A 110,561-nucleotide genomic window follows, 5' to 3' on the forward strand; every position below is an offset into this window, starting at 1 on the left:
TTTCTCTCCGAACTCGGCATCGCCGTGAAGACGGCAACCCACCCGCCTCTGTTCACCGTAGCCGATTCCCAGGCCCTGCGCGGTGAGATACCGGGTGGCCACACGAAGAACCTGTTCCTCAGGGACAAGAAGGAGCGGTATTTTCTGCTCACGGTCGAGGAGGATGCTGAAGTCGATCTGAAAACCATCCACCAGGTCATCGGTGGATCGGGCCGCGTATCCTTCGGAAAGCCGGAGAAGCTGCTCGACTATCTCGGTGTGACCCCCGGTGCCGTGACGGCTTTCGGCATCGTCAACGATACGGAAAACCAAGTGACGATCGTGCTCGACGAAACACTGATGCGCCATGACACGATCAACGCGCATCCCCTCACTAACGAAGCCACGACCTCGATCGGGCGCGACGATCTGCTGCGGTTCATAAAGGCCACCGGACACGAACCACTCGTCTTGAAACTGTCGGCCTAGACGCCACATTTCAGGTCATCGCCCCTCGACCCGCGGCAAGCTTGGGTTTACAGCGTTGACGGAAAGGCGGCAAAGCAAGGATTTTCGATGAGCGTTCAGGATAATCCCTTCGGTGGCGGCTACGCCGTGCAGTACGGCAATGGCGGCGCGGAAAACGTCGACAGTCAGGGCGCGGCCGGTTTCGAAGTTAAGGACACCACGACGGCGCAGTTCACGGCCGATGTGATCCAGGAGTCGCGCCAGCAGCCCGTGCTCGTCGATTTCTGGGCACCTTGGTGCGGCCCCTGCAAGCAGCTTGCGCCTGCGCTCGAAAAAGCGGTGCGCGAGTCTGGCGGCCGCGTCAAACTCGTCAAGATGAACATCGACGAACACCCGTCGATCGCCGGACAGCTCGGCATCCAGTCGATCCCCGCCGTGATCGCGTTCCGCGACGGCCAGCCGGTCGACGGCTTCATGGGCGCGATTCCCGAAAGCAAGATTCACGAGTTCATCGACAAGGTCGCCGGCGCCGATGCCGGCCAGGCGACCGCAGACGCGCTGGCTGCCGCGGCCGAGCTGCGCGCGGAAGGCGACGCTCAGGGCGCAACCCAGATTTATGCGGCAATCCTCCAGCAGGAACCCGAGAACCTCGACGCCATTGGTGGCCTCGCTGAAATGCTGTTCGACAGTGGCGACGCCGATATGGCCCGCGAGGTTCTCGCCCGCGCACCGGAAGCTGCGGCCGACGCCCCGGAGCTTGCAGGCGTGCGGGCAAAGCTGGCGCTCGCCGAGCAGGTGGCCGCACTTGGCGACGCCGCGGCGCTGGAACAGCGCCTGGCGGCCGACCCGAAGGATCATCAGGCGCGCTTCGACCTTGCGCTGATTCATAACGCGCATGATCGACGCGAAGAGGCGGCCGACGCGCTGCTGGCGATCATGAAGGCGGATCGCGGCTGGAACGACGACGGCGCCCGTCTGCAATTGCTGAAGTTCTTCGAGGCGTGGGGCATGGCGGACGAAGCGACGCTTGCGGCGCGGCGCAAGCTTTCATCGCTGCTGTTTTCCTGAGCGGCGACCGGCCGCGCCGCATGTGCGGGGCGGCAAGGCAGGGAGAATCGTAAAGTGCAGGCCGGAAACGCGCGATACCGAACGGCAAGGGATCTTCCCGAAACGGTCCCCGTGTTCCCGCTCGAAGCCGCGCTGCTGCTGCCCGGCGGCCGCATGCCGCTCAACATCTTCGAGCCGCGCTATCTTGAGATGATCGATCACGCGTTGTCGCACCAGCGCCTGATCGGCATGGTTCAGCCTCGGCTCGACGGAGCGGTGCGCGGCGACGGCGAACCCGAACTGTGCGAAGTCGGATGCCTCGGTCGCCTGACGTCCTTTGCCGAGACCGGCGACGGGCGTTATCTGATTTCGCTTCAGGGCGTATGCCGCTTCCGCGTCGTTTCCGAGGTGGGCACAAAGACGCCGTTCAGGCAATGCCGGATCAAGTCCTTTATCGCCGATCTCGACATGGAGGCCGGCGCGGCGGAGATCGACAGGCCGGCCCTGCTCAAGGCGTTTCGCGCCTATCTGAAGGCGAACGATCTTGATGCCGACTGGGAAAGTGTCAGCCGCGCGGAAAACGCGATGCTGGTCAATGCGCTGTCGATGATGGCGCCCTACGGCGCGGCCGAAAAGCAGGCCTTGCTGGAGGCGCCCGACCTGAAGACGCGCGCCGAAACACTGATCGCCATCACCGAGATCGCGCTTGCGCGCGACGACGAGGATTTCGGATCGAGCCTGCAATGAGCGGAACCGGGGACCAGCGCAAGCCGATGGGCAGGGATATGGCGACCCGCACGGTCGACCCCAAGCTGCTCGAGATGCTCGCCTGCCCGCTAACCAAGGCGCCGCTGCGATGGAATGCGGAGAAGGGTGAGCTGATCTCGCCGGGAGCAAGGCTCGCCTATCCGGTGCGCGACGGCGTGCCGATCATGTTGCCATCGGAGGCGCGTCAGCTCGGCAACGACGAAACTGGCCGGTGAGCAGGCGGGGCGTCGTGGCCGCTGGGTCGGCTGGAAATGCCAGGCATGAACGGGCGCGCCGGCGCAAGGGCGACGCCAACCGCGAGGCGATCGCGGCGGCGGCGGCAAGCCTCTTCTGGCGCGAGGGATATGCGGCCAGCACTATTGCCGGCATCGCGACCGCGGCCGATGTCCCGCCCGGCAATCTCTTCTATTACTTCCGCAGCAAGGCAGACATCGCCCATGCCGTCGCCGACGTGTTCTGCGCGGAGACCGAGGCAATGCTTCAGGCGACCGCCGAGGATGAGACCGAGCCGCGCCGTCGGTTGGGCGCACTGGTGGCGCGGCTTTCACGAAGCGCACCGAGTCGTGTCGCCCATGGCTGTCCGATCGCGCTGTGCGTGCGCGACTTTCGCGGCGATGCGCCCGTGGCCTCGGACCGCGCGGCCGAATCCTTCACCATGCTGATCGGCTTCATGGCGCGCGAGCTTGGCCGCACCGGCCAGCGCCCATCTCTGGCATTGGCGCAGGCGCGCGCGGCCCTTGTCGAATGGCAGGGCGGCATCATGCTCGCCCATGCGCTGAAGGACGCGACGGTGCTCTCGGAAAGCTTCCGCCGCATGGAGCGCCTGCTTGGCGCCCAGTGACGGCTCAGGCCAACCAACGGTATCTGTATGCCCCACGCAGGATGCCGGTAACCCGGCGGCTGGCCTATGCCACTGCATTCAAAGCGGGCTCGCGCATGTTTCGCCGACCTCTATCGCTTCACGGCCATCTCTCTCCTTCGGGAAGCGGGAGAGACAGAGAGAAATTGCCGACCGTACCGCTTGACACCCTTCCTATCCCTCAGGGCGGAGGGTGGCTTGCGAAGCAAGACGGAGCAGGGGCTTTTCGCACGACGCTGACCTGAGTTCAGCGCCATGTTGCTGCGTCCGGCCATTCTCATCGGCACATGATGCAGCCGCTTGCGAACGAGGTCCGGCCAATCCCCGCCTCGGGCATGTAGGTCGGTTGGGTGCGCGGCGCGATGCAGCGAACCAGCCGCATGAGGATACAGACAGCTCGACTGATCGGTTGTTGGTGGCTGGCATTCTCCTGACCATCGATACCCGGTTCAGTGAAAGTTGCGCCCCTTGGGCATCAGCTTCTTCACATTGGCGGCGGGCTCGCCGCCAATGTGCCCGGCCGGCTCTCGCAGGGCTTCTCGATCGACCCCCCGCCTGTTCGGGCGGACCCGGCTGTCGTGGTCGATAGCCCGCTTGATCTCGTCCGGCGGCGAACGGAAATCGACGGTCTGGGCCGCTTCCGAAAGCGCCTCCAGCCGATGGCTCAGATCCTCGATCCGCTCGGCGACGATATGGATGACGCCCGACTCCGATTGCAGCTTCCCCGTCACCCGCACCAGCCGCCCGCCGAGGATGACCGGGCGATAGCGATCGAACACGCGCGGCCAGATGATGACGTTGGCGATCGAATTCTCGTCTTCCAGCGTCAGGAAGATCGCGTTGCCCTTGCCGGGGCGTTGGCGCACCAGCACCAGCCCCGCGACCGAGATTCGGCGCCCACCGCGAATATCGGGCAGCATCGCATTGGGCGTGACCCCGTCCCGCTCCAGCCCTTCGCGCAGAAACGAGACCGGATGCGCCTTAAGCGAAAGCCGAAGCAGGCGGTAGTCGTGGATGACATGCTCGCCGAGCGGCATGGCGGGAAGTGTCGTCTGGGGTTCGTTGTCAGGCAGGCGGACCTCCGGACGGTCGAACAAAGGTAGCCGCTCGGCGGCACTCCTGCCGTCAAGCGCGCGTACCGCCCACAGCGCCGCGCGCCGGTCGAGGCCGATGGAGCGGAACGCGTCGGCCTCCGCCAGCTTTCTGATCGCGTCGACATGGAGGCGCGATCGCAGCCACACGTCGCGCACGGATTCGTAGCCGGCGCCGCGCTGTTGCACGAATGTCGTCATCTCCGCCTCGGACAGGCCCTTGATCTGCCGGAAACCCAGCCGCACCGCATGGCGTGTCAGGATAACACCGCGCATCTCCCTGTGCCGGTGTGCGACCTTCGCGGCATCGAATGGCGCTTCCTCAAGCGTACAGTCCCAGGCGGAATGGTTGATGTCGACCGGCCTGACTTCCACGCCGTGGTCGGCCGCGTCGCGGACGAGCTGCGCCGGCGCGTAGAAACCCATCGGCTGCGAATTGAGGATCGCCGCGCAAAAGACGTCCGGATAGAAAGTCTTGAACCAGCAGGACGCATAGACCAGCAGCGCGAACGAAGCTGCATGGCTTTCCGGAAAGCCGTAATCGCCGAACCCCTCGATCTGCTTGAAGACACGCTGCGCGAATTCCTCGGGATAGCCTTTCGCCGTCATCCCCGAGATCATCCGCTTCTTATAATCCTTTATGGTTCCAAGGCGCTTGAAGGTTGCCATCGCTCGGCGCAGCTCATCGGCCTCGCTTGGCGAGAAGCCGCCGGCTACGATGGCGATTTTCATCGCCTGTTCCTGGAACAACGGGACACCGAGCGTCTTCCCCAGGATCGTCTCAAGCTCGGGCATCACATAGTCGGGCTTTTCCTTCCCCTCGCGACGCCGAAGATAGGGATGAACCATATCACCCTGTATCGGACCAGGCCGCACGATCGCCACCTCTATGACGAGGTCGTAGAATTCGCGGGGCTTCAGCCGCGGCAGCATCGACATCTGCGCGCGGCTCTCGATCTGGAACACGCCGAGCGTATCAGCCCGACAGATCATGTCGTAGACCCGCTCGTCTTCCTTTTTTATGCTGTCGAGCGTCAGATTTAGCCCATAGTGCTCGTCCAGCAGGACGAAGGCGCGCTTCAGGCATGTCAGCATGCCTAACGCCAGCACATCGACCTTGAGCATTTTCACCGCATCCAGGTCGTCCTTGTCCCATTCGACCATCTTGCGCTCGTCCATCGCCGTCTTGACGATTGGCACCATCTCGTCGAGCCGGTCCCTGGTGATGACGAACCCGCCGACATGCTGCGAGAGGTGGCGAGGAAAACCCATGATTTCGTTGGCGCGCTGCATGACTCGCACCGCAATGGGATCGCTTTCGGCAAGGCCTCCGGCCTTGGCTTCCTTCACGCCAACCTCGGACGAGGACCACCCCCAGATCGACCCGGAAAGGGCCGACTGGACGTCGTCCGAAAGCCCCATCGCCTTGGCCACCTCGCGCATCGCCGATCGTCCACGATAGGTGACGACCGAAGCCGCCAGCGCCGTATGTTTTTCACTATATTTCTCATAGATGTAGGCCATGACCTCGTCGCGTCGCTCGTGCTCGAAATCGACGTCGATATCCGGCGGCTCGCCGCGCTTTTCGGAGATGAACCGCTCGAAAAGGCAGTCGATGATGTCTGGGCCGACTTCAGTGATTCCGATGCAGTAGCAAACCACGGAGTTGGCAGCCGAACCCCGCCCCTGACAAAGGATGCCTCTCGACCGGGCAAACTTCACGATGTCGTGGACAGTGAGAAAGTAGCGCGCGTAGTTGAGCGTCGCGATGATGTCGAGTTCCTTGCGGATGAATTCCTTCACCCTTTCCGGCACGCACTCCGGGTAACGGTGCGTCGCGCCTTCCCATGCCAAGCGCTCCAGTTCCTGCTGCGGCGCCAGCCCAGATTCCGTCGGCTCGTCCGGGTAGTTGTATTCCAGCTCGCTCAGCGAGAATTTCAATGTTTCCGCAAACCGGATCGTTTCGGCAAGGGCACCGGGATACCGCTTGAATAGTCGCGCCATTTCCTCCGGCGGTTTCAGATGGCGCTCGCCATTGGCCTGCAGTGCGTAGCCTGTCCTGGCGACGGGCGTGTTGAGGCGGATCGCGGTAAGCACGTCCTGCAATGGCCGTCGTTCGGCGGCATGAAAAAGCACGTCGTTGATCGCCATCAGCCGCAGACCGGCTTCCGATGCCATCGCCGCCGCCTGCTCGATGCGAAAGCGGTCATTGCCGTCGTACAGGGGTGCAACGGCGAGCCACACCGCATGCCGGCCGAAATGCTCCCGCAACTGCCTCAGAAGATCGCGCTCCTTTGTTACCTCCGCCGAAAGTGCCGGGATCACGGCCAGCGACATGTGCCCGCCCCATTCCAGCAAATCGGCGAGATAGACCTTCGGGTCGCCTTTCGGGCTCTCGTCGCGAAAATTCGCCTGGGTGAGCAGGCGGCACAGGTTCCCCCAGCCCTTTCGGTCGCGCGGATAGGCAAGCACATCGGGCGTGCCGTCGGCAAAGACGAGGCGGCAGCCGGGATGGTAGGGCAGGGTAAACACAGGCCCTTTCTCTTCCAGAAGGATCTGCTTCGACTGGCTCCAGGCGCGCACCACGCCCGCAACCGTGTTGCGATCGGCAAGTCCCATGGCCGCGTGACCGAGCATGTAAGCGGCAAGCACCAGTTCCTCCGGCCTCGACGCCGCGCGCAGGAACGAAAAGTTCGATTGCGTGGCGAACTCGACATAGGAGACAGGCGCAGCGCTCATGCGAAGACCCCTTGCATGAACCAGCGCGGCGGCGTTTCGCCCTTGTCGTAGAAGCCTTCGCGATAAAGCCAGTAGCGCCGACCGCGATCATCCTCGACCCGGTAATAGTCCCGCGTTTCGCCCGCCTCCTTTTCCTGCCACCATTCCGGGGCGATGCGTTCGGGGCCTTCCGCCCCCGCAACGCGATAGGACGCGCGCCGCCAGCGGAAGCGGGCCGGCGGCCCCTCGGGAATTTCGGCCATCACCTCGACCGGTTCAGGATGCGGGAAAAGCCTGACCGGCCGCTCTCTGGAAAGGAAATACGCTTCCCCTTTCGAGGGGGCGCCTTCCGCAAAGCCCGCAAATGGAACAAACGCAACGGCGCGTTCGGGGATGTAACTTTCGACCATGACGGGCCGCAGGATCGAACGGTCGCCCAGCCGGGCGCGGACACGATCGGCAAAAAGCGCCAGCCCCGCATCATCCGCCTTGCTTTCGCCGGCCAGGTCGACCTGTTCCGCCGCGAAAGGTGCGGCTTCCAGTGCCGAAAGCCGCACCATTTCGAACCCGTAATCGGCATCGACGCCGCCAAGGGCCTTGAGCTTTTCGCGGAACAGCTTGAGGATCAGCGCCGGCTCGCGCAGCGGCCGCGACGCGCCGACGGTCAGGCGGTGCACGGCGCCATCCACCCGGAAAAGGGCGAGCTGCAGCAGGCGCGCACCTTCGTCACGCCGCTCCAGATCGGCTTTCAGCGTCGCCGACAGGAGAAGCAGCAGCCGTTCGATATCCTCCTCAAGCACCACGGGCTCTGCGAGGCGGCGCTCCACCGAAAGCGGCGCGATGGGCAGGCGCGGCGACACCGCCTCCTCCAGCCGGCCGAGCGCCTGATCGAGCCGCATGACCGGCAGCTTGCCGAAACGGCGCACGAGCGGCGCGCGCGGCGTGTCCATCAGCGCGCCGACGGTGCGCAGGCCCAGGCTTTCGAGCCCCTTGCATGCGGGAGGCTCAAGCCGCAGCGCCGCCGGCGGCAGGCCGGCGAGCGCCGGTGCCTCCGCGCCCGGCTCGATCGGCACGGGCCGCAGGAAACGGGCGGCCGCCCATGCCATGCCCGGCGTGGAAGCAAGCCCCGCGCGGGCACGAAAGCCCTGGCTGTAAAGCCGCTCCAGCACCTCGTCGAGCATCGCCTGTTCTCCGCCGAAGAGGTGGACGCAACCGGTGATGTCAAGGAAGAGACCGTCCTCTCCGCATAGCGCGACCAGCGGCGTATAGCGGTCGCACCAGTCGGCAAGGCTTTCCAGAAGCCTGCGATCGGCCTCCGGCTCCGCCTCGATCACCTCCAGCCCGGGATGCATGGCGCGCGCGTCGGCCACCCCCATGCCCGGGCGCAGCCCGAGGGCGGCGGCCGCCTCGTCGAGGGCTGCGATGCGTTGCGTGTTGTTCTCGCGGCGGCTGACGGCGAGCGGCTGGCGGGCGTTTGTGCCCTCACGCCGCGCCTCTGAACGCCAGGCCCGCCCCAGCCGTGCCCTGAGGATGCGCTCCGTCGGCAGCAGGGGAAACCACAGCGCCATGATCCTGCGCCCCGCCTGGGTTGGATCGTCTTTCGTTAAAGGCGCGCTCATCGTCGTTCCATTCCAGTGTGAAGGTTGCAGGCATGCCCAGGCGGCTTCGGGAAACCGCGACGGTGAAGGCAGGCGGACCGATCGATCCGGCAAGCGCACCCGAAAGGGCATGCCGCTTCGCCGCGGGCGCGGCCGAGACGACGAGCCGCACCGGTGCTGCCGTCGGCGCCGCCTCGCCGGCATGACGCAGGAGATAGAGCGGACGGCCCGCGGCCTGGGTGCGCCGGTGCAGGCGGCGCGTGGCGGTCAGGTCGAGCTTCGGCGCGCGGCCACGCATTTCGAGCAGCACCGCCGAAAGCGCGCCAAGCGCAGCGGCCTCCTCCGCCACCCACAGCGCATCCTCCAGCCGGCGGCCCTGCGCGACCAGCAGGGCCTCGGGCGGCAAGCCGAACCGGTGCAGGATACCGGGCGCATAAGGTCCTCCCGCCTCCGAAAACGTCTCGCCCGCAGTCACCCACAGAAGCGGCGCCTTCACCGTGGCCTGCCTGCGCGCCAGCGCGACCATCGCCAGCGCGAAACCGGCCACGGCGCCTGCATCGCGCGTTTCCCTGCCATGGATCTCCACCAGCGCCGCATGCGGCAGCCCACCGCCCAGCGCGGCGTCGAGCCCGGATGCGCCTGTCGGCAGAAGACCTGCCATGCCGTCGGCCGCGCCCTGCCGGCGCAGCACGATGCCCGCCTCGGCATTGGCCGAGCCGGACGCGCCTGCCGGTTCCAGCCGCTCCGCCAGCCTGCCCTCGATCCTCGCAATTTCCCGGCGCAAGGCAGAAACAGCCTCTCGCGCCACGGCGGATGTCGCCATGATGCTGCTCTTTCGCGCTAAATGTTCCTATTATGTTCTAATGGATTCCAGAGCCGCACCGAAGAGTCAAGCGGAGTCTCGAAGAATTTATTCCTCTGCTCTCGCGGCCAATCCGGCATCGTGCGCGTCTAGCGCGGTAACGCTTGCGGAATCAGGGGTCGAAAGCCGCGCTGCAAAGGTCTATATGGCGGCCAAAGGACACTGCATGGCCCGCATCTATCAGACCCGCGACTGGACCGACCAGCTTTCGCCCTCGCTTCAGGAGTTCGAGCTTCTGGCGCTGGAAACCTATGCCCATCTGCCCGGCGAGTTCCGCAAGCTCACCGGCGAGATCGTCATCCAGATCGCCGAATTTCCGACCGACGAGATCATGGACGACCTCGCGCTGGAGACGCCGTTCGACCTGCTCGGACTGTTCGAGGGCCGCGGCATCGCCGAGCGCTGGAACCCTTCCACCGGAGAGGGTCCGAACCGCGTCACCCTCTATCGCCGCGCCATCCTGGATTACTGGGCCGAAAACGAGGAGACGCTGGGCGACATCGTCGCCCATGTGCTGATCCACGAGATCGGTCACCATTTCGGCCTGTCCGACGACGACATGGCGCAGATCGAGGAAAACGCCGAGACCCGGCCCTAGCTAAACCCCACAATTCCGGCGTTTCGGTAGTTGCTTGCAGACCTGTGACGCTATTCCCAGGGCGAGCCCCACAATCGATGAGGCGAAAACCGTGACCGTCCCCTCAGCGCATCCGGATGATCCGCACTACATCACCCGCAGTGGATGGCTTCGTGCCGCCGTTCTGGGTGCCAATGACGGCATTGTCTCGGTCTCCTCGCTCATCGTCGGCGTGGCGGCAGCCGGCCCCGACCCCAAAACCGTCATCATCGCGGGAATTGCCGGGCTGACGGCCGGCGCCATGTCGATGGCTGCGGGCGAATATGTTTCGGTCTCCTCGCAGTCGGATACCGAAAAAGCGGATATTGCCCGTGAAAAGGTCGCTCTACGCGACGACCCGGAAACCGAACTGGTCGAGCTGGCCGCCATCTACCGCGAGCGTGGCCTGAGCGAGGCGACGGCCATGCAGGTCGCCCGCGAGCTCACCGAACGCGACGCACTCGGCGCCCATGTCCGTGACGAGCTTGGCCTTTCGGAGCACCTCGCCGCCAATCCCCTTCAGGCAGCCTTCACCTCGGCTGTCACCTTCAGCGTAGCAGCCGCCATCCCGCTGGCCGCGGCATGGTTCGCGCCGGATGGGGCCGTCATCCCGGTCGTGCTGATTGTCACCGTGGCGACACTCGCCATTCTCGGCGCGCTCGGCGCCAAGGCCGGGGCGGCACCGGTCCTCAGGGCCAGCGCACGGGTCGTTGTCTGGGGCGTGTTCGCCATGGCGGTCACTGCGGGCATAGGCCGACTGTTCGGGGTCAGCGTCTGATCGGCTTAGCGCCTATTGAAGCCCGGCGCGCTACTGCTCGCCCAGCTTCATGTCCGGGTGGTAGTCCTTGCCCTCGACTTCCTTGAAAACCGCCTGCCCGCAACGCATGGTCTTGGTTTCGGCATCGAACGCATAGGTGGGCGAGCCGTAGATGTGCCAGCCCTTGTTCAGCGCCGCCGTCACCTTGTGGCAGAAGCTCGAATCGTCCGGTCCGGTCAGGAATCGGTAGAGTTTCATCGCGTCTGGTCCTTTCCCAAATCCGCTTTCGCCAACAGCCGCTCGGCTTGGTCGAGATGCAGCCGCTCGACCATCTTCCCATCCAGCGAGATGACGCCGCTGGCCGCGTTCTCCGGCAGCGCGAAGGCCGCGCGGATCGCCAGCGCTTCCGCGACGGCTTCGGCAGAGGGCGAAAATGCCGTGTTGGCGGGGCCGATCTGCGCCGGGTGTATCAGTGTCTTGCCGTCGAAGCCCATGTCGCGGCCTTCGCCGCATTCGGCCCCGAAGGCGTCGAGATCGGAAAAATCGTTTCTGACCCCGTCCAGCGCGTCGAGCCCGCCGGCGCGCGCAGCCAGCACGATCTGCATCAGCCACGGCACCAGATAGCGCCGGTCGGGGGTGGCGAGAACGCCGGTTTCCTTGACGAGATCGTTGGTGCCGGCCACTAGGCAGGCCAGCCGCGCCCCGCGATCGCGCCCCAACGCGGCGATCGCGCCAATGTTGAGCATCGCCCGTGGCGTCTCGATCATCGCCCAAAGCCACAGCGAGGCGCGCGCTTCCGTTTCGTCCAGCACGTCGTTCGCCTCCAGCACGTCGCGCGCCGTCTCCACCTTGGGCAGCAGGATCGCATCCGGGCGAGCCTCGCGCGCGGCCAGCAGATCGGCGTTACCCCATTCGCTCGACAGCGCATTGACGCGCACGACGATTTCCGGCCCGCCCTCGCCTCGCGCGGCAACGAAGTCGCGCATGCGCTCGCGCGCCACTACCTTCTGCGCCGGTGCTACCGCATCCTCGAGGTCGACGACGACACAGTCGCAGGCAAGGCTAGGCACCTTCGCCAGCGCCTTTTCGTTGGCGGCAGGAACATAGAGCACTGAGCGGCGCGGGCGTGTCGGTCTGATCTGCATGGCGTCCTTTCTGGCGCAACGGATTTCCCCGCGCAAGCGCAAGCGCGCGGCAATGCCCCACTTGCAGCCCGGCGACGAAACTGTTTCTGTCCGCGCCGCATCGACAGAGGAAGAGCCGGGCATGGCCAGTACCGACATCGTCATCATCGGCGGCGCGATCGTCGGCGCCTCCATCGCCTGGTCCCTGCGCGAGGAGGGCTTTGCGGGTTCCATCGCGCTGATCGAGCGCGACCCGCAATTCACCTGCTCCGCCACCACCCTGTCGGCCGCCTCGATCCGCCAGCAATTCTCGATCGCCGAAAACATCCGCCTGTCGCGGTTCACCCTCGGCCTCTTCCGTGAGCTGAAAAAGCACTTCGGCGACGACGCCGACATCGGCTTTCGCGAGAAAGGCTACCTGATCCTCGCCGGCCCCGAAGGCGGCTCGATCCTCGAAGCCAACCACGCCGTGCAACTGGCCGAAGGCGCCGACATCGTGCTGGAGGACGCCGAGACGCTGCAGAAGCGTTTCGCATGGCTGTCTGGCGAAGGTCTTTCCGCAGGTGCCTATGGCCGCTCGGGCGAAGGCTGGTTCGACGCCCATGCGCTGCTGATGCTGTTCCGCAAGGCGCTCAGGCATCGCAATGTGGAGATGATCACGGGCGAGGTCAGTTCCATCCGGCGCGAGGGCGACCGTGTCACCGGCGTCACCCTTGCCGACGGCGAAAGCCTCGACGCAGGCCTCGTCATCAATGCGGCTGGCCCCAATGCCGGCCGCGTCGCCGCCTTTGCCGGCCTTGTCCTGCCGGTCGAGCCGCGCAAGCGATCGGTCTTCGTCTTCGAGGCGCGCGAGCGCTTCGAGGACATGCCGCTGCTGGTCGATCCATCCGGCGTCTGGGTGAGACCGGAAGGCTCGGTCTACATCACCGGCGGTGCCGAGAACGAGGACGGCGAAGGCCCGGCCGATCCGGCGGATTTCGATCCGGACTGGTCGCTGTTCGAGGAGGTGGTCTGGCCGACGCTCGCCGCCCGCATTCCTGCCTTCGAGGCGATCAGGCCCGGCCGCGCCTGGGCCGGCCACTATGAATACAACACGCTCGATCAGAACGCCGTGATCGGCCCGCACCCGGAAGTTCAGAACTTCGTGTTCGCCAACGGCTTTTCCGGCCACGGCCTGCAGCAGGCTCCAGCCGTGGGCAAGGCGCTGGCCGAGTTGATCGTCCACGGCGCCTACCGCACGGTCGATTGCAGTCCCTTTACCTGGCAGCGCATCGCCGATGGCCGCCCCTTCCGCGAACTCAACGTGATCTAGAGCGCGTTCCCGGCCGCCATTGACGCAGCGTTCGGCAATCCCTATGTGAGCGGCCGGGTTGGGAAGCCCCTGCCGCCCGCAGGCTGACGCCATGGTGAAGCTTCCCGGAGCATCGGACCGAAAAGTGGAATCCGCTGCTCACGAGACGATCTCGTTTCCCTGTCATCCGACGGCCGAAACGGCAATGCGGGCTCCCGTGAACAGCATGCCGTCCACTCAAGGATAGGAGAAACGCGATGACCGATACGTCATCCGACTACAAGGCCCATGCAAAACGTCTGCGCGACGCACTCGCCGCGGACGGCATCGCCGTCTCGCACGGCAAGGCGCTGGAACTCGTTGCCCGCCAGAACGGCGCGCGCGACTGGAACACGCTCGCAGCCAAGGAAAACGGCCCCGAAACGACCACCCAGACGACGCCTTTCAACGTCGGCGACCGCGTCGAAGGCACTTTCAACGACAGTCCCGCCCAGGGCCGCATCATCGGTCTTGCCGAGACCATCAAGCCGTCGCTGTGGCGCGTGACGGTGCATTTCGACCCGCCGGTCAACGCATCGACCTCGCGGCACTTCGCGGCCGAACGCCGCCGTGTCGAGATGGTCGTGGGCGCCGATGGCCGCTCGCGCCGGCTCACCGGCACCGAGACCGGTGTGATGGCGCTTCACCGCGCCTGAAGCGGGTGAGGCGGGATGGGTTGAGGCTCGTCCGCAAGGGTAGACGTCATCCCGGAAGCCGGAGCGAAGCGGAGGCTATCCGGGACCCATTGATCGGACCATCGTCGCATGCGGCCCGGTCCTCATCGTGGCGCATGTCAGCACTTTAGCGTGCAACAACAACCCGGCCGCGCCGCTCAATGGGTCCCGGCTCTTCCTCGCTAGCTCGGTCGGCCGGGATGACGCCGGTCTCGTTTCATCCCGGTCTGAACAGCTTCATGTTCTGGCAGAAACACCTTCTCCCCGGGAATGGGGGAGAAGGTGCCACCCTTCGACCACCGTCCTATTGTCCCACCCGCTTCAGAAACCCCGACACCGCCGCAAGCCCCTCACGCAGGACCCGCGCATTGTTCGCATAGCCGATGCGCAGCGTGCCTTCCGCGCCGAGCGCCGCCCCCGGCGTGAACAGCACGCCGGTCTCTTCCAGCAGCCTTGTGCAGAACGCCTCCGAATCCATCTCGTGCGCATAGCGCAGCAGCGCCGTTGTGCCTGAACGCGGCTTCACCCACGACATCGACGGCTCGTCGGCGACCCATGCGTCGAGCATGGCAAGGTTTTCGCGTACGATGGCGCGGTTGCGCGCCAGCACCGCGTCGCGGCTCTCCAGCGCGCTGGACGCCAGCAGGTCGTCGATCATGCCGACACTGATCGTGTTGTAGTCGCGGTGGATCGAAACGGCCTCCAGCAGGTCGCGCCGCGCCGCGATCCACCCCAGCCTCAGCCCGGCAAGCGAAAACGCCTTCGACATCGAACCGGTAGAAATGCCCTTGTCGTAGAGATCGGCGACCGAGATCGTGCTGCCTTCGCCCTGCTGATCGAGCCCGCGATAGACCTCGTCGGCCAGCACCCAGGCGCCACAGCCTTCCGCGATGCGCACCACCTCCTCCAGCGCCACCCGGTCCATCAGCGCACCGGTCGGGTTGTTGGGATTGGCGAACACGATCAGCTTCGCCCTGTCGCCCGCCAGCCGCCGCAGCGCGTCGAGGTCGGGCGCGTAGCCGTCTTCCGCCCGCAATGGCAGCGTCAGCACTTCCGCGCCCAGGCTTTCGGGGATCGAGACGTGCTGCTGATAGGTCGGCACGATGGAGACGACGCGGTCGCCCGGCTCCACCAGCGCCGCATAAACCAGCGCATTGGCGCCGATCGCGCCATGGGCGACCAGCACCTCATCCGCGCTTAGGTTTTCATAAAGCCCGGCGATCGCGTCGCGCAACCGCGCCGAGCCCTCGATCGCGCCATAGGTCAGCTTCATCGGCAGGAGATCGTCGAGCACCGAATTCGGCTTGCCGGCCAGCGACAGCAGCTCGGCCACGGTCAACGATTCCACGCATGTCTCGGCGAGATTATAGCGGCAGTGATTCTCGTGCCGGTTCATCCATATCTCGACCCCGAACGCCTCGATCCTCATCGCCACCTCCATTCGCTACGACCATTTCTAGCCGTCCGAACAAGGCCTTTCCAGCGTCGGTTGAATCTCCTGCGAAACATGAGGTTCGCACTCATCTCCCGACCTTGACTTATTCATATCCCTCCGGTTATGGGTCAGAACCATAGCCACAAGGTTATGAATAGTGACCGAACAGCCGCATGAAATTCTCTTCCGGACGCTGGCCGACCCGAGCCGACGGGCCATCTTCGAGCGGCTCTGTCGCGAGGGAGAACAGACAGTCGGCGCGCTCACCGCGCGCGCCGGGATCTCGCAGCCGGCCGTATCCAAGCATCTCGGCGTGCTCAAGCGGGCCGGCCTCGTGCGCGATCGTCATCAGGGCCGGCAGACCCACTACAGCGCCCATCTCGGCGCACTCGCCCCGCTGATCGACTGGACCCACCGCATGTCCCAGTTCTGGCATCACCGGTTCGACGATCTCGAAGACCTGCTCGAAAGAATGGATCAATGAACGACACGTCGTCCGAAACCCTGTCCGTCGTCGTCGAGCGCGACATCGCCCACCCGCCGGAGAAGATCTGGCGCGCGCTCACCCAACCGCACCTCCTTGAGGAGTGGCTCATGAAGAACCAGTTCAAGCCGGTCGTCGACCACCGCTTCAACCTCAGCGCCGACTGGGGCACGGTCGACTGTCAGGTGCAGTCGGTCGAGGTGAACCGCACACTCTCCTACACCTGGGACACCAAGGATCTGAGAAGCGTCGTCGTCTGGACGCTGACGCCCACCAGCCGCGGCACCCTCTTGCGCATGGAGCAGTCCGGCTTCCGTCAGGACCAGCAGCCCTATTACCGCGGCGCGACCGTTGGCTGGCCGCGTTTCCTCGACGGGCTTGAACAGGTGCTGGCGCGGATGGATTGAAGGCCCCCGCAAAGGAGCAAACACAATGGCAAACCCATCGACAGGCAAGGACCGCAAGCCGCTGCCGAAGGCGAAGCCCGGCGAGGTCGTGCTTCTGTCCGGCGGCAATCCGCAGATCGCCAAGGGTTACGGCGACGCCCCGGTGCAGGCCTATATCGCGGCCATGCCGGACTGGAAGAGCGATGTCGGCCGCCGCATAGACTCGCTCGTCGTGCAAGCGGTTCCAAACGTGCGCAAGGCCGTCAAATGGAACTCGCCCTTCTATGGCGCTGGCGGCGAGAACCAGGGCTGGTTCCTCGGTTTCCACTGCATGACGAAATACATCAAGGTCGCCTTCTTCAAGGGCGCTTCGCTCGACCCTCTCCCGCCGGTCGGCTCGAAGCAGAAGGATGTGCGCTACCTCCACATCCACGAGGACGGCCGGTTCGATGAAGTCCTGTTCGTCGACTGGGTGAAGCAGGCAAGCCGGCTGCCCGGCGAGAAGATGTAGCCCCGCGCCCGGCAACCGGAAGAAAAGGTGACGAAGAATGAATGACATGAACGAGGAAGCGAACCCTTCCCGGCTGATCGACGCCCGGATCGAACAGATGACCGACTGGCGCGGCACAATGCTTGGCCGTCTCCGGGACATCATCAGGCAGGCCGACCCCGACATCATCGAGACGGTGAAGTGGCGCAAGCCCTCGAACCCGCTCGGCGTCCCGACCTGGGAGCGCGACGGCATCATCTGCACCGGCGAGACCTACAAGGACAAGGTGAAGCTCACCTTCGCCCACGGCGCGGCGATCGATGATCCGTCGAGCCTCTTCAACTCCAGCCTCGACGGCAATGTCCGCCGCGCCATCGATTTCAGCGAAGGCCAGGCCGTCGATGCCGACGCACTCAAGACGCTCGTCCGCGCCGCGGTGTCGCTGAACGTATCGAAGAAGAAAAAGCGCTAGGGACGATTTTCATGAACTGGAACAAATGGATCCGCCAGACCCACCGCTGGGTCTCGGTTGTCTTCGTCGCCATCGTTGTGGCCCTGTTCGCCGCGCTCGGTCTCGGGCAGGAGCCCGCCGAGTGGCTCTACCTGATGCCGTTGCTGCCGCTCGCCTTTCTCGCGGTTACCGGCGTCTACATGTTCGTGCTGCCATACACGGCAGGCTGGCGCTCCGAACGCCACATAGCCGGCACGGAGTAAGGCCGACCGGGCACGATGACGCCACGGGGATGCGAGCTCGGGTTGACGCAGCGCCAATCACCCCCACTCCGTCTTGCTTCGCAAGCCACCTCTCCCCCTAATTAGGGGTAGAGGAAGGCTTCCAGGCGGTTCGTCTAGCGCTTCCTCTACCCCGTCGAACGGGGGAGAGGTGGCCGCGAAGCGGTCGGAGTGGGGGTCGACCGCGCGTCCGTTAACCTGGATTCTGCGCCGTGATCGCGGCATCACCCGCTTTGAATTTTCGGGCTTTGTGTGTAAAGCGGGCGGGAAGAAAATCCGAAGGCCGAAAGACAGGCAGAACCATGGACAAGTTCACCAAGCTGACAGGCGTCGCCGCTCCCCTTCCGATCGTCAATGTCGACACCGACATGATCATCCCGAAGGATTACCTCAAGACCATCGAGCGCACCGGGCTCAGCAAGGGCCTCTTCGCCGAGATGCGCTTCAACGAGGACGGCTCGGAGAACCCCGATTTCGTACTCAACAAGCCGGCCTACCGGAACGCACAGATTCTCGTCACCGGCGACAATTTCGGCTGCGGCTCCTCGCGCGAGCACGCGCCATGGGCGCTGCTCGACTTCGGCATCCGCTGCGTGATCTCCACCTCGTTCGCCGACATCTTCTACAACAACTGCTTCAAGAACGGCATCCTGCCGATCACCGTCAGCCAGGAAGACCTAGACAAGCTGATGGATGACGCCAGCCGCGGCGCCAACGCCACGCTGACCGTCGACCTCGAGGCAAAGGAAATCCGCGGTCCCGACGGCGGCGTGGTCACCTTCGACCTTGACGACTTCAAGCGTCACTGTCTGCTCAACGGCCTCGATGACATCGGACTGACCATGGAAAAGGCCGGCTCCATCGACGTCTTCGAAAAGCGCAACACCGAAAGCCGCCCCTGGGCTTGAGCTGACGAATGCAGCCGTTCATTCCCAGGCGCTTCGAGCACAACGTGTTCGGGCTTCTCCTGTCTGGCCTGATGTCGTTTCTAGTCTCGGGCCTGTCCACGGTGATTGCGCGCGGCGTCGACGCCAGCCTGCCGTCCGTCTGGCTCGCGGCATGGCTGCCGTCATGGGCGCTCGCCTTTCCGGCCGTTTTGGTGGTGGCGCCCTTCGTGCGTCGCATCCTGCGCCACATCGTGCGGGAAAGCTGACCCACACGATCCCTGTTTCGCGACCGGCTTGGGCCGGATAAGGTGCCCCTTGCAACAGCATGGGAGCCGTCATGTCCTTCGCGTTCAAGACCCTTCTTTCCGCATCCCTGATCGCGCTCGCCGCGTCGCCGGTTGCCGCGCAGGACGATGCGCCCGAAACCGTTCCCTTCGCCGGCGGCGAATTCACGATCACGGAAAACGACGACTACGAGAAGGTGCTGGCCTTCGACGGCCGCGAGCTTGCGCGTGACTATTTCGTCATGCTCGACAAGATCGCCGATGTTCGCGGCACCCCCGTCGCCTTCTTCAGCGTCGGTCCGGGAGGCAACGCCTGCGCTCCGGCAACCGTGATGGTCTGGAAGCCGCGGGATGCGGAGGTGACCACCGCCAAACTCGATGACGAGTGCAACACGCCGGGCGCCGCGGTCTCCGACTACGACGTCTTTTTCGTTCCTTATCTTCTGCCGGGCGACACGGCCGATGTTCGTGCGTGGAATCCCGACGACGGCTTCCGGCTGCAAGGCGTCATCGCCTACGCGCCGGAACCGGGCACCGATTGGGATAGTCTCGACTTGGCCGCCGCCCCGCATCCGCTTGACCTGTTCCGCAACGCGTCCATCTACGCCACGGCGCAATCGCTGCTCGGCGATGCGCTGAGCGAGGTGGCGAGGGGCCTCGGCACCTCCAGTGCGCCGGCGGAGGCGGACGGCCTGCTGAGCGCGCGGGGTTGCGTGCCGCATGCCTGTGGCGTCTCCGATACCTTCATGATCGTGGACCGCGACGCAAAAGCGGTCTATTTCGCCCAGCAGGGCGAGGCGACACGCTTCTGGCCGGCGCGGGACCAGTGGCCGCAGGCCGCCGCTTCCCTAATCCCCTCCGATTTCTGAGCAGCCGATGACACGCCGCCTCATTTCAACCGGCTCGCCCTTCGAGAAGACCGCCGGCTACTCGCGCGCCGTGGTTGACGGCGACTGGTGTTTCGTTGCCGGCACCACCGGCTACGACTACGCCTCCATGACCATGCCCGAAACCGTCGAGGCGCAGACGCGCAACTGCATGGCGACGATCACAGCGGCACTTCAGGAGGGCGGCTTCACCCTCGCCGACGTCGTTCGCGCCCGCTACTACGTCACCGACCGCGCCTTCGTGCAGAAGGTGTTTCCGATCCTCGGCGAGCATCTCGGCGACATCCGCCCGGCCGCGACCATGGTCGTCTGCGAGCTCAACGAGCCGGAGATGAAGATCGAGATCGAGGTGACGGCGCTTCGGCGCGACCGCGGATGAACCGAACGGGGAGGAGAGGATGAACCTTCATGCGTTGCTGCAGGCACGCGCGGACGCAAATGCGCCTGTGCGGGCAGGGCTGATAGGAGCCGGAAAGTTCGGCTCGATGTTCCTGTCGCAAGTGCCGAGCACGCCGGGGCTTCAGGTGACGGTTATTGCCGACCTGTCGCCCGAGCGCGCAAGGCAAAGCTGCCGGGCTGTTGGCTGGAGCGAGGAGCGCATCGCTGCGACCAGTTTCGTTGAGGATGGTGCCGAGCTGTGCGCTTCCGACGCTGTCGATGTCGTCATCGATTCAACAGGTTCGCCGGGCGCCGGCGTGGTTCACGCGCTTGCCGCGATCGAAAACGGCAAGCACATCGTCATGGTCAATGTCGAGGCGGACGTTCTGGCCGGGCCGGCGCTTGCCGCCCGCGCCCGCAAGGCCGGCACCGTTTATTCGATGGCCTATGGCGACCAGCCCGCTCTTGTGTCCGAGATGGTTGATTGGGGGCGTGCCGCGGGCTTTACGGTTCAAGCCGCCGGGAAGGGCACGAAGTACCTGCCTGCCTACCACCAGGTCACGCCCGACGAGGTGTGGACCCACTACGGTCTCACACCGGATGCCGCGAAGGCGGCCGGCATGAACAGCCAGATGTTCAATTCCTTTCTCGACGGCACCAAGTCGGCCATCGAAATGGCGGCCATCGCCAACGCCTGCGGCCTCGCCGTTCCGGAAGCCGGGCTTTCGTTTCCGCCCTGCGGCGTCGACGACCTTGCTCATCTGCTACGGCCGCGCGCCGTAGGCGGGCAACTCGAAGGCGAAGGCATGGTCGAGGTGATCTCGTCGCTCGAGCGCGACGGGCGGCCTGTCTTCCGCGATCTGCGCTGGGGCGTCTATGTGGTGCTGGAAGCGCCGAACGATTATGCCGCCGCATGCTTCAGGCAATACGGCCTGCCTGTCGATTCCACCGGCCGCTATGCGGCCATGTACAAGCCGTTCCACCTCATCGGGCTGGAGCTCGGCATTTCCGTCCTTTCCGCCGCCCTGCGCGGTGAGCCGACCGGCCACAGCCGCTTCTTCCGTGGTGACGCCGTGGCCGTTGCCAAGCGCGACCTTGCCGTGGGTGACATGCTCGATGGTGAAGGCGGCTACACTGTCTGGGGCAGGCTTATGCCGGCGCGAGCCTCTGTGGCCACGAAGGCGCTGCCGATAGGCCTTGCCCACGGCGTCCGGATCACATGTCCGGTAAAGACCGGCGAGGTCGTTACGCTGAACGATGTCGAGCCGCTTGCCGACACGCCCGCCCTCCAGCTTCGCCGCGAAACCGAGGCGATGGCCTGACATCTGAGCTTGCGCGCCCGCTGCCATGCCGCTAGCAAGACGCCGGCTGAACATTCTTTCGAAAGGTCTTCCCATGACATCGCGCAAACTCCTCCTCCTTCCCGGCGACGGCATCGGCCCCGAGGCGATGGCGGAGGTCAGGAAACTGATCGCGGTGATGAACGCCGACATGAATGCCGGCTTCGAGACCGAGGAAGGCCTCGTCGGCGGCTGCGCCTATGACACGCACGGCGCTTCGATCTCCGATGCCGACATGGACAAGGCGATGGCTGCCGATGCCGTGCTGTTCGGCGCCGTCGGCGGGCCGAAATGGGATGGCGTGCCCTACGAAGTGCGCCCCGAAGCTGGCCTTCTGCGCCTGCGCAAGGAGATGGAGCTCTTCGCCAATCTGCGCCCGGCGATCTGCTACCCCGCTCTTGCCTCCTCCTCGTCGCTCAAGCCCGACGTGGTCGAGGGTCTCGACATCCTCATCCTGCGTGAGCTGACCGGCGGCGTCTATTTCGGCGAGCCCAAGGAGATCATCGACCTCGGCAATGGCCAGAAGCGCGGTATCGATACGCAGGTCTACGACACGTTCGAGATCGAGCGCATCTCGGGCGTGGCCTTCGAGCTGGCGCGGACCCGCCGCAACAAGGTCTGCTCGATGGAAAAGCGCAACGTCATGAAGTCCGGCGTGTTGTGGAATGAGGTCGTCACGGCCACCCACAAGGCGAAATATTCCGACGTCGAACTCACACACATGCTGGCCGATGCCGGCGGCATGCAGCTCGTGCGCTGGCCCAAGCAGTTCGACGTGATCGTCACCGACAATCTGTTCGGCGACATGCTCTCCGACGTAGCCGCCATGCTGACGGGTTCGCTGGGCATGCTGCCGTCGGCCTCGCTCGGCGCGCCGGATGCCAAAACCGGCTCGCGCAAGGCGCTCTACGAGCCCGTGCACGGCTCCGCACCCGACATCGCCGGCCAAGGCATCGCCAACCCGATCGCCATGATCGCGTCGTTCGCCATGTGCCTGCGCTATTCCTTCAACATGGTCGCCGAGGCCGACCGCCTCGAAGCGGCCATTTCCAGCGTCCTCGACGACGGCCTGCGCACGAAGGACATCATGTCCGACGGCATGACCGAGGTCGGTACCGTTGCCATGGGCGACGCGATCGTTGAGAAGTTCCGGGCGGCCTGATCCGGCAGTGAAAAATGGTCCTCGACGCCGGCGCCACGGCTTATGGCGTCGGCACGCAGGCCGAGACGGCTAACAGCACCGCCAGCAACACGCAGCCGGCAAGTCCGGCGATGAAGATCGCCTTCCGCATCGGTGTACGCAGGACGATCTCGCCCTGACGTGCATCACGGCCCGAAAACTCCTTCTGGCGCTTGAGCTCTGACATGGGTCGGCTCCTTTTTCTTGATAATCGGCGCGTCCTTCTGAAGTTCCAACGCAATGCCCGCGAACAGGCCGCGATGAAGCCGGCATCGCTGTCATTGACTCTTTACCGGAAGCGCGTAAAAGGCGGGCGCGAACCGGGACAAACGCGATGCGCGGCCTTTTGACGGCATATCTGGCATTCTTCTCCGACGGCGGCCTTCTTTCCGCTGCCGGCAGCGATGCCGCACGCGCGCGTTTCACCAAAACCATGGCCAAAACGACGACCGCGAAAACGGTCTGACGTCTCTCGGCCTGCTCGCCCTCTCTCCCCGGGTCCGGCCCGAGGGGCGACCCGCCGACGGTGGGTTCTTTCCAAAACCAGCGGAGAGCTTGAGCACGATCCTGCGGATGAAATCCGCTTCTCTTGCAGGACCATGCACTCAACAGGAGCAACGGGAATGGGTTTCAAGATTGCAGTCGCCGGCGCCACGGGCAATGTCGGGCGCGAAATGCTCAACATCCTGGAGGAGCGCGGCTTCCCCGCCGATGAGGTCGTGGCGCTTGCCTCGCGCCGCTCGGTCGGCACTGAAGTCTCTTATGGCGACCGCACGCTGAAGGTGAAGGACCTCTCCACCTACGACTTCTCCGACACGGACATCTGCCTGATGTCGGCAGGCGGCAACGTCTCCAAGGAGTGGTCTCCGAAGATCGGCCGCCAGGGTTGCGTCGTTATCGACAACTCGTCCGCCTGGCGCTACGACGCGGAGGTGCCGCTGATCGTGCCGGAAGTGAACCCGGATGCGATCGAGGGCTTTTCGAAGAAGAACATCATCGCCAACCCGAACTGCTCGACCGCCCAGCTCGTCGTTGCGCTGAAGCCGCTGCACGATCACGCGAAGATCCGCCGCGTCGTGGTCGCCACCTATCAGTCAGTTTCCGGTGCCGGCAAGGAAGGCATGGACGAGCTCTTCACCCAGACCCGCGCCGTCTTCGTCGCCGATCCGGTCGAGGCCAAGAAGTTCACCAAGCGCATCGCCTTCAACGTCATTCCCCACATTGACGTCTTCATGGAAGACGGCCAGACCAAGGAAGAGTGGAAGGTCACCGCCGAGACCAAGAAGATGCTCGACCCGAAGATCAAGGTCACCTGCACGGCCGTGCGCGTACCGGTCTTCATCGGCCATTCCGAAGCCGTCAACATCGAGTTCGAGAACCCGATCACCGCCGACGAGGCGCGTGAGATCCTGCGCGAAGCTCCCGGCTGTCTGGTCATCGACAAGCGCGAGGACGGCGGCTACATCACCCCGCTCGAATCGGCAGGCGAGGATGCGACCTACATCTCCCGCATCCGCGAGGACCAGACCGTCGAGAACGGCCTCAACATGTGGGTCGTCTCCGACAATCTGCGCAAGGGTGCTGCGCTCAACACCGTGCAGATCGCCGAGCTGCTGGTCGCGCGCGGACTGATCCAGCCGAAGAAGCAGGCCGCCTGAATTGACATCGGCCAATGTTGTCCTGCGCCCGGCGGTCACGTCGGACGCGGACAACATAGCCAGGGTCATGCGGGCAAGCCTCGGCTCGTTACCATGGATGCCCATGCTGCACACGCCCGATGAAGACCTGGCCTTCATCAGCGGCCGCGTACTCCCCAACCAGACCGTGACGGTCGCCGAGGCCAAGGGCCGTATCGTCGGCTTCATTGCCGTCGAAGGCGAATGGATCGAGCAGCTTTATCTCGATCCGGACTGGACCGGGCACAGCATCGGCAGCCGCCTTCTTGCCCTCGCGACGGCTAACATGCCGGTCTCCAGGCTTCACTGCTTTCAGGCCAATGACGGCGCGCGCCGCTTCTGCGAGCGGCACGGTTTTCGGGCCGAAGCCTTCGGCGACGGCTTCGGAAATGAGGAAGGGCTGCCCGACATCACATATGTGCACCGCGGCACCTGATATGTGAAAACCCGCCCCACAGGCTGCGGGGCGGGCAAAAGGAACATTCACAGGGTTTCGAGAAAGAGGCCTCCCCGGCCTACTTCTCTTTCTTGACCGTCGTTGCGTCCGCCGGGGTCGACATCGATCCCGACGAGATACTGGCGACCGTCAGCTTGGTGTCCGTCGAAGCGGTTGTATCGCGCTTCATCGGGCAGGCGGCCGCGACCGAAACGGAAAGTCCAAGAGCGGCTGCGAGCGTCAAGGCTGTCTTCATGGTGCGTATCCTCTGCTTCGATACGCCCACACGCTAGCAAGGCGACCCGGTTGCCGCCAAATCACGATTGCCGTGATCACTGCACCGCGCTGACCGTGTAGCCGGCCTCGCGCAGGAGCGAGACGAGGCCGTCGTCGCCGGGCAGGTGCAGCGCGCCCACGGCGATGAACGCGCCGCCGGCATCGATGAGCGGCGCGGCGCGTGCGGCCATCGTGTCGTTGCGGGCGGTGATCATGGCCTCCTCGAATGCCGCGAACCCGGCCTCGGACTGTTCGTCCGAAGGCAGCACCGCCCGGAAGAACGGCCAGAACATGCCGGTCTCGCCGTCAAGATAGAGCACGATCATCGTTTCGATGACGTCGTCGATCCGCTCTCCCAGCGCCAGCGTATCCACCAGCCCGCGCATGTGGAACTCCATCGGCAGCGAGGCCATTGCGCCCAGTTGGTCGACGATCGTCTCAAGTCCCTCCAGCGCCTTGCCGTCGGCCTGAGCGCGCTCGGCGAGCTCGATGTCGAGAACTTTCGCGCCGGATGCCTTGCGCGCCAGCTCGCATGCCGGCAGCGCAACCATCGAGGCAATCATCCACGGCTTCATCTTCTGCACGCTGGCCGGTGGTATGCCCCGCTGGTTGAGCGCGGCTTCCGCCGCCGCTCTGTCCTCCTCCGACAGCAGCGAGAACAGCGTCGTGTCGTCGGTGAACATCATCAGTTCCGGCTGTGCGGCCATCGCCGCCATCATCTTCGACTGATCGAGGATTTCCGTGGTTTCGATGACCACGGTCCTGGAGGCCTCGAGCGCAGCCTCCGCATCGTCGCTCAACCGAACCACCCGCGGGTCCGACATGTGCATCGTACCGAACAGATAGGAGGGCTCGACGCCATCCTTCTCGATCCGCCACAACACCGCGTCGCCGTTCGCCACGCCGTCCGCTTCCGCCCGTATCTGCTCGAGCTTTGCCGGATCGTCCTGCTTCATCGCTGCGATCAGGTCGCGGCCGGTGCATGCCGCGGCGTCATCCCGCGCATTCGCCTGCGTGGCAGCGAACAGCAGTGTCGCGAAGAATGCGGTCAGGAAAAGAAGGTTGAACGCCGCGATCAGTCTCAGCGACAGATCTGCAGCGCGCTCGGTTATGGCAGTGGCGGGTTTCATGGCCGGAATCTCGCAGACAAGTGCGGCCAAACCGTTAAGCCAATCGGAAAAATTGCTGGCGTGCATCCGTCGAGGCTCGCTCCGCTCGCACCTCAAAAATCGCGCAACCTCTACGCCCGTGGGTGGGCCGAATCATAGATGTCAAGCAGCCTCGCTGTATCGACCCCGGTGTAGATCTGCGTCGTCGACAGGCTGGCATGGCCGAGCAGTTCCTGGATGGTGCGCAGGTCGCCGCCGCGCGCGAGCAGATGCGTCGCGAACGAATGCCGCAGCGCATGCGGCGTCGCCGTGTCCGGCAGGTTCAGCGCGGTGCGCAGCTTCTGCATCTCGCGCTGGATGATGGCCGGCTGCAACGCACCGCCGCGTGCGCCGCGAAAAAGCGGCGCGTCCGGCCCGAGATGATACGGGCAAAGCCGCCGGTATTCGGCAATGGCCCTCAGCGCCACCGGAAGCACCGGCACCAGTCGCGTCTTGCCGCCCTTACCGATGACGCGCAGCACGGTCTCGCTGGCATCGCCAAGCGCTGCACCCGGCAGCCCGAGCGCTTCCGAGATGCGTAATCCGCACCCGTAGAGCAGCGTCAGTACCGCCGCATTGCGCGCCGCGATCCATGGCTCTTCCGCCAGCTGCTCGCCTGCGGAAACCACGCGCTTGGCGTCGACAGCCGTTAGCGGTTTGGGCAGCGATTTCGGCTGCTTCGGCGCCCGCATGGCGGCCGCGCCGGCGGCGTTTGCCAGCCCGCGCCGCTCGAGGAAGCGCAGGAAGGAACGGATGCCCGCCAGCCCCCGGCCCAGCGATCGTGCCCCCGCCCCACCGTTGCGGCGATGCGCCAGGAAAGCGCGCAGGTCGAAGGGCTTCAGCTCCGCGATGTCTGCAATGCCGGGCGCACCACCGCAATGCCCGGTCAGGAATTGCAGGAGCTGACGCGTATCGCGCTCATAGGCATCGACCGTCAAGGCCGAAAGCCGCCGCTCGGATACCAGCGAAGCAAGCCAGTCCTGACGTGCCTTCTGCAGGTCGGGACGCGCGGAGACGAGGAATTCTTCCATGAAGACCATCCTGCCGCATCGTGGTTAGCAGCGCGTGAATACCGGCCGACGCTTTCAAAGAAGACGGGAAGACAAACGCCGCACCTGCTTGCTCCGGATTGAATTGCGCCGGCCGCACCATTAGAGACGGGCGATGACACAGGATGAAAAATCCGTCCAGATGGCGGTGATCGGCGCGCCGCACGGCGTGAAGGGCGAGGTGCGGGTCAAGACCTTCACCGGCGACCCGTTGGCGCTGGGCGATTACGGCCCGCTGCGCGCGGCGGATGGAAGGATCTTCACCGTCGCGGCGATCCGACCGGCAAAGACCGTCGTCGTTGTCCGCTTCAAGGAGATCGCCAGCCGCGAGGCCGCGGAAGCCGTGACCGGCACCGAACTTTTCATCGACCGTTCCGCCCTGCCCGACGATCTCGATGACGATGAATTCTATCACGCCGACCTGATCGGCCTTGCCGTGCGCGACGAGACCGGCTCATCGATCGGCAAGGTCGCAGCGATCCAGAATTTCGGCGGCGGCGACATCGTCGAGGTCGCCCTTGCCGGCAGGCGAACCGTGATGATCCCCTTCACGCTCGCCGCGATCCCCGAAATCTCCGTGCGCGACGGCTTCATCCGCATCGACAGCGCCGGCGCGGGGCTGGTCGACGGGGATGACGGCGAATGAGCTTTTCGGCCACCGTGCTGACGCTCTATCCGGAGATGTTTCCCGGCGCGCTGGGCCATTCGCTGGCAGGCCGTGCGCTGGAGCGCGGCGACTGGTCGCTGGAAGCGGTGCAGATCCGCGACTTCGCCACCGACCGTCACCGCACCGTGGACGACACGCCGGCGGGCGGCGGCGCCGGCATGGTGTTGCGGGCCGACATTCTGGCGAAAGCCATCGATCATGCCACGCCCGATGGCGACCCCCGCCCCAAACTGCTGATGAGCCCGCGCGGAAAACCGCTGACCCAGGCGCGCGTCCGCGCGCTGGCGGCAGGCCCCGGCGCGGTGATCGTCTGCGGTCGCTTTGAGGGTGTGGACCAGCGCGTGATCGACGCACGCGACCTCGAGGAGGTGTCCATCGGCGACTACATCCTGTCGGGCGGCGAGCCGGCTGCCCTCGTGCTGCTCGACGCGGTGGTGCGCCTGCTTCCAGGCGTCATGGGCAACGATGCTTCAGGGGCCGAGGAAAGCTTTGAAAGCGGGCTACTCGAGCATCCGCACTACACCCGGCCGCAGGACTTCGAGGGCCGCTCAATTCCCGAGATTCTGACCTCCGGCAATCACGGACGCATCGCAGACTGGCGCCGCGGGGAAGCCGAGCGGCTGACGGCCGAGCGGCGGCCGGATCTTTTCGTTGCCCACCAAACGGAAAAGGGGTCGAAGAAGTGACCCTGTTCCTCCGCCTCGAACATGCCGCGCTTGCGCTTGCGGCGCTCGTCGCCTTCCATCTTACGGGCGGGAACTGGTGGCTGTTCGCCGCGCTGATCCTGGTTCCGGATCTCTCGATGGCCGGCTATCTCGGCGGACCCAGGGTGGGTGCCTGGTGCTACAATGCAGTGCACACCTGGCTCGCCCCGGCAGCGCTCTGGCTGATTGCACTGGCCGCGGGCGCGCCCCTTCTCGCGCAGATCGCGATCATCCTTGCCGCCCACATCGCCATCGACCGAGCGCTCGGCTACGGCCTGAAGCGCGAAAGCAGCTTTCAGGATACGCATCTGGGCCGGATCGGGCGAGCGAAGGACCACCGCCCTGCCAGTTGATTCAGCCTTGGATGTGGTGTATGTGCGCCCACGAAACGGCCGATGGCCGGGAATTTAACCAGAACACGTGAATTCGCTCCTGTCCCCTTCTCGATGGAGGGACACTTTCCGAGGCGGTACCGACTGCCGGTGAGACGAGCGCTCTGACGGTTCACAAGAACTAAGGAATCATTCCAATGGACATCATCCGTCAGCTCGAGGCCGAGCAGGCCGCCAAGATCGAGGAAAAGCGCAAGCTCCCCGAGTTCCAGCCCGGCGACACCGTTCGCGTACAGGTGCGCGTCACAGAAGGTTCGCGCACCCGCGTGCAGGCCTATGAAGGCGTCTGCATCGCCCGCTCCGGCTCGGGCTTCCAGGAAAGCTTCACCGTCCGCAAGATCTCCTACGGCGAAGGCGTGGAGCGCGTGTTCCCGGTTTACTCGCCGCTGGTCGAGGCTGTCGAAGTCGTGCGTCGCGGCAAGGTCCGCCGCGCCAAGCTCTATTACCTGCGCGATCGCCGCGGCAAGTCGGCCCGTATCGTCGAGAACACCGGCGTGCGCGCCCGCAAGCTGAACGATGCGGAGCGCGACGCGCTCGCCGCCGAAAAGGCGCGCATCGAGGCCGAGAAGGTGGCCGCGGCACAGGCGCTTGCTGCCGAGAAGGCTGCTGCCGATGCCGCTGAAAAGGCCGCCGCAGAGGCTGCCGAGAAGGAAAACAGCGCGGCCGAGTAAGCCCGCTCCACATTTCCTGAATTTTGATGATGGCGGCCACTGGCCGCCATTTTCATATGCACGGGGCCGATATTCGAACGAGAATGATTTTCCCACGGGATATTAGTGCGGAGAATTCGATTTCTATCTGCCACTCGTAACGAGGCGTATATCGAAACGAATTCCGGCTGCCATGCCCCGGATCTGGCTGCCGCCCAACCTTTCAAGGCAAATCGTGATGTCTCGTTCATCCTCTTCCGCTTCGGCCGCTCCCCGGCCGTTCTATTCCTCGTTCGGCTTTCAGGTGCTGGCAGCCATGGTGCTCGGCCTCGTGCTCGGCTTCATCGCCCGCTCGATGGGCCCGGACGCCGCCGGCGATCCCAACTGGCTCGCAGCGACGCTCTCCACCGTCGGCTCGATTTTTGTGCAGCTTCTGCGGGCCCTCGTGCCGCCGCTGATCTTTACGGCGATCGTGGCTTCAATCGGCAATCTGCGGCAGCTATCCAACGCCGCCGCACTTGTCTGGCAGACGCTCCTCTGGTTCGCGATCACCGCATTGATTGCGGTGCTGATAGGCATCGCGCTGGGCCTGTTCATCCAGCCCGGTCTCAACACCCAGGTGCTGGCAGAAGCCGCCAAGGAGCCCTCGACTACCGGCTCCTGGCTCGATTTCCTGAAGGGACTGGTGCCAGCCAACATCTTCGGCCTGCAGGCCTCGACGAGGATCACCGATGGCGGCGCCACCACCGCATTGGGCTTCAACGTTCTGCAGATCCTGGTGATCTCGATCGCGGTGGGTGCGGCTTCCCTACGCGTGGGTGACGCCGCCGAGCCGTTCCTCGCGTTCAACCGCTCACTGCTGGCGATCGTGCGCAAGGTGCTGTGGTGGGTCATCCGCCTGACGCCCATCGGCACGATCGGCCTGCTCGGCAACGCCGTCGCGCAATATGGCTGGCACACGCTGGCCCAGCTCGGCTGGTATGCGATGGCGATCTATATCGGTCTGGCTCTCGTCATCTTCGGCGTCTATCCGATCCTGCTGGCGCTGCACGGTCTCAACCCGGCGCGTTTCTTCGCCGGTGCCTGGCCGGCGATCCAGCTCGCTTTCGTATCGCGCTCCTCGGTCGGCACCATGCCGGTGACCGAGACGGTCACAGAAAAGGCCCTCGGCGTGCCGCGCGAATATGCGGCCTTCGCCGTCCCGCTCGGCGCGACCACCAAGATGGATGGCTGCGCGGCGATCTATCCGGCAATCTCGGCGATCTTCGTCGCCCAGTTCTACCAGCTCCCGCTCGGCATCGAGGATTACATCCTGATCGTGTTCGTGTCGGTCATCGGCTCCGCCGCCACCGCGGGCCTCACCGGCGCCACCGTGATGCTGACCCTGACGCTGTCGACGCTGGGCCTGCCGCTCGCCGGCGTCGGCCTTCTGCTTGCCATCGACCCGATTCTCGACATGGGCCGCACAGCGGTGAACGTCGCCGGCCAGGCCCTGGTGCCGACCATCGTCGCCAAGCGGCAGGGCATTCTCGACCAGCAACGCTACGACAATGCGGGCGACATCGACGTGCTCGATGTGGGCGCCCAGCCGAGCCCCGCCTGACGCCTGGCGACGCCTTGTCCGGTAACCGGCGTGGCGGGATCGAATCCCGCCACGCTTGGCAATCAGGGGTTGGGGAGTCTAGGTTTGCGGCGAAATCACCTCAGGAGACCCCGATGATCCGTCGCTTTGCCTCTTTCGCGGCCTTTGCCGCCACGGTTTTTGTCGCTGCAACCGCGCAGGCGCAGGACCTGCCCGACCTCGGCGGACGCACCGTCGTTATCGTCACCGAGAACGCCTACCCTCCGCTCCAGTTCGTCGATCCCAAGACGGGCGATGCCATCGGCTGGGAATACGATGCGCTGAAGGAGATGTCGCAGCGGCTCAACTTCGTCGTCGAGTACCAGAACACGAGCTGGGACGCGATGATCCAGTCGGTCTCCGATGGCCAGTACGACATGGGCATGACCGGCATCACCATCCGCGACGACCGCAGGGAGAAGGTCGACTTCTCCGATCCCTACATGCATTCCGAGATGCGCATGCTGGTGCGCGCCGACGAGGAACGCTTCGCCGACGAAAAGGCGTTTGGAGAAAACGACGACCTGCTGATCGCCGCCCAGCCCGGCACGACGCCGTTCTATGTCGCCGTCTATGACATCCTCGACGGCAACGAGGCCAATCCGCGCATCAAGCTGTTCGAGACCTTTGGCGCGACGGTTCAGGCCCTGCGCGCTGGTGACGTCGACCTCGTGATGACCGATGGCGTCGCCGCGCAAGGTTACGTCGATGCCTCGGACGGCGCGCTGAAGATCATCGGCGGCCCGCTCGGCTCGGAGGATTTCGGCTTCATCTTCCCGAAGGGCTCCGATCTGGTTGCGCCGATTAACGCCGCCATCGCCGCGATGGAGGCGGACGGTACGCTCGAAGCGCTGAACAAGAAGTGGTTCCTCGAATACAAGATGGGCGAGTGAGCGCAGCGCATCCGCCCGCGAGCCGGAAGGAGTTTCCCTACTGGCTCGCCGCCGCGATAGCGATAGCCATTGTCATCGCCATTTTCGTCGCGGCGAACGACCTTTATTCGCAGGTCTTCAGCATTGTCGTGCGCGGGCTCGGCATCACCGTCTTCGTTACGGTCATCGGGTTTGCACTCGCATCCGCGCTGGGCCTCGGCATCGCATTGATGGCCCTGTCGGAGTCGCGCGTCCTGCGACAGGCGGCCCGTTTCTATGTCGAGATCATCCGCGGCGTGCCCATCCTGGTACTGCTGTTCTGGATCGCCTTTGCCGGGGTGCCGGCATTCGTGGCGGGCTGGAACTGGGTGACGGCGCCGCTAACGCAGGCGGGCCTCATGGAGCCGCTGCTGGTGCGCGACATCTCGCTTCTGTGGCGCGCCGTCGTCGCGCTGACGATCGGCTATTCGGCGTTCATCTCGGAAGTGTTCCGCGCCGGCATCCAGTCGGTCGAGGCGGGACAGATCGAGGCCGCGAAGGCGCTTGGGCTTTCCCGCTTCCAGCGCTTCCGGTTGATCGTCATGCCACAGGCGCTACGTACCATCCTGCCGCCGCTCGGCAACGACTTCGTCGCCATGGTCAAGGATTCCTCGCTGGTCTCCGTCCTCGGCGTCGCCGACATCACGCAGATGGGCAAGGTCTATGCGGCCGGCTCGTTCCGCTTCTTCGAAACCTACTCGATCGTGGCTTATATCTATCTGTTGCTGACCGTCACCCTGTCGCTGGCCTTGCGCGCACTTGAACGCAAACTGAGAAAGGGAGCACACGAATGAGCCACGAGGAAAAGGCGCTCGATCGCGTTTATGCCGCCAAGTCGCCCCGGGAGCTTGAGCGAGCCTATGCCGATTGGGCCGCAGATTACGACCGCGACACGATTGCGCTCGGATACAGCCTGCCCTTCGTGATTGCCGGTTGGGTGGCCCGTCACGTGCCGCACGGCGATGGCCCGTTGCTGGATGCCGGCTGCGGAACGGGCCTGTCGGGGCCTTTTCTGAAAGCACTGGGCTATGACGATCTCGTCGGCCTCGACTACTCGCGCGAGATGCTCGATCTGGCCGGGCAACGCAACGCCTACCGCGAACTCAGGCAGGCGGAGTTAGGCACGACCCTGCCGTGGCCCGACGACCATTTCGCCGCCTTTCTCTCGAGTGGTGTGTTCACGGCGGGCCATGCGCCCGCGTCGAGTTTTGACGAGCTGGTTCGCATCACGCGCCCGGGCGGCCATGCGATCTTCACCGTGCGCGACCTGTTGCTGGAGGATGGCGGGTTCAGCGACGTATTCCGGCGGCTCGAAGATGCGGGGCGCTGGCGCAGAGTTGAAGAAAGCGAGCCCTTCCGTGCCTTCGTACTGGCCGAGCCGGAGGTGAAGGTGAAGGCGTTCGTGTTTGAAATCGGTTAGCCGGAACCCGTTCAATCGATCCGCGTTGAGGCAGACGGTGCAGAGGGCGCCGTTTACGAGGGTGTTTGATGCAGGACATACTGGATGACGTCGGCCACGCCACATGGCTGCCGTTCTCGGTTATCGCAGCGCGTCTGGTTTTAGCTGCCGTTCTGGGCGCAATCATCGGCTTCGAGCGCGAGTGGCGCAATCATCCCGCGGGACTTCGCACCCACATACTGGTCTCGATGGCAGCGGCATGCTTCACGATCATCGGCATCGAGATCGTCCATACCTCGCAGTTCGAGGATGACGGAGCGCGTCAGGATCCGCTGCGCCTGATCGAGGCCGTTACCGCCGGCGTCGCATTTCTCGCGGCGGGCACCATCATCTTCGCGCGCGGTCGCATCAAGGGGCTGACAACGGGCGCGGGCCTCTGGCTGGCTGGCGCCATAGGTCTGGCCGCCGGACTGGGGTTCTGGCAGATCGCCGGCTTCGCAACGGTGCTTGCGGTGGTCGTGCTCGGCGTCATGCACCCTTTGGAAAAGGCTGTCGTCGGCGAGGACGCGAGAAAGGCGGAAAAGCCGCCCGCCGGCGACTAGACCGTCCCAATTGCCGAGCCAACGAAACGCTGGTATGAGCTTGGCCATGGAAGAACTTTTCGGACATCCGGCCTATAAGGGCTTTGTGCTGCAGGACGTAAAGCGTCTGCCTGCACGATTCTTCGTCCGCATCACCGGCGCGACGCTCGCCCGCCTCGGCTGAGCATACGTTCCGAGTTCGGCCCCACAAGGGCCGCCCCAACTTCCATGGCTCCATATCGACGGATTGACGCAAAATGACCGCACCGCGCACACTCTACGACAAGATTTTCGACGAGCACGTCGTCGACCGGCAGGATGACGGCACCTGCCTGCTCTACATCGACCGCCATCTGGTTCATGAGGTGACCAGCCCGCAGGCCTTCGAGGGTCTGCGCATGGCCGGTCGCAAGGTTCGCCAGCCGGAAAAGACGCTCGCCGTGGTCGACCACAACGTGCCAACCTCGCCCGACCGCAAGAACGGCATCAAGAATGAGGAAAGCCGGATCCAGGTCGAGGCTCTGGCCAGGAACGCCGCAGACTTCGGCGTGGAATACTATGACGCCGCCGATATCAGGCAGGGCATCGTCCACATCATCGGGCCGGAGCAGGGTTTCACCCTTCCGGGCATGACCATCGTCTGCGGCGACAGCCATACCTCGACCCACGGCGCGTTCGGCGCGCTGGCCCACGGCATCGGCACGTCTGAGGTCGAGCATGTGCTGGCCACGCAGACGCTGATCCAGAAGAAGGCCAAGAACATGCTGGTTCGCGTCGACGGGCAATTGCCCGAAGGCGTGACGGCAAAGGACATCATCCTTGCCATCATCGGCGAGATCGGCACGGCCGGTGGCACCGGCTACGTGATCGAATATGCAGGCGAGGCGATCCGTGCGCTGTCGATGGAAGGCCGCATGACGATCTGCAACATGTCGATCGAGGGCGGCGCGCGAGCCGGCCTGATCGCGCCGGACGAAACGACATTCGCCTACGTCAAGGACAAGCCCCGCGCGCCGAAGGGCAAGGCTTGGGACATGGCGCTCGACTACTGGAAGACACTGAAGACCGACGAGGGCGCGCATTTCGACAAGGTGGTCGTACTCGACGCTGCCAACCTGCCGCCGATCGTCACCTGGGGTTCCTCGCCAGAGGACGTCGTGGCGATCACCGGCGAGGTTCCGGACCCGGCCGCGATCGCAGACGAGACCAAGCGCATCTCCAAGCAGCGCGCGCTCGACTATATGGGCCTGAAGCCGGGAACGAAGATGACCGACATTACGCTCGACCGCGTCTTCATCGGCTCGTGCACCAACGGTCGCATCGAGGATCTGCGCGCCGTCGCCAAGGTTGTCGAGGGCAAGAAGGTTGCGCCGACCGTGGACGCCATGATCGTGCCGGGCTCGGGTCTCGTGAAGGCACAGGCGGAGGCCGAGGGGCTGCACAGGATTTTCATCGAGGCGGGTTTCGACTGGCGCGAGCCGGGCTGCTCCATGTGCCTTGCCATGAACGACGACCGGCTGAAGCCGCATGAGCGCTGCGCATCGACCTCGAACCGCAATTTCGAGGGCCGGCAGGGCTTCAAGGGGCGCACGCATCTGGTCTCGCCGGCCATGGCTGCCGCGGCTGCGATCGCCGGCCATTTCGTCGACATTCGCGACTGGAACTGACCGCCGTTTAACGGCTTGTTGTTTCTTCGACGCTAGCATCCTGCCCCAACGGAAACCGGGGCGGGATGTTTGGACGCGAACGTCATCATCGCATTGACGAATCCCGCCATGTCGCTGATCTTTGCCGCGACATTCTTTCTGCTATGGCAACATCGGCGGCAGGCTTACATCGCCCTGCTCGGTGCCTCCTTCCTGGCGATCGGCGGCGGCTTTTTCCTGCACTACTTCACATTGTACAGCCTGGCGCTCTCCAAGCTCGCCGCGAACTTCCTGTTTTTGGCCGGCGGGGTGGGTTTTGCAATCGGCGGCCTGGCACGCTTCGAACGCAACCCCCCGGTTCTCACCACCGCCTTGTTTGCGGTGGTAGGCTTTGGCGTCTTCATATGGTTCCTCTTCGTGCAGCCGGACATCATCTGGCGAATCTATTCGCTCAACTTCGCCTTCGGGGCGATCACGCTGACCATGGCCGCCGAGTTGCGTCGGGCGACCCGACGCAATTTCGTCGACAACATCCTGCTCGGACTGTTGCTCGTTTATGGCGTCAGCTTCTTTGTGCGCCCGGTTCTCGTCATCTGGATCGATGGACCCTACGAAAGCTACGACAACATTCACCAGTCGCTTTACTGGATCACGCTCAGCTTCTCCGCCTCCTTGTTCCTGCTGATTTTCGCGCTTTCGCTTATCACCGCCATCGCGCTCGACGTGATGGAGGAACTTCGGCTGGAATCGCATACCGACCCCCTGTCGGGCTTGCTCAACAGGCGCGGCTTTGAACAGGGGGTTGCCGAAACGCTTCGTAACAGCCGACGCAGGCGCATGGCGGTTACACTGGTCGTCTGCGACCTCGACCATTTCAAGTCGGTGAATGACACTTACGGCCACGCGGCCGGCGACTATGTGATCATGACGTTCGCCAGCTGCATGCGAGATTTCACCGGGTCCAACCAGATTGCGGGACGCATCGGCGGCGAGGAGTTTGCAGTTCTGCTGTGCGGTAGCGACCGCAATAGCGGGCGCCTTTTTGCCGAAGGTGTGCGGGCGGGCTTCGGTCTCCTGCCGGTACCGCACCTGCCTGGCGACATGCGCTTCAGCGCGAGTTTCGGCGTTGCCGAATGGCGGGACGGCGAAACCGTAGCCGAGCTCTTCATGCGCGCCGACCGGGCGCTCTATGAAGCCAAGAAGGCGGGCCGCGACCGCGTCCGGGTAGACAATCCGTTGCCGTCTCCGGCCGCGCCGCTCGCCCTTTCACAGCACACCGCCGAGACTGCCGGTCGTTGACCTGCTACCATAGCTCACGTTAACCACTTCTTCGCCCGCTTGACGGAATATGGTCGCGCGGAACGAGATCGGCATGAGCGGCGCAACCTTTATCCTTGTCATCAACCTGGCGGTTGCCGGGCTGTTTTGCGCGGCGTTCATCCTGATCGCGCTCTACAGCCGCTACCGATCGGCCTGGTGGTTTGCCGCCGGCTATGCGGCCGGCGGGCTTTATGTCGCGCTCGAGGTTATCCTGCCGGTTCTGCCCGACCCACGGATTGGCGTGTTCCTGGGTAGCATCGCCTTCATCGGCGCCCTGATGTTGGTCACTATCGGGCTTGCCTATCGCTATGACATGACGCCGCCTGCCAGGCTGCTCGCCGCCGCGTTCGTCATCGCGCTGACCTCAACCGTTCTTTCTTTGGGGTTGGAGCGTGATTCCGTATGGCGCATGCTCGCCTATCAAGCCCCATTCGCGCTCATGCAGGCCGTCGGTGTCTATATAGTGCTTTCGGCGCGCAGACGCAGGTTGGTCGACAGGCTGCTTGCAGTCTTCCTGTTGCTGACCGCCCTGCACTTTCTGTCGAAGGCGGCAGTTGTGCTGTTGCTCGGCGGTGCAGGGGCCAGCCCTCAGGAATATATCGGCACCGCCTATGCCATGTTCTCACAGACCGTGGGCGCCATTCTCGCCGTTGCAACCGCACTGACGCTGCTGGGCGTACTGATCGCCGATCTCGTCAAGGACATCACCGCCAAGTCGGAAACCGACATGCTTTCGGGCCTGCTGAACCGGCGCGGTTTCGAGCAGCGGCTGGATGAAGTCGCGCGCCGGCATCTGGCAAGGGGACTGCCGGTATCGCTTGTTATGTGCGATCTCGATCACTTCAAGATGGTCAACGATACCTATGGCCACGCCGTAGGCGACCGGCTGATCGTCCTGTTCGCAGAAACATTGCGCGCCTGCGCGGAGGATCACCACGTGCTGGGCCGTATCGGCGGTGAGGAATTCGCGGTCATGCTGCCGGGGAGCAACGTCGCGGCGGCGCGCCTGTTCGCGGAGCGGGTGAGGAGCACGCTGACACGCCTCGACCCTGCTGAACTGCCGCCGGAACACCGTTTCACCGCCAGTTTCGGCGTTACCCAGATGAGTCCCACCGAAGCACCATTGGCGCTGATGATGAGGGCAGATGCCGCGCTTTACGAAGCAAAGCGCGCAGGCCGCGACTGCGTACGGGTAGCCCGTGTGCACCAGATCATCGATGACGGCCGGTCGTTTGCCGTTCAGTAGCTACCGGCTGGCGAGCGTCGCGCCGCCGGTGGTGAGACGGTAGCGCGTCATCTCCTCGGCGGACAGGTAATAGAGCGCCTGCGGCGGCGTATCGAGCGCATGCAGCCACAAAGCGGGATCGACATCCATCTCGCTCAGATAGCGCGCGATACGGGCAGCCGTCGCCTGGGCGTCCGACATCGCCTGAGCGGGATCGTTGGGACCCTTTGTCGCCGCATAGAACTGGTGCAGCCCGACGGCCGCCTTCTCGCCCACGCTCCTGACAGCGCCGCCGGCTAGCACCAGCGGGCAGGACGACGCGCACAGAGCCCCGTCCGGCACTTCGGTCGCAATGCCTTGCTCACGCACCAGCCGCGCCATAGCCATGGCGTCGTCAAGCGAACCGCCGGGCGAATTGAGAGTCAGCTTTTTCACATATTCGCCGCGCGCTTCCATTTCGGCCGCGAAGCGCTGTGCCGCGCCCACGTCGATGGAGCCCTCCGCCGACATTACCCCGCCGGAATGCAGCTCGAAGCGAAGCGGCCGGCGCATCGCATCGTCGTCGGCCGTCACGTTCTCGCGCGGATCCAGCGTAGGTTGCCCCTCGCTGCCGGGCCGCACCGCGGGCGGCAGGACCGGTTCGACGATGACGGTGGTGCCTGTAGCCGTCGGATCGAGCATGAGCCGGTCGTCATACAACGCCTTCAGGTCGAGACCGATGACAACGATGGCACCCGCCAGAAGCCCGCGAAAAGCCCAGCGGGCGATCTCGCCATCGTCGAAGCGTTCGATATAGCGCATGAACATGTTGTGGCGGGGCTGGCCGCCGATCGTTGCCTGATGTTCGCTCATGGGTCGTGCCGTTTCCTCTCGGCCACCGAAAGGGGGGTGACGTTTTCCGCTTTTGCCGGCGGCTCGGTCGTATCGTGGTGTTGCGCGACCCCAACGGGATTGGCGTCGCTGGCGTCTTCCTGCGCCGCGAGCGCGCGCCGACGGGCGGCGATCGCCTCCTGGATTTCGAGCGAGCGCATCATGTCGGCCGCCGTTATGCGCTCTGCGTCGTCCATCTCTTCTTCGCCCCGCCGCATGACGGCGTGGGCAACGGCCAGAATGGCGACGAGCACGCCCGGCAGGAGATCGATGGAAATGGCGCCAGCCCAGCTCGGCAGGAAGCTTCCGGCATAGAGAATGACCGCCTCGGCCGACGAGAGCGGCACGAAGCGGCGTTCCTCGACCTTGGGCTGGTTGAGGATTTCGGCAGCAGCAGCCGACAGCGCTTCCGACTGGGAAGCGACCGAGGTGCGGATCGTGTCCATCACCGCGTTCTGCCGTCCGGCAAGGTCGGCCGTATTGCCGCCGGCGACCGGCGCGATGAAGCCGAGCGACAGGTCCGCGGCTGCGCGCGCCACGGAGGGAGCGATGGAGGTCTGCTCCAGCGCCGAGATCACGCCGGCGAGCTGGACGGCCTGCTCGGCAAACTGGTCCGCGCGGGGCTGAACCGGTCCGCTGCCGGAAACGAGCCCGCGCATCGTCGCAAGATGGCCTTGCCCTTCCTCGAACAGCGTGCGGACGGTTTCGCGCGAGGCCTGGATCGTCGATTCCAGTTCGCCCATCTGCGCCGACATCTGCGTCAGGAGCTGCACGACGGTGCCCGAGCCGGATGTGCCGGTCAGCGCGCCCGATTCGCGTTCGTTCTCGGCTAGGCGGGCAAAGCGCTCAGCGGCGCGCTGGATGTCCGGCAGCAGCGACAGTGCGCCCAAAGCGTTCGAATGTGCCTGGTCGAGATCGGCGGTGTAGCCTTCCTGCGTCGTGGCGAGATGCTGCTCGACGGCAGCCGAGCCGGCAAGTGCCGCGGCGTTGAGCCAGGACGACATCGCGATGATCATCACCGAACCGGCCGCCATGATCGCAAACAGCGCCAGTCGTGACAGGCCGTCGCGCATCTCTGGCAGGAAGCGGCTCAGATAGACCCAGAACCCGTAGATGCCGACGGAAACGGCGATCGAGTAGACAATTGCCGCGAAGAAGACGAGGACGGCATCGCCGTCGAGCAGGCTGCGCACCCCGAGATAGGTGTAGACGCCGCTCGCCAGCGCCAGCGTGGCCAGCACGAATCGCGTCATCGTCTCCAGCGAGGCGACCTGCTCTTTCAGACGGCGCGCGGTGCGAGCCTTGCTCATCGACGCTCCTTGTCCTGCCATTGGCGCAGGAAAGATGACCGGATCATGCTGCCGGCACGACGGCTGCTATCGGCAGACCAGTGGCGCCTGCGGCACCACGCCCTCCGGCAGACCGTACATGCGGTCGCGCCCTTTCCAGACATAAGGCGGACGCGAGCAGTGGCGGATCTGCTGCATGTCGCGCTCCTCGTCCAGATAGACGACCTGTGGCTCCTCCGGCTCGTAGTAGGAGCCGGTCAGGTTGTAGGATTCGGCGACATGGCCCATGCCGACGAGAATCCGCTGGTGGCCCGCATGGCTGTAGATGACCAGATTGCCAAAGGAGTCCGCGTGAACGCGATCCCTGTAGTCCCCGGCCACGGCCGCGCCTGACGCCATGACGGCAAGGACGCCCGCGCCGATTGCGAGACAGATTTTGCGCATGGCATTGCTCCCAGGTTGGACGCCAGCTCGAACCCGGGATTTTAACGACTTATTAACCTTTGTTAAGGCCCCTCGCGCCGCCGCTGCACCGTGACGCAGCAATATGGTTAACCGACCGCGCGCGGACGGACCAGCGGCGTGGTGACCGCGCTATAGCCCGTTGGCCGCATTGACAGGCCGGCGCGAAAGGACTGAAAGGGGGACCGGACACGAGGACATCTCCATGGCTGCCAATCACCAGATCGACATCACCCTCCTGCGCCTGCGCGACGCGCGCGACTTGGCGCCGTTGCTGGCCGCCTATGCCCAGGCGCTGAAGCGCGGCGCCCCGCGCCGGCCGGACGAGTTCTACGCCGAGACGCTCCTGCAGGACCGCACCGCCGAGGTGATGGGCGCGCGGCTCGATGGCGATCTCGTCGGCTTCGCGATCTTCACCGACCTGCCCGATCCCGTCACCGGGCTGCGCTGCGGTCAGGTCGATCACCTTTACGTGCACCACGACCATCGCAAGAAGGGAATCGCCAAGGCGCTGATCGACCTGCTCGCCGATCAGGCCGAGGAGCGTGGCTGGTCGAGGCTGGCGCTCAATGCGCCGCGCCAGCCCGAGGAAGGCCGAAAGCTCTACGAGCAGATCGCTGCGCCTGCCGACTGGACGGCCTTCGTGATCCGCTATGACGCATCCTGAGATTGCGTGCGGCTAATCCTGCCACTCGATCCAGCGGCCATGAAAGTCGCATCTGGCGAGCCTGCGCGTCTCGCCGCCGGGCCATGTTGTCAGGCTGAGCGTCGCCCAGCCGTCCTGCGGATCGCTCGGTTCCATGCGAAGCCTATAGAGCGGTGCGGCAGCGCTTGCGTCCCGGCCGGCTTCGGCCAGAGCTGCCAGAATCTCGTCCTTCGTCTGGCGCGGCATGTATTGCCACATGATCGAATGGAAGACGACGAAGGCGTCGTCAGGTAACCGTTGCGCCAGCTTTGCCCGCACGAATTCGCCGGCATCCGCCTTTGCAACCGCGACGGGATGCCGGTCCGCGAGCGCCAACGCACCATCGAGACGCTGCAACCGCTCGGGCTGGTCCGGCCACACATAGGAGCGCAGCCGCATCCGCCCCTCTTCCGACGCGATGTCGACGGGAGCGATGTCGCAGCCCCAACGTGACCGGACCGTAAGCACGCCGTCCAGCGGCGGCACATTGCCCTTGATCTGCGGTGCAAGGTGAACCGGTGAAGCCCTGTCGCCCCAGTGCGCATCACCGTAGCTATAGGAAAAGCGGTCGAAAAGCAGATTGAGCCCCGCGCTCGAACCGATCTCGCAAAGCGTCAGCGGCAGGCCGCTCTCGCGCGCGATCGCCAGAAAGCCGGGTAGCAACATCGCCGAGCGCGCGATCTCGTTGGTCTGTGGCGCCGAATCCAGCCAATCGTGAAGCAGCCTGTCGTGTCGCTCGATGGCACGTGAAAGCGCGCCCGCCAGTTCGGCATCGGAAACCCTGTTGGGCGGATAGGCTGCACGCAGGTCGTCGTCCATGCCCGACACGACGAGCCGGTGGAGACCACCGCACAGGCGGGTCACGACGAGTGCTGCCCTTGCATCTCCTTGCCAGCCGATAATCCGCCGACCTGTGGCCGTTCCGTCGTCTACGACGCTGGCCAGGGCCCGGCAAAGCATGGCAGTGAAGGGCGAGCCCAGATCCTCGCCCGCCCTGGCCTGACGTTCGAACAGTTCCGTGACTCTGGCTGGCAGCATCGCGAGCCGCCTAGACCCGGCGTTCCACCATCATCTTCTTGATTTCCGCAATCGCCTTGGCCGGGTTCAGCCCCTTCGGGCAGGCCTGCGTACAGTTCATGATCGTGTGGCAGCGATAGAGGCGGAAGGGGTCTTCCAGGTTGTCGAGACGCTCGCCGGTCGCCTCGTCTCTGGAGTCGATGAGCCAGCGATAGGCTTGGAGCAGCACGGCCGGCCCCAGATAGCGCTCGCCGTTCCACCAGTAGGACGGGCATGAGGTCTGGCAGCAGAAGCAGAGAATGCACTCATAGAGACCGTCGAGCTTGGCGCGATCCTCGTGGCTCTGCTTCCATTCCTTCGCCGGCTCCGGCGAAACCGTCTGCAGCCAGGGCTGGATCGAGGAGAGCTGCGCGTAGGGCACGGTGAGGTCCGGCACGAGGTCCTTCACCACCGGCATGTGCGGCAGCGGATAAACGCGCACCGCACCCGAAATCTCGTCCGCGCCTTTGGTGCAGGCAAGCGTGTTGGTGCCGTCGATGTTCATGGCGCAGGAGCCGCAGATCCCTTCGCGGCAGGAGCGGCGCAGTGTCAGCGTCGGGTCGACCTTGTTCTTGATCCACAACAGCGCGTCGAGCACCATGGGGCCGCAATCGTCCATGTCGACATGATAGGTGTCGACGCGCGGGTTCTCGTCGTCATCGGGCGACCAGCGATAGATGCGGTACTCGCGCAGGTTGGTGGCGCCTTCCGGCTTCGGCCAGACCTTGCCTTCATTGACCCGCGAGTTCTTGGGAAGGGTGAGTTCAACCATTCTTCTGCCTCGCGATCAGTAAACCCGCGCCTTGGGCGCGATCTTGGCCAGGCTGATGCCGCCTTCCGATTCCGGCAGCATCGTCTCGGTGTGCACCGGCCGGTAGTCGAGCTTGACGTTACCGGCCTCGTCCACCCACGACAGCGTGTGCTTGCGCCAGTTGACGTCGTCGCGGCTGTCGAAGTCCTCGCGGGCGTGCGCCCCGCGGCTCTCCTTGCGAGCTTCCGCGCCGTAGACGGTGGTGATGGCGCAGGCCATCAGGTTCTCGAGCTCCAGCGTCTCGACGAGATCCGAGTTCCAGATCATCGACCGGTCGTGGACCTTGATGTCGGGGAGCTCGCTCCAGATCGCCGAGATGCGCTTGCAGCCCTGCTCGAGCGTCTCCTGCGTGCGGAAGACGGCGGCGTCTTCCTGCATGGCGCGCTGCATCTTTTCACGCAGCTCAGCCGTGGGCTGAGAGCCATCGGCGTGGCGGATACGATCGAAGCGCTCCATGATCTTGTCGACAGCCTGCTCGTTGACCTCGGGGATCGGCGCTTCGCGGTCGATCACTTGGCCGGCGCGTATCGCCGCCGCGCGGCCGAAGACGACGAGATCGATCAACGAATTGGACCCGAGCCTGTTGGCGCCATGCACCGAGGCGCAGCCGGCCTCGCCAACCGCCATCAAGCCGGGCTGGATGCGCTCCGGATTGTCGTGGTCGGCGTTCAGCACCTCGCCCCAGTAATTGGTCGGGATGCCCCCCATATTGTAGTGGACCGTCGGCAGAACCGGGATCGGCTCCCGGGTGACGTCGACACCGGCGAAGATCTTGGCGCTCTCGGAGATGCCCGGCAGACGTTCGTGCAGCACCGCGGGGTCGAGGTGGTCGAGATGCAGGAAGATGTGGTCCTTGTTCTTGCCGACCCCGCGACCCTCTCGGATTTCCATCGTCATGCAGCGCGAAACAACGTCGCGCGAGGCAAGATCCTTGGCCGACGGCGCATAGCGCTCCATGAAGCGCTCGCCCTCGGAATTGACGAGATAGCCACCCTCGCCGCGCGCGCCCTCGGTGATGAGGCAGCCCGCGCCGTAGATGCCGGTCGGGTGGAACTGGACGAACTCCATGTCCTGCAGCGGCAACCCGGCGCGCGCCACCATGCCGTTGCCGTCGCCGGTGCAGGTGTGGGCGCTGGTCGCTGAGAAATAGGAGCGGCCGTAGCCGCCGGTCGCCAGCACCACCATCTTGGCTGCGAAGCGGTGGATGGTGCCGTCATCGAGGTTCCACGCAACGACGCCAGTGCACACACCGTCTGTCATGATCAGGTCGAGCGCGAAGTACTCGATGAAGAACTGCGCGTTGTTCTTGACCGACTGGCCGTAGAGCGTGTGCAGAATGGCGTGGCCGGTGCGGTCGGCGGCCGCGCAGGTGCGCTGCACGGGCGGGCCGTCGCCGAAATTCTGCATGTGGCCGCCGAACGGACGCTGGTAGATGCGGCCATCCTCGGTGCGCGAGAAGGGCACGCCATAATGCTCGAGTTCGTAGACTGCGGCTGGCGCCTCGCGCGCAAGGTATTCCATGGCATCGACATCGCCGAGCCAGTCCGAGCCCTTGACGGTGTCGTAGAGGTGCCACTGCCAGTTGTCCGGCCCCATGTTCTGGAGCGAGGCGGCGATGCCGCCCTGTGCGGCCACGGTGTGCGAGCGTGTCGGGAAAACCTTGGTGATGCAGGCCGTCTTCAGGCCCTGCTCGGCCATGCCTAGTGTCGCGCGCAGCCCGGCGCCGCCGGCACCCACGACAACGACGTCGAACTTGTGATCGACATAGGTGTAGGCGCTTCCAGTCACGCCCGGCTTTTCGACGTTGTTTCTTGTCTCGGCCACGCCTCAGCCTCCGAATGCGATCTTGAGCAGCGCGAAGATGCAGACCGCGCCGACGATAAGGGCGAAAAAGATGTTGAGCAGCAGCGAGATGATCTTGAGGAGTTCGTCATGGACGTAATCCTCGATCACCATCTGCATGCCGAGCTTCATGTGATAGCAGATCGAAATCACAGCCAGCACGAGCGCGAGCGTCACGAATGGATTGCCGAGGGTGGCGCGCACATCGGCATAGGAGGCATCGCTGAGCGCGATGACGAGCCCTATGAAGAACAACACCAGCGGCAGATTGGCGACCGCGGTGACGCGCTGGTACCAGAAATGGCCGGTGCCTTCACGAGCGGCCCCCAGGCCCCGGACACGCGAAAGCGGCGTACGAAAATCGGTCATGTCAGGCTCCCCGCGCGAGATAGCCGATCACCCAGAGGATGATGGTCAGAGCCACGGAAACGAAGGGCATCGCAACGGCAACCCTGGTCGAGAAATGTTTCTCAAGACCGAGGCCCGCATCCATGACGAAATGACGGATACCGCCCAGCATGTGGTGGAGGAGCGCCCAGGTGAAGCCGAACAGGATGAGCCGACCGATCCAGGAGCCGTAGACCGCGCTGATCGTGTCGAACCAGTCCTGCGATGTCGCGGCGGCGAGCAGCCAGACGGCAAACAGGACAATGCCGAAATAGAGCGCGACGCCGGTGATGCGATGCACGATCGACATCATCATCGTCGGAATTGGCTTGTAGATGAACAGATGCGGCGAAAGCGGTCTGGCGCGGGTGGCTGCGGATTTGCTCATGGCTCCCCCGGGAGATGGCGGCTACGCTCGCAAGGCCCGCTGAAATCGGCATCGGCGGTTCGGAACGCGACCTGTGGCTGCCGGCTTTCTAATGCGGTTTTTGCAGCGCGTCAAAGCCGGAAAACCACGTCGGATCACAATGCGTTCGACCGCAGTTCGCTTCAATCGATTGAAGTCGTTCGGGCCGGCCGACGTCGCGAAAACGAATCAGCGGACGCAGGTAAGCGGTTCGCTTCCAGCCTTCATCCAGAGCGCCTCACGGCCTTCGACAACCAGGGCAAGTCCGCCCTCGCCATAGCGGCTGGTCTGGGTGGGCGGCGATGCCGGGAGCTCGTAGCTGTCGCCCTCCGCTTCAACAAGCCTGACCGAGGAACTGCGATTCTCGACCGATATCGCACCGTCCTCACCGCAGTTGTAAGTGGCGTGACGCGGCTGCTTTGTGGCCACGACCTCTTCCGCGCCGCCGGATTGCTGTCCATCGGCAACGCAGGCCGCAAGGACAAAAGCGAAACCGCAAAGCAACACGACGCGATGGGCACCAGGACCCGCTCGGGGATTCGTAATCATGGCGTCGACTTAGCGCCAATTGCCGACAAAGATCAACGCGGTTGCGGCTGTCGTTGCGTGAGCGGCGGCCGCAGCCCGATCTTACCACAGGGTCTTGCGGTAGGCCTCGTCGAGCGACTTGTCGACCGTTGCGGCCGATTCCGACAAGGCAAGCTGATCGCGCAGGATTTCCCCAAGCGTCGGCATGGTGTCGCGCTCGGGCCAGCTTTCCGGCTTCCACAGCTCCGATCGCATGAAGGCCTTGGCGCAATGCATGTAGCAGGCCTTGACGGACACGATCAGCACGGTGATCGGCAACTTGCCATCCACGGCTAGCCTGTCTCGCAGCGTTTCGTCCGCGGTGATGCGCGCCTCGCCGTTGACGCGCAGCGTCTCGTTCATGCCGGGGATGAAAAACAGCAGGCCGACGGCAGGGTTGGCCACGACGTTTTCCCAAGTGTCGAGGCGGTTGTTGCCCGGCCGGTCGGGAATCGCGAGCGTGTGGTCATCAAGCACGGCAACGAAACCCGGTCTGTCGCCTTTCGGCGTCACATCCGCATTGCCCGCATTGTCGGACGAGCCGATGAGCACGAAAGGGCTCCTGCCGATGAAGGAGCGGGCGTGATGGTCGAGCAGGCGTAGTTCCTTGCGCAGCGGCCCGTCACCCGGTTGCCGGTAATGCTGCCTCAGGCCTTCGCGCGTGGTGATGAACTCCATCGGATGTCCTCTTACTCGGCCGGCTTGTCTTCCAGCGCGTGGCGCATGATCAGCGGCATCTGGCTGAACGTGAAGGCAAGGGTGATCGGCATGATGCCCCAGACCTTGAATGCAACCCAGAAATCGGTCGAGAAGTTGCGCCAGACCACTTCGTTCGCAAGGGCCAGAAAGAAGAAGAACAGGCCCCACCGCAGGGTTAGCTTGCGCCATCCCTCGGCATCGAGCCGGAAGGCCGAATCGAAGACATAGCCGAGCAACGACCTCCCAAAGAAGAGACCGCCAAGCAGGACCACGCCGAACAGGGTATTCACGATGGTCGGCTTCATCTTGATGAAGACCTCGTCCTGCAGCCACAGCGTCAGCGCGCCGAAGACGAATACCACCACGCCCGACACCAGCGGCATGATCGGCAGCGACCGGATCAGCAACCACGACACAGAAAGGGAAATAGCGGTGGCGACCATGAACAGGCCGGTCGCCAGGAAAAGCGGCCCGCCGAGGGAGCCCAGCGCCGGCCAGGTCTCGATAAGGCTTTCGCCGCGGGCATTGGCGAAGAAGAAGACAAGCAAAGGTCCCAGCTCCAGCGCCAGCTTGAGCAGGGGGTTGATTTCGTTCTTCTTCGGGTCGTTGGGACCGCGCTCGAGAATGGGATCGTTCATCAATTCACTCCGGCGATCGCCTTGGCGAAATCGCCCGCAGAAAAGGGTTCCAGGTCGTCGACCTGCTCGCCGACGCCGATGAAATAAACCGGCAATTTATGCTTCGCGGCGATTGCGACAAGAATGCCGCCACGCGCCGTGCCGTCGAGTTTGGTCATCACCAAGCCGTTGACGCCTGCAACATTGCGGAAGATTTCGACCTGATTGAGGGCATTCTGGCCCGTCGTCGCATCTACCGTTTGAAGCACGGTATGCGGCGCCTCAGCATCGTGCTTGCCGAGCACGCGCACGATCTTCTCGAGTTCGGCCATCAGCTCGGCCTTGTTCTGGAGCCGGCCGGCGGTGTCGATGATGAGCACGTCGGAGCCGGCTTCCTTGGCCTGTTGATACGCGTCGAAGGCAAGCCCGGCCGCATCGGCGCCGAGCCTCGATGCGACGACGGGCGAACCGGTGCGCTCGCCCCAGATCTTGAGCTGCTCGATCGCCGCGGCCCGGAACGTGTCGCCCGCGGCGAGCGTCACCTTGAGACCGCCTGCCGTCAGCTTGGCGGCAAGCTTGCCGATGGTCGTCGTCTTGCCGGTCCCGTTGACGCCGACCACGAGGATGACATGCGGCTTGTGGCTGAGGTCGAGTTCCAGCGGCAGGGCGACGGGACCAAGCACCTTTTCGATTTCCTGGGCCATCACCGCCCGAACTTCATCGTCGGAGACATCCTTGCCGTAACGGCCGGAGGCGAGGGTGTCGGTGACGCGGATCGCGGTTTCCATGCCGAGATCGGCACGGATCAGAACGTCTTCCAAATCCTGCAGCGTGTCGTCGTCGAGCTTGCGCTTGGTGAACACGCCCGAGATCGAGTCGCGCAGCTCGCGCGAGGAACGCGAAAGACCCTGGCTGAGACGCTGATACCACGACAGACGCGGCGCAGGCGCGGCTTCGACCGGCGCGGGCTCGCTCTTTTTCTCGACCGCCCTGGAAACCGTGACCCTGGCTGGAGGTGGCGCGTCAACCGGCGCAGCCGTCGGCGCGAGCTCCTCACCCTTACCGTCGTCCGATGAAGAAAGAGAGGGGGGCAACGCCGTAGCAGCATCGTCCTCTTCGTCCGGCAATGCGGACGAAGAACGCTCCTCCGCCGCAGCAGGTTCGCGGTTCTCCGCCTCACCGGGGAGGGTGTCAGCGCGAGGCCGAACTGGCTCTGGCTCTGGCTCTGGCTCTGGCTCTGGCTCTGGCTCTGGCTCTGGCTCTGGCTCTGGCTCTGGCTCTGGAAGAGTCGGTGCCGGTTCGGGCACTTCAAGCGGAATTTCGGGTACGGGGCGGGATTCCGGAGCGGGGATCGAATCCGGCTCAAGCGGAACCGGCGGCACTTCGGCAGGAACCGGCTCGGGCAGGCTCGGCTCGGCAGTTTCAGGTGCCGGTTCGGCGGTCGGCGCGGTCTCCTCGACCGGCCGGCGCAGAAATTCGGGAACCGGGCCTTCCACCGGGGCCTGGTCGGGCGTCGCGGCGGGCGGTGTCGGCGCCGCCTCGGCATCTTGTGCCGGCGTCGGCGCAGCAGGCGCATCGTCCGCCGGACGCTCCTCGACTTCCTTGTTGCCGAAGGAGAAGATTTTCTTGATAAAACCGAATGCCATGTCTTCCGCGCACCCCTTACGCAGCCTGCGCCGCGAGGGGGCGCGCGATCAGCCGCTCCCCGTCATGCCCTGAAACGGCAACCTCGACAACGTCGCCAGGCTTGCCCGCATCGACCGCAGCCAGCGTAAAGCCCTCCGCGCGGCCGATACCTTCGCGTTCCACGAGAATGCGCTGCCGCGTCCCGACCAGCACATCGAGATGCCGGCGATAGGCCGCGTCGCCGGCGGCACGAAGCCGCGCCGCACGCTCCTTCACGACGGTCCGATCGACCTGCGGCATGCGCGCCGCGGGCGTACCCTCGCGCGGGCTGAAGGGGAAGACGTGCAGGTGCGTAAGTCCGCACTCGTCCACGATCTTAAATGAGTTCTCGAACATTTCTTCGGTTTCCGTCGGGAAGCCGGCGATCAGGTCGGCGCCGAAGACGATGTCGGGCCTAAGCTGCCGCACATCTTCGCAGAAGCGGATCGAATCGTCGCGAAGGTGGCGGCGCTTCATACGCTTCAGCACCATATCGTCGCCGGCCTGCAACGAAAGATGCAGATGCGGCATCAGCCGTGGCTCGGTGGCGATGGCCTCCATCAGCTCGTCATCCGCCTCGATCGAATCGATCGACGACAGCCTTAGCCGCGCGAGGTCCGGCACCTGCTTCAGGATCGTCTTGACCAGCCGGCCGAGCCTGGGGCTGCCCGGCAGGTCGGCGCCGTAGCCCGTCATGTCGACGCCGGTTAGCACCACCTCGGCATAGCCGTTGCCGGCAAGGCGCTTGACCTGCTCAACCGCGGCGCCCATCGGCACCGAGCGCGAGTTTCCGCGCCCGTAAGGAATGATGCAGAAGGTGCAGCGGTGGTTACAGCCATTCTGCACCTGCACGAAGGCCCGCGCGCGGCCCTCAATGGCGTCGACCATATGCGAGGCAGTCTCGGTGACCGACATGATGTCGTTCACGCGCGCCTTCTCGAAATGGTTGACGCCGAAATCGGGAAGCGCGCGATAATTGTGCGCCTTCAGCTTCTCCTCGTTGCCGAGGACGAGATCGACCTCGTCCATTGCGACGAAGCTGTCGGGATCGGTCTGGGCAGCACAGCCCGTGACGATGATGCGTGCGCCGGGGTTGTCGCGGCGCGCCTTGCGGATCGCCTGCCTGGCCTGCCGCACCGCCTCGCCGGTGACGGCACAGGTGTTGAAGATCACGGCACCGCCATCGAGCTCGCCGAGCCCGGCGGCATTCGCTTCGCGCCGCATCACCTCGGATTCGTAGGTGTTGAGCCGGCAGCCGAAGGTGACGACGTCGATGCCCCCGGGGGTATCCTTGCCCCCGCTCATGCCGCGCCCTCGACCTCGCGTTCCCACGAACCGGTGGCCGGGTCGAGCAGACCCGAGAACTCCCACTCCGCCGGCCCGGTCATGATGACATGATCGTCGTCGCGCCATTCGATCAGGAGCTTGCCACCGCTGGGCGCGGTGACTGTCACGGCGCGCCCGGTGCGCCCGGTGCGGGCAGCCGACACGGCCGCAGCACATGCGGCAGACCCGCATGCCTTCGTCAGGCCCGCGCCACGCTCCCAGGTCCGGATGGTCATCGCGTCCCGCGCCGTGACCTGCGCGATTGTGATATTGGCGCGCTCAGGAAATATTGGGTGGCTTTCGAGCAACGGCCCGAACCGGTCGAGGTCATAGGACCAGACGTCCTCGTCCACCCAGAAGATCGCATGCGGATTGCCCATCGAGGCCACCGAGGGCGAATACAGCACCGGGGCGTCGATCGGGCCGATCTGCAACTCGATCATGCGCGTGTCGCGGAACTCCTCGGCCAGGGGAATATCCTGCCAACCGAAGCGCGGCTTGCCGAGATCGACCGAGATCGTGCCGTCTTCATGCTCGCGGGTATTCAGAAGGCCGGCGACGGTTTCAAGTGTGAACACCGCCCTGCCGGTTTCGGCCGCCAGCGCCTGAACCACGCAGCGCGTGCCGTTGCCACACGCTTGCGCGGCTGAGCCGTCGGAATTGAGGATTTCCACGAATGCGTCCGTGCCAGGCGTCCGTGGATCATGAACCGCCATGATCTGGTCGAAGCGCATCGACGGGTCGGCGTTGAGCGCAACGGCGGCCGCGGCCGCAACCCGGTCGGCACGGCCACGCATATCGACAACGATGATCTCGTTGCCGATGCCGTTCATCTTCGCAAAGGGTGCACGTTCGCTCATGCGCCGGTATATGGCGGAAAAGGGCGCTGATTACCAGTGCGCGGCCTTTGGCGATCAGGCGATGGCGACAATCCCGAGCACGGCGAGCAGGAAGAGAACCAGCACGATACCGATGAGGATCTTCGCACCCGTCATGGCTGCGCCGGAGATCGTGTTGAGACCCAGCAGGCCGGCAACTGCAGCGACGATCAGGAGAATGAGAATCCATTTGAGCATTGCGGAACCTCCATTGAAGCGCGAATTCTGGATGCCCCAGGAACGCCGCGTCCCAATCGAAGTTCCGCTCAGCCGATTACTGGCGGCACGTCCCAGACCTCACCGGGCTGCATTGGGCGGAAACGGTCGCGTGAAATCGCCTTGTGGTCGAGCGCGGCATGCAGCAGGTCACGCGGCTCCTCGATCGGCTCGTTGGTGAGTTGGAACGTGCCCCAGTGGTGACCTGCAGCGAATGCGGCGCCGGCCAGCACCATACCTTCGACCGCCTCCGACGGGTTCTGGTGCTGGGCTTCCATGAACCAGCGTGGCTCATAGGCGCCGATCGGCAGGATCGCCAGCCGGAAGCCGCCATGCTTGCGCGCGGCTTCGCGGTAGTTGATGCCGCCGTGGAAGCCCGTGTCGCCAACGATGTAGATACCGCCGCCTGGCGCATCGACGACAAAACCGGCCCACAGGGCCATGCGGCGGTCGCCGGTTCCGCGTGCCGACCAGTGGTGCACCGGTTCGATGTGAACCGGCACGGAACCGCAGATCGCCATATCGCCCCAGTCGTGCGCCGCGATCCGCATATCCGGCACGCTTTGACGAACGATCGTGTCGTTGCCCAGCGGTGTGATGACCAGCGGGTCGTGAGACTGCTTCAGCCGCGCGAGGGTCGCAACGTCCATGTGGTCATAGTGATTGTGGCTGAGCAGCACGAGATCGATTGGCGGCAGGTCCTCGAAGGCGACGCCCGGCGCGTTTATACGACGTGGCCCCGCGAACGAAAGCGGCGAAACGCGGTCGGACCATACAGGGTCGGTGAGGATGTTCACGCCCCCGGTCTGGATCAGCAGCGTGGCATGACCGACCATCGTGACCACCAGCCGCTGGCCTGCCACGCGCGGCTCCGGCTTCGCTTCGGGAAACGGGCTCGGCCATTCGTCCGGCCAGCGGGCGCGTCCGCCGCCGAACTGCCAGCGCAAAAGGTCGGTGAAGCCCGCAGGCGGTTTACCCTGAGGATTGAAAAAGACGGTGCCGTCGAAATGATCGCTTTTCGGCCCAGAGTAATACCGACTGCCAGATCCACTCTTCGCCATCGCCGCTCCGCCTCCGGCAGCCGCGACGCCGCCGAGCCCGATCCACTTCATCAACCCGCGCCTGTTCATGGCGCTCAGGATAACGCCTGCCGGCATTCCGGCAAGCGCTCGGACCTCGCGTCAGCCAGCCCGGGGTTGCCGGGAACCCTAATTTAACCATATGCGTTGGATTATCCTTGGGATTGCCACTATTCTGGCGATTGAAGGGATTCAAAATGGACGTACGGAACGGGTTACCGTTTCGACGGAGGGAATCGATGGGTTTCAGAACTACCGGCGTATTGGCCACGACATTTATCGCGCTCGCATTGGCCGGTTGCCAGAGCGAACGCTTCTCGCGGCTGGATTCGAGCGGTCCTGCGCCGGCGCCATTGTCGCCTGCACCGGCCGGTACGGTGACGTCCGGCCAGCTTCCGCCACCCGGTCAGCCGGGCGTGACGGATCCCAGCCAGTTCCCCGCAGCCCCGGGCGCGCAACCGGGACAGCTTCCCTCTGACGGGACCCAGGTCGCAGCCGTCGATCCAGGTGCCAATGCGCCTGAGATCACCACCGGTAGCGTCGCAGGCGTATGGAACGCCAGCGTCTCCGGACAGAGCTGCCGCATCGCGACACCGCAAACGCGCTTCGGCCAGGGCTATCGCGCCGGACCGCTGCGGTGCCCGGCACCGCTCGACGGCGTCAAGTCGTGGAACGTATCGGGCAGCCAGCTCGCGCTCTACAACGACAACGGCGAAGTGCTTGCACGCCTCTATTCCTCGGGTGGTGAGCGTTTCGACGGCCAGACGAGCACGGGCGTACCGGTTTCACTGTCCCGCTGAGCCACATCATATAGCGCGACAGCATACAGGCCCCGCCGATGTCTTCGCTCGACGACCTGTCGACATTCCGTACGTTGCGGCAGCACTACGAGCATCTTGAGCAGGCAGGCACCATCACCTCTGACCCAGCGCAGCTACGGATCGTGGATGCGCTGGACCGTTTGATCGAAGAGGTCTCGACCAAGCGTCTGGCATCCAAATCCAGCGCACTGGGCTGGCTTTTCGCCAAACGAAAGCAGCCGCGCGAGACCGTGAAGGGTCTGTACGTCTATGGGGGCGTCGGGCGCGGCAAGACGATGCTGATGGACCAGTTCTTCGAACGGGTTCCGGTGAAGCGCAAGCGGCGCGCCCACTTCAACGATTTCATGGCCGACGTTCACGATCGCATCCAGAGCCATCGCGACGCGCTGAAGCGCGGCGAGAAGAAGGAGACGGATCCGATCCCGCCGGTTGCCAAGGCACTGGCCGAAGAAGCGTGGATTCTATGCTTCGACGAATTCGCGGTGACGGACATCGCCGACGCCATGGTCCTGTCGCGGCTGTTTTCCAGCCTGTTCGCGGAAGGCGTCGTGCTCGTCGCGACGTCGAACGTGGCGCCGCGCGATCTTTACCGCGATGGCTTGAACCGGGCGCTCTTCGAACCGTTCATCGGTATCCTGGAACGCCACGCCGAGGTGATCGCGCTCGACGGACCGACCGACTACAGGCGCGAAAAACTCGACCGGATGCAGGTCTATATGACGCCTTGCGACGCCGAGACCGCCAGCCAGATGGACGAAGCATGGCATGCGGCGACCGCCGGCCACACGACGCAGGAGACGCGACTCGCGGTGAAAGGCCGGGAACTGGTTGTTCCACGCGCCAACGGCACGGCGGCGCGCTTTACCTTCGGCGAACTTTGCGAAAAGCCGCTAGGCGCGCGGGACTATCTGGCAATCGCCTCTCGTTTCGACACGCTGTTCATCGACTGCATTCCGGTGATGGGGCAGGAAAAGCGCAACGAGGCCAAACGCTTCATCTTGCTGATCGACACGCTTTACGACAACCGCATGCGGCTTGTCGCAAGTGCCGAAGCGCCGCCGGAACAGCTCTATGCCGGCACCAGCGGCACGGAAGCCTTCGAGTTCGCGCGCACTGCGTCACGCCTGACGGAAATGCAGACCCGCGACTGGCTGGAGACGGTGCGGCAGCGTGAAACGCCACGCTAGCCGTTCTTTGCCTGCTTCCAGTCTCCCGTGGTGTTCCACCATCGGTTGGGATTGCTGCTGTCGTCGAGCCCCTTGGAGCGGCTGCCGAGTATGGTCTGAATACGAATGACCGGTTCCTGGTAGCTGTGGACCTGAAAGATCGCCTCGATCACCCGGTCGATAATCGGCCGGTCGGCAGGAAGCTCGAAGGACACCTCGACCACCCCGGGGCGGGCCCGAACCTCACTCTCCGGTCCGGCCGCGGCGCCGTCCAGAGGGCGATATCGCTCAATGCCGGTCCCGCTCTGATAGGCGTTGCTGTCGTAGTTGCCCATGGCAAGCGGGGTTATCGCCACCACCGCCTTCATGATGCGATCGACATCCTCGGTGGGCGCCTGAAAACTCAGGAGCACCAACTGCTCCATCCGCACAGATGTCGTTTCAAACGATCGCTCAAACATCCACTGCCTCCCTTCGATATGGCAAAGCGGCAGTTTAAACGCGAACGTGCTGACATCGCGGAGTCAGCATATTGGCGACAATCCCGGTGCTTCGTGGTTTGCAGATACTGTTCCATTTCGGTTCAAACTGGCGATCGAGGCAAATCCAGTCATCCGGATTCTTACGTTTACGTAAGATAATAATGATCTAAACGATTGAAAATGTTCGCGTGGTAAGAATCGGTTGAGTTTTTTGGGCGATGCGTCTATGCCCGAGCCCGAATTCGGACGGCCTCCCGTGTCCGGATACCAATACTCGGCAACGCAGTTTTCAGGCCGGCGCGGCAGCAGACCGGCGCACAAAAGGGAAACCAATCACCATGGCTCGCAACAAGATTGCCCTCATCGGCTCCGGCATGATCGGCGGCACGCTCGCCCATCTGGTCGGCCTCAAGGAACTCGGCGACGTCGTCATGTTCGACATCGCGGAAGGCATCCCGCAGGGCAAGGGCCTGGACATCGCGGAATCCTCGCCGGTCGACGGTTTCGACACCCGCTATGTCGGCGCGAACGAATATGCGGCCATCGAAGGCGCTGACGTCTGCATCGTGACGGCCGGCGTGCCGCGCAAGCCCGGCATGAGCCGCGACGATCTCCTCGGCATCAATCTCAAGGTGATGGAGCAGGTCGGCGCCGGCATCAAGAAGTACGCGCCTAACGCATTTGTCATCTGCATCACCAACCCGCTCGACGCGATGGTCTGGGCACTGCAGAAGTTCTCGGGCCTGCCCAAGAGCCACGTCGTCGGCATGGCCGGTGTGCTCGACTCGTCCCGCTTCCGCTACTTCCTCGCCGAAGAATTCAACGTGTCCGTCGAGGACGTGAGCGCGATGACTCTCGGTGGCCACGGCGACGACATGGTGCCGATGGTCCGCTATTCCACCGTTGCTGGCATCCCGCTGCCAGATCTCGTCAAAATGGGTTGGACCAGCAAGGAGAAGCTGGACGCCATCGTCGAGCGCACCCGCAAGGGCGGCGGCGAGATTGTTGGCCTGCTCAAGACCGGTTCCGCCTACTACGCGCCTGCCGCATCGGCGATTGCCATGGCGGAAAGCTACCTCAAGGACAAGAAGCGCGTTCTGCCCTGCGCGGCGCATCTGTCCGGCCAGTATGGCCTCAAGGACATGTATGTCGGCGTGCCGGTGGTCATCGGCGCCGGCGGCGTGGAACGCATCATCGAGATCGACTTCAACAAGTCCGAGCAGAAGATGTTCGACAAGTCGGTCGCGGCAGTGCAGGGTCTTTGCGAGGCCTGCATCGGCATCGCGCCGGCCTTGGGCAAGTAAGGGGGACGGCGGATGAACATCCACGAATACCAGGCCAAGCAGCTTCTCAAGGGTTTCGGCGCACCGGTCGCCGACGGTGTAGCGATCCTCAAGGCAGGCGAGGCCGAAGCTGCCGCCAGGTCGCTGCCGGGACCGCTTTATGTGGTCAAGAGCCAGATCCACGCTGGTGGCCGCGGCAAGGGTAAGTTCAAGGAACTCGGGCCTGACGCAAAGGGCGGCGTCCGCTTGGCGAAGTCCGTCGAGGACGTGGTCGCCAACGTCGACGAGATGCTCGGCAACACGCTGGTTACCAAGCAGACCGGCGAGGCCGGCAAGCAGGTCAACCGCCTCTATATCGAGGACGGCGCCGATATCGCCCGTGAGCTCTATTTGTCGATCCTCGTCGACCGCACCGTCGGCCGCGTCGCCTTCGTGGTTTCGACCGAGGGCGGCATGGACATCGAGGCCGTCGCCGAAGAGACGCCGGAGAAGATCGTCACCGTGGCGATCGACCCCGAGACGGGTGTGACCGACGCAGACGTGGCCAGGCTCAACGAAGCGCTGAAGCTAGAAGGCGATTCGGCGAACGACGGCAAGACGCTGTTCCCGATCCTCTACAAGGCCTTCACCGAGAAGGACATGAGCCTGCTCGAGGTCAATCCGCTGATCGTCATGGAAAACGGCCGGCTGCGCGTCCTCGACGCGAAGGTCTCGTTCGACAACAATGCGCTGTTCCGTCACCCGGACGTGGTCGAGCTGCGCGACGTGACCGAGGAAGACGACAAGGAAATCGAGGCGTCGAAATACGACCTCGCCTATGTCGCGCTCGACGGCAACATCGGCTGCATGGTCAACGGCGCCGGCCTTGCCATGGCGACGATGGACATCATCAAGCTCTACGGCGCCGAGCCCGCCAACTTCCTCGACGTCGGGGGCGGCGCTTCCAAGGAAAAGGTCACGGCCGCGTTCAAGATCATCACTGCCGATCCGAACGTAAAGGGCATTCTCGTCAACATCTTCGGCGGCATCATGAAGTGCGACGTCATCGCCGAGGGTGTGATCGCAGCCGTAAAGGAAGTCGGCCTCAAGGTCCCGCTCGTGGTGCGCCTCGAAGGCACCAATGTCGAACTGGGCAAGAAGATCATCAACGAGAGCGGTCTGAATGTGATTTCCGCCGACGATCTCGACGATGCCGCCCAGAAGATCGTGAATGCCGTGAAGGGGGCCTGAGCCTAGATGTCCATTCTTATCGACAAGAACACCAAGGTTCTCGTTCAGGGCCTCACCGGCAAGACCGGAACGTTCCACACCGAACAGGCGCTCGCCTATCACGGCACGCAGATGGTCGGCGGCATCCACCCGAAGAAGGGCGGAGAGACCTGGACCGGCGCCAGCGGTGAAAACCTGCCGATCTTCGCCTCAGTCGCCGAGGGCCGCGACAAGACCGGCGCAACCGCCTCTGTGGTTTACGTGCCGCCGGCAGGTGCTGCCGCTGCGATCATCGAGGCCATCGAGGCCGAGATGCCGCTGATCGTCTGCATCACCGAGGGCATCCCGGTCATGGACATGGTCAAGGTCAAGGCGAAGCTCGACAAGTCGAAATCGCGCCTGATCGGCCCGAACTGCCCCGGCATCGTCACCCCCGACGAATGCAAGATCGGCATCCTGCCGGGCAACATCTTCCGCAAGGGTTCGGTGGGCGTTGTTTCCCGCTCCGGAACGCTTACCTATGAAGCAGTGTTTCAGACGACGAACGAAGGCCTTGGCCAGACGACGGCCGTCGGCATCGGCGGCGATCCGGTGAAGGGCACCGAATTCATCGACGTGCTGGAGATGTTCCTGGCCGACGACGCGACGCAGTCGATCATCATGATCGGCGAGATCGGCGGCTCGGCCGAGGAAGAAGCAGCGCAGTTTCTGAAAGACGAAGCCAAGAAAGGCCGCCGCAAGCCGATGGCCGGCTTCATCGCGGGCCGCACCGCACCGCCCGGACGCACCATGGGCCATGCCGGCGCCGTGATTTCCGGCGGCAAGGGCGGCGCTGAAGACAAGATCGCGGCGATGGAAGAGGCGGGCATCCGTGTTTCGCCTTCGCCGGCCCGACTCGGCAAGACGCTGGTCGAAGCGATCAAGGGTTAAGGGAGAAAGGGAATAGGGCAGTAGGCGCACCAAACATGTTTGCCTTACTGCCCTACTTACCTACTCCTCTCACACAGGAGACGGAGCACGGGGCTCCGAAGGATCAAGATGGCGCGGCAGGATCAGGCCAACGACCAGTTTTCACTCACCTCGTTTCTGTATGGCGGCAATGCCGACTATATCGAGACCCTTCACGCCGCCTGGCAGGACGATCCGTCTTCGGTTGATCCGGAGTGGCGCGACTTCTTCGCCGCGCTGAAGGACGATGCCGGGGATGTGCGCAAGAGCGCGCAGGGCGCCTCCTGGACGAAGGCCAACTGGCCGATCGCGGCCAATGGCGAACTCGTCTCTGCGCTGGATGGCGACTGGGGCACGGCCGAAAAGCACTTCGAGAAGAAGGTTCGCGAAAAGGCCAGCGAGAAGGGTGCCGCACTTTCCGATGCTGACATCCTGACCGCCACGCGCGATTCCGTTCGCGCCATCATGATGATCCGCGCATACCGCATGCGCGGCCATCTTCATGCGGATCTCGATCCGCTCGGTCTCGCCGAGGCTAAGGAGGACTACAACGAGCTGTCGCCGGAGGCCTACGGTTTCACCGAGGCCGATTACGACCGCCCGATCTTCATCGACCATGTGCTGGGACTGGAATACGCCACCGTCCGGCAGATGCTGGACATCCTGAAGCGCACCTATTGCTCGACCCTTGGCGTCGAGTTCATGCACATTTCCAATCCGGCCGAGAAGGCATGGATCCAGGAGCGCATCGAGGGTCCCGACAAGGGCATCGAATTCACCTCCGAAGGCAAGAAGGCGATCCTGTCGAAGCTGATCGAGGCCGAAGGCTTCGAACAGTTCATCGACGTCAAGTACAAGGGCACCAAGCGCTTCGGCCTCGATGGCGGCGAATCGCTGATCCCTGCGCTCGAGCAGATCATCAAGCGTGGCGGCGCCATGGGGCTGAAGGAAGCCGTGCTCGGCATGGCCCATCGCGGCCGGCTCAATGTGCTGACCAACGTCATGGCCAAGCCGCACCGCGCGGTGTTCCATGAATTCAAGGGCGGCTCCTATACGCCCGACGACGTCGAGGGCTCGGGCGACGTGAAGTACCACCTAGGTGCTTCCTCCGACCGCGAGTTCGACGGCAACAAGGTGCATCTGTCGCTGACGGCCAACCCTTCGCATCTGGAGATCGTCAACCCGGTCGTCATGGGCAAGGCCCGCGCCAAGCAGGACCAGGTTTTCGGCCGCACCCGCGAAGAGGCTGTGCCGATCGAAGAGCGCGTGAAGGTGCTGCCGCTGCTGCTGCACGGCGATGCGGCTTTCGCAGGTCAGGGCGTCGTTGCCGAATGCCTCGGCCTGTCGGGCCTGCGCGGCCATCGTGTCGCCGGCACGATTCATTTCATCATCAACAACCAGATCGGGTTCACGACCAACCCGCGCTTCTCGCGCTCGTCGCCCTATCCGTCCGACGTTGCCAAGATGATCGAGGCGCCGATCTTCCACGTCAACGGCGACGACCCGGAAGCGGTCGTCTATGCGGCCAAGGTGGCGACCGAATACCGGATGACCTTCCACAAGCCGGTGGTCATCGACATGTTCTGCTACCGCCGCTTCGGCCACAATGAGGGTGACGAGCCGGCATTCACCCAGCCGGTCATGTACAAGGCGATCCGATCGCACCGCACGACGGTCCAGCTCTACAGCGACAAGCTCATTGCCGAGGGCCTCATCACGCAGGACGAAGTCGAGAAGATGCGCGCCGACTGGCGGGCCAACCTCGAAGCGGAATTCGAGGCGGGCCAGGCCTATAAGCCGAATAAGGCCGACTGGCTCGACGGCGCCTGGTCGGGCCTGCGTACGGCCGACAATCAGGACGAGCAGCGCCGCGGCAAGACCTCCGTTCCGCTCAAGACGCTGAAGGAGATCGGCAAGAAGCTGACCGACATGCCGAAGGACTTCGAGGTCCATCGTACGATCGGACGCTTCCTCGACAGCCGGCGCAAGGCGATCGAATCGGGCGAAGGCCTGGACTGGGCAACCGGCGAAGCGCTGGCTTTCGGCTCGATCCTTATGGACGGCAACCCGATCCGGTTGTCCGGGCAGGATTCGGAGCGCGGCACGTTCTCGCAGCGCCACTCGGTGCTCTACGATCAGAAGTCCGAGGACCGCTACATTCCGCTCAACAATCTTGGGCCGGCCCAGGCCAATTACGAGGTCATCAACTCGATGCTCTCTGAAGAAGCCGTGCTTGGCTTCGAATATGGCTACAGCCTTGCCGAACCCCGCGCTCTGACGCTGTGGGAAGCCCAGTTCGGCGACTTCGCCAACGGTGCGCAGGTCGTCTTCGACCAGTTCATCTCATCGGGCGAGCGCAAATGGCTTCGCATGTCGGGCCTCGTCTGCCTGCTGCCGCATGGCTATGAAGGACAGGGACCGGAGCATTCCTCCGCCCGTCTCGAGCGCTTCCTGCAGATGTGCGCGGAAGACAACATGCAGGTGGCCAACGTTACGACGCCGGCTAACTACTTCCACATCCTTCGCCGTCAGCTCAAGCGCGACTTCCGCAAGCCGCTCGTGCTGATGACGCCGAAGTCGCTCCTGCGCCACAAGCGTGCAGTCTCCACACTGTCGGAAATGTCGGGCGAAAGCTCGTTCCACCGCCTGCTCTGGGACGACGCGCAGATGCTGCCGGACCAGAAGATCAAGCTGGTCAAGGACTCCAAGATCCGCCGTGTCGTTCTGTGCTCGGGCAAGGTCTATTACGACCTTTACGAGGAGCGCGAGAAGCGCGGTGTCGACGACGTCTACCTGCTGCGCGTCGAACAGCTCTACCCGTTCCCGGCCAAGGCGTTGATCAACGAACTGTCGCGTTTCCGCAATGCGGAGATGGTCTGGTGCCAGGAAGAGCCCAAGAACATGGGCGCGTGGTCGTTCATCGATCCGTATCTGGAGTGGGTGCTCGCCCACATCGACGCCAAGCACCAGCGCGTGCGCTACACCGGCCGGCCGGCCGCCGCATCCCCGGCGACGGGCCTCATGTCCAAGCACCTGGCGCAGCTCGAGGCTTTCCTCGAGGATGCGCTGGGTGAATGAACCAGCACCACTGACCTAAGCGAAGCGAAATCAGGCAACGGAAAAGAACAATGGCTACCGAAATTCGCGTTCCCACCCTCGGAGAATCCGTCACCGAGGCCACAATCGGAAAGTGGTTCAAGAAGGCCGGCGAGGCCATCGCCGCCGACGAGCCGGTTGTCGAGCTGGAAACCGACAAGGTGACCATCGAGGTGCCCGCCCCCGCCGCCGGCACGCTTGCCGAAATCACGGTCAATGAAGGCGACACGGTCGAGCCCGGCGCGCTGCTCGGCATGATTGACGCCGGAGCGGGCGCTGCATCCGCCAAGAAGGAAGAGCCGAAGAAGGCAGAGGCGCCGAAAGAGGAAGCGGCCAAGCCCGAGCCCGCGGCCAATAAGGCCTCGGCAGGCAAGACCGACATGCCCGCTTCTCCGGCAGCGTCCAAGGCGCTCGCCGAGGCCGGCATTTCCGCAGACCAGGTGTCCGGCAGCGGCAAGCGCGGCCAGGTCCTCAAGGGAGATGCGCTCGACGCCATCGCCAAGGGTGTTTCGGCCCCGGCAACCGCCGCTCCTGCTGCAGCCCGCGCACCTTCCTCGGAAGACGATGGCGCCCGTGAGGAACGCGTACGCATGACCAAGCTGCGCCAGACCATCGCGCGCCGCCTGAAGGATGCCCAAAACACGGCCGCCATGCTGACCACCTTCAACGAGGTGGACATGAAGCCGGTGATGGACATGCGCGCCAAGTACAAGGAGCTGTTCGAGAAGAAGCATGGCGTGAAGCTTGGCTTCATGGGCTTCTTCACCAAGGCGGTGACGCACGCACTTAAGGAGATCCCGGCTGTGAATGCCGAGATCGACGGCACCGACATCATCTACAAGAACTACGCGCACATCGGCGTGGCGGTCGGCACTGAAAAGGGTCTGGTCGTCCCCGTCGTGCGCGACGCCGACGCGATGACCATCGCCGAGATCGAGAAGGAGATCGGCCGGCTGGGTGTCGCCGCGCGCGACGGAAAGCTCTCGGTCGCCGACATGCAGGGCGGCACCTTCACCATCTCGAACGGCGGCGTCTACGGCTCGCTGATGTCGACGCCGATCCTGAATGCGCCGCAGTCGGGCATCCTCGGCATGCACAAGATCCAGGAACGGCCAATGGTCGTTGGCGGCCAGATCGTCATCCGTCCGATGATGTATCTCGCGCTCTCCTATGACCACCGGATCGTCGACGGCAAGGAAGCCGTGACCTTCCTGGTTCGCGTCAAGGAAACGCTTGAGGATCCCGAGCGTCTGGTTCTGGACCTGTAGGCTTCGAGACGCCCGATCCAGGCTACGGAGGAACGATGTCGGCGAAAACGATGCTCGTGACAGGCGGTTCGCGCGGCATTGGCGCCGCGATCGCCAGGCTCGGTGCGGCCGCCGGCTGGCATGTCGCCGTCAACTACGCGTCCAATGAAGAAGCTGCCGCTCGCGTGGTGGACGACATCATCTCCACCGGCGGCGAAGCCTTCGCCATCCGTGGCGATGTCGGCGAGGAAGCGGACGTAATCGCCATGTTCGAGGCGGTCGATGCACGCTTCGGGCGGCTCGACGGGCTCGTCAACAATGCCGGCGTTGTGGATCGCAAGGCGCGGCTCGACGAAATGAGCGTCGAACGCCTGACCCGGATGATGCGGATCAACGTGATCGGCACCGCACTTTGCGCGCGCGAAGCCGTGAGGCGCATGTCGACCAGCCATGGCGGCGCAGGCGGAGCGATCGTCAACATTTCGTCGATCGCCGCCGTACTGGGCGCGCCGGGTGAATACATCGACTACGCGGCCTCAAAGGGCGCGGTCGACACCCTGACCGTCGGGCTTGCCCGCGAGGTCGCGGCCGAGGGCATTCGCGTCAATGCGGTCAGGCCAGGCATCATCGACACAGAAATTCATGCGTCCGGCGGGCAGCCGGATCGGGTTGCCGCCATGCGTGGCCTCGTGCCCATGAAGCGCGAAGGCACGGCCGAGGAAGTCGCGCGCGCCGCGCTTTGGCTTCTCTCCGACGAGGCGTCGTATTCGACAGGCGCGATTTTGACTACCAGCGGCGGGCGCTGACCCGCCATTGCGGCAAGGAAGGAATATGCCATGAGCTATGACGTCGTCGTTATCGGAGCCGGCCCCGGCGGCTATGTCTGCGCCATCAAGGCTGCGCAGCTGGGGCTGAAGACGGCTCTGGTGGAGAAGCGCGATACCTATGGCGGCACCTGCGTCAATATCGGCTGCATTCCCTCTAAGGCCCTGCTGCATGCGACCGAAATGCTGCTCGAGGCGGAACATTCCTTCGACGCGCTCGGCATCGAGATCAGCAAGCCCAAGGTCAATCTCAAGAAGATGATGGAGCACAAGACCCAGACGGTGGAGCAGAACACCAAGGGCCTCGTCTTCCTGATGAAGAAGAACAAGATCGACACGTTCCAGGGCACTGGGCAAGTGCTTGGACAGGGCAAGCTCTCCGTGACCGGCGAAGACGGCAAGTCTCAGGAGATCGAAACCAAGAACATTGTCATCGCCACCGGCTCCGATGTCGCCGGCATCCCAGGCGTGGATGTCGATTTCGATGAAAAGGTGATCGTCTCCTCCACCGGCGCGCTGGAGCTCGACAAGGTGCCGGATCATCTCGTCGTGGTCGGCGGCGGCGTCATCGGGCTCGAACTCGGTTCCGTCTGGGCACGGCTCGGCGCGAAGGTGACTGTGGTCGAATATCTCGACACGATCCTCGGCGGCATGGACGGCGAGGTCGCCAAGCAGTTCCAGCGCCTGCTGGTCAAGCAACGCATGGAGTTCAAGCTTGGCGCGAAGGTGACCGGGGTCGCAAAGTCCAAGAAAGGCGCATCTGTCACGTTCGAGCCGGTCAAGGGCGGCGACGCGGAAACGATCGAGGCCAATGCCGTGCTGGTGGCGACTGGCAGGAAGCCGTTCACTGATGGACTTGGTCTGGAAAAGGCCGGGGTGGTGCTCGATGAGCGCGGCCGCATTCAGACCGATAATCACTTCCAGACCTCGGTGCCGGGCGTATATGCGATCGGCGACGTCATCGCGGGGCCAATGCTTGCGCACAAGGCCGAGGACGAAGGTGTGGCGATAGCCGAAATCATCGCCGGCCAGGCGGGCCACGTGAATTACGACGTCATTCCAGGCGTCGTCTACACCAGCCCGGAAGTCGCTTCAGTCGGCAAGACCGAGGAAGAGTTGAAGAAGGCGGGCGTCAACTACAAGGCCGGCAAGTTCCCGTTCACGGCCAACGGGCGGGCTCGCGCCATGTTGCAGACCGACGGTTTCGTCAAGGTTCTCGCCGACAAGGCGACGGACAGGGTGCTGGGTGTTCATATCGTCGGCTTCGGCGCCGGGGAGATGATCCACGAAGCGGCGGTTCTAATGGAATTCGGGGGATCCTCCGAGGATCTGGCACGAACGTGCCACGCCCACCCGACGATGTCCGAATCGGTCAAGGAGGCGGCGCTGGCGACTTTTGCCAAGCCTATCCATATGTAGACTTCTGCGCATTCGATAATGAAATGGGCCGGATCAGCTTGATCCGGCCCATTTCATTTTACGCAAGGTTACACGGTACGCTTACTGGTTCGGTGCAGGCTCATCAGCCGGCGCAGCCGGAGCCTCTTCCTCGACAGGGGCTGCTGGCGCTGCTTCCTCAGCCGGCGCCGGCGTTGCCTCAGGAGCCGGGGCAGGCGCAGTCTGCTCATTCTGCTGCTCCGGAATAACGGCGGTCGTGCCGGCATCCGTCCCGGGCCCACTGCTGAAGGCGATGAGGGCGATAACGAGTAGCACGGCAATAACGCCTGCCGCGATCAGCCCGCCGCGACCGTTGCTGTTGTGTACGACGGTCTCGTTGACCACGCGCGGATCAGCTGCGGGATCGGTATAAGGCGAGCGCGGAGCGACACGCGGCCCGTCCGGATGGCCGGGATCGACGCGACGCGGATCAATATTGTTCTGGTCTGACATTGTCGTTCTCCGTGATATTCCTGACTTTATCGTGACCAATAACGCCGCGAGACAGCTGAGGGTTCCGTTTGGGCTTTTCTTCGTCAAAACCTGTGGTAGCCAAGCGGCATGGCTCAGAAGAAAGCGCATGAAGTCGATTCGTGGCTAAGGCGTCCCGATCCCAACATTCGGATCGTGCTCATCTATGGTCCTGACCGCGGCCTCGTATCCGAGCGCGCCAAGGCTTTTGTGGCATCCACCGGGCTTAACGCCGACGATCCCTTCTCTTCGGTCAGGTTGGATGCAGGCGAGGTCGAAGCCGCGCCAGGCAGGTTGTCGGACGAGGCAGGCACGGTTCCAATGTTCTCCGACCAGCGCCTGATATGGATCAAGGGTGCGGGCGCGCAAAAACAACTTGCAGATGAGGTGAAGTTCCTCGCCGCGTCGCCACCGCGCGACTCGATCATTCTCATCGAGGCTGGCGATCTCAAGAAGGGCGTTGCCCTGCGCAGCGCCGTGGAGAGCGCTGCGGCCGCCATGGCGCTGCCATGCTATGCCGATGAGGGGCGTTCGATAGACGCCGTGATTGACGAAGTCCTGGCGCGCGACGGGCTTACCATCGGTATGGAGGGCCGCCAGGCCTTGCGCGCCAATCTCGGCGGCGACCGCCTGGCGACCCGAAGCGAAATCGAAAAGCTGGCGCTCTATTGCCACGGCGCGCGTGAAGTCACCGTCGATGACATCAACCTGATGACGGGCGACGTGTCAGGTTTGAGCCTCGACAATGCGATCGACGCCGTGCTGTCCGGCCATGCCGCTGTCTTCGATACGGCATTCGCGCGCCTGATCTCCTCCGGTACGAACCCGTTTCTCGTGCTGGCCGGCGCCATGCGGCAGTTTCAGGCTCTCAGCCTGATGCGCAACGAGATGGATTCCGCAGGCAAGGCGCCCGGCGCGGTCGTCGCCTCAGCCCGCCCCCCGGTCTTCTTCACAAGGCGTAAGCTGGTGGAAACGGCGCTGCAGCGCTGGACCGCGCCCGCGCTGTCACGGGCGCTCGAGAGACTTCAGGCGGCAGTACTCCTGACGCGCCGCCGACCGGATCTTGCCACGGCGACGGCGCGCCAGGCGCTCATTGCGCTTCTGGTCGACTCGGCACGCGCCGCCCGACGCTGACAATCAGCGCTGCAACCTGCGGCACAATTCGTCGAGCTGCTCGAGCGTCTTGTACGAGATTTTCAGTTCCCCGCCCTTCTGACCATGGGAAATCGTCACCCTGAGCCCCGTTACGTCAGATAGGGCCTTTTCCAGCGCAAGCGTATCCGCGTCCTTCTCGGCGGGTGTGCTAGAACGGGTCGGGGGCTGCGGCGGCCGCACGGGCTGCTGCGCCAGTGCCTCGGCCTGGCGCACGGAAAGCCCCTCTTCGATGATTTGCTTAGCCAGCGAAGCAGGATCCTCTGCCGTCACCAACGTACGCGCGTGTCCGGCTGACAGCGAGCCATCAACGAGCATATCGCGAATGACGTCTGGCAATTTAAGCAGCCGGAGCGTGTTTGCGACATGACTACGGCTCTTGCCGATCACCTGACCGAGATCGGCCTGCGTATAGTGGTGCTCGTCGATAAGTTGTTGATAGCCTTGAGCTTCTTCGACTGGGTTCAGGTCGGCGCGCTGGACGTTCTCGATGATCGCCAGCTCGAGCGCGACCCGATCATCCACTTCCCGGATGATTACCGGGAGCTCGGTCAACCCCGCCCGCTGGGCCGCGCGCCAGCGGCGCTCGCCAGCTATGATCTCATAGCGACCACTGGCGCCGGTTCGCACCACCACCGGCTGCACGATTCCATGTTCACGTATCGACTGCGTAAGATCCGCAAGATCCGCCTCGGCGAAGTTACGCCTTGGGTTGCGCGGATTTTGAGTAACAAATTCAATGGGAACACGGCTATCCGCCCCTATTTTGGACGTGGCCTGCGGCTGCGCCGGCTTGTCCATCTCGCCAATCAGCGCGGCGAGACCGCGGCCGAGCCGTTTTCTGGAGGGATCGTCACTCATGTTCATTCCGCATCATTTCGACATCGAATCGAGTCTTGTTTTCAAGCGGCCCTGAGCCGCCGCTCACGCCGTATCACTTCCGATGCAAGCTGCAGGTATGCCTGACTGCCCGTGCATTTAAGATCGTAGAGAATCGCCGGCTTCCCATAGGAGGGGGCTTCGGAGACACGAACGTTGCGCGGAATCACCGTGTCATAGACCTTGTCGCCCATATGCGCCCTGACATCCTCGACAACCTGATTGGCGAGATTGTTGCGACCGTCGAACATGGTCAGCACGATACCCTGTATCGTCAGATCCGGATTGATCGAGTTGCGGATCTGCTCGACTGTCTGCAGGAGTTGGCTGAGCCCCTCAAGCGCGAAGAACTCGCATTGTAGCGGAACGAGGACGGAATCGGCGGCTGCCATCGAATTGAGGGTCAACAGGTTCAGCGATGGCGGGCAGTCGATCAGCACATAGGAGAAATCGACGCCGGTTTCGCGGGAGCGCCGCAGCGCGTTGCGCAGGCGCAGAACCCTGTCCGGCGCCGATGCGATCTCCATCTCGATACCGAGAAGATCGAGCGTTGAAGGAATGACGCTCAGTCCCGGCACCGCCGTGGGCATCGCAGCCTCTGCAACCGTGGCGTCACCGGCCAGCAGATCATAGGAGGATACCGCACGATCCTGCCGGTCGATTCCGAGGCCCGTGCTGGCATTACCCTGCGGGTCCAGATCGACGATCAGCACCTTCTCGCCGATGGCGGCCAGGGCAGTGGCGAGATTTATCGCGGTGGTCGTTTTCCCGACGCCGCCCTTCTGGTTGGCGACGGTGATGATGCGAGGATGCACGGTCATGGCGGACAGTCACCGGACAGGCTTGTTGGCGATATCTGGTCGTGATCGACCCCGTTCAACCTTCGAAAGTTCGAGGATTCGGCTTGTCGGATCGATCTTGCTCCGATGTTCTATCAGATCGAATTGCCAGGCGTCACGGCTTTCGGCGATTTCTGTCGCGTAATCCCGCCCTTTGTGAAAGAGAGCCGTCGCCCCGCCTGTCAACCAATGCGCCGACAGGTCGAGTAGCTTGGGAAGTGGGGCCAGCGCCCGCGCGGTGACGATTTCCACGCCTTCGCCAATGCCGGATGCTTGCTCGATCCTGCATATGTTCACCTTTGCCGGGGCCCCGAGGGAGCCCAGCACGCTTCGCAGAAACGCTGCCTTCTTATGGTTGCTTTCGACGAGCTCGATACTCGCCCCACTGCGCTCTCGGAGAAGGATTGCTATCACCGCGCCCGGAAACCCGCCCCCAGAGCCAAGATCGAGCCATTTCAGCGCGCCCGGTTTCAGCGCGGCGAGTTGTGCGCTGTCGAGGATATGCCGGCTCCAAAGCGCGTCCAGCGTTGAAGGGGCAGCGAGATTTATCCGTGTAGACCACTTGCGAAACTCTGCTTCAAACGACTCGAGTCGCTCCAGTGTTTCACGTGAAACTGTTCCGGCAACGTCACGAATTTCTTCGCGGCGATTACCAGTCACGCTGCGCCCCGCTCACGATGATCGTTCTGGTGTAGGGCAGAGATGATAATGGCGAGCGCGGCTGGTGTCATGCCGTCGATCCGCTGTGCTTCCGCCAGGGATCGCGGCCGGCGGTTCGCCAGCTTCTGCTTCAACTCGTTTGAGAGCCCGGGTAGCATCGTAAAATCCAAGCCCTCCGGAATGGCTCGCGCTTCCTCCCGCTTCAGTACGGCGACATCCGCCTGTTGACGGTCCAGATAGACTGCGTAACGGGCCTCAGTTTCGAGCCGCTCGCCCGTCTTGCCCGTTATGGTGCCAAGCTCCGGCCAGATTGCGCTCAGTCGCTGCAAGATCATATCGGGATAGGATAGAAGATCGTAGGCAGTTCGACGCTGCCCATCCTTGTTAAGATTGAGGCCAAAGCCCGTTGCTTCATTCGGCGTTATCGACAACGATTTCGCTAGTTCCCGTGCCCGTTCCAACTCGTGGCGGGCCTGACCGAATCGCTTGCTACGCGCTTCACTCGCAATGCCAAGATCGATGGCCAATGGCGTCAGTCGCTCATCGGCGTTGTCGGCGCGGAGCGACAGCCTGAACTCCGCCCGAGACGTGAACATTCGATAGGGCTCTGTTACCCCCCGGCGAGTCAGATCGTCGACAAGGACGCCGATATAGGCATCGCCCCTTCCGAAAACGACCGGGTCGAGGCCACCCGCCGCGCGCGCAGCGTTCATTCCGGCCACGAGACCTTGCGCCGCGGCTTCTTCATAGCCCGTCGTGCCGTTTATTTGCCCGGCCAGATAGAGGCCCGGTGCGCGGCGGGTTTCGAGCGTCGTTTCGAGTTCGCGTGGATCGACATGGTCGTATTCGATCGCGTAACCCGGCTGCGTGATTGAAGCCCGTTCCAAGCCAGGGATCGACGCAACGAGCGCCTCTTGCGCATCCCGGGGAAGAGATGTGGAGATGCCATTGGGGTAGACGGTGTCGTCGTCCAGACCCTCAGGCTCCAGAAATATCTGATGGCCGTCGCGATCGCCAAACTTGACAATCTTGTCCTCGATGGATGGGCAATAGCGCGGACCGATGCCTTCGATAGAGCCCGAATACATGGCAGAGCGAGACAGGTTAGCGCGGATGATGTCGTGCGTTTCGGATGTCGTTCGCGTTACACCGCAGGCAATTTGGGGGTTGTCGATCGAATCCGTCAGCAATGAGAAGGGTTCGGGATACTCGTCCGCCAATTGCTTGTCCAGCGATTGCCAGTCAATGGTACGCCCGTCGATGCGCGGCGGCGTACCCGTTTTCAGGCGGCCCAGCTTGAAACCAAGGCGGCTCATTGTAGCAGAAAGCCCCAGAGAGGCTTCCTCGCCCATGCGGCCGGCCGGGAAGCGCTCGTCACCAATATGGATCAGTCCGCGGAGGAAGGTGCCGGTAGTCAGAACAACTGCCGCACAGCTTAACCGTCGGCCGTCGGCTAAAACCACGCCTGCGACCCGATTGTTCTGGAATTGCAGATCGAAAACTTCGCCTTCGACGACTTCGAGGTTTAGTTGATTTGCAATGGCTTCCTGCATTGCGTGCCGATAGAGCTTGCGATCTGCCTGTGTTCTCGGACCGCGGACCGCCGGTCCCTTCCGCCTGTTAAGCAAGCGAAACTGAATGCCGGCACGATCGGCAACACGGCCCATAAGCCCGTCCAGCGCGTCGATTTCCCGAACCAGATGGCCCTTTCCCAAGCCGCCAATGGCAGGATTGCAAGACATCACCCCAATTGTATCGCGCTTCATCGTCACGAGCGCGGTTTGCGCACCTACCCGTGCCGAGGCTGAAGCTGCCTCGCAGCCGGCATGGCCGCCGCCGATAACGATGACGTCGAAGTTTTCGGTCATGATCCCGTCTCTTTAGTCGATCGAACAGATGTTCCCGACCGCCGGCGAAGTCAAGCCGCAACGCGGTTTCACGTGAAACGATTTCCATGGGAGCAGTGGCTCGATGTTTCACGTGAGTCAGTGCTTTGCGCCTCGCCAGTCAGTGTTTCACGTGAGTCATTTGCCGATACAGAACTCCGAGAAGATGACGCCGAGCAAATCTTCGACGTCTATCGCCCCTGTGATCCGCCCCAAAGCATCGCCCGCCAAACGCAGCTCCTCCGCGCGCAGCTCAAGCTCCTGTTGCACCTCGGCAGCGAGAGAGAGATGATGTCCGCATGACCGAAGCAGCTCCAACTGACGCAACCTCGACGGAAGGACGCCGGACGCCGCGGAGACAGCACCCTTGGCATGCCGTCCGATGTCCTCAATCAAAGCAGACAGGCCGGCGCCGTCGATCACCGAAACGATATGGTGAAACTCACCAGTACGATGTGGGGCAATATCGGCCTTCGTCCCCACCGACAGCGCTTTGCTCTCAAGGTCAGCCAGATCAAAGCCAGGCATATCTGGTGAGCCATCCTTAAGCTTGAGGACGAGGTCCGCCTCCTCGGCAGCCCTGAGAGCTCGCTCAATACCGATCCGCTCAACCGTGTCGGAAGAATCGCGCAACCCGGCCGTATCCGTGACAATGACCTTCAGCCCATCCAGGTCGAGCGATACTTCAACAAGGTCACGCGTCGTACCCGCAATTTCAGTCACGATCGCAACGTCACGCCGGGCCAAGGCGTTGAGTAGGCTGGATTTGCCCGCATTAGGCGCACCCAACAGCACCACCCGGTACCCGTCTCTTATGATCTCGGCCGCGTGGTAGCCGTTGATATGGTTAGCAATTTCTTGCTGCATCGCCGACATATCAGTCCACACCTCTGCGGCGACAGAGCCCGGTACGTCGCCTTCATCTGCAAAGTCCAGTTCCGCCTCGATCATTGCTCGAGCATGCAACAGGCGCTTGCGCCACCCGTCGTAGATGTCACGCTGGCCGCCTTCTGCATTGATCAGCGCCATTCTGCGCTGGAGCTCCGTTTCTGCGGCGACCAGATCGGCCAGGCCTTCGGCGCTGGTCAGGTCGAGCTTTCCATTCAGAAACGCGCGGCGGGTAAACTCTCCCGCTTCGGCCGCGCGCAGGCCGTCTTTCCTGCCCAGATGCTCCAGTACGGCCGCAACGACCGCCTTGCCTCCATGGACATGAAGTTCCGCGCAGTCATCTCCAGTAAAGCTCGCCGGACCCGGGAAATTGATCACAATGGCACGATCCAGCGGTTCACCGTCATCGCCGACGAGCTCCCTGAGCGCGGCCTTGCGTGGCGGCGGGATGCGCTCCGCAGTCATGCTTGCAAGAACCGCGACCGTTTGGGGCCCTGAAAGCCGAATCACCGCGACGCCCGAGGGAAGCCCGCCGGACGATAGGGCGAAGATCGTATCGCGGAATAAGGATTGATGGCTCACTGCCTGCGCCCTACCTTCGCTGCCAGCAACGGTGTGTCATGACGAATCTATCTCAGAATCTGCTCGCTCACGAAAGCAGCCCCTATCTGCGGCAGCACAAGGACAATCCCGTACATTGGCGGCCCTGGTCGCGAGCCGCACTCGACGAAGCTGCCAGCGCCGGGAAGCCGATTTTGCTTTCAGTCGGTTACGCCGCCTGTCACTGGTGCCATGTCATGGCCCATGAGAGCTTTGAAGACAACGAAGTCGCGGCTGTCATGAACCGCCTTTTCGTGAACATCAAGGTTGATCGCGAGGAGCGGCCAGATATAGACCAGATCTATATGGCGGCCTTGACAGCCATGGGCGAACAAGGTGGGTGGCCGCTAACCATCTTCCTCACTCCCGACGGACAGCCATTCTGGGGAGGCACCTACTTTCCAAAGGAACCACGTTACGGCCGGCCAGGCTTCATACAGGTTCTGGAAGCGGTCGCGCGAACCTGGGACGACAAGCGGGACGAACTCGCACGAAGCGCAGGCGCCCTGGCAGACCATGTACGCTCCAGGCTCGCGCCCAACACCGACATCGTCGCCATGGATGCAGGCCTTTTGCCTGCCCTCGCAGAATCGATCCAGTCGTCGATCGATCAGGTAAAAGGTGGGCTGCGCGGCGCGCCAAAGTTCCCGAATGCGCCCTTTATGTACACCTTATGGACGAGCTGGCTGCAACACGGCGTACCGGCTCACCGCGATTCCGTCCTTTCCAGCCTTCAAATGATGCTCGGCGGCGGCATCTACGACCACATCGGTGGCGGATTATGCCGCTACGCGGTCGATGACCGCTGGTTGGTGCCGCACTTCGAAAAGATGCTCTATGATAATGCGCAGCTTATCGAACTTGCCACCGCGGCTTACGGTGCAACCGGCGCCGATCTGTTTCGTCTCCGAATCGAAGAGACGATTGGCTGGCTTCAACGCGAAATGATGTTGCCAGAAGGAGGCTTCGCTTCAAGCCTGGATGCCGATAGCGAAGGGAAAGAGGGTAAGTTCTATCTCTGGACTCGCGAAGAACTGAACGCGGTCCTCGGCGAAGCTGACGCGGCGCGCTTTCTTTCCATCTACGAGCTGACGGCACCAGAAGGCTGGGAAGGCGACCCGATATTGCACCGGCTGTCATCGCCCGAGCTTGGCGAAGCCGACGCCGACCCATTTTTTATTGAGGCAAAGCAAAGACTTATGGCTGAACGCGGGCACCGGGTCCGTCCCGGTCGCGACGAGAAGCTGCTTGTCGACTGGAACGGTCAGGCAATCGCCGCCATCGCGAACGCTGCCCGGGTGTTCAGGCGCGGCGACTGGCTGGAACTTGCGCAGGGCGCCTTTCATTGCGTAGCCGAATCGACCGTTGACGGCCGGCTTCCTCACTCCATCCTCGGTGAGGACCGGCTCTTTCCCTGTATGTCGACGGACTATGCGGCGATGATCAATGCAGCCATCTCCTTGTCCGAAGCGACAGGCAGCAGAGAATATGCGGCCAAGGGGCGAGATTGGCTTGAGATGCTCGATCGCTGGCACGCCGACGAGGATGGCAAAGGGCACTATCTGACAGCGAGCGACGCCGTGGATGTGCCGATGCGCATACGTGGCGACGTCGACGAGGCAGGGCCGAGCGCCACAGCCCAGACCATCCGGGCTATGCTAAGGCTCTCGATGCTGACGGGAGACGACTTGCTCTACGGTCGCACAGTGACCGCCGCCGAAGCGGCCCTGGGGCGGATCGCCCAGCAGCGTTACGGACAGGCCGGTATCATTTGTTCAGCCGAACAAGCTCGGCAGCCTCGAAAGCTGGTCATCGTCGACGATGACAAGAAGAAGCTTGTTACGGAGGCGAATCGCTTCCCGGATTTTCTGAGAACCGACACGTTTCTAGACGTCGGAGAAGGCGCCATTGATCGTGTCGAATTGCCTGGTGGAGCAGTGCTGGACACCACCCGTCCAGGCGCCTGGCTCTGTATCGGCCAGAGCTGTTTGCCGCCGGTTCACTCCGGAGCCGAGCTTGCCGACCTGCTTCGCAGGCCGGCCGGCTGACATCACGTATTCATCGAGTCGAAGAAGTCCGAGTTTGTCTTCGTCTGCTTCAGCTTGTCGATCAGGAACTCGATCGCATCCGTGGTTCCCATAGGGGCCAGAATGCGGCGCAGCACGAAGATCTTCTGCAGATCCTGACGCGCAACCAGCAGGTCTTCCTTGCGGGTGCCGGACTTGAGGATGTCCATCGAAGGGAAGATACGCTTGTCAGCGACCTTGCGGTCGAGCACGATTTCGGAGTTACCCGTACCCTTGAACTCCTCGAAGATCACCTCGTCCATACGGCTGCCGGTATCGATCAGCGCGGTCGCGATGATCGTTAGCGATCCGCCTTCCTCGATGTTGCGTGCCGCACCGAAGAAGCGCTTCGGACGCTGCAGGGCGTTGGCATCCACACCACCGGTCAGCACCTTGCCGGAAGACGGAACAACCGTGTTGTAGGCGCGGCCCAGGCGCGTGATCGAATCGAGCAGGATCACGACGTCGCGACCATGCTCCACGAGGCGCTTGGCCTTCTCGATGACCATCTCGGCCACCTGAACGTGACGGACCGCGGGTTCGTCGAAGGTCGAGGACACGACTTCGCCCTTCACCGAGCGTTGCATGTCGGTCACTTCTTCCGGGCGCTCGTCGATGAGCAGCACGATCAGATATGCTTCCGGATGGTTGGTAGCGACCGAATGCGCAATGTTCTGCAGCAGTACCGTCTTACCTGTGCGCGGCGGCGCGACAATCAGGCCACGCTGGCCCTTGCCGAGCGGGGCGACCAGATCGATGACGCGGGCCGACAGATCCTTGGTCGTCGGGTTTTCCGTTTCCATACGCAGCCGCTCATTGGGATAGAGCGGTGTCAGATTGTCGAAGTGGATCTTGTGCCGGATCTTCTCGGGATCCTCGAAGTTGATCGTATTGACCTTCAGCAACGCGAAATAGCGCTCGCCTTCCTTCGGGCTGCGGATCGGGCCTTCGACAGTGTCACCGGTCTTCAGCGAGAAGCGCCGGATCTGCGACGGCGAGATGTAGATGTCGTCCGGACCTGGCAGATAGTTGGCATTGGCGGAGCGCAGAAAGCCGAAGCCGTCCTGCAGCACCTCGACAACACCCTCGCCGATAATCTCGATGTCCTGCGCCGCGAGCTTCTTGAGAATCGCAAACATCAACTCCTGCTTGCGCAGGACGCTGGCATTCTCGACCTCGAGCGATTCGGCGAACGCGATCAGGTCCGTGGGACCTTTGCTTTTCAGCTCTTGTAGTTTCATTTCCTGCATGATGCGGACTCTGGAATGGGCAACAGGAGGGGGTGCGGGGCGAGAGTGAGCGCGGGACGCGCCTGGAAAGACAGAAAGCACTACGCCATGCGGGGAGAGAGGATGTGACTCTTAGCGTCCCTCCTCCTAAAGCGCAATATGGGAATTCCGTTCCCGATTTAGAAGGGTTTCACCACCACGAGGATCACAATTACGATCATAAGCACCGTCGGGATCTCGTTGACGATACGCCAATGGTGGGTTGGCCTCTCGTTGCGATCTTCAGCGAAGCGCCGCACCGAGGCCGAGAGGTACCCGTGCACGCCGGAAAGCAGAAGCACGGCGGCGATCTTTGCATGCAGCCAGCCGCCCACGAACCCGAAGCCTCGCCAGGCCAGCCAGAGCCCAAGCACCCAGGTTGCCACCATCGCCGGATTGATGATCGCACGCAGAAGCCGGCGCTCCATAACCTTGAATGTCTCGGACTTGTCCGAGCCCCGCTCGGCCTCGGCGTGATAGACGAACAGCCTCGGCAGATAGAGCATCCCCGCCATCCACGAAATGACAGCGATCACGTGGGCGGCCTTGACCCACGGATAAAGAGCGACGGGATCGAGCCAGAACAGCAGCGCCGCCAGCACAGCCACTATCGCCAGAGCGCCTGCCGCCCGCATGGCCGGGCCAGCCTCGGATTTGATTTGCGGTTCGGTCATTATCTCGCCTCCCGCACCATCCGGACCATCGCTTCGACATGCGCAATCGGTGCTTCGGGCGTTATCCCGTGCCCGAGATTGAAGACTAGGGGGCCGTCACCAAGCCTGCGCAGGATGGCAGCAACACCATCTTCCAGCGCCTTGCCGCCGGCAACCAGCCGCAACGGATCGAGATTGCCCTGCACGGCGCCTTCGGCCTGCAGCGACAACGCCTGGCTCCAGGGAACGCTCCAGTCGAGACCGAGGGCATCAACGCCCGTCTTCGAGCGATATGACCCGTAGAGCGTACCTGCACCTTTCGGAAAGCCGATGATTGGCGTTTTCGGATGTACCGCTCGAACACGCTTCACCATTCGGGCTACCGGTTCGATGCAATAGGCTTCGAAGCAGGCTTCATCGAGCACGCCCGACCAGGAATCGAATATCTGGACAGCGTCGGCTCCCGCATCGATCTGGCGAATGAGATAGTCTGCCGACCGGTCTGCAAGTGTCTCCAGGAGCTCGCGCAGGCTTTCCGGGTGCCTGTACCCGAAAAGCCGTCCTGGAGCCTGGTCCGGCGTCCCATGGCCGGCAATCATGTAGGTCGCGACAGTCCATGGCGCACCGCAGAAGCCCAGCAACGTCGTTGCGGCAGGAAGCTCGCTCCGCAGTCTGCGCACGGTCTCGTAGACCGGGGCAAGGTGATCATGAAAGCCAGCACCCTTAAGGCGCTCGATTTCATCGGGCTCGATCGGTGTCATCAAGGGGCCGCGACCTTCTTCGAAGCGCAGGTCTCGGCCAAGCGCATGCGGGACAACCAGGATGTCGGAGAACAGGATCGAAGCATCGAAGCCGAAGCGGCGGATCGGTTGAAGGGTTACCTCCACAGCCAGATCCGGGTTGTAGCAGAGATCGAGGAAGCTTCCGGCTCGAGCTCGCGTCTCACGATACTCCGGCAGATAGCGGCCAGCCTGTCGCATCATCCAGATGGGAGGAGGGAAGACCGTTTCTCCCCGCAGCACGTCCATGACGATCCGTTTTTCGGTCATGCTGGTCCTCTCCGGATTGGCGCCTGAAATAAAGAAAGAATCTTTTAAGAGAATCTTTTGATTCTATGACTCTGTTGGAATCGGCAATTACGGCTTGTCCACCTGCAGCGGTGAAAACTCAACGCGCAAAGCGACGCAGCGGATTTTCATAGAGGCCTGTGAATTACCCGGATAGCTCCCGATCGCCTTTTGGAATCAATATGTTGCAGCGCTGCCGGATTCGCATGTCCGGTCATGCATGCTGAACAACCGACTGATTTCCCCAATCTAACGCACATCACCGTTTCGATCTCCAGCGTAGGGTGAATTGTGGATGAACGGGGGTCTGATACAGTCCGGCTCCGCCCGGCGGGAAAACTCTGCCCGGTATCCACAATTGCCAACAGGGGCCGGTCCGGGCTGTGAATAAACCGCAGAGCTTCTTCCACCTTCACCTCATCTCGGATGCGACCGGCGAGACGCTGCTCGCGGCCGGCCGTGCCGCTGCCGCGCAATACAAGGATGCGCGCGCGATCGAGCATATCTATCCGCTGATCCGGACGGAAAAACAGCTTCTCAAAGTGCTCGGTGAGATCGATGAAACGCCGGGCATCGTCCTCTACACTGTTGTCGATCAGGAACTCGGGCGTCTCATAGACAATCGATGCGCGGCGATGGGCCTGCCCTGTGTCTCGGTGCTCGAGCCGGTGCTTGCGGTGTTCCAGTCTTATCTCGGGGCGCCTGCCGGGCGCCGCGTCGGCGCGCAGCATGTTCTCGACGCGCAATATTTCCGCCGCATCGATGCGCTCAACTACACCATGGAGCACGATGACGGGCAGCTCATCAACGATGTCGAGGAGGCCGACGTCATCCTGATGGGTATATCGCGGACATCGAAAACGCCGACCAGCATCTATCTCGCCAATCGCGGTATCAAGACTGCCAATATCCCGATCGTGCTGGGCGTACCCGTTCCCGAAAGTGTCATCTATGCCAAGCGTCCGCTTGTCGTGGGGCTGATCGCAACCGCCGAGCGCATCTCCCATGTCCGCCAGAACCGCATATTGGGCAGTTCGGTCGGCTACGACTCGCAAAGCTATGTCGACCGCACCGTCATTGCACAGGAGCTTGCCTATGCCCGGCAGCTCTGTGCGCGACACGGCTGGCCGACCATCGATGTCAGCCGTCGCTCGATCGAGGAAACCGCGGCGGCCATCGTTGCACTGCGCGGTAAGACACGTTAACCCCCGCCGGACAGGAGATCGCATCATGTCGGACGCCATCGTACTCGCCTCGGGCAGCCCGTTTCGCAGGAAGATGCTCGAAGATGCAGGCCTCGAGATCGAGGTCGAGAAGCCGCAGATCGACGAGCGCGCAGTTGAAGCCGCGGTCGCCAACTCGGGCGTGGGTCCGGAAGACCTGGCCTTGATACTTGCCGAGGCCAAGGCCCTCGAAGTTTCCCAGGATCGCCCCGGCGCGCTGGTCATCGGCACCGACCAGACCCTGTCGCTTGGCGATGAAGTGCTGCACAAACCGCGCGACATGGAGGAAGCCCGCCGCCGTCTGCTGGCGCTTTCGGGAAGGACGCATCAGTTGAACAGCGCCGTCGTCCTGATGCGGGACGGAGAGGTGTTATGGCGCCATGTCGGCGTCGCGCGGCTGACCATGCGCGAACTTGATCCGGGCTTCATAGGCCGGCATCTGTCGCATGTCGGCGAGAAGGCGCTTTCGAGCGTCGGCGCATACCAGATCGAGGGCGAAGGCATTCAGCTCTTTGAGACGATCGAGGGCGACCACTTCACCATCGTCGGAATGCCGCTGTTGCCGCTGCTCGCAAAGCTTCGCGAAATGCAGGCCATCGATGGCTGAGACGATGAAGGCCTTCGTCATCGGCCATCCCATCGCGCATTCGCGATCCCCACTCATTCATGGCTACTGGCTCGAAAGTCACGGAATTTCCGGCACCTACGAACGCATCGACATCGCTCCCGACGATCTGGAACGCTTCATACGAAACCTGCCGAAGAGCGGCTTTGTTGGCGGCAATGTCACGATCCCGCACAAGGAAGAGACGTGTCGGCTGGTTGATCGGCTCGATGAGGCGGCCCGCGCGATCGGCGCGGTCAACACGCTCTGGCTTGATGGCGGCGCGATCTGCGGGGGCAACACCGATGCCGCGGGCTTTGCCGCCGATCTCGATGTGCACGCTTCATCCTGGCGCTCGGCCAAGTCGGCGCTGGTGCTGGGCGCGGGCGGAGCATCGCGAGCAATCCTTCACGCGCTAACGACGGCAGGCATTGCCGACATCCGGCTGGTCAATCGCACCTTTGCGCGCGCCGAGGAACTCTCCGAGCGTTTCGGAACGGGCATTCAGGCACATCACTGGCAGGATACGAATGATCTGGCGTCAACGAGCGACCTCGTGGTCAACACGACCTCCGTCGGCCTCAACGGGCAGGGCGAGATGCCGCTGGACGTTGCGCAACTACCGGCGAACGCGACGGTCGTCGACATCGTCTATACGCCGCTGCAGACACCGCTTCTCGCAGCCGCCGCAAAGCGAGGATTGAAGACCGTCGACGGTCTTGGCATGTTGCTGCACCAGGCCGTTCCGGGGTTCGAACGCTGGTTCGGCGTAAGGCCACAGGTCACCGACCGGCTTCGCGGAATCATCGTGGCGGATATTGAGGGAGCTCGTTCATGATCGTGCTCGGCCTTACCGGATCGATCGGCATGGGCAAATCGACGACGGCGCGTATGTTCCGCGACGCAGGCGTCCCAGTGCACGATTCCGATGAGACGGTGCATCGCCTCTATGCCGGCAAGGCGGCGGGGCTGATCGAGAAGCGCTTTCCGGGCGTCGTTCACGACGGCGTGGTCGACCGGGAAAAGCTTGCGAAGGCGGTGCTTGGCCAGCCAGATGCACTGAAGGATCTGGAGCGGATCGTGCATCCTCTGGTGCGCGCTGATGCCGATGCGTTCCTCGAACGCCACCGGCAGGAAGGCGCGAGACTGGCCCTGCTCGACATTCCGTTGCTTTTCGAGACCGGTGGAGAGGATCGCGTCGATCGAATCGTCGTCGTGACCGCCCCTGCCGAAGTGCAGCGGAAACGGGTGCTGGCCAGGGCAGGCATGACGGAAGAGAAATTCGAGGCAATCCTGTCCCGGCAGGTGCCGGATGCGGAAAAGCGCCGGCGCGCGGATTATATCATCGATACAGGGCAGGGCATGGACGCGGCGCGCCGCCGTGTCGCCGAGATTGTCGATGAATTGACTGGGGGCAAGCCTAGAGAAGCCGTCGGCTGAGGCTTGCCGCACCCGCTGGCGACACGCATCCTGAGCACAAAGGAGCGAATCGATGCGCGAGATCATATTCGATACGGAAACGACCGGGCTCGATTCCCGCGAGGACCGCATCATCGAGTTCGGCGGTATCGAGCTGGTCAACAAGTTCCCGACCGGACGCACCTTCCACCAGTACATCAATGCGCAGGGACGCACGGTCAATCCTGAGGCGCTTGCCGTTCATGGCATCAGCGACGCCGATCTGGCGGACAAGCCGACCTTTCCGCAAATCGCCGATGATCTCGTTTCCTTTCTCGACGGGGCGATGCTCGTCGCGCACAACGCCAATTTCGACATCGGCTTTCTGAATGCCGAGTTTGCCCGGCTTGGGATGCCGGCCGTCGATCCGGGCAGGGTGATCGACACGCTGGCGCTTGCGCGGCGGAAGCATCCGATGGGGCCGAATTCGCTCGACGCCCTGTGTCGGCGCTACGGCATCGACAACAGTCACCGCGAAAAGCACGGCGCGCTGCTCGACTCCGAGCTTCTGGCCGAAGTCTATATCGAGCTCATGGGTGGCAAGCAGGCTGCGTTCAGCCTCGATGTGCAGGTTCAGACGACCACGGTGATTGTTGAGCAGACGGTCGGAGCGACGGTCCGTTTTCGAGAACGGCCGCTGGCGTCGCGGCTCAGCGAGGCGGACCGCCAGGCCCATCAGGCCCTCGTCGCCACGCTGGGTTCATCCGCCATCTGGCTGCAGGTTGAGCCCGGCTATCGTGACGAGGCCGCGGCGAGCTAGCCAGCGATTCACGTGAAACCATCGGCAGTTAAAGACGATGCCAAAAGAAAAAGGCCCGGATCGATCCGGGCCTTTTTGAAGGGGATTCGCTGATCAGGATCAGGCCGTGCCGCTCGGCTGCACCTTGGCCTTGGCCTGCTCCTCGGCCATGCGCTGCTGGAACATCTGCGCGAAATCGATCGGATCGATCATCAGCGGCGGGAAACCGCCATTGCGCGTGCAGTCGGCAATGATCTGGCGGGCAAACGGGAAGAGAAGCCGTGGGCATTCGATAAAGAGAAGCGGCAGCATGTGCTCCTGCGGGAAGCCGACGACACGGAAGACACCGCCGTAGACCAGCTCAGCATTGAAGAGCACGTCCTTGTCGACACCGGCCCGCGCGTTCAGCGTCAGCGTCACGTCGTATTCGGTTTCCGAGATCGGATTCGCATTGACGTTGACATTGATGTTGATGCCGGGCGCCTTGTCGCGACCGCGCAGCGAGGCGGGTGCGCCGGGGCTCTCGAAGGAGAGGTCCTTGATGTACTGGGCAAGTACGTTCAGCGACGGCTGCGCGCCATTGCCTGCCTTGGCGGCACCGGCGGGCGGCGGGGTCGTGGTTTCTTCTGGTTTCTTGGCCATCAGCCGGAATCCTCTCTATTTCAGCCGTTCCCGGCCGGGAATGAAAACGCGGCGTTGGCTACCATGGCAGGTCCGGCGTGACAAGCTTGGGAGCCTGTCGCCCGCGTGGCCTCAGCGATCGTCCGTGATCGAGGGGCGCTGGGGCTGCGGCTTGTCGTCCCGGGCGAAGTCGTCTTCATCCAGGTCGATGGTTCGCCCACGTCCCGGCCGGCGAAAGCCGCCTGGACCCGCAGCGGCGGTGACGATGGTGATACGGCTTCTGATAAGCCGCCACCCCAGATCGCGTATCGGTGGAATGAAAAGGAGAAAGCCTAGGGCGTCGGTGACGAAGCCGGGAAGAAAGAGCAGCACCCCCGCCAGCAACACCATGACGCCGTGCACGAGGTCCCGGCCCGGAGACCCGCCTGCATCCATGGTTTCACGTATGCGTGTCAGGATGCCGAAACCCTGGACGCGCAACAGGATCGAGCCCAGGATCGTGGTGGCTATGACGAGACCGACAGTGGCAAGTGCACCGATCTCGCTGCCGACCATGACGAATACGGCGATCTCGGCCAATGGCAATGCAAGCAGCAGCAAGGGGATGAAAGGGAAGGCCAAAATGCGATCTTTCCAGTGAGGTGCGTTTAAGGTCGATCAGTTTAGATAGTGTGCCGCCGCTTTGATTTGAATGATGGCGGGATGCGTTCTATATGCAAGGGGACAACCGGCAAAGCGAGGCCTTTGCCGGACAAGAGGTTTGGCGGACGCTATGGAATTTTTCGACTTCGGCACGATTTTCTTTCTGGTCGCGGCAATTGTGATCTTTTTCCAGTTGCGCAACGTGCTGGGCCGCCGCACCGGTAACGAACGCCAGCCATTCGATCCCTATACGTCCGCCCGCACCAGCGAGAAGTCCGATTCTACCGCCGCGGAGAACGTCGTTTCGCTGCCGCGTCGCAAGGGCGGGTCCGAGGCGGACGACGCCTATGCCGCTATAGACGCATTCGCCAAGCCCGGCACCGACCTCAACAAAAGCCTGCGTGCGATCCGCGACGCCGACCCGTCATTCGAGCCGAAGACGTTCGTGGACGGCGCAAAAATGGCCTACGAGATGATCGTCATGGCCTACGCCGATGGTGATCGCCGCACGCTGAAGAACCTTCTTTCGCGGGAAGTTTTCGATGGCTTCGTCGCGGCGATAGCCGATCGCGAAAGCCGGTCGGAGAAGATCCAGTCCTCCTTCGTTGGCATCGACAAGGCCGATATCGTCAACACCGAGATGAAGGGCAGCGAGGCCCATGTGACGTTGAGGATCGTCAGCGAGTTGATTTCGGCGACCCGCAACAGTGCCGGTGAAGTGATCGATGGCGATCCGGAGACGGTCGCCGAGGTCAAGGATGTATGGACCTTTGCTCGCGACACGCGCTCGCGCGATCCGAACTGGAAATTGGTCGCGACAGAAGCCGACGACTGAACGTTTCGGCCAGAACCGCGCGACGGGGCTGCGCCGTGACGCTCTCGCCACTCCTCGAACCCACGAGTTTCGACGATCTGCCGGGCTGGCGCGCAGATCGACATGGCGAGGCTTTTGCGGCTTTCCGATTGAGCGCGCGCCGAGCGCTCCAGAAACCGTATAAGTCAGGCTCGCTCGGTATCGACGCGGGTGCGTTCGAGGAAGCCTTTCAAGCCGCCGACGCAGCCGAAACTCTTGATGACGAAGCAGCCAGGGGATTCTTCGAACGCTGGTTCCTTCCTTGCAGGGTAATTCCCGAAGGAGACGGTTCCGGCTTCGTCACCGGCTTTTATGAACCTGAGGTCGCGGCCTCGCCGGTGCGCATGGACGAGTTCACTGTGCCATTGCTCGGCGTTCCTGACGATCTCGTGAAAGTCGATGACGCGAATCGCCCGGACGGGCTGGATCCGTATCTCGCATTCGGCCGATCGACATCAGCCGGGATAGTGGAATATTTCGACAGGCCAGCAATCGAGAAGGGTGCGGTTGGCGAGAGGGCTCCGACGCTCGCCTGGCTGGCCGATCCCGTCGACGCATTCTTTGTACACGTCCAGGGCGCGGCGCGGTTGTCGATGCCCGACGGCTCGGTAAAGCGCGTCACCTATACCGCCAAGTCCGGCCAGCGCTTTACCGGACCGGGCGGATTGTTGGTGGTGATGGGTGAGATACCGGCCGCCGAAATATCCATGCAGGCGATCAGGGCGTGGTTCCGGCGCAACCCGCATCGCGTTGACGAAATCCTGCATCAGAACCGCTCCTACATTTTCTTCCGGTTCGCCGAGGTCGAAGATACGGGGATGGGGCCGATTGCTGCCGCCAAGGTGCCGTTGACGGCCGGTCGTTCCATGGCTGTAGACCGGCTGCTGCACACATTTGCAACGCCATTTTTCGTCGATGCGCCGGCGCTTCGAGCATTCGACGACGTTCCGTTCCGCAGATTGATGATCGCGCAGGATACCGGCTCGGCAATCGTCGGGCCCGCGCGCGGGGACCTGTTTGCCGGTTCGGGTTATGCTGCCGGTGAGATCGCTGGCGTGGTTCGCCATCCTGCGGATTTCTACGCGCTGGTGCCGCGCGCTTTGCTGGAGGCGGGTCCAGCATGACTGCCCCATCGGACAAGAAACTCTCGATGGAGGATCGTATCCTGTGGGGCAGGGTCGCGCGTTCGGCGACGCCGTTGCCCGGGAAGGCGGTGGACGAGGTGGCACCGCCCGCCGAGGACTTCGCCAGTCTTCTCGACGCACCGCGTAAGACCGGGTCGACTCGCCCCGAGGCACAGTCTGCGGAACCGAACCGTCCGGCCAACCATGCAAGACAGCACAGGATAGACGCGCCGGTTCGCGAAAAGCTGGCGAAAGGTCGTCTGCCGATCGAAGGCAAGGTCGACCTTCACGGCCTGACGCAAAGCCAGGCGCATACGCTGCTGCTTTCGTTCCTGCATCGCGCTTATGCCGACGGACGCCGCCACGTTCTGGTCGTGACCGGCAAAGGCTCGTCGCTTGGTTCCGATGGTGTCCTGCGCAGGGCGGTGCCGGCCTGGTTTGCGACGCCGCCGTTTCGTGCGCTGGTGAGCGCTCACGAAGATGCGGCACGGCGCCACGGCGGTTCGGGCGCGCTTTACGTGAGGCTGCGGCGTTCAGGCGGCGCGGGATGACGCCGTTCGGTACGAAAATGCGTGATTTACGCGCGAAGAAGGGCGTCACCCAGAAGGAGATGGCGACTGCGCTCGGCATCAGCCCTGCCTATCTGTCGGCTCTGGAGCACGGTAGACGCGGCGCGCCGAGCTGGCCGCTGGTGCAGAAGATCGTCGGCTATTTCAACATCATCTGGGACGAAGCCGAGGAATTGCAGCGGGTCGCGGAAAGCTCCCATCCCCGGGTGGTTGTCGACACGACCGGACTGTCAGCCTCGGCGACGCTGCTGGCCAATCGCCTTGCATCCCAGATCGCGGGCCTCGACGAGGACGACATAAGGGACCTGCTTCGTCAACTGGCCGAGATGCAGGAACGCGGCAAGCGCCGCTGATCCTCAGAAGAGCTTTTTCAGTTCGTCCAGCTTGTCATTCACAAGCCAGCCATAATAATTCTCTTCCGGCAGCCGCGCCGGCTGGCCAGCACTTCGGCGCTTGCGGTTCTCCGCCTTGAGCGCTTGTGCGCGCTGCTCGGGGTTGCCGATGTTGTAGAGCGTCGCCGTGATGCCTGGGTTCTTGGAGATGTCGTAGCCGGCTATATCGCGGTACGCCTCGATTGACTTCTTCAGCGTCGCGGCGACATAGGCGAGCGTCAGGTCCGGGTCCATGATCGTACGGTAGACCTGCTGCGGATCCTCATGATCCAGCTTCGGCAGGCCTGACACCCTGGCCACAAGATCGCTCATCTGAAGCGCGGTCAACGGGTTGAGCTGGCCGATGCCGAAGGTCTGCCCAGCATAGAATGGCTGGAAGAAGACCGCGCTGAAACGATCATTGGGAAAGCTGGCTCCTTCGACCGTCTTGCCGCGGAATTCCTTGTTCCATACTGCTTCCCGGCAGGACCACAGATCGTAACTGTCCGACAGCTTCGCGCATGCTGAAAATTGCGGGCGCTCGATGAAATCGCTGACGCTTTCGCCGTTATGCGAAAAGTTGAAGCTCGTCTTGAGGTAGGAGACGGCCTTCACATAGTAGGTCTGCAGTCGGTCATAGGCGTCGACGTTGTAGGTGTGTTCGCCCACGATCGCGCCCGCCATGTGAAGCGGGTCGATCTTGTACTGCGCGGCCACCTTCTTGATCTTGTCGCGCAGGCCACTGTCGTTCTCGAGCAGCGCATAGACCTTCTTGTATTTCGCCTCGTAGGTCGATTTGGCAGCGCGGGTCCGGCTGGCCGAAGCTGCCGGCACCTGCGGCTGCTCCTCGAAGCGGTTTCCGGGCGGTACCCGCGTTGCCGCAGCAGCCGGAGCGCTTGTCGCGACCAGGCACAGGCATACGAGGAGCCGCACTGCAGGGTTCATTTCCGACCTTGTGAGGATGGAGGAAGACAGGCCGGCGAAAATAGTTGCTGCGGCGGAAGGAGTCGAGAGCCCTGCGTTCAATCTCTTGTCAGGGCTCCCGAATAGCGAAATTCAGCCTACAGGATGAACCGTGACAGGTCCGTGTTCTTGGCGAGGTCGCCGACATTCGTGTCAACATAGCCGGCATCGATCGTTACCTCCGACCCGGACTTGTCGGGTGCGTTGAAGGAAATGTCGTCAAGTACCCGCTCCATCACCGTCTGCAGCCGGCGCGCACCGATGTTCTCGACGCTTGCATTCAGATCGACGGCTATGCCTGCCAGCCGATCGATCGCATCGTCGGTGAAGTTGAGTGCGACACCCTCGGTCTCCATCAGCGCCACATATTGCTTGATGAGGCTCGCCTCGGTTTCCGTGAGGATTCGGCGGAAGTCGTCTTTCTCCAGCGCGCGCAATTCGACACGGATCGGCAACCGGCCCTGCAGCTCGGGCAGCAGATCGGACGGCTTGGCAACGTGGAAGGCGCCGGAGGCGATGAACAGGATATGGTCGGTCTTCACCGGTCCGTACTTGGTCGCAACCGTTGTGCCTTCGACCAGCGGCAGCAGATCGCGCTGAACGCCTTCCCTGGAGGGTCCGCCGGAAATATCACTGCGCGCGGCCACCTTGTCGATCTCGTCGAGGAAGACGATGCCGTCGTTCTCCGTCGATTCGAGCGCCCGGCGCACCACCTCGTCCTGGTCGAGCAGCTTGTCGGACTCGTCATTGATCAAAAGGTCATAGGATTCCTTGACGGTCGTCTTGCGCATCTTGGTGCGCTGGCCGCCCATGGCCTTTTGCAGCATGTCGTTGATGTTGAGCACGCCGATATTCGCGCCGGGCATTCCCGGAACTTCGAAGCCCGGCATGCCGCCGGTGCCGGTGTCGGCAACCTCGACCTCGATTTCCTTGTCGTCCAGCTCGTTGTCGCGCAGCTTGCGGCGGAAGGAGTCGCGCGTGGCCGGGCTGGCATTCTTGCCCACCAGCGCCTCCAGCACGCGCTCCTCGGCGTTGAGATGCGCCCTTGCCTTGACGTCTTCGCGCATCTTCTCGCGCGTCAGGCCGATAGCCGCCTCGACGAGATCGCGGATGATCTGCTCGACGTCGCGGCCGACATAGCCGACCTCGGTGAATTTGGTCGCCTCGACCTTGATGAAAGGCGCACCCGCAAGCTTCGCCAGCCGCCGGGAGATTTCTGTCTTGCCGACACCCGTCGGCCCGATCATCAAGATGTTCTTGGGCATCACCTCTTCACGCAACTGGCCTTCGAGCTGCTGGCGCCGCCAGCGGTTGCGCAGCGCAATGGCCACGGCGCGCTTGGCGTCCTTCTGGCCGATGATGTAGCGATCGAGTTCGGAAACGATCTCGCGGGGAGAGAAAGTGGTCATCTACTTGTACGCTTGAACCTTGATGGGAGGGAGCTTGTTGAGCAGGGATGTGGGGAGAGTCGGGCGCACGATCAAGTTTCGGATGTGCTGCCAGCCGGCGCCAAAGATGATGATCAGTGTTCCAACGACAAGCAGAATCAGCGCGAAGGGCGGGATTCCGGTGGTGTTGGCGGTGGAATTGATCAGGTAGTAGATCCCGAGCGAGCCGAAATAGGCAAGCGTCGGCACCAGCAGCGAACGTCGGTCGATGGCCAGCGCCACATAGACGAAACCGAGGATGAGCACGCCCAGCATGATGGATGCGTTTCCGTCAGGCTCGATATTGCCCAGAACCACGTCCTGGCCGGTGGCCATGATGAATAGCGGATGCACGAGCATCGGCGCCGATACGACATGCAGCCAGAAGGCGCAGTCGGACCAGACCGTTCGCCGTTCGCGATCGTGCAGATCGAGCAGCACGGCTGCACCAAAGACGACGAGGCCGCAGACCAGCGGCATATAGAGTGCCGCGCGCAGCAGTTCCGGCATATCCTCGATTTGCGGAGCAGCGACTGTGCCAGCCGCAACGCCGTCGTAAAGCAGCAAGGCGGTCTGCAGGAACGCGAGCAGCGTCGCGGCGATAGCGATCACGCCGGCGAGAACCGGAACGCGAAAGCGCCAGAAATAGAGGATCGCCGCCGCTATCGTTCCGCCGAATACGATATAGCCGGCCGGGGCTACCATCTGCCGCAACGCCAGAAGCTGCCAGAACGAATCCGGCTGCCGGATCGGATAGCTGGCGTTGGCAAGCAGCGATAGTCCGACAACCGCAGCCACGGTGAATATGAGGCTCAACACCGTCGAAGACAGCTTCATGCGGCGCTGGCGTGTAACGAATTCCGCGACAATCCATGAAAACGCGGCCAGAAGCCCGGCAATCCAGAGCGGTTGTCCCGGGATCGCAGTACTCAGGACGAAATAGAGCCCGGCCGTGAGAAGAACGATGCCGACCGTAACGAAAAGGTCGTTGCCGCCGCCAATCAGGCGCAGGTTCTCTTCGGTGCCTTCGTCGGTCTCCGCCGAGCCGCGTTCGATGGCAATGAGCCGGTCGCGCTGATCTGCCGTGATCACTCCGTTTGCGACAGCGCTTTCGAGCGTTTCAGTGCTGATCAATGATGGCTGTCCTCGCGATCGGGTGTTCCGCCATTATGGAGGCGCGCAGCAGGTCCGTCACGCATGTCTGCTGTCAGGCTGCGAAATCCGACACATACTCCATGAGGAGTGTATCGCCGGTGCGTCCCTCGAGATGCGGGATGGTGCGGAACCCGGACTTTTCATAGGCGCGGATTGCACGATGGTTGGTGGGTTCGGGATCGATGATGATCGTTCTGTGGCCCTCGCTGATCAGCCTCGCGACAAACGCCCTTACCGCCGCCGACCCATAACCACTCGAAAGCAGAGCCGGATCGCCGATGGAAACATCCACGCCGACTGCATCGGAGGGCAGCTCAGTCAGCCACGGGTTGTCCTTGATCCATTCCTCGTTCTGGTGGTGGCCGATGAACCAGTACTGGATATAGCCGATGGGCCTCCCGTCGAGCATGAAGAGAAACGGCCGCGTGGTGTCGCGCCCTTCGACCATGTCGCGGATGAAGCCCAGCTCCTCCTCCGGGTCGCCCCACCATTCGCGCATGTGCGGCTGGTTGAGCCAGCCGCGCAGCGTTTCGTAGTCTTCGCGCTCCACGGGACGGAACGCGATCTCGGGTTGGCTATTCTGCATCAAGCGTTTCCATCACGACGTTGCCGTTGGTGTAGACGCAGATGTCGGCCGCGATCTCCATCGCCTTGCGGGCGATCTCTTCCGCGTTCTTGTCGGTATCGATAAGCGCGCGCGCGGCCGCCAGCGCATAGTTGCCGCCCGAGCCGATGGCCATCACGCCGTGCTCCGGCTCCAGAACGTCGCCGGTGCCGGTGAGCGCAAGCGTTACGTTCTTGTCGGCCACCAGCATCATCGCCTCCAGCCGGCGCAGGTAGCGGTCGGTGCGCCAGTCCTTTGCGAGCTCGACGCAGGCGCGGGTGAGCTGGTCGGGATATTGTTCGAGCTTGGCTTCGAGCCTCTCGAGCAGGGTGAATGCGTCGGCGGTTGCACCGGCAAAGCCGGCGATGACGTTGCCCTTGCCGAGCCGGCGCACCTTGCGCGCGTTGCCCTTCATGACCGTCTGGCCGAGGCTTACCTGCCCGTCGCCGGCGATCACAACCTTGTCGTTCTTGCGCACGGTGACGATCGTCGTCGCGTGCATGGTCGGTTCATTCGACATATCAACTCCGATACTGCCTTCAGCCGGCCTTCGGGTCAGTGCAGCGCCGGCCGCGTGAAGGCTTATGTATGCGCCCGGGCCGCGAATGCAAATCGCCGCCGCTGGCAATCGGCGGGGCATGCTGATAAGAGGCTTTCGCCCAGAAGCAGGAAAGGTCGCCCAGCATGGCCAGCCCCGAGCGCAAAGCGAGTGTCGCGCGCAAGACCAAGGAAACCGAGATCGCCGTTTCGGTCGATCTCGATGGCGAGGGCGCGTCGGAAATCTCGACCGGCGTCGGCTTCTTCGACCATATGCTCGACCAGCTTGCCCGCCACTCACTGATAGACATGAAGATCGAGGCGAAGGGCGACCTGCATATCGACGACCACCACACGGTCGAGGATACCGGCATCGCGATCGGTCAGGCTTTGGCGCGCGCACTGGGCGAGCGTCGCGGCATCACCCGCTACGCATCGATAGACCTTGCCATGGACGAGACCTTGACCAAGGCGGCGGTCGACGTTTCCGGCCGGCCGTTCCTTGTGTGGAACGTGGCGTTCAGTGCGCCGAAGATCGGCACCTTCGACACCGAACTGGTGCGCGAATTCTTCCAGGCGCTCGCGCAGAACGCCGGCATCACGCTGCATGTGATGAACCATTATGGCGCTAACAACCACCATATCGCGGAGACCTGCTTCAAGGCGGTGGCCCGCGCGCTGCGCGCCGCGATAGAACCGGACCCGCGCCAGGAGGGGGCAATCCCTTCCACCAAGGGCACACTGAACGGATGAGCGTTCGCCATGGCTAGTTTCGTCGTAATGGAACCGCCCGGCCGCGCCGCCGAGGAGAGGGCCGTCATCGTGCGCGACGGGTTTCATATCCTCGCCTTCCTGCTGCCGGCGATCTGGCTGCTGGTTCACCGGCTCTGGCTGGAGACGCTGGCCGTTGTGCTCGCGGGCTTTGTGATCGGCCTGCTGGGCGCCTGGTGGGGCAGCGGCACGGCTTCCATCGCGTCGCTTATGCTTGCGCTTTTCGTCGGCCTTGAGGGGTCGGCGCTTCGGCTGGCGGCCCTGCGCCGGCGTGGCTGGCGCGAATGGGGTGTGGTCGAGGCTGGCGATGTGCGGGATGCCGAAATCCGCTATCTCGCAGATATTGGCCCCGGCCACGTCACGCGGGACACGGTCTCCGATACTGTCCCGCCGGCTCCGGTCATGACTGCCCAGCGTCCGGCGCCGACCCGTTCCGGTCCGGTGCTCGGCATGCTCGGCTATCCGGGGCGAAACTGAGATGCGCGTTGCGATCATCGATTACGGGTCCGGCAATCTGCGCTCGGCGACCAAGGCTTTCGAGCGCGCCGCGCGCGAGGCGGGCATCGCCGCCGAGATCGACCTGACGGCGGACTCGGAACGAGTGAGAAGTGCCGACCGCATCGTGCTTCCGGGCGTCGGCGCCTATGCCGATTGCCGGGCTGGGCTCGATGCCGTGCCGGGCATGGTGGCGGCCATCGAGGAAGTCGTGACCGATCGCGGCCGGCCATTCCTCGGCATCTGTGTCGGCATGCAGTTGATGTCGTCGCGCGGGCTGGAAAAAACCATCACCAACGGCTTCGGATGGATTGCCGGCGACGTCAAGGAGATCGAGCCTTCCGATCCGTCGCTGAAAATCCCCCAGATCGGCTGGAACACGATTCACGTGAAACACGACCATCCGCTTCTGGCCGGCATCCGCACCGGCGAGGACGGGCTGCACGCCTATTTCGTTCACTCCTACCATCTCGACGCGGCGCGCGCGGAGGATGTCGTTGCGGTCACCGACTATGGCGGTCCCGTAACGGCCTTGGTCGCGCGTGAGAACATGGCCGGAACCCAGTTCCACCCCGAAAAGAGCCAGGCGCTCGGCCTGGCCCTGATCGCCAATTTCCTGCGCTGGAAACCGTGAGGAGGACGCCGTGAGCAAGAAGGGTTACTGGATGGGCATGGTCGACGTGACCGATCCCGATGGCTATCCGCAATACGTCGCGGCAAACGCTGCCGCCTTCGAGAAATACGGCGCGAAGTTCCTTGTGCGCGGCGGACAGTGCGAAGTCTTCGAAGGCCCGGCGGCATCGCGGCTGGTGGTCATCGAGTTCAAGGACTACCAGACTGCGCTCGACTGCTACCATTCGCCGGAATATCAAGCCGCATTGAAGCTGCGCCAGCAATTCTCAAATGCTCACTTTGCCATCGTCGAAGGCGTATGATCCGTTGATACTTTTTCCTGCCATCGATCTGAAGCAAGGCCAGTGCGTCCGTCTCAAGCTGGGCGAGATGGACAGCGCCACGGTCTACAACACCGATCCCGCCGCGCAGGCGCGCGCCTTCGAGGAGCAGGGTTTCGAGTGGCTGCATGTGGTCGATCTCGACGGCGCCTTCGCCGGCGAAAGCCGCAACGGCGAGGCGGTCGAGGCGATCCTGAAGGCGACGAAGAACCCGGTGCAGCTCGGCGGCGGCATCCGTTCGATGGCGCATATCGAGGCGTGGCTGGCAAAGGGGCTGGCGCGGGTGATCCTCGGCACGGTCGCGGTGCGTGATCCAGATCTGGTGAAGGAAGCCTGCAAGGCCTTTCCGGGCAAGGTGGCCGTCGGTATCGACGCGCGCGGCGGCAAGGTCGCCGTCGAGGGCTGGGCCGAAGCCTCCGCGCTGGGCGCGATCGAACTCGCGAAGAAGTTCGAGGGCGCCGGCGTCGCCGCCATCATCTACACGGACATCGACCGCGACGGCGTGCTGGCTGGCATCAACTGGGACGCGACGATCGACCTTGCCGAAGCCGTCTCCATCCCCGTCATCGCATCAGGCGGGCTCGCATCCATCGCCGATATCGTGCGCATGACCATGCCCGACGCGCGCCGGCTCGAAGGCGCCATCTCCGGCCGCGCCCTATATGACGGCCGCATCGACCCGCAAGAAGCGCTGGCGATCCTGCGTGAAGCGCGGGAGCGAGCGGTATGACCCTCAAGGCCCGCGTCATCCCCTGCCTCAACGTCAAGGACGGCCCGCGTCGCCCGCAGCCGCGTAGCGGCGAGGACGCGCAAACGAAAATGGAGGCCGTCCTTTGACCCTTAAGGCGCGCGTCATTCCCTGTCTGGACGTCAAGGACGGGCGCGTCGTCAAGGGCGTCAGCTTCGTCGACCTGATCGATGCCGGCGACCCGGTGGAATCGGCCAGGGCCTATGACGCAGCCGGCGCCGACGAGCTGTGCTTCCTCGACATCACCGCGTCTTCCGACAATCGCGAAACCATCTTCGACGTGGTCGCCCGCACAGCCGAACACTGCTTCATGCCGCTCACTGTCGGCGGCGGCGTGCGCGCGGTGGCCGACATCCGCAAGCTGCTGCTGGCGGGGGCCGACAAGGTGTCGATCAACACCGCAGCCGTGAAGAACCCGGATTTCGTCGCCGAAGCGGCCGACAAGTTTGGCAACCAGTGCATCGTCGTCGCCATCGATGCGAAGAAGGTCTCACAGGCCGACGAGACGGATCGCTGGGAAATCTTCACCCATGGCGGGCGGCAGGCCACCGGTATCGATGCGGTCGAGTTCGCCCGCAAGGTCGTCGATCTCGGCGCGGGCGAGATCCTGCTGACCTCCATGGATCGCGACGGCACCAAGGCGGGCTATGATCTGGCCCTGACCCGAGCAGTCGCCGATGCAGTGCGTGCGCCGGTCATCGCGTCTGGCGGCGTCGGCACGCTGGACCATCTGGTCGAGGGCATCCGCGACGGCCACGCGACCGCTGTTCTGGCGGCCTCGATCTTTCATTTCGGCACCTTCACCATTGCGCAGGCCAAGGCGCACATGGCAAAAGCAGGCCTGCCGATGCGGCTCGACGCCGCCTGAACGTCGGGAGGATAGGCGCCCTTGTCAGGGTTCTCGCTGAAAGATTTGGAGACGATTGTGGCCGAGCGTGGCAGCTCGGGCGCCGACGATTCCTGGACTGCCCGGCTCTTTGCCAAGGGCATCGACAAGGCCGCCCAGAAGATGGGCGAGGAAGCGGTCGAAACCGTCATTGCTGCCGTCAAGGGCGAGCGCGACGCGGTGATCTCCGAAAGCGCCGATCTGCTCTATCATTGGCTCGTGGTGCTCGCGCTGTCCGGCGTGAGCCTCGATGAAGTTCTGGCCGAGCTCGAGGCGCGCACGAACCGCTCGGGCGTTGCCGAAAAGGCCGCGCGCAATTCTGGCTGAGGGAGCCGGGGCAGGGACGAATGCCGATGGACCAACTGACGCCCGGCGAGAAATACTCACCGTATCGCATCTTCTCCGCCGAACGCTGGGCAGAGTTTCGCGCCGACACGCCGCTGACGCTGGCGGAAGACGAGGTGCGCCGGTTGCGTTCGCTGAACGACCCGGTCGACCTCGACGAGATCAGGCGCATTTACCTGACCTTGTCGCGGCTGCTTTCCGCCCATGTCGAGGCGAGCCAACTGCTTTTCCGGCAGCGTCGCGTGTTCTTCAATTCCGACAACGCGGTCAAGACGCCGTTCATCATCGGCATCGCCGGGTCCGTCGCCGTGGGCAAGTCGACCACGGCGCGCGTGCTGAAGGAGTTGCTGCAGCGCTGGCCGTCGAGCCCCAAGGTCGACCTGGTGACGACCGACGGTTTCCTGCTGCCCAACGAGGTTTTGCGGCGCGAAAACCTGATGGAACGCAAGGGCTTTCCCGAGAGCTACGACGTCGGCGCGCTGCTGCGGTTCCTGTCGGCCATCAAGTCCGGCCAGCCGGACGTGCAGGCGCCGCTCTATTCGCACATGACCTATGACGTGCTGCCCGGCGCTTACGTGACCATCGACCGGCCCGACATCCTGATCTTCGAAGGCATCAACGTTCTCCAGACGCGTGACCTGCCGCAGGACGGCAAGTTCGTGCCGTTCGTTTCCGACTTCTTCGATTTCTCGATCTACATCGATGCGGACGAGAAACTGGTCCATCACTGGTACATCGACCGTTTCATGCGATTGCGCGAAACGGCCTTCAAGAATCCCGAATCCTTCTTCCATCGCTATTCCCAGCTCTCGGAAGAGGCCGCGCGCGCCATCGCCGAGGGGCTGTGGACCAACATCAACCTGAAGAACCTCACGGAGAACATCCTGCCGACGCGGCCGCGCGCCGACCTCGTCCTGCGCAAGGGTGCCAACCACCTGATCGAGGAAGTGGCCCTCAGGAAGCTGTAGCGGCTGCCTCCGTCTCGGGATGTGCCGAAGGCCCGGGGGCGGAAATGGGCCTTCGCCTGTCTGCCATGCCTGTCCGCGCATAGCGCTTTACCAGGACGTAGATGACAGCGACGATCGCTATGGAGACATAGCCGTCGATCGCATAATGCCAGGCCAGATAGACCGAGCTAGCGATGATGAACGCGACATACGCAAAAGCCGCGATGCCCAGCCGCCGCGAATATTCGGCGATGAAGAACGCATTCATGGCGACGAGCGCAACATGGACGCTCGGAAACGCGGATATGCCGGAGCCGAAGCTCGTCGCCCCGGCCTCATGCAGCGACCACAGATAAGCCTGGTAGGCAACTGCGGAATTGGGGCTGTCGGCGCCGCGAGCGAGAAAGGCGAGTTGTTCGGCGAACCGCGTGGCATCGCCCGTCACTTCACCATAGAAGGCAGGCCCCGCCGAGAGGAACAGCGTGGCAAACACGTTGCCGCACACGATCCATGTCAGCATGAAGCAGGTAATGTAGCGCCCCCTGATCGCGGCGGCTCGAGGCGAGGTCGCAACGAAAAATAGCAGGCCGAAGCAGAGGACGAACCACAGCACGTTGTAGTTCCACTCAACCATCGTGCGTATGACATCGTGCTCGCCGAAGCTGTAAAGCAGTCGCCACGGGTCGACCCCGAAATGCAGCAGGCGGTCGATATCCGCTTGAATTCTGTCGTATTGGAAGCCGTCGCGCCAGTACGTCATTGCGTTCTTCAGCGACGTGAAGGTTCCCTGGAACAGCACCATCACCATCAGGAGCGCGACGCCTGAGGCGAGCGTGGCCATGCGCGCGGGTGAAAATGCCCGGCGCATGGCAAGACCGCGGCGTGCGTTCAGGCGGTGTGCGACGCGCGCGGCATCGATAATGATGGCGACCATCGGGAAGAACAGAATGAAGATGATCGCCCAGCGCCGGACATAGACCCAGTAGGTGACGCTGTCTTCAGTGCCCGTGAGCTGAAGCAGGAAAAGCCCTGCCACGGTATAGGCCAGAACGAACAGATAGAGCGCTGCGTCGGCGCGCACCATCCGCGCAGTTTCCGACATCGTGTTCCTGCACCAGCGCAGAAATCCGGTCATGGCCAAGGCTCCTGCCAATCTTTGACGGGCGGACCCTAGCTAACAAACCTCAACATTCTCCTAGCGCGGCTTCGTCACACGCCGCAGCGTCAGGTTGATGCGGCCGCCATTCTTCAGGAGCGTCGAGGTGGCCGGATAGATCCGGTCGACGCCGTGGAAGGCGAGGCGTCCCTCTCCGCCCAGCACCACCAGATCGCCGCTGGCGAGTTTGAAGGATAACGTGCGGCCACCACGTGTGGTTTCTCCCACCCGAAACCGGCAGGTGTCGCCGAGCGAAACCGAAAGAACCGGCGCGTCGAAAGCCTGCTCGTCGCTATCCTGATGCAGGCCCATCTTCGCGCCAGTCTCGTAGAAGTTAACGAGACATGCCTCCGGTGGCGCGTCGTATTGGGCCACTTGCCGCCACAGCTCCATAAGCGGCTCGGGGATCGGCGGCCATGGTTCGCCTGTCACCGGATGGGTCGGCTGATAGCGATAGCCTTGGTCCTTGTCGGTCACCCAGCCGAGTGAGCCACAATTGGTCATGCGAACGCTCATCGGCTTTCCGGTGCGCGGCATCGTGGGAACATAGAGCGGTGCGGCCTGCACGACGGCGCGGATATCCTCCAGCAGCGCCTCCTGGGCCGTGCGGTCGAGAAAGTCAGGTATGTGCCTGACACCTTGCGGCAAAGCCAGAGCCATCAGATTACCATGATAAAACAAATCCGGCGGCATGATAGCCGCCGGATAGGAATATTTTCAAGAGATGATACTGGCTGTCAGCCTTCCAGCGGCGGGATCCGCAGCACCTGTCCAGGATAGATTTTGTCCGGGTCGCTGAGCATCGGCTTGTTGGCCTCGAAGATGAGCGTGTGCTTGGTGCCCTTGCCCTTGCCGTAGTGGCGCTCGGCGATCTTCCAGAGGTTGTCGCCCTTCACCACGGTGTAGAGCGTTGGCTCCTTCTCGGCCTTGTCGGGCGCGTCTTCGACGACCAGTTCGGTTTCGACCGCCTCGACGCCGGCGGTGTTGCCGATCGCGATCACGGCCTTTTCCAGCGTCGCCTGGTCGGCAACGGAGCCCTTCAGAACGGCCTTTCCGCCGACAACTTCGACCTGCACCTTGTCGGTGCCGAGTCCGTGTGAGTCGAGTTCCTTTTTGAGTTCCTCAACCTTGGGTTCCTCATCGTCGCCGAAGCCGAGCTTTTTTCCGATGGATTTCGCAAAACTGAACAGGCCCATGCCGCAGTCTCCTTGTTGTCTGCAAAGAAATGATCGCCCCTGAGGCGACATTGGCCCAGCGAAACCGAAAAGAAAAGCAAGGATTTCGCTTCGGCGACCGCCGCCGAGGGTCAGTCGGGAGCAACCTTGCCGCGCATTTTCTTAATGCCGGAGCGGCCGGCCTTTTCCTTCAGCCGTCGCTCGACCGCGCCTTTTGATGGTTTGGTCCTTTTACGCGGTTTGGGCGGCGGCTCCGCGGCCTTGGCCAGCAGTGCGGCAAGCCGCGCCCGCGCATCCGCCCGGTTCTGCTCTTGTGTGCGGAAGCGCCCAGCCTCGATGACGATGACGCCATCCTTGGTCGCGCGCTGCCCGGCGAGCTTGAGCGCGCGTTCGCGCACCCTTTCCGGCAGGCCGGGCGCATTGGCTGCGTCAAACCGAAGCTGCACGGCGGTGGCGACCTTGTTGACGTTCTGGCCGCCGGGCCCGGAGGAACGGATGAACTGCTCCTCGAGCTCGTCTGCGCCGATCTCGACGCCCGGCGCGATATGCAATCCCCTGTCCGCGTTCATGGCCGCTGTTCCTCGTCCGAACCCGCAATACGGGCGAACACTACATAGAACGGCGCTGCCGGCGCGGAAACCCCGGTCAGAATTCTTCCCAACCAGCCTCGTCCGCAGGCGTGATGGCCTGCGCCACGGCAGCACCGGAGCCGCCCCGGAACGCAACGGCGAGGCGCTGACCGACGGCGCGGATTCCGGCTGTCGGGCTCCTGGGCGCGGATGTGGGCTCGCGCAAGCTACTGGCGGGTGCTTCGCGCCCCAGTTTGAACTGCGCCAGCAAAGCGTTGAGCGCCGAGGCTTCGCTAGCGAGTTTGTGGCTCGCAGCCGTCGACTGCTCGACCATCGCGGCGTTCTGCTGCGTGCCCTGGTCGATTCGATTGACGGCAATGTTGATCTCGTTGAGGCCGGTTGCCTGTTCGCGGGACGCTTCGACGATCGCCACGACATTGGTGCTGATCTCCTGCACCTCCGAGACGATGGTGCGCAGTGCCTCGCCCGCCTCGCCCACCAGCTCGACACCGGCGCGGACATGTTCGCCCGACGTGGTGATGAGCGTATTGATTTCCTTGGCTGCATTGGCGGCCCGCTGGGCGAGGTCGCGCACTTCCTGAGCAACCACCGCAAAGCCGCGGCCGGCCTCGCCGGCACGTGCCGCCTCGATCCCGGCATTGAGCGCGAGCAGGCTGATCTGGAAGGCGATCTCGTCGATGACGCCGTTGATGGTGCTGATCTGCGTCGACGAGGCCTCGATGCGATCCATCGCCGCGACCGCGTCCTGCACGATGGCGCCGGAACGCTCTGCCCCGGTCCGCGTGCGGGCAACCAGTGCGCCAGCTTCCTCGGCTCGTCGGCTTGAATCGCGGACCGTCGTGACGAGCTGCTCCAGCGCAGCCGCAGTCTGCTCGACGGATGCCGCCTGTTGTTCGGTACGCTTCGAAAGATCGTCGGAAGCGTTCCGTATTTCGTCCGAGCCGGCGTGGATCGCATTGGCGTTTTCGCCAACCGTCTGCAATGCGGCCTGCAATCTTGCGACCGAGTTGTTGAAGTCGGCCCGTAGCCTTTCCATCGATGCCGTGAACGGTTCATCGATCCGCTGGGCAACGTCGCCGTCTGCCAGCCGGCTCAGGCCATCTGCAAGCACGTCCACCGCATGCTGCAGCTCGCGCGCCTGGCGTTCCTTCTCGTCGCGCTCGAGTTCTTCGCGCTCGCGCGCTTCGCGCTGGCGTGCTTCCGCGGCGTCGCGCTCCTCGTTGACCTTGCGGATCGTGTTTTCGCGGAAGAGCTGGAAAGCGTCGGCGATCTCGCCGATTTCGTCGCGGCGGCCGAGCCCCGGTATCTCCACGTCCAGTTCGCCGGAGGCGAGTGCGCGCATCGAACGCGCCGTGCGGGAGATGGGAAGAGCGACGGAACGCCAGACGAGGAAGCCGGACGCCAGAACGGCAAGCAGGACCCCGCCGACCGCCACCATGACCATGCGTTCGATCGAGGTCGTGGCGTTGATGCGCGCAGCACTCACTTCACCGCGCACGTTCTCGATCTCCGCGCGGATGCGGTCGAAGACCGGCTCGATCGCCGAAAAGCTCTCCGACACCTCTGCATCAAGCTCCTGGCTGCGCGCTGAAGCGTCGGCAAAATCCTTGAAGGTCGCCTCATAGGCATCCAGCGTCGCCATAACCGCCGTATGGCCACTCGAGGAGCCGAAAACACCGCCGGGGCGGGAGCGCAGGGTGTCGATTGCCTCGGCCACGCGGGCGCGGTTCTGCTCGCTTGGCGTGACCACGAAATCCTTTTCGCGGTTGAAGATTTGCGCCACATCGACCTTCAGCGCGGGATAGGGAATGCGCGCGAGCTGCTCGGAGAGAAAGCCGGTTGCCGCGCGGAGCTCGCTTTGCAGGCCCTTTTCGGCACTCACGCCGAGCCGTCGGGTCACCTCCACGGCTTCGCCAAACGCCTGGAGATAGCGCTGGTAACCCTGTGTCAGAACGCCTTCGCCGGGCAAGTCGCGCTGCTGGTTGCGAGCGATGATCGCCTCGATCGTTTCGAGCGACCTGGCGACCTCTCCACTGCGCGCCGCATGCATCTCGACGTATTTCTCGTCACGGCTCAGGAAGAAATCCTTTTCGTTCCGACGCAGTTCGAGGAGACCGATCTGAAGCTCGCTGGTCACCGCTGCGGCCTGGTTCGCCTGAGAAGCCGTCGCATCGATCTGACTGATGAGACTGCGCTCGTAGACAAGAAGCCCGGCAACGGCCAGCACACCGACTACGCCCACCAGGGCAATCAGTGCGATGCGATGGGAAATGCGAAACGCGAACAGGTTCATGGTCGAGCCTTCGGAGCGGCATCCGATGACCGAAGCGGTCCCGGGCATGGAAATCTGATGAGATAAGGTCTGGAATGCCGGGGCCGGCGGAGGTTCGACATCATGTCTGGCCGGGCGATGCGTGCCCGGACCCTCGCCGCCAGAAGACGCGCAATAGATTAAATCTCGGTGAACCGCCGAGATGTCGCTAGATTGGCCTTTCCCGCTACGGGGCTAGTCTTTCCAGACGATGACGTCCTCGACCGGCTTGCGCTTGATGTCGGGCACCTTGGCCTCGTCGGCGGGATAGCCGGCCACTAGCAGGATCAGCGCCTTTTCGTGCTCCGGCCTGCTGCAGATCTCGTTCAGAAAGCCCATCGGCGACGGTGTATGGGTCAGCGTCGCAAGACCGGCATTGTGCAGGCTGGCGATCAGCAGGCCAGTCGCGATGCCGACCGATTCCGGGACGTAATAGTGCTTGGCGCGTTTGCCATCCGGACCTAGCCCGTAGCGCTGCGCGAAGATGGCAATCAGCCAGGGCGCGGTCTCGAGGAACGGCTTGTCTGCATCGGTGCCAAGCGGTGCGAGCGCATCCAGCCATTCGGTCGATGCGCGGCCGCTATAGAAATCGCGCTCCTCCTTTTCGGCTGCCACCCTGATCTGGCTTTTGAGTCCGGGCTCATTGATGCACACGAACGTCCACGGCTGCTGATTTGCGCCCGATGGGGCTGTGGCAGCCGTCATCACGCAGTCCTCGATCAGTTCCCTGGGCACGGTGCGCGAGGAGAAATCGCGCACCGTGCGTCGCCTGTCCATCAACGTGCGAAAATCGGCTGCGCGTGTCGACATTTCTTCCGGCGAGTAGCCGGCGAAGGCCAAGGGTTTGTGCATAGCGAGCATCGACGGTTTCCTCCCGTTTTCCGCATGCAATCATGACCGCAACGCAAAGAAAAGGCCCGGATTTGAACCGGGCCTTCATGAAAGTTGCAGCGGACTGTCTCTATTCAGCCGCTTCTTGCAGCCGGGGCGCGGCGCTCAGCGTGCTTGCGTCGACATGGGCTTCGAACTTGCCAAAGTTGTCGATGAACATTCCAACCAGGCGCTTGGCCTGGCGGTCGTAGGCCTCCTTGTCCGCCCAGGTCGACCGCGGATCGAGGATCGACGCATCCACGCCCGGCACCGAAACCGGCACCTCGAAGCCGAAATTGGCGTCGGTGCGGAATTCCGCCTCGTTCAGGGAGCCGTCAAGCGCGGCCGAAAGCAGCGCCCTGGTCGCCTTGATCGGCATGCGGCTGCCGACACCGTAGGCGCCGCCTGTCCAGCCGGTGTTGACCAGCCAGCAGTCGACGCGGTGGCGCGCAATGAGATCGCGCAGCAGGTTGCCGTATTCGGAAGGATGACGCGGCATGAACGGTGCGCCGAAGCAGGTAGAGAAGGTCGCCTCGGGCTCGGTGACGCCCTTTTCCGTCCCGGCGACCTTGGCGGTGTAGCCCGAAAGGAAGTGATACATCGCCTGAGCCGGCGTCAGTCTGGCGATGGGCGGCATCACGCCGAATGCGTCGGCGGTCAGCATGATGATGTTCTTCGGATGACCAGCCCGCCCCGTGGCGCTGGCATTGGGGATGAAGTCGAGCGGATAGGCGCAGCGTGTATTCTCGGTGAGCGAGCCGTCGTCGAAGTCCGGCACGCGGTTGTCGTCCAGCACCACGTTCTCGAGTACGGTGCCAAAGCGCCGCGTCGTCGCGAAAATCTCGGGCTCTGCTTCGGCCGAAAGCTTGATGGTCTTGGCGTAGCAGCCGCCTTCGAAATTGAAGATTCCGTCTTCGCCCCAGCCATGTTCGTCGTCGCCGATGAGCGTGCGTCGTGGATCGGCCGAAAGCGTGGTCTTGCCGGTGCCGGACAGGCCGAAGAACACGGCCGCGTCGCCTTGCGGCCCTTCATTGGCCGAGCAGTGCATGGGCATCACACCGCGCGCCGGCAGCAGGTAGTTCAGCGCGGTGAAGACCGACTTCTTCATCTCGCCGGCGTAAGACGTGCCGCCGATCAGCACCACCATGCGTGCGAAGTCGATCGCGATGACTGTCTCGGTCCTGCAGCCATGTCGGGCAGGATCGGCCCTGAACGACGGCAGGTCGATGATCGTCATCTTGGGCGCGAAGCTGGAAAGGGCCTCGCGCGCGGGGCGGATCAGCAGATTGCGGATGAAATGCGAATGCCAGGCATATTCCGTGACGACACGCGTCGGCAGGCTGTTCGCCTCGTCCGCGCCGCCAACGAGATCCTGGACGTAGAGATCGAGTTTCGCTGCATGAGCGAGGAAGTCGTCGTGCAGGAGCGCAAACTGCTCCGGCGACATTGGCTTGTTGTTGTCCCACCAGACCTGCGCGTCGGTGTGCGCATCCCGCACGACGAACTTGTCTTTCGGGGAACGGCCCGTGTGCTGTCCCGTTGTGGCAACAAGTGCACCGTGGGCCGTCAGTCTCGCTTCGCCACGGCGAAGCGCGTGCTCGACCAGCTCGGCGGGACCAAGATTGTAGTGAACGGTGCCCGAGGTCTTCAAACCGCAGGTGTCGATCCCATTGTCGGGATTGCGCAGGCCGATTTCTGTCATCTCTACCACCAAGGACCGGAGCCGAACCGAGATACTTTCCCCTCCCGCCGCTGCTGCAAAAAACGCGCCGATCTGGAGGTGAAAGGTTGAGAAACAGAAAAGCTCATTGATTTCAAATCATTAATCGATTTAAAGATTTTCAGTTCTGTTTAAATCGGTTGTAACTGTTTAAATCTTCCGGCGGCCGATACATATTGGCCGAAGACTGACAGGCCGGCGAAGCGGAAGGACCGCTTGCCTTTATCGCGCCGGACGTGCATGCGGGGAACAGGCATGCCACAATTTGTACCCAATTTGTCCGTCTACAGCCCCTTCTCGATGCAGGAAGGGACACCCGCTCATGAGGGAGCCAATTGAAATGGCAACGATCGCGCTTGTCGATGACGACCGGAACATCCTGACGTCAGTTTCGATCGCGTTGGAGTCCGAAGGCTATCGCGTCGAGACCTATACCGACGGCGCCTCCGCGCTTGAGGGTCTTTCCGCGCGCCCGCCCAATCTCGCCATCTTCGATATCAAGATGCCCCGCATGGACGGGATGGAGTTGCTGCGGCGCTTGCGCCAGAAGAGCGACATGCCTGTCATCTTTCTCACGTCCAAGGATGACGAGATCGACGAACTCTTCGGGCTCAAGATGGGCGCCGACGATTTTATCCGCAAACCGTTCTCGCAAAGGCTGCTCGTCGAGCGTGTCCGTGCCGTACTGCGCCGTGCCAATGCGCGCGAGGCAGGCGTCAAGACCCCCGGCCAGCAGGCGCGCTCGCTGGAGCGCGGCCAGCTTGTCATGGACCAGGAGCGTCACACCTGCACGTGGCGGGGCGAACCGGTTACGCTGACGGTCACTGAATTCCTTATCCTGCATTCGCTGGCGCAGCGACCCGGCGTGGTCAAGAGCCGCGATGCGCTTATGGATTCTGCTTATGACGAGCAGGTCTATGTCGACGACCGCACCATCGACAGCCACATCAAGCGGCTGCGCAAGAAGTTCAAGGCCGTCGACGACGATTTCGACATGATCGAGACGCTTTATGGGGTAGGCTACCGCTTCCGCGAGGCATGATGCTCGCGGGGTAGGCTACTGCAGGGCTGAATGGCGGCAGACATCGAAAGAGGCGTCACCGGGGCAAAGTCCGAGGTGAAGCGCGGGTCCAGGCCCTTGAGCCGGCACGTTCTGGTGCCGGTCAGGCGGGTGCTGGGCCATTATGTCTTCTCCAGCCTGACGCGCCGTATCCTCGTTCTGAACCTGGCCGCGCTCGGCGTCATGGTTGTCGGCATTCTCTACATCAACCAGTTTCGCGACGGGCTCGTTCAGGCGCGGATCGAAAGCCTGATGATCCAGGGCGAGATCATCGCCAGCGCGATTGCCGCGTCGGCGACGGTCGAGACCGATTCGATCACCATCGATCCCGAGAAACTCCTGGAGCTTCAAGCGGGAGAAAGCCTGCCGCCGGGGTCGGGGCAACTGGACAGCCTGCACTTCCCCATCAACCCGGAGCGGGTCGCGCCGGTCCTGCGTCGCCTGATTTCGCCGACGCTGACGCGGGCGCGCATTTTCGACCGCGACGCCAATCTGCTGCTCGATTCCCGCGCGCTCTATTCGCGCGGCCAGATCCTGCGTTACGGCCTTCCGCCCGTTGAGGAAGAAAAACCGGGCCTGCTGGAGCGGGCCGAAAAGCTTCTGCTCAGCCTCTTCCGGCGCTCCGACCTGCCACTTTACCACGAACAGCCTGGCGGCAGCGGCACAGCCTATCCCGAAGTCATGCAGGCCCTGCAGGGCAGTCCGTCCTTCATCGTGCGCCGCAGCGATCAGGGGGAGCAGATCGTTTCCGTCGCCGTGCCGGTCCAGCGCTTCCGGGCCGTGCTCGGCGTGTTGATGCTGTCGACCCAGGGTGGGGACATCGACAAGATCGTGGCCGCCGAGCAGCGCGCCATCCTCAGGGTTTTCGGCGTGGCTGCGCTGGTCAACGCCATCCTTTCCATGTTGCTGGCTTCCACGATCGCAAATCCGCTGCGCCGCCTGGCGGCGGCCGCCGTCAGGGTGAGGCGCGGCGTGAAGAACCGTGAGGAGATTCCCGACTTCTCGGACAGGCAGGATGAAATCGGCAATCTGTCCGTGGCGCTGCGGGACATGACGAACGCGCTCTATGCGCGCATCGAGGCGATCGAGAGTTTTGCCGCCGATGTCAGCCATGAACTGAAGAACCCGCTTACATCGCTGCGCAGCGCGGTCGAAACCTTGCCACTGGCCAAGACGGAGGAGTCGCGGGCGCGCCTTCTTGAGGTGATCCAGCATGATGTTCGCCGCCTCGACAGGCTCATCACCGACATCTCGGATGCATCGCGTCTCGATGCTGAGCTCGCCCGCGAGGATGGTCGTCGTGTCGACCTGCTGAAACTGATTACCGAAATCGCTGAGGCCTCTCGCGAGGCACGCCGTGAGAAGAAGAACGTGGCGATCGAGGTTCGCACCGCCAAGAAGGATCAGCCGGCGCGCGATTTCTTTGTCGCAGGTCACGATCTGCGGCTTGGCCAGGTGCTCACGAACCTGATCGAAAACGCGCGTTCCTTCGTACCGGAAGACGAAGGACGCATCGTCATCACGCTGTCGCGCACGACGCGGCACGTGGTCGTCACTGTCGAAGACAACGGCCCGGGTATTACCGTCGACGATATCGAGCGGATCTTCGAGAGGTTCTACACCGATCGTCCCTCGAGCGAGGCGTTCGGCCAGAATTCGGGACTGGGCCTGTCAATCAGCCGTCAGATCGTCGAAGCGCACGGCGGCCGCCTCACCGCCGAGAATATTCCAGGCGCAAAGCCAGGTCAGTACCAGGGTGCGCGCTTCATCGTCACCTTGCCCGCCGAAGCCTGATGGGCCGGACCAATCTTCACGCGACCGCACTCGTGGCTGGGGAAAGCGGCCTCCTGATTACCGGGCGCTCGGGCGCCGGGAAATCGCTGCTGGCTGCCGGTCTTGTTGAGACCCTGAATGCCCGCGGAGACTTCGCGGTGCTGGTTTCGGACGATCAGGTCTGGGTGGAGAGTTTTGGGGCACGTCTTATTGCCGAAGCGCCCGATACGATCGCCGGCATGATCGAGTTGCGCGGGTATGGGCCGGCGCGGGCTGCGTCCGAGAAGCGGGCGGTGATGGACCGAATGGTGGCACTGGTCGAACCCGCCGCCGCGCCGCGCTATCGCGAAGCGATGTCCGAAACGGTGCTCGGCGTTTGTCTGCCGTGCCTCGCGCTGCCGGAACGTAATGTCGAGGCGAACGTCCCGGCCATTCTCGCCTGGTTAGCCGGCGAGCCGGGGTAGCTGGTCCGTTTGTTGCCAGACTTTGCGCAAAACTGCGGCAATTTGGCCTTGTTTGGTGCAAATTTGGGCTTGTCAAAGGTTAAACCGCTGACAAGATAGCGCACCTTGCCGTCTGGCTCCGCGCGCCGCGTTATCCGGAAGCAGGGGTTTGGGGCAAAGTCGGATTGCGCGGGTCACGAATGGCAGCGCAAGCGCGTGTGACGGGAGTGATTGTTGATCAATTCTGATGATGCCGGTGGCTATTGTAGGCCCGGCGAGGACTCCTCGAAACGATCATCGCCTGTTCAACGTTCCCGCATCTGCCGGGGCTGGTTGCCGGCATGATCGGTCTCGTACTCGTCACGCATGGCCGCCTGGCCGAGGAATTTCGTCACGCGGTCGAACACGTCGTGGGCCCGCAGAAAAACTTCGAGACCGTCTCGATCGGCGCTGACGATGATATGGAGCAGCGTCGCACCGACATTGTAGATGCCGTCGCGCGCGCGGACACCGGGACAGGTGTGATCATATTGACCGATATGTTCGGCGGCACGCCCTCCAATCTCGCTATATCCGTGATGAGCTCCGGCAAGGTCGAGGTGATCGCCGGCGTGAACCTGCCGATGCTGATCAAGCTGACCAGCGTGCGGGCCGGTGACGATATGGCGACAGCTCTTCAGGAAGGCCAGATGGCAGGCCGTAAATACATCAATGTCGCGAGCCAGCTCTTGAGCGGTAAATGACCGGCGTAATCAGCAGGGACCTCACGATAGTCAACAAGCGCGGGCTGCATGCGCGCGCCTCCGCCCGTTTCGTCCAGCTTGTCAGCGGCTACGACGCGGCAGTGGCGGTCGAAAAGGATGGCGTGAAGGTCGGCGGCACGTCCATCATGGGGTTGATGATGCTGGCCGCAAGCCCTGGTTGCACCATCAGCGTCAGCGCAAGCGGGCCCCAGGCCGCGGAGCTGATGGACGCGCTTGCCGATCTGGTCGCCTCCCGTTTCGGCGAGGAGTGCTGACGCCAGCGCTTCACATGCACGGATAAAGATTTCTTTATGTCCTATTGCCGCAAATGCGGTTTTCTGCTACTCGGCGGGCCAGACTTGCGCGCCCTGTATACACGCCCGAGCGCGCTGATTTCACCGGATTTGGAGTGAACGCCATGAGCGCGCAGGATTATATCGTCGCTGACATTTCCCTTGCGGACTGGGGCCGCAAGGAGATCGAGATCGCTGAAACGGAAATGCCCGGCCTGATGGCCAGCCGCGAGGAGTTCGGCGAAAGCCAGCCGCTCAAGGGCGCGCGCATCACCGGCTCCCTCCACATGACCATCCAGACCGCCGTGCTGATCGAGACGCTGCAGGCGCTCGGCGCCGAAGTACGCTGGGCCTCGTGCAACATCTTCTCGACGCAGGACCACGCCGCCGCCGCCATTGCCGCCGCCGGCACCCCGGTCTTCGCGGTCAAGGGCGAGACCCTGACCCAGTATTGGGAATATACCGACCGCATCTTCCAGTGGGCCGATGGCGGCCTCTCCAACATGATCCTCGACGATGGCGGCGATGCCACCATGTACATCCTGATCGGCGCCCGCGCGGAAGCAGGCGAGGATGTGCTTTCCAAGCCGGGCAACGAGGAGGAGGAAATCCTCTTCGCGCAGATCAGGAAGCGCATGGAAGCGACGCCCGGCTTCTTCACCAAGCAGCGTCAGGCGATCAAGGGCGTCACCGAAGAGACGACCACCGGCGTCAACCGCCTTTATCAGCTCCAGAAGAAGGGGCTGCTTCCGTTCCCGGCCATCAACGTCAACGACTCGGTCACGAAGTCCAAGTTCGACAACAAGTACGGCTGCAAGGAATCGCTGGTCGACGGCATTCGCCGCGCGACCGACACGATGATGGCCGGCAAGGTCGCGGTCGTCTGTGGGTACGGTGATGTCGGCAAGGGCTCATCCGCCTCGCTGCGCGGCGCAGGCGCACGCGTCAAGGTCACCGAGGTCGATCCGATCTGCGCCCTGCAGGCTGCGATGGACGGCTACGAGGTCGTCACGCTGGACGACGCCGCCGCGAGCGCCGACATCGTGATCACGACGACCGGCAACAAGGACGTCATCACCATCGACCATATGCGCAAGATGAAGGACATGGCGATCGTCGGCAACATCGGCCACTTCGACAACGAGATTCAGGTCGAGGCGCTGCGTAATCTCAAGTGGACCAACGTCAAGCCGCAGGTCGACCTGGTCGAGTTTCCGGGCGGCAACCGCATCATCCTGCTGTCGGAAGGCCGACTGCTCAATCTCGGCAACGCCACCGGCCATCCGAGCTTCGTGATGTCGGCGTCCTTCACCAACCAGGTGTTGGCGCAGATCGAACTCTGGACCAAGGGCGAGCAGTACAAGAACGAGGTCTATGTGCTGCCAAAGCACCTCGACGAGAAGGTCGCCCGGCTGCATCTGGACAAGGTCGGTGCAAAGCTCACCGAGCTGTCCAGCGAACAGGCCGCATATATCGGTGTGACGCAGCAGGGCCCGTACAAGCCCGAACACTACCGCTACTGATTTATTAACCATTCACCACAATATATTGAGGCCGGGCGATTGACTTTGTCGCCCGGTCTTTTTTTGCGCGCCGTTCGCCTTCACGGCGATTCGGTCACACGGTACAGTGATGTGATTCGTGACGCGTCCGTTTCTGGTGAGGGGAAACCGAAAGGGGTGCGTCCATTCTTGGCGAATCTGGCGCTCGTGCGGCGGAGAGGACATTTGAAGATGCCAGGCGGGCAGCGACTGGATGCGGAGAAATCCGGCACCGGCGACCGGAGCGATTCCAGCGTCGGTCCGGGATTGCGTGTGAAGCGACGGAAGCTGGTTGCCGTTCGCCTGTCGGCGCTTCTGGGCACTGTTTGGTCGTCCTCGGCGCTCGCGCAGGAAAACGCGATCCAGCTCGCAACCAAGATACCAGTCAGCACCATGGACGTCGTCCAGCTTGCGCTGTTCGCGGGTATTACCGGAGCGGCCATCCTGTCGGCGATCCTGCTGATACGCGAACGGGCCCGCACGGCCAGCGAGAATGTGAGCCTTCGCGAACGTGTGGCCGAGATCGGCAATGCGCTCCAGCGCGCAGAGGCCTTGCTGAACCTGAAGGATCAGCGCATCCTCGTCTGGTTCGGCGACGAACGGAAACCGGAGCTCGTTGGCTCCCTCTCCCGCGCTGATGCCCCCGAGGATCGGGCCACGTTTCTGGCGTTTGGCAAATGGCTTGCCCCGCGCAGCGCCGCCCGTCTTGAGCGCGCAATTTCCTCCTTGCGGGAGGAAAAGCAGACCTTCGATCTCGTCGTCGAGACCAACAAGAGGGCTTTCCTAGAGGTACAGGGACGCATCTCCGCCAACCATGTCGCGGTGCGTTTTCTCACACTTTCCGATGCACGGCGCGAACATGCGGAATTGCGCATCGAGCATCAGCAACTGCGCGGCGAGCACGAAACGGTCCTGAAGCTTCTGGATGCGCTCGCGATGCCGGCCTGGCTACGCGGCGGCGACGGCAGGCTGCAATGGG

The 110,561-nt window shown here is 63.4% G+C and carries 121 protein-coding genes (2 of these 121 running past the window's edge); 71 read left to right on the forward strand and 50 right to left on the reverse strand.

Annotation, left to right across the window (positions count from 1 at the left end; all coding sequences use genetic code 11):
- The 5 genes from V1479_RS01080 to V1479_RS01100 all read left to right on the forward strand — a co-directional run.
- A protein-coding gene (locus tag V1479_RS01080; RefSeq protein ID WP_173188813.1) for a prolyl-tRNA synthetase associated domain-containing protein crosses the window boundary here: on the forward strand, positions 1-468 show its 3' portion. The gene continues 30 nt to the left of window position 1, outside the view; only the last 468 of its 498 coding nucleotides appear in the window; the start codon falls outside the window, past its left edge; its stop codon occupies positions 466-468.
- Positions 469-555: 87 nt separating this feature from the next.
- Positions 556-1,515, forward strand: a complete 960-nt coding sequence (gene trxA, locus V1479_RS01085; RefSeq protein ID WP_368801293.1) for a thioredoxin — start codon at positions 556-558, stop codon at positions 1,513-1,515.
- 54 nt (positions 1,516-1,569) lie between these two features.
- Positions 1,570-2,241 carry an LON peptidase substrate-binding domain-containing protein gene (locus V1479_RS01090; protein WP_368801294.1) on the forward strand — a complete coding sequence of 224 codons (672 nt, stop codon included), beginning with the start codon at positions 1,570-1,572 and terminating at the stop codon, positions 2,239-2,241.
- A complete protein-coding gene (locus V1479_RS01095; protein WP_244648618.1) occupies positions 2,238-2,477 on the forward strand; it encodes a Trm112 family protein in 240 nt (79 codons plus the stop codon). Before V1479_RS01090 ends, V1479_RS01095 begins: the two co-directional genes overlap by 4 nt.
- Entirely contained in the window at positions 2,474-3,103 is a 630-nt protein-coding gene (locus V1479_RS01100; RefSeq protein WP_173188807.1) for a TetR/AcrR family transcriptional regulator, read from the forward strand. The genes V1479_RS01095 and V1479_RS01100 overlap by 4 nt, the downstream gene beginning before the upstream one ends.
- Before the next feature lie 467 nt (positions 3,104-3,570).
- Here the strand turns inward: V1479_RS01100 and V1479_RS01105 are convergent, their stop codons facing one another.
- From V1479_RS01105 to V1479_RS01115, 3 genes are read right to left on the reverse strand one after another with little or no spacing between them, the layout of a single operon-like run.
- The gene (locus V1479_RS01105; protein ID WP_368801295.1) at positions 3,571-6,951 is read right to left on the reverse strand and encodes an error-prone DNA polymerase; all 3,381 of its coding nucleotides are present in this window, start codon (positions 6,949-6,951) and stop codon (positions 3,571-3,573) included.
- Positions 6,948-8,498, reverse strand: coding sequence for a Y-family DNA polymerase (locus V1479_RS01110; RefSeq protein WP_368801968.1), 1,551 nt, complete (start codon positions 8,496-8,498; stop codon positions 6,948-6,950). Before V1479_RS01110 ends, V1479_RS01105 begins: the two co-directional genes overlap by 4 nt.
- Positions 8,413-9,351, reverse strand: coding sequence for an ImuA family protein (locus V1479_RS01115; RefSeq protein ID WP_368801296.1), 939 nt, complete (start codon positions 9,349-9,351; stop codon positions 8,413-8,415). The genes V1479_RS01110 and V1479_RS01115 overlap by 86 nt, the downstream gene beginning before the upstream one ends.
- Before the next feature lie 205 nt (positions 9,352-9,556).
- On the opposite strand from V1479_RS01115, the gene V1479_RS01120 reads away from it, so the two are divergent.
- Together V1479_RS01120 and V1479_RS01125 are read left to right on the forward strand one after the other, a co-directional pair.
- On the forward strand, positions 9,557-9,988 hold the full coding sequence (locus V1479_RS01120) for a metallopeptidase family protein (RefSeq protein WP_173188802.1): 432 nt from the start codon (positions 9,557-9,559) through the stop codon (positions 9,986-9,988).
- A 91-nt stretch (positions 9,989-10,079) separates the two neighbouring features.
- Positions 10,080-10,784 (forward strand): VIT1/CCC1 transporter family protein, encoded by a 705-nt coding sequence (locus V1479_RS01125; protein ID WP_173188800.1) that lies wholly within the window; start codon positions 10,080-10,082, stop codon positions 10,782-10,784.
- A gap of 30 nt (positions 10,785-10,814) precedes the next feature.
- On the opposite strand, the gene V1479_RS01130 is transcribed toward V1479_RS01125, so the two are convergent.
- Both V1479_RS01130 and V1479_RS01135 read right to left on the reverse strand, forming a co-directional pair.
- Positions 10,815-11,021: a DUF1737 domain-containing protein gene (locus V1479_RS01130; RefSeq protein WP_173188799.1), complete on the reverse strand. Its 207-nt coding sequence runs from the start codon at positions 11,019-11,021 to the stop codon at positions 10,815-10,817.
- Positions 11,018-11,908 carry an HpcH/HpaI aldolase/citrate lyase family protein gene (locus V1479_RS01135; RefSeq protein WP_368801297.1) on the reverse strand — a complete coding sequence of 297 codons (891 nt, stop codon included), beginning with the start codon at positions 11,906-11,908 and terminating at the stop codon, positions 11,018-11,020. Before V1479_RS01135 ends, V1479_RS01130 begins: the two co-directional genes overlap by 4 nt.
- Before the next feature lie 121 nt (positions 11,909-12,029).
- Between V1479_RS01135 and V1479_RS01140 the strand changes: the two genes are divergently transcribed.
- Together V1479_RS01140 and V1479_RS01145 are read left to right on the forward strand one after the other, a co-directional pair.
- On the forward strand, positions 12,030-13,199 hold the full coding sequence (locus V1479_RS01140) for an NAD(P)/FAD-dependent oxidoreductase (RefSeq protein ID WP_368801298.1): 1,170 nt from the start codon (positions 12,030-12,032) through the stop codon (positions 13,197-13,199).
- A gap of 236 nt (positions 13,200-13,435) precedes the next feature.
- On the forward strand, positions 13,436-13,873 hold the full coding sequence (locus V1479_RS01145) for a glyoxalase superfamily protein (protein WP_368801299.1): 438 nt from the start codon (positions 13,436-13,438) through the stop codon (positions 13,871-13,873).
- Between the two features lie 322 nt (positions 13,874-14,195).
- On the opposite strand, the gene V1479_RS01150 is transcribed toward V1479_RS01145, so the two are convergent.
- The gene (locus V1479_RS01150) at positions 14,196-15,320 is read right to left on the reverse strand and encodes an aminotransferase (RefSeq protein WP_368801300.1); all 1,125 of its coding nucleotides are present in this window, start codon (positions 15,318-15,320) and stop codon (positions 14,196-14,198) included.
- 163 nt (positions 15,321-15,483) lie between these two features.
- Between V1479_RS01150 and V1479_RS01155 the strand changes: the two genes are divergently transcribed.
- The 11 genes from V1479_RS01155 (at position 15,484) to leuB (ending at position 22,356) form a co-directional block, all read left to right on the forward strand.
- Positions 15,484-15,810: an ArsR/SmtB family transcription factor gene (locus tag V1479_RS01155; RefSeq protein ID WP_173188795.1), complete on the forward strand. Its 327-nt coding sequence runs from the start codon at positions 15,484-15,486 to the stop codon at positions 15,808-15,810.
- A complete protein-coding gene (locus tag V1479_RS01160) occupies positions 15,807-16,217 on the forward strand; it encodes an SRPBCC family protein (RefSeq protein ID WP_368801301.1) in 411 nt (136 codons plus the stop codon). The genes V1479_RS01155 and V1479_RS01160 overlap by 4 nt, the downstream gene beginning before the upstream one ends.
- A gap of 25 nt (positions 16,218-16,242) precedes the next feature.
- Positions 16,243-16,707, forward strand: a complete 465-nt coding sequence (locus tag V1479_RS01165; RefSeq protein ID WP_368801302.1) for a DUF1801 domain-containing protein — start codon at positions 16,243-16,245, stop codon at positions 16,705-16,707.
- 37 nt (positions 16,708-16,744) lie between these two features.
- Positions 16,745-17,158 (forward strand): DUF1801 domain-containing protein, encoded by a 414-nt coding sequence (locus V1479_RS01170; protein ID WP_368801303.1) that lies wholly within the window; start codon positions 16,745-16,747, stop codon positions 17,156-17,158.
- 11 nt (positions 17,159-17,169) lie between these two features.
- A complete protein-coding gene (locus tag V1479_RS01175; RefSeq protein WP_368801304.1) occupies positions 17,170-17,400 on the forward strand; it encodes a hypothetical protein in 231 nt (76 codons plus the stop codon).
- A gap of 320 nt (positions 17,401-17,720) precedes the next feature.
- Positions 17,721-18,326, forward strand: a complete 606-nt coding sequence (gene leuD / locus V1479_RS01180; protein ID WP_173188788.1) for a 3-isopropylmalate dehydratase small subunit — start codon at positions 17,721-17,723, stop codon at positions 18,324-18,326.
- Positions 18,327-18,334: 8 nt separating this feature from the next.
- On the forward strand, positions 18,335-18,571 hold the full coding sequence (locus V1479_RS01185) for a DUF2798 domain-containing protein (RefSeq protein WP_368801305.1): 237 nt from the start codon (positions 18,335-18,337) through the stop codon (positions 18,569-18,571).
- Positions 18,572-18,642: 71 nt separating this feature from the next.
- Positions 18,643-19,458, forward strand: coding sequence for an Ivy family c-type lysozyme inhibitor (locus tag V1479_RS01190; protein WP_368801306.1), 816 nt, complete (start codon positions 18,643-18,645; stop codon positions 19,456-19,458).
- A 7-nt stretch (positions 19,459-19,465) separates the two neighbouring features.
- Entirely contained in the window at positions 19,466-19,855 is a 390-nt protein-coding gene (locus V1479_RS01195; protein ID WP_368801307.1) for a RidA family protein, read from the forward strand.
- A gap of 19 nt (positions 19,856-19,874) precedes the next feature.
- Positions 19,875-21,176, forward strand: a complete 1,302-nt coding sequence (locus V1479_RS01200) for an NAD(P)H-dependent oxidoreductase (RefSeq protein WP_173188780.1) — start codon at positions 19,875-19,877, stop codon at positions 21,174-21,176.
- Between the two features lie 73 nt (positions 21,177-21,249).
- A complete protein-coding gene (gene leuB, locus V1479_RS01205; RefSeq protein WP_368801308.1) occupies positions 21,250-22,356 on the forward strand; it encodes a 3-isopropylmalate dehydrogenase in 1,107 nt (368 codons plus the stop codon).
- A gap of 40 nt (positions 22,357-22,396) precedes the next feature.
- On the opposite strand, the gene V1479_RS01210 is transcribed toward leuB, so the two are convergent.
- Positions 22,397-22,561, reverse strand: coding sequence for a peptide ABC transporter permease (locus tag V1479_RS01210; RefSeq protein ID WP_173188776.1), 165 nt, complete (start codon positions 22,559-22,561; stop codon positions 22,397-22,399).
- A 147-nt stretch (positions 22,562-22,708) separates the two neighbouring features.
- Between V1479_RS01210 and V1479_RS01215 the strand changes: the two genes are divergently transcribed.
- From V1479_RS01215 to V1479_RS01225, 3 genes are all read left to right on the forward strand, one after another.
- Positions 22,709-22,840: a hypothetical protein gene (locus V1479_RS01215; protein WP_368801309.1), complete on the forward strand. Its 132-nt coding sequence runs from the start codon at positions 22,709-22,711 to the stop codon at positions 22,838-22,840.
- 157 nt (positions 22,841-22,997) lie between these two features.
- Complete coding sequence (locus V1479_RS01220; protein ID WP_173188774.1) at positions 22,998-24,032, forward strand: aspartate-semialdehyde dehydrogenase; 1,035 nt, start codon at positions 22,998-23,000, stop codon at positions 24,030-24,032.
- A gap of 103 nt (positions 24,033-24,135) precedes the next feature.
- Positions 24,136-24,486 carry a GNAT family N-acetyltransferase gene (locus V1479_RS01225; RefSeq protein WP_368801310.1) on the forward strand — a complete coding sequence of 117 codons (351 nt, stop codon included), beginning with the start codon at positions 24,136-24,138 and terminating at the stop codon, positions 24,484-24,486.
- 79 nt (positions 24,487-24,565) lie between these two features.
- Here V1479_RS01225 and V1479_RS01230 read toward each other — a convergent pair whose 3' ends face one another.
- From V1479_RS01230 to V1479_RS01240, 3 genes are all read right to left on the reverse strand, one after another.
- A complete protein-coding gene (locus tag V1479_RS01230; protein ID WP_368801311.1) occupies positions 24,566-24,742 on the reverse strand; it encodes a hypothetical protein in 177 nt (58 codons plus the stop codon).
- 76 nt (positions 24,743-24,818) lie between these two features.
- Positions 24,819-25,892: a TraB/GumN family protein gene (locus V1479_RS01235; protein ID WP_368801312.1), complete on the reverse strand. Its 1,074-nt coding sequence runs from the start codon at positions 25,890-25,892 to the stop codon at positions 24,819-24,821.
- Between the two features lie 110 nt (positions 25,893-26,002).
- Complete coding sequence (locus V1479_RS01240; protein WP_368801313.1) at positions 26,003-26,941, reverse strand: tyrosine recombinase XerC; 939 nt, start codon at positions 26,939-26,941, stop codon at positions 26,003-26,005.
- A 133-nt stretch (positions 26,942-27,074) separates the two neighbouring features.
- On the opposite strand from V1479_RS01240, the gene rimM reads away from it, so the two are divergent.
- From rimM to V1479_RS01300, 12 genes are all read left to right on the forward strand, one after another.
- Positions 27,075-27,605 carry a ribosome maturation factor RimM gene (gene rimM, locus V1479_RS01245; protein ID WP_368801314.1) on the forward strand — a complete coding sequence of 177 codons (531 nt, stop codon included), beginning with the start codon at positions 27,075-27,077 and terminating at the stop codon, positions 27,603-27,605.
- Positions 27,602-28,312: a tRNA (guanosine(37)-N1)-methyltransferase TrmD gene (gene trmD / locus V1479_RS01250; RefSeq protein WP_368801315.1), complete on the forward strand. Its 711-nt coding sequence runs from the start codon at positions 27,602-27,604 to the stop codon at positions 28,310-28,312. Before rimM ends, trmD begins: the two co-directional genes overlap by 4 nt.
- Positions 28,309-28,683 (forward strand): DUF4260 family protein, encoded by a 375-nt coding sequence (locus tag V1479_RS01255; protein ID WP_368801316.1) that lies wholly within the window; start codon positions 28,309-28,311, stop codon positions 28,681-28,683. Before trmD ends, V1479_RS01255 begins: the two co-directional genes overlap by 4 nt.
- 176 nt (positions 28,684-28,859) lie before the next feature.
- Positions 28,860-29,393, forward strand: coding sequence for a 50S ribosomal protein L19 (gene rplS / locus V1479_RS01260; RefSeq protein ID WP_368801317.1), 534 nt, complete (start codon positions 28,860-28,862; stop codon positions 29,391-29,393).
- A gap of 217 nt (positions 29,394-29,610) precedes the next feature.
- Complete coding sequence (locus V1479_RS01265) at positions 29,611-30,975, forward strand: dicarboxylate/amino acid:cation symporter (protein WP_368801318.1); 1,365 nt, start codon at positions 29,611-29,613, stop codon at positions 30,973-30,975.
- A gap of 113 nt (positions 30,976-31,088) precedes the next feature.
- Positions 31,089-31,886: a transporter substrate-binding domain-containing protein gene (locus tag V1479_RS01270; protein WP_368801319.1), complete on the forward strand. Its 798-nt coding sequence runs from the start codon at positions 31,089-31,091 to the stop codon at positions 31,884-31,886.
- Positions 31,883-32,698 carry an amino acid ABC transporter permease gene (locus V1479_RS01275; RefSeq protein ID WP_368801320.1) on the forward strand — a complete coding sequence of 272 codons (816 nt, stop codon included), beginning with the start codon at positions 31,883-31,885 and terminating at the stop codon, positions 32,696-32,698. The genes V1479_RS01270 and V1479_RS01275 overlap by 4 nt, the downstream gene beginning before the upstream one ends.
- Complete coding sequence (locus tag V1479_RS01280) at positions 32,695-33,324, forward strand: class I SAM-dependent DNA methyltransferase (protein ID WP_368801321.1); 630 nt, start codon at positions 32,695-32,697, stop codon at positions 33,322-33,324. Before V1479_RS01275 ends, V1479_RS01280 begins: the two co-directional genes overlap by 4 nt.
- A 68-nt stretch (positions 33,325-33,392) precedes the next feature.
- Entirely contained in the window at positions 33,393-33,905 is a 513-nt protein-coding gene (locus V1479_RS01285) for an MgtC/SapB family protein (protein WP_368801322.1), read from the forward strand.
- A gap of 236 nt (positions 33,906-34,141) precedes the next feature.
- Entirely contained in the window at positions 34,142-35,551 is a 1,410-nt protein-coding gene (gene leuC, locus V1479_RS01290) for a 3-isopropylmalate dehydratase large subunit (RefSeq protein ID WP_368801323.1), read from the forward strand.
- A 69-nt stretch (positions 35,552-35,620) separates the two neighbouring features.
- The gene (locus V1479_RS01295; protein WP_368801324.1) at positions 35,621-36,829 is read left to right on the forward strand and encodes a GGDEF domain-containing protein; all 1,209 of its coding nucleotides are present in this window, start codon (positions 35,621-35,623) and stop codon (positions 36,827-36,829) included.
- A gap of 73 nt (positions 36,830-36,902) precedes the next feature.
- Positions 36,903-38,096: a GGDEF domain-containing protein gene (locus tag V1479_RS01300; protein ID WP_368801325.1), complete on the forward strand. Its 1,194-nt coding sequence runs from the start codon at positions 36,903-36,905 to the stop codon at positions 38,094-38,096.
- Here V1479_RS01300 and V1479_RS01305 read toward each other — a convergent pair whose 3' ends face one another.
- The 3 genes from V1479_RS01305 to V1479_RS01315 form a co-directional block, all read right to left on the reverse strand.
- Positions 38,097-38,927: a COG3904 family protein gene (locus V1479_RS01305; RefSeq protein ID WP_368801326.1), complete on the reverse strand. Its 831-nt coding sequence runs from the start codon at positions 38,925-38,927 to the stop codon at positions 38,097-38,099.
- The gene (locus V1479_RS01310) at positions 38,924-40,255 is read right to left on the reverse strand and encodes a hypothetical protein (RefSeq protein WP_368801327.1); all 1,332 of its coding nucleotides are present in this window, start codon (positions 40,253-40,255) and stop codon (positions 38,924-38,926) included. The genes V1479_RS01305 and V1479_RS01310 overlap by 4 nt, the downstream gene beginning before the upstream one ends.
- A gap of 66 nt (positions 40,256-40,321) precedes the next feature.
- Positions 40,322-40,678, reverse strand: a complete 357-nt coding sequence (locus tag V1479_RS01315) for a hypothetical protein (RefSeq protein WP_368801328.1) — start codon at positions 40,676-40,678, stop codon at positions 40,322-40,324.
- 223 nt (positions 40,679-40,901) lie between these two features.
- Between V1479_RS01315 and V1479_RS01320 the strand changes: the two genes are divergently transcribed.
- The gene (locus V1479_RS01320; protein WP_368801329.1) at positions 40,902-41,363 is read left to right on the forward strand and encodes a GNAT family N-acetyltransferase; all 462 of its coding nucleotides are present in this window, start codon (positions 40,902-40,904) and stop codon (positions 41,361-41,363) included.
- A gap of 12 nt (positions 41,364-41,375) precedes the next feature.
- Here the strand turns inward: V1479_RS01320 and V1479_RS01325 are convergent, their stop codons facing one another.
- The 13 genes from V1479_RS01325 to V1479_RS01385 form a co-directional block, all read right to left on the reverse strand.
- Positions 41,376-42,419 (reverse strand): DUF2332 domain-containing protein, encoded by a 1,044-nt coding sequence (locus tag V1479_RS01325; RefSeq protein WP_368801330.1) that lies wholly within the window; start codon positions 42,417-42,419, stop codon positions 41,376-41,378.
- Positions 42,420-42,429: 10 nt separating this feature from the next.
- Complete coding sequence (locus V1479_RS01330) at positions 42,430-43,209, reverse strand: succinate dehydrogenase iron-sulfur subunit (protein WP_173188739.1); 780 nt, start codon at positions 43,207-43,209, stop codon at positions 42,430-42,432.
- A 15-nt stretch (positions 43,210-43,224) separates the two neighbouring features.
- Positions 43,225-45,072 (reverse strand): succinate dehydrogenase flavoprotein subunit, encoded by a 1,848-nt coding sequence (gene sdhA / locus V1479_RS01335; protein ID WP_368801331.1) that lies wholly within the window; start codon positions 45,070-45,072, stop codon positions 43,225-43,227.
- 3 nt (positions 45,073-45,075) lie between these two features.
- Positions 45,076-45,459 (reverse strand): succinate dehydrogenase, hydrophobic membrane anchor protein, encoded by a 384-nt coding sequence (sdhD, locus tag V1479_RS01340; protein ID WP_173188737.1) that lies wholly within the window; start codon positions 45,457-45,459, stop codon positions 45,076-45,078.
- 1 nt (position 45,460) lies between these two features.
- Complete coding sequence (sdhC, locus tag V1479_RS01345; RefSeq protein WP_368801332.1) at positions 45,461-45,865, reverse strand: succinate dehydrogenase, cytochrome b556 subunit; 405 nt, start codon at positions 45,863-45,865, stop codon at positions 45,461-45,463.
- Between the two features lie 207 nt (positions 45,866-46,072).
- Entirely contained in the window at positions 46,073-46,312 is a 240-nt protein-coding gene (locus V1479_RS01350; RefSeq protein WP_368801333.1) for a hypothetical protein, read from the reverse strand.
- A gap of 201 nt (positions 46,313-46,513) precedes the next feature.
- Complete coding sequence (locus V1479_RS01355) at positions 46,514-47,128, reverse strand: pyridoxamine 5'-phosphate oxidase family protein (RefSeq protein WP_368801334.1); 615 nt, start codon at positions 47,126-47,128, stop codon at positions 46,514-46,516.
- Between the two features lie 11 nt (positions 47,129-47,139).
- Complete coding sequence (locus V1479_RS01360; protein WP_368801335.1) at positions 47,140-47,787, reverse strand: septation protein A; 648 nt, start codon at positions 47,785-47,787, stop codon at positions 47,140-47,142.
- Positions 47,787-49,412 (reverse strand): signal recognition particle-docking protein FtsY, encoded by a 1,626-nt coding sequence (ftsY, locus tag V1479_RS01365; RefSeq protein WP_368801336.1) that lies wholly within the window; start codon positions 49,410-49,412, stop codon positions 47,787-47,789. The genes V1479_RS01360 and ftsY overlap by 1 nt, the downstream gene beginning before the upstream one ends.
- 16 nt (positions 49,413-49,428) lie before the next feature.
- Entirely contained in the window at positions 49,429-50,736 is a 1,308-nt protein-coding gene (mtaB, locus tag V1479_RS01370; RefSeq protein WP_368801337.1) for a tRNA (N(6)-L-threonylcarbamoyladenosine(37)-C(2))-methylthiotransferase MtaB, read from the reverse strand.
- A complete protein-coding gene (dapF, locus tag V1479_RS01375; protein ID WP_368801338.1) occupies positions 50,733-51,617 on the reverse strand; it encodes a diaminopimelate epimerase in 885 nt (294 codons plus the stop codon). The genes mtaB and dapF overlap by 4 nt, the downstream gene beginning before the upstream one ends.
- 54 nt (positions 51,618-51,671) lie before the next feature.
- Positions 51,672-51,833: a DUF1328 domain-containing protein gene (locus tag V1479_RS01380; RefSeq protein WP_173188724.1), complete on the reverse strand. Its 162-nt coding sequence runs from the start codon at positions 51,831-51,833 to the stop codon at positions 51,672-51,674.
- A 68-nt stretch (positions 51,834-51,901) separates the two neighbouring features.
- Positions 51,902-52,963: an MBL fold metallo-hydrolase gene (locus tag V1479_RS01385; protein ID WP_368801339.1), complete on the reverse strand. Its 1,062-nt coding sequence runs from the start codon at positions 52,961-52,963 to the stop codon at positions 51,902-51,904.
- 206 nt (positions 52,964-53,169) lie between these two features.
- Between V1479_RS01385 and V1479_RS01390 the strand changes: the two genes are divergently transcribed.
- Both V1479_RS01390 and zapE read left to right on the forward strand, forming a co-directional pair.
- A complete protein-coding gene (locus V1479_RS01390) occupies positions 53,170-53,730 on the forward strand; it encodes an AprI/Inh family metalloprotease inhibitor (RefSeq protein WP_173188722.1) in 561 nt (186 codons plus the stop codon).
- A gap of 38 nt (positions 53,731-53,768) precedes the next feature.
- On the forward strand, positions 53,769-54,938 hold the full coding sequence (zapE, locus tag V1479_RS01395) for a cell division protein ZapE (protein ID WP_368801340.1): 1,170 nt from the start codon (positions 53,769-53,771) through the stop codon (positions 54,936-54,938).
- Here zapE and V1479_RS01400 read toward each other — a convergent pair.
- Entirely contained in the window at positions 54,935-55,378 is a 444-nt protein-coding gene (locus V1479_RS01400) for a YqfO family protein (protein WP_368801341.1), read from the reverse strand. The two genes, zapE and V1479_RS01400, sit on opposite strands and share 4 nt — an antisense overlap.
- 359 nt (positions 55,379-55,737) lie before the next feature.
- On the opposite strand from V1479_RS01400, the gene mdh reads away from it, so the two are divergent.
- The 7 genes from mdh (at position 55,738) to lpdA (ending at position 65,425) form a co-directional block, all read left to right on the forward strand.
- Entirely contained in the window at positions 55,738-56,703 is a 966-nt protein-coding gene (mdh, locus tag V1479_RS01405) for a malate dehydrogenase (protein ID WP_173188717.1), read from the forward strand.
- A gap of 12 nt (positions 56,704-56,715) precedes the next feature.
- On the forward strand, positions 56,716-57,912 hold the full coding sequence (sucC, locus tag V1479_RS01410; protein WP_368801342.1) for an ADP-forming succinate--CoA ligase subunit beta: 1,197 nt from the start codon (positions 56,716-56,718) through the stop codon (positions 57,910-57,912).
- A gap of 6 nt (positions 57,913-57,918) precedes the next feature.
- Positions 57,919-58,821 carry a succinate--CoA ligase subunit alpha gene (gene sucD / locus V1479_RS01415; RefSeq protein ID WP_368801343.1) on the forward strand — a complete coding sequence of 301 codons (903 nt, stop codon included), beginning with the start codon at positions 57,919-57,921 and terminating at the stop codon, positions 58,819-58,821.
- 108 nt (positions 58,822-58,929) lie between these two features.
- Complete coding sequence (locus V1479_RS01420; RefSeq protein WP_368801344.1) at positions 58,930-61,917, forward strand: 2-oxoglutarate dehydrogenase E1 component; 2,988 nt, start codon at positions 58,930-58,932, stop codon at positions 61,915-61,917.
- Between the two features lie 50 nt (positions 61,918-61,967).
- The gene (odhB, locus tag V1479_RS01425; RefSeq protein ID WP_368801345.1) at positions 61,968-63,203 is read left to right on the forward strand and encodes a 2-oxoglutarate dehydrogenase complex dihydrolipoyllysine-residue succinyltransferase; all 1,236 of its coding nucleotides are present in this window, start codon (positions 61,968-61,970) and stop codon (positions 63,201-63,203) included.
- A 35-nt stretch (positions 63,204-63,238) separates the two neighbouring features.
- Positions 63,239-63,988, forward strand: coding sequence for an SDR family oxidoreductase (locus V1479_RS01430; protein ID WP_368801346.1), 750 nt, complete (start codon positions 63,239-63,241; stop codon positions 63,986-63,988).
- A gap of 30 nt (positions 63,989-64,018) precedes the next feature.
- The gene (lpdA, locus tag V1479_RS01435; RefSeq protein ID WP_368801347.1) at positions 64,019-65,425 is read left to right on the forward strand and encodes a dihydrolipoyl dehydrogenase; all 1,407 of its coding nucleotides are present in this window, start codon (positions 64,019-64,021) and stop codon (positions 65,423-65,425) included.
- A gap of 81 nt (positions 65,426-65,506) precedes the next feature.
- Here the strand turns inward: lpdA and V1479_RS01440 are convergent, their stop codons facing one another.
- On the reverse strand, positions 65,507-65,896 hold the full coding sequence (locus tag V1479_RS01440) for a hypothetical protein (RefSeq protein WP_368801348.1): 390 nt from the start codon (positions 65,894-65,896) through the stop codon (positions 65,507-65,509).
- Positions 65,897-66,004: 108 nt separating this feature from the next.
- Between V1479_RS01440 and holA the strand changes: the two genes are divergently transcribed.
- Entirely contained in the window at positions 66,005-67,048 is a 1,044-nt protein-coding gene (holA, locus tag V1479_RS01445) for a DNA polymerase III subunit delta (RefSeq protein WP_368801349.1), read from the forward strand.
- Between the two features lie 3 nt (positions 67,049-67,051).
- On the opposite strand, the gene V1479_RS01450 is transcribed toward holA, so the two are convergent.
- The 5 genes from V1479_RS01450 to mnmE form a co-directional block, all read right to left on the reverse strand.
- Positions 67,052-67,927 carry a ParB/RepB/Spo0J family partition protein gene (locus V1479_RS01450; protein ID WP_368801350.1) on the reverse strand — a complete coding sequence of 292 codons (876 nt, stop codon included), beginning with the start codon at positions 67,925-67,927 and terminating at the stop codon, positions 67,052-67,054.
- A 41-nt stretch (positions 67,928-67,968) separates the two neighbouring features.
- Complete coding sequence (locus V1479_RS01455) at positions 67,969-68,766, reverse strand: ParA family protein (RefSeq protein WP_173188703.1); 798 nt, start codon at positions 68,764-68,766, stop codon at positions 67,969-67,971.
- Between the two features lie 9 nt (positions 68,767-68,775).
- Positions 68,776-69,444, reverse strand: coding sequence for a 16S rRNA (guanine(527)-N(7))-methyltransferase RsmG (gene rsmG / locus V1479_RS01460; protein ID WP_368801351.1), 669 nt, complete (start codon positions 69,442-69,444; stop codon positions 68,776-68,778).
- Complete coding sequence (gene mnmG / locus V1479_RS01465) at positions 69,441-71,312, reverse strand: tRNA uridine-5-carboxymethylaminomethyl(34) synthesis enzyme MnmG (protein ID WP_368801352.1); 1,872 nt, start codon at positions 71,310-71,312, stop codon at positions 69,441-69,443. Before mnmG ends, rsmG begins: the two co-directional genes overlap by 4 nt.
- A gap of 156 nt (positions 71,313-71,468) precedes the next feature.
- The gene (gene mnmE / locus V1479_RS01470; protein ID WP_368801353.1) at positions 71,469-72,800 is read right to left on the reverse strand and encodes a tRNA uridine-5-carboxymethylaminomethyl(34) synthesis GTPase MnmE; all 1,332 of its coding nucleotides are present in this window, start codon (positions 72,798-72,800) and stop codon (positions 71,469-71,471) included.
- A 38-nt stretch (positions 72,801-72,838) separates the two neighbouring features.
- Between mnmE and V1479_RS01475 the strand changes: the two genes are divergently transcribed.
- A complete protein-coding gene (locus tag V1479_RS01475) occupies positions 72,839-74,866 on the forward strand; it encodes a thioredoxin domain-containing protein (RefSeq protein ID WP_368801354.1) in 2,028 nt (675 codons plus the stop codon).
- A 2-nt stretch (positions 74,867-74,868) separates the two neighbouring features.
- Here the strand turns inward: V1479_RS01475 and rho are convergent, their stop codons facing one another.
- From rho to hemE, 3 genes are all read right to left on the reverse strand, one after another.
- Positions 74,869-76,134 (reverse strand): transcription termination factor Rho, encoded by a 1,266-nt coding sequence (gene rho, locus V1479_RS01480; RefSeq protein ID WP_173188697.1) that lies wholly within the window; start codon positions 76,132-76,134, stop codon positions 74,869-74,871.
- A gap of 158 nt (positions 76,135-76,292) precedes the next feature.
- Positions 76,293-76,826, reverse strand: coding sequence for a protoporphyrinogen oxidase HemJ (gene hemJ, locus V1479_RS01485; protein WP_368801355.1), 534 nt, complete (start codon positions 76,824-76,826; stop codon positions 76,293-76,295).
- The gene (hemE, locus tag V1479_RS01490; protein ID WP_368801356.1) at positions 76,826-77,854 is read right to left on the reverse strand and encodes a uroporphyrinogen decarboxylase; all 1,029 of its coding nucleotides are present in this window, start codon (positions 77,852-77,854) and stop codon (positions 76,826-76,828) included. Before hemE ends, hemJ begins: the two co-directional genes overlap by 1 nt.
- 401 nt (positions 77,855-78,255) lie before the next feature.
- Here hemE and V1479_RS01495 point away from each other — a divergent pair, with 401 nt between their 5' ends.
- Genes V1479_RS01495 through dnaQ form a run of 5 tightly spaced genes read left to right on the forward strand, consistent with a single transcriptional unit; the run spans position 78,256 to position 81,917 of the window.
- Positions 78,256-79,077, forward strand: coding sequence for a pyruvate, water dikinase regulatory protein (locus V1479_RS01495; RefSeq protein WP_173188692.1), 822 nt, complete (start codon positions 78,256-78,258; stop codon positions 79,075-79,077).
- A gap of 25 nt (positions 79,078-79,102) precedes the next feature.
- A complete protein-coding gene (locus V1479_RS01500; protein WP_368801357.1) occupies positions 79,103-79,702 on the forward strand; it encodes a Maf-like protein in 600 nt (199 codons plus the stop codon).
- Entirely contained in the window at positions 79,695-80,537 is an 843-nt protein-coding gene (locus tag V1479_RS01505) for a shikimate dehydrogenase (protein ID WP_368801358.1), read from the forward strand. The genes V1479_RS01500 and V1479_RS01505 overlap by 8 nt, the downstream gene beginning before the upstream one ends.
- Complete coding sequence (coaE, locus tag V1479_RS01510) at positions 80,534-81,139, forward strand: dephospho-CoA kinase (RefSeq protein WP_368801359.1); 606 nt, start codon at positions 80,534-80,536, stop codon at positions 81,137-81,139. The genes V1479_RS01505 and coaE overlap by 4 nt, the downstream gene beginning before the upstream one ends.
- A gap of 52 nt (positions 81,140-81,191) precedes the next feature.
- Positions 81,192-81,917, forward strand: a complete 726-nt coding sequence (dnaQ, locus tag V1479_RS01515; RefSeq protein ID WP_368801360.1) for a DNA polymerase III subunit epsilon — start codon at positions 81,192-81,194, stop codon at positions 81,915-81,917.
- A 99-nt stretch (positions 81,918-82,016) separates the two neighbouring features.
- On the opposite strand, the gene secB is transcribed toward dnaQ, so the two are convergent.
- On the reverse strand, positions 82,017-82,538 hold the full coding sequence (gene secB / locus V1479_RS01520) for a protein-export chaperone SecB (RefSeq protein ID WP_368801361.1): 522 nt from the start codon (positions 82,536-82,538) through the stop codon (positions 82,017-82,019).
- 111 nt (positions 82,539-82,649) lie between these two features.
- A complete protein-coding gene (locus V1479_RS01525; protein WP_173188681.1) occupies positions 82,650-83,138 on the reverse strand; it encodes an FxsA family protein in 489 nt (162 codons plus the stop codon).
- A 151-nt stretch (positions 83,139-83,289) separates the two neighbouring features.
- Here V1479_RS01525 and V1479_RS01530 point away from each other — a divergent pair, with 151 nt between their 5' ends.
- The 4 genes from V1479_RS01530 to V1479_RS01545 are packed head-to-tail and all read left to right on the forward strand — an operon-like array spanning position 83,290 to position 86,058.
- Positions 83,290-83,994, forward strand: a complete 705-nt coding sequence (locus V1479_RS01530; protein WP_368801362.1) for a Tim44/TimA family putative adaptor protein — start codon at positions 83,290-83,292, stop codon at positions 83,992-83,994.
- 35 nt (positions 83,995-84,029) lie between these two features.
- Entirely contained in the window at positions 84,030-85,136 is a 1,107-nt protein-coding gene (mltA, locus tag V1479_RS01535) for a murein transglycosylase A (protein ID WP_368801363.1), read from the forward strand.
- A complete protein-coding gene (locus V1479_RS01540; RefSeq protein WP_368801364.1) occupies positions 85,133-85,687 on the forward strand; it encodes a Smr/MutS family protein in 555 nt (184 codons plus the stop codon). Before mltA ends, V1479_RS01540 begins: the two co-directional genes overlap by 4 nt.
- Positions 85,684-86,058: a helix-turn-helix domain-containing protein gene (locus tag V1479_RS01545; RefSeq protein ID WP_173188673.1), complete on the forward strand. Its 375-nt coding sequence runs from the start codon at positions 85,684-85,686 to the stop codon at positions 86,056-86,058. The genes V1479_RS01540 and V1479_RS01545 overlap by 4 nt, the downstream gene beginning before the upstream one ends.
- 3 nt (positions 86,059-86,061) lie before the next feature.
- On the opposite strand, the gene V1479_RS01550 is transcribed toward V1479_RS01545, so the two are convergent.
- From V1479_RS01550 to hslV, 5 genes are all read right to left on the reverse strand, one after another.
- On the reverse strand, positions 86,062-87,021 hold the full coding sequence (locus V1479_RS01550; protein ID WP_368801365.1) for a DUF1402 family protein: 960 nt from the start codon (positions 87,019-87,021) through the stop codon (positions 86,062-86,064).
- 116 nt (positions 87,022-87,137) lie between these two features.
- On the reverse strand, positions 87,138-88,448 hold the full coding sequence (gene hslU, locus V1479_RS01555; protein ID WP_173188669.1) for an ATP-dependent protease ATPase subunit HslU: 1,311 nt from the start codon (positions 88,446-88,448) through the stop codon (positions 87,138-87,140).
- Positions 88,449-89,600: a hypothetical protein gene (locus V1479_RS01560; RefSeq protein WP_368801366.1), complete on the reverse strand. Its 1,152-nt coding sequence runs from the start codon at positions 89,598-89,600 to the stop codon at positions 88,449-88,451.
- A 73-nt stretch (positions 89,601-89,673) separates the two neighbouring features.
- Positions 89,674-90,207: a GNAT family N-acetyltransferase gene (locus V1479_RS01565; RefSeq protein ID WP_368801367.1), complete on the reverse strand. Its 534-nt coding sequence runs from the start codon at positions 90,205-90,207 to the stop codon at positions 89,674-89,676.
- Entirely contained in the window at positions 90,197-90,745 is a 549-nt protein-coding gene (gene hslV / locus V1479_RS01570; RefSeq protein WP_368801368.1) for an ATP-dependent protease subunit HslV, read from the reverse strand. The genes V1479_RS01565 and hslV overlap by 11 nt, the downstream gene beginning before the upstream one ends.
- A gap of 164 nt (positions 90,746-90,909) precedes the next feature.
- Between hslV and hisB the strand changes: the two genes are divergently transcribed.
- The 8 genes from hisB to coaA all read left to right on the forward strand — a co-directional run bounded on the left by hisB (position 90,910) and on the right by coaA (position 95,928).
- Positions 90,910-91,515 carry an imidazoleglycerol-phosphate dehydratase HisB gene (gene hisB, locus V1479_RS01575; protein WP_368801369.1) on the forward strand — a complete coding sequence of 202 codons (606 nt, stop codon included), beginning with the start codon at positions 90,910-90,912 and terminating at the stop codon, positions 91,513-91,515.
- 9 nt (positions 91,516-91,524) lie between these two features.
- Positions 91,525-92,010, forward strand: a complete 486-nt coding sequence (locus V1479_RS01580) for a DUF2628 domain-containing protein (RefSeq protein WP_368801370.1) — start codon at positions 91,525-91,527, stop codon at positions 92,008-92,010.
- A 1-nt stretch (position 92,011) separates the two neighbouring features.
- On the forward strand, positions 92,012-92,662 hold the full coding sequence (gene hisH / locus V1479_RS01585; RefSeq protein WP_368801371.1) for an imidazole glycerol phosphate synthase subunit HisH: 651 nt from the start codon (positions 92,012-92,014) through the stop codon (positions 92,660-92,662).
- 10 nt (positions 92,663-92,672) lie between these two features.
- Positions 92,673-92,963 (forward strand): DUF1330 domain-containing protein, encoded by a 291-nt coding sequence (locus V1479_RS01590; protein ID WP_173188656.1) that lies wholly within the window; start codon positions 92,673-92,675, stop codon positions 92,961-92,963.
- A 4-nt stretch (positions 92,964-92,967) separates the two neighbouring features.
- Complete coding sequence (hisA, locus tag V1479_RS01595) at positions 92,968-93,711, forward strand: 1-(5-phosphoribosyl)-5-[(5-phosphoribosylamino)methylideneamino]imidazole-4-carboxamide isomerase (protein WP_368801372.1); 744 nt, start codon at positions 92,968-92,970, stop codon at positions 93,709-93,711.
- 103 nt (positions 93,712-93,814) lie between these two features.
- The gene (hisF, locus tag V1479_RS01600) at positions 93,815-94,597 is read left to right on the forward strand and encodes an imidazole glycerol phosphate synthase subunit HisF (RefSeq protein WP_368801373.1); all 783 of its coding nucleotides are present in this window, start codon (positions 93,815-93,817) and stop codon (positions 94,595-94,597) included.
- 21 nt (positions 94,598-94,618) lie between these two features.
- Complete coding sequence (locus V1479_RS01605; protein ID WP_173188649.1) at positions 94,619-94,942, forward strand: phosphoribosyl-ATP diphosphatase; 324 nt, start codon at positions 94,619-94,621, stop codon at positions 94,940-94,942.
- A 26-nt stretch (positions 94,943-94,968) separates the two neighbouring features.
- The gene (gene coaA / locus V1479_RS01610) at positions 94,969-95,928 is read left to right on the forward strand and encodes a type I pantothenate kinase (protein WP_368801374.1); all 960 of its coding nucleotides are present in this window, start codon (positions 94,969-94,971) and stop codon (positions 95,926-95,928) included.
- Here the strand turns inward: coaA and V1479_RS01615 are convergent.
- The 7 genes from V1479_RS01615 to V1479_RS01645 all read right to left on the reverse strand — a co-directional run bounded on the left by V1479_RS01615 (position 95,915) and on the right by V1479_RS01645 (position 103,711).
- Positions 95,915-97,042: a phosphatase PAP2 family protein gene (locus V1479_RS01615; RefSeq protein WP_368801375.1), complete on the reverse strand. Its 1,128-nt coding sequence runs from the start codon at positions 97,040-97,042 to the stop codon at positions 95,915-95,917. The two genes, coaA and V1479_RS01615, sit on opposite strands and share 14 nt — an antisense overlap.
- Before the next feature lie 60 nt (positions 97,043-97,102).
- Positions 97,103-97,723, reverse strand: a complete 621-nt coding sequence (locus tag V1479_RS01620) for an alpha-ketoglutarate-dependent dioxygenase AlkB family protein (protein WP_368801376.1) — start codon at positions 97,721-97,723, stop codon at positions 97,103-97,105.
- Between the two features lie 77 nt (positions 97,724-97,800).
- Positions 97,801-98,259, reverse strand: coding sequence for a peptidoglycan-binding protein LysM (gene lysM, locus V1479_RS01625; RefSeq protein ID WP_173188641.1), 459 nt, complete (start codon positions 98,257-98,259; stop codon positions 97,801-97,803).
- A 110-nt stretch (positions 98,260-98,369) separates the two neighbouring features.
- Positions 98,370-98,807: an alternative ribosome rescue aminoacyl-tRNA hydrolase ArfB gene (gene arfB, locus V1479_RS01630; protein ID WP_368801377.1), complete on the reverse strand. Its 438-nt coding sequence runs from the start codon at positions 98,805-98,807 to the stop codon at positions 98,370-98,372.
- A gap of 76 nt (positions 98,808-98,883) precedes the next feature.
- Positions 98,884-101,169 (reverse strand): methyl-accepting chemotaxis protein, encoded by a 2,286-nt coding sequence (locus V1479_RS01635; RefSeq protein WP_368801378.1) that lies wholly within the window; start codon positions 101,167-101,169, stop codon positions 98,884-98,886.
- A 165-nt stretch (positions 101,170-101,334) separates the two neighbouring features.
- Entirely contained in the window at positions 101,335-102,000 is a 666-nt protein-coding gene (locus tag V1479_RS01640; protein ID WP_368801379.1) for a nitroreductase family protein, read from the reverse strand.
- 100 nt (positions 102,001-102,100) lie between these two features.
- A complete protein-coding gene (locus V1479_RS01645) occupies positions 102,101-103,711 on the reverse strand; it encodes a phosphoenolpyruvate carboxykinase (RefSeq protein WP_368801380.1) in 1,611 nt (536 codons plus the stop codon).
- Positions 103,712-104,069: 358 nt separating this feature from the next.
- Here V1479_RS01645 and V1479_RS01650 point away from each other — a divergent pair, with 358 nt between their 5' ends.
- The 7 genes from V1479_RS01650 to V1479_RS01680 form a co-directional block, all read left to right on the forward strand.
- Positions 104,070-104,771 carry a response regulator transcription factor gene (locus V1479_RS01650; RefSeq protein WP_368801381.1) on the forward strand — a complete coding sequence of 234 codons (702 nt, stop codon included), beginning with the start codon at positions 104,070-104,072 and terminating at the stop codon, positions 104,769-104,771.
- 30 nt (positions 104,772-104,801) lie between these two features.
- The gene (locus tag V1479_RS01655; RefSeq protein ID WP_368801382.1) at positions 104,802-106,583 is read left to right on the forward strand and encodes a sensor histidine kinase; all 1,782 of its coding nucleotides are present in this window, start codon (positions 104,802-104,804) and stop codon (positions 106,581-106,583) included.
- The gene (locus V1479_RS01660) at positions 106,583-107,026 is read left to right on the forward strand and encodes an HPr kinase/phosphorylase (RefSeq protein ID WP_368801383.1); all 444 of its coding nucleotides are present in this window, start codon (positions 106,583-106,585) and stop codon (positions 107,024-107,026) included. Before V1479_RS01655 ends, V1479_RS01660 begins: the two co-directional genes overlap by 1 nt.
- A 320-nt stretch (positions 107,027-107,346) precedes the next feature.
- Entirely contained in the window at positions 107,347-107,748 is a 402-nt protein-coding gene (locus V1479_RS01665; RefSeq protein ID WP_173188631.1) for a PTS sugar transporter subunit IIA, read from the forward strand.
- The gene (locus V1479_RS01670; RefSeq protein ID WP_173188629.1) at positions 107,745-108,023 is read left to right on the forward strand and encodes an HPr family phosphocarrier protein; all 279 of its coding nucleotides are present in this window, start codon (positions 107,745-107,747) and stop codon (positions 108,021-108,023) included. The genes V1479_RS01665 and V1479_RS01670 overlap by 4 nt, the downstream gene beginning before the upstream one ends.
- 143 nt (positions 108,024-108,166) lie before the next feature.
- Positions 108,167-109,564, forward strand: coding sequence for an adenosylhomocysteinase (gene ahcY, locus V1479_RS01675; protein ID WP_173188627.1), 1,398 nt, complete (start codon positions 108,167-108,169; stop codon positions 109,562-109,564).
- 210 nt (positions 109,565-109,774) lie between these two features.
- On the forward strand, positions 109,775-110,561 hold the start of the coding sequence (locus tag V1479_RS01680; protein ID WP_368801969.1) for a sensor histidine kinase. The gene runs 1,754 nt beyond the window's last position; 787 of the gene's 2,541 nt are visible here — the first part of the coding sequence; it begins with the start codon at positions 109,775-109,777; the stop codon falls past the right edge of the window.

It is taken from the genome of Neoaquamicrobium sediminum, assembly GCF_040970315.1.
Classification (GTDB): domain Bacteria; phylum Pseudomonadota; class Alphaproteobacteria; order Rhizobiales; family Rhizobiaceae; genus Aerobium; species Aerobium sediminum.

Excerpts from the sequence above, each read along its gene's own strand:
- trxA (WP_368801293.1), top strand. The coding sequence starts at position 556 with ATGAGCGTTCAGGATAATCCCTTCGGTGGCGGCTACGCCGTGCAGTAC.
- V1479_RS01095 (WP_244648618.1), top strand. The coding sequence starts at position 2,238 with ATGAGCGGAACCGGGGACCAGCGCAAGCCGATGGGCAGGGATATGGCG.
- V1479_RS01105 (WP_368801295.1), bottom strand. The coding sequence starts at position 6,951 with ATGAGCGCTGCGCCTGTCTCCTATGTCGAGTTCGCCACGCAATCGAAC.
- V1479_RS01110 (WP_368801968.1), bottom strand. The coding sequence starts at position 8,498 with ATGGCGCTGTGGTTTCCCCTGCTGCCGACGGAGCGCATCCTCAGGGCA.
- V1479_RS01115 (WP_368801296.1), bottom strand. The coding sequence starts at position 9,351 with ATGGCGACATCCGCCGTGGCGCGAGAGGCTGTTTCTGCCTTGCGCCGG.
- V1479_RS01120 (WP_173188802.1), top strand. The coding sequence starts at position 9,557 with ATGGCCCGCATCTATCAGACCCGCGACTGGACCGACCAGCTTTCGCCC.
- V1479_RS01130 (WP_173188799.1), bottom strand. The coding sequence starts at position 11,021 with ATGAAACTCTACCGATTCCTGACCGGACCGGACGATTCGAGCTTCTGC.
- V1479_RS01135 (WP_368801297.1), bottom strand. The coding sequence starts at position 11,908 with ATGCAGATCAGACCGACACGCCCGCGCCGCTCAGTGCTCTATGTTCCT.
- V1479_RS01140 (WP_368801298.1), top strand. The coding sequence starts at position 12,030 with ATGGCCAGTACCGACATCGTCATCATCGGCGGCGCGATCGTCGGCGCC.
- V1479_RS01145 (WP_368801299.1), top strand. The coding sequence starts at position 13,436 with ATGACCGATACGTCATCCGACTACAAGGCCCATGCAAAACGTCTGCGC.
- V1479_RS01150 (WP_368801300.1), bottom strand. The coding sequence starts at position 15,320 with ATGAGGATCGAGGCGTTCGGGGTCGAGATATGGATGAACCGGCACGAG.
- V1479_RS01160 (WP_368801301.1), top strand. The coding sequence starts at position 15,807 with ATGAACGACACGTCGTCCGAAACCCTGTCCGTCGTCGTCGAGCGCGAC.
- V1479_RS01165 (WP_368801302.1), top strand. The coding sequence starts at position 16,243 with ATGGCAAACCCATCGACAGGCAAGGACCGCAAGCCGCTGCCGAAGGCG.
- V1479_RS01170 (WP_368801303.1), top strand. The coding sequence starts at position 16,745 with ATGAATGACATGAACGAGGAAGCGAACCCTTCCCGGCTGATCGACGCC.
- V1479_RS01175 (WP_368801304.1), top strand. The coding sequence starts at position 17,170 with ATGAACTGGAACAAATGGATCCGCCAGACCCACCGCTGGGTCTCGGTT.
- leuD (WP_173188788.1), top strand. The coding sequence starts at position 17,721 with ATGGACAAGTTCACCAAGCTGACAGGCGTCGCCGCTCCCCTTCCGATC.
- V1479_RS01185 (WP_368801305.1), top strand. The coding sequence starts at position 18,335 with ATGCAGCCGTTCATTCCCAGGCGCTTCGAGCACAACGTGTTCGGGCTT.
- V1479_RS01190 (WP_368801306.1), top strand. The coding sequence starts at position 18,643 with ATGTCCTTCGCGTTCAAGACCCTTCTTTCCGCATCCCTGATCGCGCTC.
- V1479_RS01195 (WP_368801307.1), top strand. The coding sequence starts at position 19,466 with ATGACACGCCGCCTCATTTCAACCGGCTCGCCCTTCGAGAAGACCGCC.
- V1479_RS01200 (WP_173188780.1), top strand. The coding sequence starts at position 19,875 with ATGAACCTTCATGCGTTGCTGCAGGCACGCGCGGACGCAAATGCGCCT.
- leuB (WP_368801308.1), top strand. The coding sequence starts at position 21,250 with ATGACATCGCGCAAACTCCTCCTCCTTCCCGGCGACGGCATCGGCCCC.
- V1479_RS01210 (WP_173188776.1), bottom strand. The coding sequence starts at position 22,561 with ATGTCAGAGCTCAAGCGCCAGAAGGAGTTTTCGGGCCGTGATGCACGT.
- V1479_RS01215 (WP_368801309.1), top strand. The coding sequence starts at position 22,709 with ATGCGCGGCCTTTTGACGGCATATCTGGCATTCTTCTCCGACGGCGGC.
- V1479_RS01220 (WP_173188774.1), top strand. The coding sequence starts at position 22,998 with ATGGGTTTCAAGATTGCAGTCGCCGGCGCCACGGGCAATGTCGGGCGC.
- V1479_RS01225 (WP_368801310.1), top strand. The coding sequence starts at position 24,136 with ATGCTGCACACGCCCGATGAAGACCTGGCCTTCATCAGCGGCCGCGTA.
- V1479_RS01230 (WP_368801311.1), bottom strand. The coding sequence starts at position 24,742 with ATGAAGACAGCCTTGACGCTCGCAGCCGCTCTTGGACTTTCCGTTTCG.
- V1479_RS01235 (WP_368801312.1), bottom strand. The coding sequence starts at position 25,892 with ATGAAACCCGCCACTGCCATAACCGAGCGCGCTGCAGATCTGTCGCTG.
- V1479_RS01240 (WP_368801313.1), bottom strand. The coding sequence starts at position 26,941 with ATGGAAGAATTCCTCGTCTCCGCGCGTCCCGACCTGCAGAAGGCACGT.
- rimM (WP_368801314.1), top strand. The coding sequence starts at position 27,075 with ATGACACAGGATGAAAAATCCGTCCAGATGGCGGTGATCGGCGCGCCG.
- trmD (WP_368801315.1), top strand. The coding sequence starts at position 27,602 with ATGAGCTTTTCGGCCACCGTGCTGACGCTCTATCCGGAGATGTTTCCC.
- rplS (WP_368801317.1), top strand. The coding sequence starts at position 28,860 with ATGGACATCATCCGTCAGCTCGAGGCCGAGCAGGCCGCCAAGATCGAG.
- V1479_RS01265 (WP_368801318.1), top strand. The coding sequence starts at position 29,611 with ATGTCTCGTTCATCCTCTTCCGCTTCGGCCGCTCCCCGGCCGTTCTAT.
- V1479_RS01270 (WP_368801319.1), top strand. The coding sequence starts at position 31,089 with ATGATCCGTCGCTTTGCCTCTTTCGCGGCCTTTGCCGCCACGGTTTTT.
- V1479_RS01280 (WP_368801321.1), top strand. The coding sequence starts at position 32,695 with ATGAGCCACGAGGAAAAGGCGCTCGATCGCGTTTATGCCGCCAAGTCG.
- V1479_RS01285 (WP_368801322.1), top strand. The coding sequence starts at position 33,393 with ATGCAGGACATACTGGATGACGTCGGCCACGCCACATGGCTGCCGTTC.
- leuC (WP_368801323.1), top strand. The coding sequence starts at position 34,142 with ATGACCGCACCGCGCACACTCTACGACAAGATTTTCGACGAGCACGTC.
- V1479_RS01300 (WP_368801325.1), top strand. The coding sequence starts at position 36,903 with ATGAGCGGCGCAACCTTTATCCTTGTCATCAACCTGGCGGTTGCCGGG.
- V1479_RS01305 (WP_368801326.1), bottom strand. The coding sequence starts at position 38,927 with ATGAGCGAACATCAGGCAACGATCGGCGGCCAGCCCCGCCACAACATG.
- V1479_RS01310 (WP_368801327.1), bottom strand. The coding sequence starts at position 40,255 with ATGAGCAAGGCTCGCACCGCGCGCCGTCTGAAAGAGCAGGTCGCCTCG.
- V1479_RS01315 (WP_368801328.1), bottom strand. The coding sequence starts at position 40,678 with ATGCGCAAAATCTGTCTCGCAATCGGCGCGGGCGTCCTTGCCGTCATG.
- V1479_RS01320 (WP_368801329.1), top strand. The coding sequence starts at position 40,902 with ATGGCTGCCAATCACCAGATCGACATCACCCTCCTGCGCCTGCGCGAC.
- V1479_RS01325 (WP_368801330.1), bottom strand. The coding sequence starts at position 42,419 with ATGCTGCCAGCCAGAGTCACGGAACTGTTCGAACGTCAGGCCAGGGCG.
- V1479_RS01330 (WP_173188739.1), bottom strand. The coding sequence starts at position 43,209 with ATGGTTGAACTCACCCTTCCCAAGAACTCGCGGGTCAATGAAGGCAAG.
- sdhD (WP_173188737.1), bottom strand. The coding sequence starts at position 45,459 with ATGACCGATTTTCGTACGCCGCTTTCGCGTGTCCGGGGCCTGGGGGCC.
- sdhC (WP_368801332.1), bottom strand. The coding sequence starts at position 45,865 with ATGAGCAAATCCGCAGCCACCCGCGCCAGACCGCTTTCGCCGCATCTG.
- V1479_RS01355 (WP_368801334.1), bottom strand. The coding sequence starts at position 47,128 with ATGGAGTTCATCACCACGCGCGAAGGCCTGAGGCAGCATTACCGGCAA.
- V1479_RS01360 (WP_368801335.1), bottom strand. The coding sequence starts at position 47,787 with ATGAACGATCCCATTCTCGAGCGCGGTCCCAACGACCCGAAGAAGAAC.
- ftsY (WP_368801336.1), bottom strand. The coding sequence starts at position 49,412 with ATGGCATTCGGTTTTATCAAGAAAATCTTCTCCTTCGGCAACAAGGAA.
- mtaB (WP_368801337.1), bottom strand. The coding sequence starts at position 50,736 with ATGAGCGGGGGCAAGGATACCCCCGGGGGCATCGACGTCGTCACCTTC.
- dapF (WP_368801338.1), bottom strand. The coding sequence starts at position 51,617 with ATGAGCGAACGTGCACCCTTTGCGAAGATGAACGGCATCGGCAACGAG.
- V1479_RS01380 (WP_173188724.1), bottom strand. The coding sequence starts at position 51,833 with ATGCTCAAATGGATTCTCATTCTCCTGATCGTCGCTGCAGTTGCCGGC.
- V1479_RS01385 (WP_368801339.1), bottom strand. The coding sequence starts at position 52,963 with ATGAAGTGGATCGGGCTCGGCGGCGTCGCGGCTGCCGGAGGCGGAGCG.
- V1479_RS01390 (WP_173188722.1), top strand. The coding sequence starts at position 53,170 with ATGGGTTTCAGAACTACCGGCGTATTGGCCACGACATTTATCGCGCTC.
- zapE (WP_368801340.1), top strand. The coding sequence starts at position 53,769 with ATGTCTTCGCTCGACGACCTGTCGACATTCCGTACGTTGCGGCAGCAC.
- V1479_RS01400 (WP_368801341.1), bottom strand. The coding sequence starts at position 55,378 with ATGTTTGAGCGATCGTTTGAAACGACATCTGTGCGGATGGAGCAGTTG.
- mdh (WP_173188717.1), top strand. The coding sequence starts at position 55,738 with ATGGCTCGCAACAAGATTGCCCTCATCGGCTCCGGCATGATCGGCGGC.
- sucC (WP_368801342.1), top strand. The coding sequence starts at position 56,716 with ATGAACATCCACGAATACCAGGCCAAGCAGCTTCTCAAGGGTTTCGGC.
- sucD (WP_368801343.1), top strand. The coding sequence starts at position 57,919 with ATGTCCATTCTTATCGACAAGAACACCAAGGTTCTCGTTCAGGGCCTC.
- V1479_RS01420 (WP_368801344.1), top strand. The coding sequence starts at position 58,930 with ATGGCGCGGCAGGATCAGGCCAACGACCAGTTTTCACTCACCTCGTTT.
- odhB (WP_368801345.1), top strand. The coding sequence starts at position 61,968 with ATGGCTACCGAAATTCGCGTTCCCACCCTCGGAGAATCCGTCACCGAG.
- V1479_RS01430 (WP_368801346.1), top strand. The coding sequence starts at position 63,239 with ATGTCGGCGAAAACGATGCTCGTGACAGGCGGTTCGCGCGGCATTGGC.
- lpdA (WP_368801347.1), top strand. The coding sequence starts at position 64,019 with ATGAGCTATGACGTCGTCGTTATCGGAGCCGGCCCCGGCGGCTATGTC.
- V1479_RS01440 (WP_368801348.1), bottom strand. The coding sequence starts at position 65,896 with ATGTCAGACCAGAACAATATTGATCCGCGTCGCGTCGATCCCGGCCAT.
- holA (WP_368801349.1), top strand. The coding sequence starts at position 66,005 with ATGGCTCAGAAGAAAGCGCATGAAGTCGATTCGTGGCTAAGGCGTCCC.
- V1479_RS01450 (WP_368801350.1), bottom strand. The coding sequence starts at position 67,927 with ATGAGTGACGATCCCTCCAGAAAACGGCTCGGCCGCGGTCTCGCCGCG.
- V1479_RS01455 (WP_173188703.1), bottom strand. The coding sequence starts at position 68,766 with ATGACCGTGCATCCTCGCATCATCACCGTCGCCAACCAGAAGGGCGGC.
- mnmG (WP_368801352.1), bottom strand. The coding sequence starts at position 71,312 with ATGACCGAAAACTTCGACGTCATCGTTATCGGCGGCGGCCATGCCGGC.
- V1479_RS01475 (WP_368801354.1), top strand. The coding sequence starts at position 72,839 with ATGACGAATCTATCTCAGAATCTGCTCGCTCACGAAAGCAGCCCCTAT.
- rho (WP_173188697.1), bottom strand. The coding sequence starts at position 76,134 with ATGCAGGAAATGAAACTACAAGAGCTGAAAAGCAAAGGTCCCACGGAC.
- hemJ (WP_368801355.1), bottom strand. The coding sequence starts at position 76,826 with ATGACCGAACCGCAAATCAAATCCGAGGCTGGCCCGGCCATGCGGGCG.
- hemE (WP_368801356.1), bottom strand. The coding sequence starts at position 77,854 with ATGACCGAAAAACGGATCGTCATGGACGTGCTGCGGGGAGAAACGGTC.
- V1479_RS01500 (WP_368801357.1), top strand. The coding sequence starts at position 79,103 with ATGTCGGACGCCATCGTACTCGCCTCGGGCAGCCCGTTTCGCAGGAAG.
- V1479_RS01505 (WP_368801358.1), top strand. The coding sequence starts at position 79,695 with ATGGCTGAGACGATGAAGGCCTTCGTCATCGGCCATCCCATCGCGCAT.
- coaE (WP_368801359.1), top strand. The coding sequence starts at position 80,534 with ATGATCGTGCTCGGCCTTACCGGATCGATCGGCATGGGCAAATCGACG.
- dnaQ (WP_368801360.1), top strand. The coding sequence starts at position 81,192 with ATGCGCGAGATCATATTCGATACGGAAACGACCGGGCTCGATTCCCGC.
- secB (WP_368801361.1), bottom strand. The coding sequence starts at position 82,538 with ATGGCCAAGAAACCAGAAGAAACCACGACCCCGCCGCCCGCCGGTGCC.
- V1479_RS01530 (WP_368801362.1), top strand. The coding sequence starts at position 83,290 with ATGGAATTTTTCGACTTCGGCACGATTTTCTTTCTGGTCGCGGCAATT.
- V1479_RS01540 (WP_368801364.1), top strand. The coding sequence starts at position 85,133 with ATGACTGCCCCATCGGACAAGAAACTCTCGATGGAGGATCGTATCCTG.
- V1479_RS01545 (WP_173188673.1), top strand. The coding sequence starts at position 85,684 with ATGACGCCGTTCGGTACGAAAATGCGTGATTTACGCGCGAAGAAGGGC.
- V1479_RS01550 (WP_368801365.1), bottom strand. The coding sequence starts at position 87,021 with ATGAACCCTGCAGTGCGGCTCCTCGTATGCCTGTGCCTGGTCGCGACA.
- hslU (WP_173188669.1), bottom strand. The coding sequence starts at position 88,448 with ATGACCACTTTCTCTCCCCGCGAGATCGTTTCCGAACTCGATCGCTAC.
- V1479_RS01565 (WP_368801367.1), bottom strand. The coding sequence starts at position 90,207 with ATGCAGAATAGCCAACCCGAGATCGCGTTCCGTCCCGTGGAGCGCGAA.
- hslV (WP_368801368.1), bottom strand. The coding sequence starts at position 90,745 with ATGTCGAATGAACCGACCATGCACGCGACGACGATCGTCACCGTGCGC.
- hisB (WP_368801369.1), top strand. The coding sequence starts at position 90,910 with ATGGCCAGCCCCGAGCGCAAAGCGAGTGTCGCGCGCAAGACCAAGGAA.
- V1479_RS01580 (WP_368801370.1), top strand. The coding sequence starts at position 91,525 with ATGGCTAGTTTCGTCGTAATGGAACCGCCCGGCCGCGCCGCCGAGGAG.
- hisH (WP_368801371.1), top strand. The coding sequence starts at position 92,012 with ATGCGCGTTGCGATCATCGATTACGGGTCCGGCAATCTGCGCTCGGCG.
- coaA (WP_368801374.1), top strand. The coding sequence starts at position 94,969 with ATGGACCAACTGACGCCCGGCGAGAAATACTCACCGTATCGCATCTTC.
- V1479_RS01615 (WP_368801375.1), bottom strand. The coding sequence starts at position 97,042 with ATGACCGGATTTCTGCGCTGGTGCAGGAACACGATGTCGGAAACTGCG.
- V1479_RS01620 (WP_368801376.1), bottom strand. The coding sequence starts at position 97,723 with ATGGCTCTGGCTTTGCCGCAAGGTGTCAGGCACATACCTGACTTTCTC.
- lysM (WP_173188641.1), bottom strand. The coding sequence starts at position 98,259 with ATGGGCCTGTTCAGTTTTGCGAAATCCATCGGAAAAAAGCTCGGCTTC.
- arfB (WP_368801377.1), bottom strand. The coding sequence starts at position 98,807 with ATGAACGCGGACAGGGGATTGCATATCGCGCCGGGCGTCGAGATCGGC.
- V1479_RS01635 (WP_368801378.1), bottom strand. The coding sequence starts at position 101,169 with ATGCCCGGGACCGCTTCGGTCATCGGATGCCGCTCCGAAGGCTCGACC.
- V1479_RS01640 (WP_368801379.1), bottom strand. The coding sequence starts at position 102,000 with ATGCTCGCTATGCACAAACCCTTGGCCTTCGCCGGCTACTCGCCGGAA.
- V1479_RS01645 (WP_368801380.1), bottom strand. The coding sequence starts at position 103,711 with ATGACAGAAATCGGCCTGCGCAATCCCGACAATGGGATCGACACCTGC.
- V1479_RS01650 (WP_368801381.1), top strand. The coding sequence starts at position 104,070 with ATGGCAACGATCGCGCTTGTCGATGACGACCGGAACATCCTGACGTCA.
- V1479_RS01655 (WP_368801382.1), top strand. The coding sequence starts at position 104,802 with ATGGCGGCAGACATCGAAAGAGGCGTCACCGGGGCAAAGTCCGAGGTG.
- V1479_RS01660 (WP_368801383.1), top strand. The coding sequence starts at position 106,583 with ATGGGCCGGACCAATCTTCACGCGACCGCACTCGTGGCTGGGGAAAGC.
- V1479_RS01665 (WP_173188631.1), top strand. The coding sequence starts at position 107,347 with ATGATCGGTCTCGTACTCGTCACGCATGGCCGCCTGGCCGAGGAATTT.
- V1479_RS01670 (WP_173188629.1), top strand. The coding sequence starts at position 107,745 with ATGACCGGCGTAATCAGCAGGGACCTCACGATAGTCAACAAGCGCGGG.
- ahcY (WP_173188627.1), top strand. The coding sequence starts at position 108,167 with ATGAGCGCGCAGGATTATATCGTCGCTGACATTTCCCTTGCGGACTGG.